This window comes from Pseudohalocynthiibacter sp. F2068 (assembly GCF_023015645.1).
Taxonomy (GTDB): Bacteria; Pseudomonadota; Alphaproteobacteria; order Rhodobacterales; family Rhodobacteraceae; genus Pseudohalocynthiibacter; species Pseudohalocynthiibacter aestuariivivens.
Genome location: NZ_JALKAK010000010.1, coordinates 7501 through 121866 on the forward strand (window position 1 = coordinate 7501; position 114366 = coordinate 121866).

General features: G+C 53.6%; 112 protein-coding genes and 1 tRNA gene (2 of these 113 cut by a window edge). 46 read left to right on the plus strand and 67 right to left on the minus strand.

The window, feature by feature from the left end:
* The 3 genes from merF to clpB form a co-directional block, all read right to left on the minus strand.
* Nucleotides 1-70, minus strand: partial view of a mercury resistance system transport protein MerF gene (gene merF / locus MWU63_RS12355; protein WP_213890134.1) — the 5' portion only. Its footprint begins 134 nt before the window's first position; only the first 70 of its 204 coding nucleotides appear in the window; the start codon lies at nucleotides 68-70; the stop codon falls past the left edge of the window.
* A 7-nt stretch (nucleotides 71-77) separates the two neighbouring features.
* The gene (msrP, locus tag MWU63_RS12360; protein WP_213890135.1) at nucleotides 78-998 is read right to left on the minus strand and encodes a protein-methionine-sulfoxide reductase catalytic subunit MsrP; all 921 of its coding nucleotides are present in this window, start codon (nucleotides 996-998) and stop codon (nucleotides 78-80) included.
* 150 nt (nucleotides 999-1148) lie between these two features.
* Nucleotides 1149-3764 (minus strand): ATP-dependent chaperone ClpB, encoded by a 2616-nt coding sequence (gene clpB / locus MWU63_RS12365; protein ID WP_247078075.1) that lies wholly within the window; start codon nucleotides 3762-3764, stop codon nucleotides 1149-1151.
* 197 nt (nucleotides 3765-3961) lie between these two features.
* On the opposite strand from clpB, the gene MWU63_RS12370 reads away from it, so the two are divergent.
* The 3 genes from MWU63_RS12370 to MWU63_RS12380 all read left to right on the plus strand — a co-directional run bounded on the left by MWU63_RS12370 (nucleotide 3962) and on the right by MWU63_RS12380 (nucleotide 5716).
* Nucleotides 3962-4249 (plus strand): hypothetical protein, encoded by a 288-nt coding sequence (locus MWU63_RS12370; RefSeq protein WP_213890137.1) that lies wholly within the window; start codon nucleotides 3962-3964, stop codon nucleotides 4247-4249.
* A 54-nt stretch (nucleotides 4250-4303) separates the two neighbouring features.
* On the plus strand, nucleotides 4304-4999 hold the full coding sequence (pyrF, locus tag MWU63_RS12375; RefSeq protein ID WP_213890138.1) for an orotidine-5'-phosphate decarboxylase: 696 nt from the start codon (nucleotides 4304-4306) through the stop codon (nucleotides 4997-4999).
* 162 nt (nucleotides 5000-5161) lie between these two features.
* Complete coding sequence (locus tag MWU63_RS12380) at nucleotides 5162-5716, plus strand: hypothetical protein (RefSeq protein ID WP_247078077.1); 555 nt, start codon at nucleotides 5162-5164, stop codon at nucleotides 5714-5716.
* Nucleotides 5717-6051: 335 nt separating this feature from the next.
* Here MWU63_RS12380 and MWU63_RS12385 read toward each other — a convergent pair whose 3' ends face one another.
* Complete coding sequence (locus MWU63_RS12385; protein WP_247078079.1) at nucleotides 6052-6339, minus strand: hypothetical protein; 288 nt, start codon at nucleotides 6337-6339, stop codon at nucleotides 6052-6054.
* On the minus strand, nucleotides 6336-7229 hold the full coding sequence (locus MWU63_RS12390) for an SPFH domain-containing protein (protein WP_213890141.1): 894 nt from the start codon (nucleotides 7227-7229) through the stop codon (nucleotides 6336-6338). The genes MWU63_RS12385 and MWU63_RS12390 overlap by 4 nt, the downstream gene beginning before the upstream one ends.
* A 97-nt stretch (nucleotides 7230-7326) precedes the next feature.
* Here MWU63_RS12390 and MWU63_RS12395 point away from each other — a divergent pair, with 97 nt between their 5' ends.
* Nucleotides 7327-8583, plus strand: a complete 1257-nt coding sequence (locus MWU63_RS12395) for a DNA polymerase IV (RefSeq protein ID WP_213890142.1) — start codon at nucleotides 7327-7329, stop codon at nucleotides 8581-8583.
* Nucleotides 8584-8640: 57 nt separating this feature from the next.
* Here the strand turns inward: MWU63_RS12395 and MWU63_RS12400 are convergent, their stop codons facing one another.
* A complete protein-coding gene (locus tag MWU63_RS12400; RefSeq protein WP_247078082.1) occupies nucleotides 8641-9501 on the minus strand; it encodes an N-formylglutamate amidohydrolase in 861 nt (286 codons plus the stop codon).
* Nucleotides 9502-9652: 151 nt separating this feature from the next.
* Here MWU63_RS12400 and MWU63_RS12405 point away from each other — a divergent pair.
* Both MWU63_RS12405 and ykgO read left to right on the plus strand, forming a co-directional pair.
* Nucleotides 9653-9727 (plus strand) — tRNA-Val (locus MWU63_RS12405).
* Between the two features lie 63 nt (nucleotides 9728-9790).
* Complete coding sequence (gene ykgO / locus MWU63_RS12410; RefSeq protein WP_213890144.1) at nucleotides 9791-9916, plus strand: type B 50S ribosomal protein L36; 126 nt, start codon at nucleotides 9791-9793, stop codon at nucleotides 9914-9916.
* A 117-nt stretch (nucleotides 9917-10033) separates the two neighbouring features.
* Here ykgO and MWU63_RS12415 read toward each other — a convergent pair whose 3' ends face one another.
* The 9 genes from MWU63_RS12415 to MWU63_RS12455 all read right to left on the minus strand — a co-directional run bounded on the left by MWU63_RS12415 (nucleotide 10034) and on the right by MWU63_RS12455 (nucleotide 20898).
* Entirely contained in the window at nucleotides 10034-10654 is a 621-nt protein-coding gene (locus MWU63_RS12415) for a DUF6647 family protein (protein ID WP_213890145.1), read from the minus strand.
* A gap of 106 nt (nucleotides 10655-10760) precedes the next feature.
* Nucleotides 10761-12386, minus strand: coding sequence for a peptidoglycan-binding protein (locus tag MWU63_RS12420; RefSeq protein WP_247078084.1), 1626 nt, complete (start codon nucleotides 12384-12386; stop codon nucleotides 10761-10763).
* 140 nt (nucleotides 12387-12526) lie between these two features.
* Nucleotides 12527-13744 (minus strand): phenylacetate--CoA ligase family protein, encoded by a 1218-nt coding sequence (locus tag MWU63_RS12425; RefSeq protein WP_213890147.1) that lies wholly within the window; start codon nucleotides 13742-13744, stop codon nucleotides 12527-12529.
* Entirely contained in the window at nucleotides 13744-14568 is an 825-nt protein-coding gene (locus MWU63_RS12430) for an ABC transporter ATP-binding protein (RefSeq protein ID WP_213890148.1), read from the minus strand. Before MWU63_RS12430 ends, MWU63_RS12425 begins: the two co-directional genes overlap by 1 nt.
* Nucleotides 14569-14636: 68 nt before the next feature.
* Nucleotides 14637-15935 carry an ABC transporter substrate-binding protein gene (locus tag MWU63_RS12435; protein ID WP_213890149.1) on the minus strand — a complete coding sequence of 433 codons (1299 nt, stop codon included), beginning with the start codon at nucleotides 15933-15935 and terminating at the stop codon, nucleotides 14637-14639.
* 58 nt (nucleotides 15936-15993) lie between these two features.
* Nucleotides 15994-17070 carry a branched-chain amino acid ABC transporter permease gene (locus MWU63_RS12440; protein WP_213890150.1) on the minus strand — a complete coding sequence of 359 codons (1077 nt, stop codon included), beginning with the start codon at nucleotides 17068-17070 and terminating at the stop codon, nucleotides 15994-15996.
* 3 nt (nucleotides 17071-17073) lie between these two features.
* Complete coding sequence (locus tag MWU63_RS12445) at nucleotides 17074-17991, minus strand: branched-chain amino acid ABC transporter permease (protein ID WP_247078280.1); 918 nt, start codon at nucleotides 17989-17991, stop codon at nucleotides 17074-17076.
* 54 nt (nucleotides 17992-18045) lie between these two features.
* Nucleotides 18046-18864, minus strand: a complete 819-nt coding sequence (locus MWU63_RS12450; protein ID WP_213890151.1) for an ABC transporter ATP-binding protein — start codon at nucleotides 18862-18864, stop codon at nucleotides 18046-18048.
* Nucleotides 18865-18927: 63 nt separating this feature from the next.
* Entirely contained in the window at nucleotides 18928-20898 is a 1971-nt protein-coding gene (locus tag MWU63_RS12455; RefSeq protein WP_247078086.1) for an AMP-binding protein, read from the minus strand.
* A 194-nt stretch (nucleotides 20899-21092) separates the two neighbouring features.
* On the opposite strand from MWU63_RS12455, the gene MWU63_RS12460 reads away from it, so the two are divergent.
* On the plus strand, nucleotides 21093-23015 hold the full coding sequence (locus MWU63_RS12460) for a PAS-domain containing protein (RefSeq protein WP_213890152.1): 1923 nt from the start codon (nucleotides 21093-21095) through the stop codon (nucleotides 23013-23015).
* The gene (locus MWU63_RS12465) at nucleotides 23012-23728 is read left to right on the plus strand and encodes a response regulator transcription factor (protein ID WP_213890153.1); all 717 of its coding nucleotides are present in this window, start codon (nucleotides 23012-23014) and stop codon (nucleotides 23726-23728) included. Before MWU63_RS12460 ends, MWU63_RS12465 begins: the two co-directional genes overlap by 4 nt.
* Here MWU63_RS12465 and MWU63_RS12470 read toward each other — a convergent pair.
* Nucleotides 23725-24594 carry a LysR family transcriptional regulator gene (locus MWU63_RS12470; protein WP_213890154.1) on the minus strand — a complete coding sequence of 290 codons (870 nt, stop codon included), beginning with the start codon at nucleotides 24592-24594 and terminating at the stop codon, nucleotides 23725-23727. The genes MWU63_RS12465 and MWU63_RS12470 overlap by 4 nt on opposite strands.
* Before the next feature lie 94 nt (nucleotides 24595-24688).
* Here MWU63_RS12470 and MWU63_RS12475 point away from each other — a divergent pair, with 94 nt between their 5' ends.
* Nucleotides 24689-24970 (plus strand): DUF1330 domain-containing protein, encoded by a 282-nt coding sequence (locus tag MWU63_RS12475; RefSeq protein WP_213890155.1) that lies wholly within the window; start codon nucleotides 24689-24691, stop codon nucleotides 24968-24970.
* An 81-nt stretch (nucleotides 24971-25051) separates the two neighbouring features.
* Nucleotides 25052-25267, plus strand: coding sequence for a WGR domain-containing protein (locus MWU63_RS12480; RefSeq protein ID WP_246531758.1), 216 nt, complete (start codon nucleotides 25052-25054; stop codon nucleotides 25265-25267).
* Between the two features lie 77 nt (nucleotides 25268-25344).
* On the opposite strand, the gene MWU63_RS12485 is transcribed toward MWU63_RS12480, so the two are convergent.
* The 3 genes from MWU63_RS12485 to fdhF all read right to left on the minus strand — a co-directional run bounded on the left by MWU63_RS12485 (nucleotide 25345) and on the right by fdhF (nucleotide 30406).
* Entirely contained in the window at nucleotides 25345-26256 is a 912-nt protein-coding gene (locus MWU63_RS12485) for a homocysteine S-methyltransferase family protein (protein WP_247078094.1), read from the minus strand.
* Nucleotides 26257-26434: 178 nt separating this feature from the next.
* Nucleotides 26435-27622: a hydantoinase/carbamoylase family amidase gene (locus MWU63_RS12490; protein ID WP_213890157.1), complete on the minus strand. Its 1188-nt coding sequence runs from the start codon at nucleotides 27620-27622 to the stop codon at nucleotides 26435-26437.
* Nucleotides 27623-27625: 3 nt separating this feature from the next.
* Entirely contained in the window at nucleotides 27626-30406 is a 2781-nt protein-coding gene (gene fdhF / locus MWU63_RS12495; protein WP_213890158.1) for a formate dehydrogenase subunit alpha, read from the minus strand.
* Nucleotides 30407-30591: 185 nt separating this feature from the next.
* Here fdhF and MWU63_RS12500 point away from each other — a divergent pair, with 185 nt between their 5' ends.
* From MWU63_RS12500 to MWU63_RS12510, 3 genes are read left to right on the plus strand one after another with little or no spacing between them, the layout of a single operon-like run.
* Complete coding sequence (locus MWU63_RS12500) at nucleotides 30592-31251, plus strand: histidine phosphatase family protein (protein ID WP_213890159.1); 660 nt, start codon at nucleotides 30592-30594, stop codon at nucleotides 31249-31251.
* 52 nt (nucleotides 31252-31303) lie between these two features.
* The gene (locus MWU63_RS12505) at nucleotides 31304-32359 is read left to right on the plus strand and encodes a saccharopine dehydrogenase (protein ID WP_247078282.1); all 1056 of its coding nucleotides are present in this window, start codon (nucleotides 31304-31306) and stop codon (nucleotides 32357-32359) included.
* 7 nt (nucleotides 32360-32366) lie between these two features.
* Nucleotides 32367-33515, plus strand: a complete 1149-nt coding sequence (locus tag MWU63_RS12510; RefSeq protein ID WP_213890160.1) for a saccharopine dehydrogenase family protein — start codon at nucleotides 32367-32369, stop codon at nucleotides 33513-33515.
* A 123-nt stretch (nucleotides 33516-33638) separates the two neighbouring features.
* Here MWU63_RS12510 and MWU63_RS12515 read toward each other — a convergent pair whose 3' ends face one another.
* Nucleotides 33639-33866, minus strand: a complete 228-nt coding sequence (locus tag MWU63_RS12515) for a hypothetical protein (protein WP_213890161.1) — start codon at nucleotides 33864-33866, stop codon at nucleotides 33639-33641.
* A gap of 129 nt (nucleotides 33867-33995) precedes the next feature.
* On the opposite strand from MWU63_RS12515, the gene MWU63_RS12520 reads away from it, so the two are divergent.
* Entirely contained in the window at nucleotides 33996-34892 is an 897-nt protein-coding gene (locus MWU63_RS12520; RefSeq protein WP_213890162.1) for a LysR substrate-binding domain-containing protein, read from the plus strand.
* A 36-nt stretch (nucleotides 34893-34928) separates the two neighbouring features.
* Here MWU63_RS12520 and rmuC read toward each other — a convergent pair whose 3' ends face one another.
* Both rmuC and mutL read right to left on the minus strand, forming a co-directional pair.
* Entirely contained in the window at nucleotides 34929-36086 is a 1158-nt protein-coding gene (gene rmuC / locus MWU63_RS12525; protein ID WP_213890163.1) for a DNA recombination protein RmuC, read from the minus strand.
* Nucleotides 36083-37930 (minus strand): DNA mismatch repair endonuclease MutL, encoded by a 1848-nt coding sequence (gene mutL, locus MWU63_RS12530; protein ID WP_213890164.1) that lies wholly within the window; start codon nucleotides 37928-37930, stop codon nucleotides 36083-36085. The genes rmuC and mutL overlap by 4 nt, the downstream gene beginning before the upstream one ends.
* 186 nt (nucleotides 37931-38116) lie before the next feature.
* Here mutL and MWU63_RS12535 point away from each other — a divergent pair, with 186 nt between their 5' ends.
* Nucleotides 38117-38992: a DMT family transporter gene (locus MWU63_RS12535; RefSeq protein ID WP_213890165.1), complete on the plus strand. Its 876-nt coding sequence runs from the start codon at nucleotides 38117-38119 to the stop codon at nucleotides 38990-38992.
* Between the two features lie 23 nt (nucleotides 38993-39015).
* Here MWU63_RS12535 and MWU63_RS12540 read toward each other — a convergent pair whose 3' ends face one another.
* The 7 genes from MWU63_RS12540 to MWU63_RS12570 all read right to left on the minus strand — a co-directional run bounded on the left by MWU63_RS12540 (nucleotide 39016) and on the right by MWU63_RS12570 (nucleotide 47615).
* Nucleotides 39016-40329, minus strand: coding sequence for a pitrilysin family protein (locus tag MWU63_RS12540; protein ID WP_213890166.1), 1314 nt, complete (start codon nucleotides 40327-40329; stop codon nucleotides 39016-39018).
* Nucleotides 40326-41672 carry a pitrilysin family protein gene (locus MWU63_RS12545; protein WP_213890167.1) on the minus strand — a complete coding sequence of 449 codons (1347 nt, stop codon included), beginning with the start codon at nucleotides 41670-41672 and terminating at the stop codon, nucleotides 40326-40328. The genes MWU63_RS12540 and MWU63_RS12545 overlap by 4 nt, the downstream gene beginning before the upstream one ends.
* 110 nt (nucleotides 41673-41782) lie before the next feature.
* The gene (locus MWU63_RS12550; protein ID WP_213890168.1) at nucleotides 41783-42316 is read right to left on the minus strand and encodes a DUF3035 domain-containing protein; all 534 of its coding nucleotides are present in this window, start codon (nucleotides 42314-42316) and stop codon (nucleotides 41783-41785) included.
* Nucleotides 42317-42356: 40 nt separating this feature from the next.
* The gene (lspA, locus tag MWU63_RS12555) at nucleotides 42357-42824 is read right to left on the minus strand and encodes a signal peptidase II (protein ID WP_213890169.1); all 468 of its coding nucleotides are present in this window, start codon (nucleotides 42822-42824) and stop codon (nucleotides 42357-42359) included.
* Between the two features lie 13 nt (nucleotides 42825-42837).
* On the minus strand, nucleotides 42838-44439 hold the full coding sequence (gene purH / locus MWU63_RS12560) for a bifunctional phosphoribosylaminoimidazolecarboxamide formyltransferase/IMP cyclohydrolase (RefSeq protein WP_213890170.1): 1602 nt from the start codon (nucleotides 44437-44439) through the stop codon (nucleotides 42838-42840).
* 24 nt (nucleotides 44440-44463) lie between these two features.
* Nucleotides 44464-46167, minus strand: a complete 1704-nt coding sequence (locus MWU63_RS12565; RefSeq protein ID WP_247078289.1) for a heparinase II/III family protein — start codon at nucleotides 46165-46167, stop codon at nucleotides 44464-44466.
* Between the two features lie 173 nt (nucleotides 46168-46340).
* Nucleotides 46341-47615, minus strand: a complete 1275-nt coding sequence (locus tag MWU63_RS12570; RefSeq protein ID WP_213890302.1) for a transcription antitermination factor NusB — start codon at nucleotides 47613-47615, stop codon at nucleotides 46341-46343.
* Between the two features lie 76 nt (nucleotides 47616-47691).
* On the opposite strand from MWU63_RS12570, the gene MWU63_RS12575 reads away from it, so the two are divergent.
* A complete protein-coding gene (locus MWU63_RS12575; RefSeq protein WP_213890172.1) occupies nucleotides 47692-47871 on the plus strand; it encodes a DUF1674 domain-containing protein in 180 nt (59 codons plus the stop codon).
* Nucleotides 47872-47888: 17 nt separating this feature from the next.
* On the opposite strand, the gene dapB is transcribed toward MWU63_RS12575, so the two are convergent.
* Nucleotides 47889-48701, minus strand: a complete 813-nt coding sequence (gene dapB, locus MWU63_RS12580) for a 4-hydroxy-tetrahydrodipicolinate reductase (protein ID WP_213890173.1) — start codon at nucleotides 48699-48701, stop codon at nucleotides 47889-47891.
* Between the two features lie 99 nt (nucleotides 48702-48800).
* Between dapB and rbfA the strand changes: the two genes are divergently transcribed.
* The 7 genes from rbfA (at nucleotide 48801) to pnp (ending at nucleotide 55188) form a co-directional block, all read left to right on the plus strand.
* Nucleotides 48801-49226 carry a 30S ribosome-binding factor RbfA gene (gene rbfA / locus MWU63_RS12585; RefSeq protein WP_213890174.1) on the plus strand — a complete coding sequence of 142 codons (426 nt, stop codon included), beginning with the start codon at nucleotides 48801-48803 and terminating at the stop codon, nucleotides 49224-49226.
* A complete protein-coding gene (locus tag MWU63_RS12590; protein WP_213890175.1) occupies nucleotides 49223-49960 on the plus strand; it encodes a phosphodiester glycosidase family protein in 738 nt (245 codons plus the stop codon). Before rbfA ends, MWU63_RS12590 begins: the two co-directional genes overlap by 4 nt.
* 57 nt (nucleotides 49961-50017) lie before the next feature.
* Entirely contained in the window at nucleotides 50018-50923 is a 906-nt protein-coding gene (gene truB / locus MWU63_RS12595) for a tRNA pseudouridine(55) synthase TruB (protein WP_213890176.1), read from the plus strand.
* A 76-nt stretch (nucleotides 50924-50999) separates the two neighbouring features.
* Nucleotides 51000-51512 (plus strand): DUF1643 domain-containing protein, encoded by a 513-nt coding sequence (locus MWU63_RS12600; protein WP_213890177.1) that lies wholly within the window; start codon nucleotides 51000-51002, stop codon nucleotides 51510-51512.
* A 219-nt stretch (nucleotides 51513-51731) separates the two neighbouring features.
* Nucleotides 51732-52451, plus strand: a complete 720-nt coding sequence (locus MWU63_RS12605; RefSeq protein ID WP_247078096.1) for a calcium-binding protein — start codon at nucleotides 51732-51734, stop codon at nucleotides 52449-52451.
* Nucleotides 52452-52617: 166 nt separating this feature from the next.
* Nucleotides 52618-52887: a 30S ribosomal protein S15 gene (gene rpsO, locus MWU63_RS12610; protein WP_213890179.1), complete on the plus strand. Its 270-nt coding sequence runs from the start codon at nucleotides 52618-52620 to the stop codon at nucleotides 52885-52887.
* Between the two features lie 165 nt (nucleotides 52888-53052).
* Nucleotides 53053-55188: a polyribonucleotide nucleotidyltransferase gene (gene pnp / locus MWU63_RS12615; RefSeq protein WP_213890180.1), complete on the plus strand. Its 2136-nt coding sequence runs from the start codon at nucleotides 53053-53055 to the stop codon at nucleotides 55186-55188.
* A gap of 70 nt (nucleotides 55189-55258) precedes the next feature.
* On the opposite strand, the gene MWU63_RS12620 is transcribed toward pnp, so the two are convergent.
* Nucleotides 55259-55906 (minus strand): peroxiredoxin, encoded by a 648-nt coding sequence (locus MWU63_RS12620; protein ID WP_213890181.1) that lies wholly within the window; start codon nucleotides 55904-55906, stop codon nucleotides 55259-55261.
* A 145-nt stretch (nucleotides 55907-56051) separates the two neighbouring features.
* Here MWU63_RS12620 and MWU63_RS12625 point away from each other — a divergent pair, with 145 nt between their 5' ends.
* Complete coding sequence (locus tag MWU63_RS12625; RefSeq protein ID WP_213890182.1) at nucleotides 56052-57491, plus strand: aldehyde dehydrogenase family protein; 1440 nt, start codon at nucleotides 56052-56054, stop codon at nucleotides 57489-57491.
* Between the two features lie 56 nt (nucleotides 57492-57547).
* Here MWU63_RS12625 and MWU63_RS12630 read toward each other — a convergent pair whose 3' ends face one another.
* From MWU63_RS12630 to MWU63_RS12680, 11 genes are all read right to left on the minus strand, one after another.
* On the minus strand, nucleotides 57548-58195 hold the full coding sequence (locus tag MWU63_RS12630; RefSeq protein WP_213890183.1) for an RluA family pseudouridine synthase: 648 nt from the start codon (nucleotides 58193-58195) through the stop codon (nucleotides 57548-57550).
* Between the two features lie 64 nt (nucleotides 58196-58259).
* Nucleotides 58260-60707: an FAD-dependent oxidoreductase gene (locus MWU63_RS12635; protein ID WP_213890184.1), complete on the minus strand. Its 2448-nt coding sequence runs from the start codon at nucleotides 60705-60707 to the stop codon at nucleotides 58260-58262.
* 96 nt (nucleotides 60708-60803) lie between these two features.
* Nucleotides 60804-61817 (minus strand): helix-turn-helix domain-containing protein, encoded by a 1014-nt coding sequence (locus MWU63_RS12640; protein ID WP_213890185.1) that lies wholly within the window; start codon nucleotides 61815-61817, stop codon nucleotides 60804-60806.
* A gap of 5 nt (nucleotides 61818-61822) precedes the next feature.
* Nucleotides 61823-62719: a homocysteine S-methyltransferase family protein gene (locus MWU63_RS12645; RefSeq protein ID WP_213890186.1), complete on the minus strand. Its 897-nt coding sequence runs from the start codon at nucleotides 62717-62719 to the stop codon at nucleotides 61823-61825.
* Nucleotides 62716-63204, minus strand: coding sequence for a pyridoxamine 5'-phosphate oxidase family protein (locus tag MWU63_RS12650; protein WP_246531760.1), 489 nt, complete (start codon nucleotides 63202-63204; stop codon nucleotides 62716-62718). The genes MWU63_RS12645 and MWU63_RS12650 overlap by 4 nt, the downstream gene beginning before the upstream one ends.
* The gene (locus tag MWU63_RS12655; RefSeq protein WP_213890188.1) at nucleotides 63171-65618 is read right to left on the minus strand and encodes an FAD-dependent oxidoreductase; all 2448 of its coding nucleotides are present in this window, start codon (nucleotides 65616-65618) and stop codon (nucleotides 63171-63173) included. The genes MWU63_RS12650 and MWU63_RS12655 overlap by 34 nt, the downstream gene beginning before the upstream one ends.
* An 11-nt stretch (nucleotides 65619-65629) precedes the next feature.
* The gene (locus tag MWU63_RS12660) at nucleotides 65630-66013 is read right to left on the minus strand and encodes a GFA family protein (protein ID WP_213890189.1); all 384 of its coding nucleotides are present in this window, start codon (nucleotides 66011-66013) and stop codon (nucleotides 65630-65632) included.
* Nucleotides 66013-66639 carry a LysE family translocator gene (locus tag MWU63_RS12665; RefSeq protein ID WP_213890190.1) on the minus strand — a complete coding sequence of 209 codons (627 nt, stop codon included), beginning with the start codon at nucleotides 66637-66639 and terminating at the stop codon, nucleotides 66013-66015. Before MWU63_RS12665 ends, MWU63_RS12660 begins: the two co-directional genes overlap by 1 nt.
* An 8-nt stretch (nucleotides 66640-66647) precedes the next feature.
* A complete protein-coding gene (locus tag MWU63_RS12670; RefSeq protein WP_213890303.1) occupies nucleotides 66648-67217 on the minus strand; it encodes a helix-turn-helix domain-containing protein in 570 nt (189 codons plus the stop codon).
* A 127-nt stretch (nucleotides 67218-67344) separates the two neighbouring features.
* Complete coding sequence (locus MWU63_RS12675; RefSeq protein ID WP_213890191.1) at nucleotides 67345-67797, minus strand: GAF domain-containing protein; 453 nt, start codon at nucleotides 67795-67797, stop codon at nucleotides 67345-67347.
* Nucleotides 67794-68972, minus strand: coding sequence for an acetyl-CoA C-acyltransferase (locus MWU63_RS12680; RefSeq protein ID WP_213890192.1), 1179 nt, complete (start codon nucleotides 68970-68972; stop codon nucleotides 67794-67796). Before MWU63_RS12680 ends, MWU63_RS12675 begins: the two co-directional genes overlap by 4 nt.
* Before the next feature lie 101 nt (nucleotides 68973-69073).
* Between MWU63_RS12680 and MWU63_RS12685 the strand changes: the two genes are divergently transcribed.
* Together MWU63_RS12685 and MWU63_RS12690 are read left to right on the plus strand one after the other, a co-directional pair.
* Nucleotides 69074-69415 (plus strand): STAS domain-containing protein, encoded by a 342-nt coding sequence (locus tag MWU63_RS12685; protein WP_247078098.1) that lies wholly within the window; start codon nucleotides 69074-69076, stop codon nucleotides 69413-69415.
* Nucleotides 69416-69439: 24 nt separating this feature from the next.
* Nucleotides 69440-69904 (plus strand): ATP-binding protein, encoded by a 465-nt coding sequence (locus MWU63_RS12690; RefSeq protein WP_213890194.1) that lies wholly within the window; start codon nucleotides 69440-69442, stop codon nucleotides 69902-69904.
* Nucleotides 69905-70093: 189 nt separating this feature from the next.
* On the opposite strand, the gene MWU63_RS20405 is transcribed toward MWU63_RS12690, so the two are convergent.
* Nucleotides 70094-70228: a hypothetical protein gene (locus MWU63_RS20405; protein ID WP_281414307.1), complete on the minus strand. Its 135-nt coding sequence runs from the start codon at nucleotides 70226-70228 to the stop codon at nucleotides 70094-70096.
* A gap of 36 nt (nucleotides 70229-70264) precedes the next feature.
* Here MWU63_RS20405 and MWU63_RS12695 point away from each other — a divergent pair, with 36 nt between their 5' ends.
* The gene (locus tag MWU63_RS12695; protein WP_247078100.1) at nucleotides 70265-71845 is read left to right on the plus strand and encodes a gamma-glutamyltransferase family protein; all 1581 of its coding nucleotides are present in this window, start codon (nucleotides 70265-70267) and stop codon (nucleotides 71843-71845) included.
* Here the strand turns inward: MWU63_RS12695 and hspQ are convergent.
* The gene (gene hspQ / locus MWU63_RS12700; protein WP_213890304.1) at nucleotides 71842-72168 is read right to left on the minus strand and encodes a heat shock protein HspQ; all 327 of its coding nucleotides are present in this window, start codon (nucleotides 72166-72168) and stop codon (nucleotides 71842-71844) included. The two genes, MWU63_RS12695 and hspQ, sit on opposite strands and share 4 nt — an antisense overlap.
* 213 nt (nucleotides 72169-72381) lie before the next feature.
* Here hspQ and MWU63_RS12705 point away from each other — a divergent pair, with 213 nt between their 5' ends.
* The gene (locus MWU63_RS12705) at nucleotides 72382-72963 is read left to right on the plus strand and encodes a lytic transglycosylase (protein WP_247078103.1); all 582 of its coding nucleotides are present in this window, start codon (nucleotides 72382-72384) and stop codon (nucleotides 72961-72963) included.
* Between the two features lie 16 nt (nucleotides 72964-72979).
* On the opposite strand, the gene MWU63_RS12710 is transcribed toward MWU63_RS12705, so the two are convergent.
* The 4 genes from MWU63_RS12710 to MWU63_RS12725 form a co-directional block, all read right to left on the minus strand.
* Nucleotides 72980-73585: an outer membrane lipoprotein carrier protein LolA gene (locus tag MWU63_RS12710; protein WP_213890197.1), complete on the minus strand. Its 606-nt coding sequence runs from the start codon at nucleotides 73583-73585 to the stop codon at nucleotides 72980-72982.
* Between the two features lie 81 nt (nucleotides 73586-73666).
* Complete coding sequence (locus MWU63_RS12715; protein WP_213890198.1) at nucleotides 73667-76492, minus strand: DNA translocase FtsK; 2826 nt, start codon at nucleotides 76490-76492, stop codon at nucleotides 73667-73669.
* Nucleotides 76493-76505: 13 nt separating this feature from the next.
* Nucleotides 76506-77687: an aminotransferase class I/II-fold pyridoxal phosphate-dependent enzyme gene (locus MWU63_RS12720; RefSeq protein WP_213890305.1), complete on the minus strand. Its 1182-nt coding sequence runs from the start codon at nucleotides 77685-77687 to the stop codon at nucleotides 76506-76508.
* Nucleotides 77688-77804: 117 nt separating this feature from the next.
* The gene (locus MWU63_RS12725) at nucleotides 77805-79136 is read right to left on the minus strand and encodes an amidase family protein (protein WP_213890199.1); all 1332 of its coding nucleotides are present in this window, start codon (nucleotides 79134-79136) and stop codon (nucleotides 77805-77807) included.
* A 45-nt stretch (nucleotides 79137-79181) separates the two neighbouring features.
* On the opposite strand from MWU63_RS12725, the gene MWU63_RS12730 reads away from it, so the two are divergent.
* Nucleotides 79182-80444: a UbiH/UbiF/VisC/COQ6 family ubiquinone biosynthesis hydroxylase gene (locus MWU63_RS12730; protein WP_213890200.1), complete on the plus strand. Its 1263-nt coding sequence runs from the start codon at nucleotides 79182-79184 to the stop codon at nucleotides 80442-80444.
* 98 nt (nucleotides 80445-80542) lie between these two features.
* On the opposite strand, the gene MWU63_RS12735 is transcribed toward MWU63_RS12730, so the two are convergent.
* A complete protein-coding gene (locus MWU63_RS12735; RefSeq protein ID WP_247078105.1) occupies nucleotides 80543-81469 on the minus strand; it encodes an aminotransferase class IV in 927 nt (308 codons plus the stop codon).
* Nucleotides 81470-81645: 176 nt separating this feature from the next.
* Here MWU63_RS12735 and MWU63_RS12740 point away from each other — a divergent pair, with 176 nt between their 5' ends.
* Entirely contained in the window at nucleotides 81646-82311 is a 666-nt protein-coding gene (locus MWU63_RS12740) for a hypothetical protein (protein ID WP_213890202.1), read from the plus strand.
* A gap of 106 nt (nucleotides 82312-82417) precedes the next feature.
* Here MWU63_RS12740 and MWU63_RS12745 read toward each other — a convergent pair whose 3' ends face one another.
* The 10 genes from MWU63_RS12745 to MWU63_RS12790 form a co-directional block, all read right to left on the minus strand.
* Complete coding sequence (locus MWU63_RS12745) at nucleotides 82418-82894, minus strand: lytic transglycosylase domain-containing protein (protein ID WP_213890203.1); 477 nt, start codon at nucleotides 82892-82894, stop codon at nucleotides 82418-82420.
* A 121-nt stretch (nucleotides 82895-83015) separates the two neighbouring features.
* A complete protein-coding gene (locus MWU63_RS12750; RefSeq protein ID WP_213890204.1) occupies nucleotides 83016-83198 on the minus strand; it encodes a Trm112 family protein in 183 nt (60 codons plus the stop codon).
* Nucleotides 83195-83833, minus strand: a complete 639-nt coding sequence (locus MWU63_RS12755) for an LON peptidase substrate-binding domain-containing protein (protein ID WP_213890205.1) — start codon at nucleotides 83831-83833, stop codon at nucleotides 83195-83197. Before MWU63_RS12755 ends, MWU63_RS12750 begins: the two co-directional genes overlap by 4 nt.
* Before the next feature lie 26 nt (nucleotides 83834-83859).
* Entirely contained in the window at nucleotides 83860-84768 is a 909-nt protein-coding gene (gene trxA, locus MWU63_RS12760) for a thioredoxin (RefSeq protein WP_213890206.1), read from the minus strand.
* A 79-nt stretch (nucleotides 84769-84847) separates the two neighbouring features.
* On the minus strand, nucleotides 84848-85138 hold the full coding sequence (locus MWU63_RS12765; RefSeq protein WP_213890207.1) for a hypothetical protein: 291 nt from the start codon (nucleotides 85136-85138) through the stop codon (nucleotides 84848-84850).
* Complete coding sequence (locus MWU63_RS12770) at nucleotides 85128-86180, minus strand: hypothetical protein (protein ID WP_213890208.1); 1053 nt, start codon at nucleotides 86178-86180, stop codon at nucleotides 85128-85130. The genes MWU63_RS12765 and MWU63_RS12770 overlap by 11 nt, the downstream gene beginning before the upstream one ends.
* A complete protein-coding gene (locus MWU63_RS12775) occupies nucleotides 86181-86582 on the minus strand; it encodes a hypothetical protein (protein WP_213890209.1) in 402 nt (133 codons plus the stop codon).
* Nucleotides 86579-88063: an FAD-binding oxidoreductase gene (locus tag MWU63_RS12780; protein WP_213890210.1), complete on the minus strand. Its 1485-nt coding sequence runs from the start codon at nucleotides 88061-88063 to the stop codon at nucleotides 86579-86581. Before MWU63_RS12780 ends, MWU63_RS12775 begins: the two co-directional genes overlap by 4 nt.
* A gap of 11 nt (nucleotides 88064-88074) precedes the next feature.
* Entirely contained in the window at nucleotides 88075-88863 is a 789-nt protein-coding gene (locus MWU63_RS12785; protein WP_213890211.1) for an exodeoxyribonuclease III, read from the minus strand.
* Between the two features lie 692 nt (nucleotides 88864-89555).
* Nucleotides 89556-90242: a response regulator transcription factor gene (locus MWU63_RS12790; RefSeq protein ID WP_213890212.1), complete on the minus strand. Its 687-nt coding sequence runs from the start codon at nucleotides 90240-90242 to the stop codon at nucleotides 89556-89558.
* Between the two features lie 163 nt (nucleotides 90243-90405).
* Between MWU63_RS12790 and ribA the strand changes: the two genes are divergently transcribed.
* Together ribA and MWU63_RS12800 are read left to right on the plus strand one after the other, a co-directional pair.
* The gene (gene ribA / locus MWU63_RS12795) at nucleotides 90406-91488 is read left to right on the plus strand and encodes a GTP cyclohydrolase II (protein WP_247078107.1); all 1083 of its coding nucleotides are present in this window, start codon (nucleotides 90406-90408) and stop codon (nucleotides 91486-91488) included.
* Complete coding sequence (locus tag MWU63_RS12800; protein ID WP_213890214.1) at nucleotides 91485-91982, plus strand: L,D-transpeptidase family protein; 498 nt, start codon at nucleotides 91485-91487, stop codon at nucleotides 91980-91982. The genes ribA and MWU63_RS12800 overlap by 4 nt, the downstream gene beginning before the upstream one ends.
* Nucleotides 91983-91993: 11 nt before the next feature.
* Here MWU63_RS12800 and MWU63_RS12805 read toward each other — a convergent pair whose 3' ends face one another.
* Nucleotides 91994-92653 (minus strand): YggS family pyridoxal phosphate-dependent enzyme, encoded by a 660-nt coding sequence (locus MWU63_RS12805; RefSeq protein ID WP_213890215.1) that lies wholly within the window; start codon nucleotides 92651-92653, stop codon nucleotides 91994-91996.
* Between the two features lie 162 nt (nucleotides 92654-92815).
* Here MWU63_RS12805 and MWU63_RS12810 point away from each other — a divergent pair, with 162 nt between their 5' ends.
* The 6 genes from MWU63_RS12810 (at nucleotide 92816) to MWU63_RS12835 (ending at nucleotide 99193) form a co-directional block, all read left to right on the plus strand.
* A complete protein-coding gene (locus tag MWU63_RS12810) occupies nucleotides 92816-93337 on the plus strand; it encodes a DUF3576 domain-containing protein (protein WP_247078108.1) in 522 nt (173 codons plus the stop codon).
* A gap of 74 nt (nucleotides 93338-93411) precedes the next feature.
* On the plus strand, nucleotides 93412-95973 hold the full coding sequence (leuS, locus tag MWU63_RS12815; protein WP_247078118.1) for a leucine--tRNA ligase: 2562 nt from the start codon (nucleotides 93412-93414) through the stop codon (nucleotides 95971-95973).
* The gene (lptE, locus tag MWU63_RS12820; RefSeq protein ID WP_213890218.1) at nucleotides 95960-96448 is read left to right on the plus strand and encodes an LPS assembly lipoprotein LptE; all 489 of its coding nucleotides are present in this window, start codon (nucleotides 95960-95962) and stop codon (nucleotides 96446-96448) included. The genes leuS and lptE overlap by 14 nt, the downstream gene beginning before the upstream one ends.
* Nucleotides 96445-97467 carry a DNA polymerase III subunit delta gene (gene holA, locus MWU63_RS12825; RefSeq protein WP_213890219.1) on the plus strand — a complete coding sequence of 341 codons (1023 nt, stop codon included), beginning with the start codon at nucleotides 96445-96447 and terminating at the stop codon, nucleotides 97465-97467. Before lptE ends, holA begins: the two co-directional genes overlap by 4 nt.
* A gap of 17 nt (nucleotides 97468-97484) precedes the next feature.
* On the plus strand, nucleotides 97485-98075 hold the full coding sequence (locus tag MWU63_RS12830) for a glutathione S-transferase family protein (RefSeq protein WP_213890220.1): 591 nt from the start codon (nucleotides 97485-97487) through the stop codon (nucleotides 98073-98075).
* Nucleotides 98076-98344: 269 nt separating this feature from the next.
* Nucleotides 98345-99193: a methyltransferase domain-containing protein gene (locus MWU63_RS12835; protein ID WP_213890221.1), complete on the plus strand. Its 849-nt coding sequence runs from the start codon at nucleotides 98345-98347 to the stop codon at nucleotides 99191-99193.
* Between the two features lie 120 nt (nucleotides 99194-99313).
* Here the strand turns inward: MWU63_RS12835 and MWU63_RS12840 are convergent, their stop codons facing one another.
* Together MWU63_RS12840 and MWU63_RS12845 are read right to left on the minus strand one after the other, a co-directional pair.
* Nucleotides 99314-100495 (minus strand): TIGR03862 family flavoprotein, encoded by a 1182-nt coding sequence (locus MWU63_RS12840; RefSeq protein WP_247078120.1) that lies wholly within the window; start codon nucleotides 100493-100495, stop codon nucleotides 99314-99316.
* Complete coding sequence (locus MWU63_RS12845; protein ID WP_213890223.1) at nucleotides 100492-101808, minus strand: mechanosensitive ion channel domain-containing protein; 1317 nt, start codon at nucleotides 101806-101808, stop codon at nucleotides 100492-100494. Before MWU63_RS12845 ends, MWU63_RS12840 begins: the two co-directional genes overlap by 4 nt.
* 221 nt (nucleotides 101809-102029) lie before the next feature.
* Here MWU63_RS12845 and MWU63_RS12850 point away from each other — a divergent pair, with 221 nt between their 5' ends.
* Nucleotides 102030-102710, plus strand: a complete 681-nt coding sequence (locus MWU63_RS12850; RefSeq protein WP_213890224.1) for a hypothetical protein — start codon at nucleotides 102030-102032, stop codon at nucleotides 102708-102710.
* 81 nt (nucleotides 102711-102791) lie between these two features.
* Here MWU63_RS12850 and MWU63_RS12855 read toward each other — a convergent pair whose 3' ends face one another.
* Together MWU63_RS12855 and MWU63_RS12860 are read right to left on the minus strand one after the other, a co-directional pair.
* Nucleotides 102792-103403 (minus strand): enoyl-CoA hydratase/isomerase family protein, encoded by a 612-nt coding sequence (locus MWU63_RS12855; RefSeq protein ID WP_213890225.1) that lies wholly within the window; start codon nucleotides 103401-103403, stop codon nucleotides 102792-102794.
* Nucleotides 103400-104152, minus strand: coding sequence for an SDR family oxidoreductase (locus MWU63_RS12860; protein WP_213890226.1), 753 nt, complete (start codon nucleotides 104150-104152; stop codon nucleotides 103400-103402). The genes MWU63_RS12855 and MWU63_RS12860 overlap by 4 nt, the downstream gene beginning before the upstream one ends.
* A 126-nt stretch (nucleotides 104153-104278) precedes the next feature.
* On the opposite strand from MWU63_RS12860, the gene MWU63_RS12865 reads away from it, so the two are divergent.
* The 6 genes from MWU63_RS12865 (at nucleotide 104279) to lpxK (ending at nucleotide 111041) form a co-directional block, all read left to right on the plus strand.
* Nucleotides 104279-105799: a DUF2125 domain-containing protein gene (locus MWU63_RS12865; RefSeq protein WP_213890227.1), complete on the plus strand. Its 1521-nt coding sequence runs from the start codon at nucleotides 104279-104281 to the stop codon at nucleotides 105797-105799.
* Between the two features lie 123 nt (nucleotides 105800-105922).
* The gene (locus MWU63_RS12870; protein ID WP_247078122.1) at nucleotides 105923-107269 is read left to right on the plus strand and encodes a TldD/PmbA family protein; all 1347 of its coding nucleotides are present in this window, start codon (nucleotides 105923-105925) and stop codon (nucleotides 107267-107269) included.
* On the plus strand, nucleotides 107256-108029 hold the full coding sequence (locus MWU63_RS12875) for a 3'(2'),5'-bisphosphate nucleotidase CysQ (RefSeq protein ID WP_247078124.1): 774 nt from the start codon (nucleotides 107256-107258) through the stop codon (nucleotides 108027-108029). The genes MWU63_RS12870 and MWU63_RS12875 overlap by 14 nt, the downstream gene beginning before the upstream one ends.
* A gap of 475 nt (nucleotides 108030-108504) precedes the next feature.
* Complete coding sequence (locus MWU63_RS12880) at nucleotides 108505-108750, plus strand: DUF4170 domain-containing protein (protein WP_213890230.1); 246 nt, start codon at nucleotides 108505-108507, stop codon at nucleotides 108748-108750.
* A gap of 12 nt (nucleotides 108751-108762) precedes the next feature.
* Nucleotides 108763-110046, plus strand: a complete 1284-nt coding sequence (locus tag MWU63_RS12885; protein ID WP_213890231.1) for a glycosyltransferase N-terminal domain-containing protein — start codon at nucleotides 108763-108765, stop codon at nucleotides 110044-110046.
* Nucleotides 110046-111041 (plus strand): tetraacyldisaccharide 4'-kinase, encoded by a 996-nt coding sequence (gene lpxK / locus MWU63_RS12890; protein WP_213890232.1) that lies wholly within the window; start codon nucleotides 110046-110048, stop codon nucleotides 111039-111041. Before MWU63_RS12885 ends, lpxK begins: the two co-directional genes overlap by 1 nt.
* Here the strand turns inward: lpxK and MWU63_RS12895 are convergent.
* From MWU63_RS12895 to MWU63_RS12905, 3 genes are read right to left on the minus strand one after another with little or no spacing between them, the layout of a single operon-like run.
* Nucleotides 111028-112170, minus strand: coding sequence for a CaiB/BaiF CoA-transferase family protein (locus tag MWU63_RS12895; protein WP_247078126.1), 1143 nt, complete (start codon nucleotides 112168-112170; stop codon nucleotides 111028-111030). The genes lpxK and MWU63_RS12895 overlap by 14 nt on opposite strands.
* Nucleotides 112170-112835 carry a DsbA family protein gene (locus tag MWU63_RS12900; protein ID WP_213890234.1) on the minus strand — a complete coding sequence of 222 codons (666 nt, stop codon included), beginning with the start codon at nucleotides 112833-112835 and terminating at the stop codon, nucleotides 112170-112172. Before MWU63_RS12900 ends, MWU63_RS12895 begins: the two co-directional genes overlap by 1 nt.
* Nucleotides 112836-112849: 14 nt before the next feature.
* Nucleotides 112850-113377 (minus strand): DUF721 domain-containing protein, encoded by a 528-nt coding sequence (locus tag MWU63_RS12905; RefSeq protein ID WP_213890235.1) that lies wholly within the window; start codon nucleotides 113375-113377, stop codon nucleotides 112850-112852.
* Between the two features lie 81 nt (nucleotides 113378-113458).
* Between MWU63_RS12905 and mutY the strand changes: the two genes are divergently transcribed.
* Nucleotides 113459-114366: the 5' portion of an A/G-specific adenine glycosylase gene (gene mutY, locus MWU63_RS12910; RefSeq protein ID WP_213890236.1), read on the plus strand. 151 nt of this gene lie beyond the right edge of the window; the window shows 908 of its 1059 coding nt (coding positions 1-908); the start codon lies at nucleotides 113459-113461; its stop codon lies off the right edge, out of view.

Sequence of the window (114366 nt, forward strand, 5' to 3'; positions counted from 1 at the left end):
GAGTGAAGCAGCAAAGCGCCACGATAACTGTTCCAATCGCACCGATCTTTGCTAATTTTTTACTTTGCATTGCCTTCCTAAAAATCTTTGGCGAGGTCCATGCCAGCATAAAGCGACCCAACCTGATCTGCATAGCCGTTCATCATGAGGGTCGGCTGACGTTTGGCGATGAAGCCGCCGATCCGGCGTTCTGTTGCCTGGCTCCAGCGTGGATGATCCACTTCCGGATTTACGTTACAATAGAAACCATATTCGCGGGGGTTTGCCATATTCCAGCTTGTTTCAGGTTGTTCCGAAGTAAGTGTGATACGGACAATCGACTTAATTGATTTGAACCCGTATTTCCAAGGAACAACCAAACGAAGCGGGGCGCCATTTTGATTTGGCAGCTCTTCACCATAAAGCCCTGTCGCCATGATTGTGAGCGGATGCATAGCCTCATCAAGGCGCAAGCCTTCGCGGTACGGCCAATCCAACGTGTTATATCTTTGTCCCGGCATTTCCTCGGGCCGCACTAATGTTTCGAAGGAAACGTATTTTGCCGAAGATTGCACACCCACACGGCTCAGTATTTGACTAAGCTCAAAGCCGACCCATGGAATGACCATTGCCCAGGCTTCGACGCAACGGAACCGGTAGATACGCTCTTCCATAGTGACGCCAGATGTCAGATCAGCGAGATCGTAATCTCCGGGCCGGTCAACCAACCCATCAATCTTAACACTCCATGGATCTGTAGTCAGATTGTCAGAGTAGCGCGCCGGGTCCCCCTTGCCGGTCCCGAATTCGTAAAAGTTGTTGTAGCTTGTCGCATCTTCATAACTGTTGGGCTCCTCATCAGTGGAATAAGAGCTTGGCGCAGTCTGGATGCTGGCCAGCGCCGGCCCTGCAATGGAGCCGAGCGCCAACGCCCCAGCCCCCGCCATAAGCTGACGGCGATTGAGGAAATTTGCTTTTGGGGTCACGTCGGACCATTTCAGATCAGGGGTATAGCGCATGCCGGTCTCCTAACATTTGGTTAACAATCGCCTAAAACCCTTCACCTTAAAAGCCAAACCAACTTATCTCACGAAACTGTTTGGAAATTGTAACGTAAAAAAAATCCCGCCCAAAACCGGGCGGGATTTTCACTTTTGCTATACATAGGTTTAATGCAGGACCGCATCCTCTGGTGGCTTACGGTCTGATGATGACACTCTGTCACCAACGATCAGACCATCGGCCCCGGCACTAACCGGAATGGTATCACCATCCAGAACCTCGCCTGCCAGAAGCATTTCAGCAAGCCTATCCTGCAAGGAGCGCTGGATCACCCGCTTGAGCGGTCGGGCACCAAACACCGGATCATAACCTTCATCTGCCAGCCATGTCTTAGCGCTGTCATCCATTTCGAGTATGATCTTGCGCGCCGCAAGACGTTTTGAAAGAAGACCCAACTGGATTGAAACAATCCCGTCCATGTCATCACGCGAGAGACGGTCAAATATGATGGTTTCGTCCAGACGGTTCAGGAACTCTGGCCGGAAATGTGCCCGGACCGCATCCATAACGTCACGCTTGGCCTCGCTTGCGCTCGATCCTTCGGGCAACTGGCTCAACGCCTGTGCCCCAAGGTTTGACGTCAGAACAATCAGCGTCTGTTTGAAGTCAACAGTCCGCCCATGCCCGTCAGTCAGAACGCCGTCGTCAAGCACCTGAAGAAGAACATTAAACACATCAGGATGCGCCTTTTCGACTTCGTCGAACAAAACAACCTGATATGGCCTGCGCCGAACCGCTTCGGTCAGCACGCCGCCTTCGTCATAGCCAACATAGCCGGGAGGCGCGCCAATCAGGCGGGCGACCGCGTGTTTTTCCATAAACTCCGACATGTCGATCCGCACCATAGCGCTGTCGTCGTCGAACAGATATTCTGCGACGGCTTTGGTCAGTTCGGTCTTACCAACACCTGTCGGCCCAAGGAACAGGAAGCTGCCAAGTGGGCGCGACTCATCATTCAGCCCTGCGCGTGCACGGCGTACTGCATTTGCAACAGCCTTAACCGCTTGCTTCTGGCCGATCACGCGTTTGCCGATCTCCTCTTCCATACGCAGCAGTTTTTCGCGTTCGCCTTCCAGCATTTTAGAGGTTGGAATACCTGTCCAACGCTCAACCACACTGGCAATTTGCTCCGGACGAACGGCTTCAGAAACCATGACGTCATCTTCACGGCTTTCCGTCTCTGCAAGCTTTTTCTCGAGCTCTGGGATGATGCCATAAGACAGCTCACCCGCTTTGCCGAGGTCGCCTTCGCGTTTGGCGTGATCAAGCTCAATGCGTGCACGATCCAGTTGCTCTTTCATGTCACGCGCATTGGCAAGCTTGTCTCGCTCACCCTGCCATTGTGCCGTCATCTCGCTGGAGCGTTCCTGCAGTTCAGACAGTTCTTTTTGCAGTGTTTCCAGGCGATCTTTTGACGCTGTATCGTCTTCTTTCTTCAACGCCTCAGCTTCGATCTGCTTTTGCATGATTTCACGGTCCAGCGTGTCCAGTTCCTCTGGTTTGCTGTCCACTTCCATACGCAAACGCGACGCGGCCTCATCCATCAGGTCAATCGCTTTATCTGGCAAGAACCGATCCGTGATATAGCGGTGGCTGAGCGTTGCCGCCGAAACAAGCGCACTATCGGAAATACGCACACCATGGTGTAGTTCGTATTTTTCCTTGATACCGCGCAGGATAGAGATTGTATCCTCGACCGTTGGCTCAACAACCAATACAGGCTGAAACCGCCGCGCAAGGGCAGCATCTTTTTCAACATACTTACGGTATTCATCCAGCGTGGTTGCGCCCACACAGTGTAGCTCACCCCGCGCCAACGCAGGTTTCAGCAGGTTCGAGGCATCCATCGCCCCGTCCGCCTTACCGGCGCCAACCAGTGTGTGCATCTCGTCGATAAACAGGATGATTTCACCCGCAGCCGAAGTTACTTCGCTCAGAACCGCTTTCAAGCGTTCTTCGAACTCACCGCGGTATTTCGCGCCGGCAATCAAGGACCCCATGTCAAGTGCAAGGAGCTTTTTGTTCTTCAGGCTTTCAGGAACGTCACCGTTCACGATCCGCAGTGCGAGGCCTTCGGCGATCGCCGTTTTACCTACGCCCGGCTCACCAATCAGAACCGGGTTGTTCTTGGTCCGGCGGGAAAGCACCTGCATCGTCCGGCGAATTTCCTCGTCCCGTCCGATAATCGGGTCAATCTTGCCTTCTTCGGCGGCTTCCGTCAGATCACGCGCGTATTTCTTCAGCGCATCGTACCCTTCTTCAGCACTGGCCGTATCAGCAGTACGTCCTTTGCGGATATCGTTGATTGCTTCGTTCAGCTTTTGCGCTGAAACGGCACCCGCTTCCAAGGCATCCTTGGCTTTGGATTTAACCATCGCAAGCGCCATCAAAATGCGTTCGACAGGGACAAAACTGTCACCGGCTTTGGTCGCAATTTTCTCGGCCTCGTCCAACACCTTGGCGGTCTGCGTATCAAGATACACCTGCCCTGCATCACCGGTAACCTTTGGCATCTTGGCCAACGAAGCTTCAAGCGCTTCGACCACGCGTTCCGGCGCGCCGCCAGCACGTTTGATCAGGTTGCTTGCAAGCCCCTGATCGTCATCCATCAATGCTTTTAGTAAATGTTCCGGGCCAAGCCTCTGGTGGCTTTCCCGTGTCGCAATAGTCTGTGCAGCCTGTAAAAACCCACGTGACCGCTCCGTGAACTTCTCCATGTTCATCGGTACTCTCCTTTATATAAGCGTCCCCTCAAAAATGCCCGCTTGGCGGCACATTCTTTCCGGACCTTGAACATTATGTGGTTCTCTTTTCTCTCATCTTCAAGACCTTTGAGCTTTGAGAAACTCTTGCCACGTCCTTTCCTTGCCCGTGCCTTATTCGCGGTTTATTCAAATCGAAACAAACAGCGGGGCACGCCATGCATGTACTTGATATCATCATTGAAGATTGTCGCTTTGATCAGGCTCAATCTCGTTATGTTGGCTGTGTAATTTTCGAACAGGACTCTGGTCAAAGAAGCAGTTTTTTCTGCGCCGTTAATCCACCGTACAGTTTTACGGAAATCACAACACGCGAATACGCAGCGCCAAGGATCGAAGCCGCAATGATTGATGACGCAAAGCGTCAGGCCATGCGTATGCCCGAATTGCGCAGCGGGCGTGGTAAAATTACCTTTGCCAAGAAGTATCCGGTTGAATTGGCATAGCTTGCTGCCTTTGTAATCTGCGCGTATGAGGGGCCTGAAAAAAAGGAGCCCCCAATGCCAGATGACCGCCTGATAGTTGCCCTAGATGTTCCCAACGCACTCGAAGGACTTACCCTTGCGGAAACGCTAGGGGACGCGGTGTCGTTCTACAAAATCGGGCTTGGCATGCTGACGGGTGGCGGGCTGGCGCTTGCGAACGAACTTAAGGAAGAACATGGTAAGCGTATCTTCCTTGATATGAAGCTTTTCGATATTGGTGCCACAGTAGAAGCTGCCGTTCGCGGACTTGCGCAATTTGATCTTGATTTTCTGACCGTACACGGTGACCCGCATGTGGTGCGGGCGGCCAAGGAAGGCGCCCGCGGAAAAGACCTTAAAATCCTCGCTGTGACTATTCTGACATCTCTGGATCGGGGCGATCTTGATGACAGTCTGATCAAATCAGGCGAAGTTCAGGATCTGGTGCTGGAACGCGCGGCACGCGCGTTTGAAGCTGGGGCTGACGGTGTGATCGCATCGCCCCAGGAAGCGGCGCAAATACGCGCACTGCCAGAATCCAAAGGACGGCTCATCGTGACCCCAGGTGTACGTCCTGCAGGGGCAGCATTGGGTGACCAAAAGAGAGTCGCGACACCAGCGCAAGCGATACGAGATGGTGTCGATCATATCGTTGTCGGCCGCCCCGTCTGGCAGTCCCCCGACCCGCGCGGAGCTGCACAAGCTATCTTGGCCGAGCTTGCGTCTGCTTGAGCGGGTAACTTGTCCGGGTCAGAACCTACATTCCCTAAACTCTGTAACATCTGCTATGAGCCCATAGTTACCGATGCTACACCTTGCATTAATGGCTGCTTTCTTTGACAAACTATTTTGAGTGGGGCTAATTAAGATAAGTTTCTTAAGGGATAATTCGACATGTTCGGCTTCAGATCATTTGTTCTGGCGTCATTACTCCAGATGACGTCGCTTTTACCAGCTTACGCAGATCAGTGGCGTTCTGTGGTAATGGCACACTGCTATGACCTCGATGGTTTCAGCTACAGTGAGCACTTCTTCGTGAGGGTTTTCTGGACAGAAGTGGGCGGCGGGCAGCTTTACTCACAAACATCGAACGATGACGCACCAAAAGGCCTTCACAGCCTGAACAAGGAACCTGCTTCATACTTGATCGATGGCAATAGAGTGGCCTTTGAAACAGCAAACTATCGCGCTCCGACGATCAGTGGTTGGTGCGGTCTCTGTGAGCAAACTGGGTTCCGAATTACCGTCAACGAAAACGTCGTATGGGAAGTACCCGCACCCGAGACGCGGGGTATGCCAATATTCAATGGAACCGTAGATATGGATCGAAGCATGTTGCGCGTTTGCGAGGAAAATGTACCAGCAGCCCTCGGAGTGGAAATTCCATTCGAGCAGGATTATTTCTCAGCACGAACTTCCATCTTAGTCTGTAAGACAATTGACTACTAACAGCCGACAGATTTCAAAACCCCAGTCGGAAAGACGAGCAGCAATTCGTCATACTTTCCAGAAAGCTGACGTTGGCCTAACCTAAACGAACTCACGCTTCGCCCCACCTAACCGACTTCTAACATTTTGTCGGTTCACAGCGTTTGACAACCAAAACGTCGGACGTGACTATCTTCAAAACAACTCTCACCCAAATGCCCGCGCGTTGCACGGGCAGCGGTCGAACCGCCTCCACGGGGCGGGCGCTTCTCGCCTTTCCCTCGGTTCGGGCGCGGCGCTTCGGTTCGGTGTGGTCCGTAACTTTAATGATTGCTTAGTAGCTGTAAAACCTAAACCTAGTCGTTGACGTCTTTGTCGTCCCAGGATTTCACCTGGCTTTTACGCACACCAACAACACGGCGCAGCACATACCAAGCGACAAGCGAACTGACCGCAAACAACAACAATGTTGCAGGAAGAGAATCCATCAACAACGCACTCAACGGCCCACCGATCACCAGGAAAATTCCGACAACCGCCGCCCCAACCGCAAAGCCGATCAGAATAAAGCCGGGTGCCAGCACCTCAAGGATTGCCAGAACCAGCGCTGCTGAAAGCCAAACCCACCAGACAGTCCAGATCATTTCGCACCTTTAAGTAAGCCAAAAGCGTCTGAGAACGCATCAAGCGCGTGTGCGGGTAACAGGATGGTCTGCTTGCCTTCACCTTTGCCAACGGCGACCAGCGCCTCAACCTGTTTCAGAGCCACTTGATACTGCGCGGCTTCGATACCGTTTTCCTTAATCGCCAGCGCAACCACCTGCGTTGCATAGGCTTCGGCATCTGCCTGAACCCTGCGTGCTTTTGCAGCTTGTTCCGCTGAATATAGTTCTGCATCGGCGTTCAATTCGACCGCACGTTTTGTACCCTCTGCTTCAGTAACCTGCGCACGCCTTGCGCGTTCGGCATTCAATTGCTGCAGCATTGCATTGCGGGTCGCCTGATCCAGATTGACGTCAAGCAGTTCTGCCCGTGTGACCTCGATCCCCCAGTCATCAACGACCGCCTCTACCGCCAGTTTAATACGGCTGGTTAGCTGGTTGCGGTTTGTCTGGACTTCATCAAGTTCGAGCGCACCAATTTCCGAACGCACAATACCCGCGACAGTCGTGGCAATTGCGGCGTCGACATCGCGTATACGGTAAACCGTCTTTTCCGGCTCGGTGATCCGGTAGAACACTGAGGTATCGACCTGCACCAGAACGTTGTCAGATGTAATTGCATCCTGACTTGCGGTTGGCAATTGACGTTCCAGAATGGAAATCTTGTGACGTACCCTGTCCAGGAATGGCACGATAAAGTTGATCCCAGGCCCAAGAACCGCATGCAACCGCCCAAACCGTTCAACCACAAACTTATCTGACTGCGGTACGATACGTACGCCAAGAAGGATACAGAGGATGATAAAGGCAGCCAGTAATAGCACTACAAGGTTGCCGTTCAGAAAATCCATTAGAAAGTCTTGAGCGTTCATCTTATCCTCGAGTTTCTATTTCGTAATATCGGTCAGAAAGCTGGTTCTGATACTTGAATGGATTGTGTATCGCTGATTTGCAACCTATTTTGCCGCCATGCCTGCTTTGTGTCGAAATTGCCTGGCGGTGTTTCAAGAATCCGCGCCACGCTGCCCGAATTGCCGCAGCCCCAGAATGCTTGAACATCCGGAACTTTTTTCGCTCTCAATTGCGCATATGGACTGCGATGCTTTCTATGCGTCGGTCGAAAAACGCGACAACCCGGATTTGCGCGACAAACCCGTTATCATCGGTGGCGGCAAACGCGGTGTTGTTTCTACGGCGTGTTACATCGCCCGCATCAAGGGTGTTCGTTCTGCGATGCCGATGTTTCAGGCATTAAAACTATGCCCCGAAGCAATTGTCGTTCCCCCAAGAATGTCGGCTTATGTTGATGCATCGCGCGCTATTCGGGCGATGATGGACGAACTCACGCCCTCAATCGAACCGTTATCGCTGGACGAAGCATTCCTTGACCTGAGAGGCACTGAAAAACTGCATGGTTCTCCCCCCGCTGTCATGCTTGCCAGTCTTGTGAAACGGATGATGGACGAGCTTGGTCTAACAGGGTCAATTGGTCTTTCGCACAATAAGTTTCTTGCAAAAGTTGCCTCCGACCTTGACAAACCCCAGGGTTTTTCCGTGATTGGCAAACAGGAAACGCCCGCCTTTTTGGCGGGCAAGCCTGTCCGAATGATTTGGGGAATTGGCCCGGCTGGCCAAGTTTCGCTTGAAAAGGTCGGCATCCGTACCTTTACAGACCTTCTGAGATGGAACCGCGAAGATCTTTGCCAAAGATTCGGTTCAATGGGTGATCGCCTGTGGCATCTTGCCCGCGGTGAAGATTACCGGCGGGTCTCGGCAAATGCCCCAATAAAAAGCATATCCAAGGAAACAACCTTTTTTGAAGATACGGCAAACACAGACCTGCTTGATGGCTATATATGGCGGCTCGCAGAGAAAGTTGCGGATCGCGCCAAGGCGCGCCACCTTGCTGGCCGCGTTGTTACGCTAAAACTAAAACAGGCAAATTTTTCGACGTTAACACGCCGTGTCAGCCTGCAAGATGCAACGCAGATCGCCGACCGCATTTACCGTACAGCGCGCGCATTGTTTGATCAGGTTGGGGATAAGGGCCCCTACAGGCTGATTGGCGTCGGTATCAGCGATCTGGTCGCTGAAGAAGGTGCAGACATATCAGGCGACCTGCTGGATCCAGAGGCGGAAAAACGCGTCGAAATTGAACGGGCTTCAGACAAAATTCGAAAAAAATTTGGCACTGACGCGATTTTAAAGGGTCGAGCATTGCGCTGATGCCTTCGTTAACTTCTTGCCTCCGGCGGGGATATTTTCAGGAAAAAGAAAGCGCGTTTACTCTGCCGCGAGCGATACTTTTCTTCGCCCGGTATCAATAATGTCTGCGGCAACCTGGCTCATCAGTTTACGGAAGGCTATGAAGTTTCCATTGGGGCGGATCATCTTTTCATTCATGTATAGAGAGCGATCAATTTCGATTTGCACTGCGTGTTGATTGCGCGAAGGCCTTCCATAGTGCTGAACGATAAATGCTCCGGCAAAGGGCGAGTTACGTGCTACACGCAGACCCGCCTTTGAAAATGCGGCTTCGGTCCGGTCAACAAAATCGGAATTTGCGGCAACGCCGAAACGATCACCCAGAACAACATCGGGGTGAGGTTTGCCCGCATGATGAATACTTTCAATCGCCTCGTGTGGCATTGAGTGACAGTCAATCAGAATCGACTCGCCAAACTCACTTATGTTTTGCTTCATGAGGCTCTGCAAACAGTCGTGATACGGTCGCCAGACTTCACTGATTCGCTTGTGTGCTTCTTTGAGTGAAATTTTTCCCCGATAGATTCCACGGCCATTCGCGACAACACGCGGAACAACGCCAAGACCCGACGCCACGCGAGGATTGTGAATTTTCGTTTCCATATCTTCGATAAGGGCCGCATCCAGTTCATCAGCGTTCCGATTAAGATCCAGATAAGCCCGCGGTACGGATGCAGACAACAAAGGGCTACCGAATTTGGGGACTTCTTCAAACAACAAGTCAACAAACGCATCTTCGGATGTGCGAATGATCCGTTCATCCAAGACCGAGCTGCGCAAGAATGAAGCAGGGTAGATTCGCCCACTATGAGGTGACGCGAAAATCACGCTTGAACTGTGGTCCACCGGCATGGCGAGTTGATATGGTAACTTTGTCATCTGTTATCCTCTTACAACATACATAACCGCATTTCCCAAGTTACCAAAAGCCCTTGATCCCCAGTTCGACTCCTTTTATAGACCACCGAACAGACGCGGACCCACCCGCGTCCCTTTTATTTGGGACAGGTGGGGCCTGTGTTCGACAGATGGGCGCTTAGCTCAGCGGGAGAGCACTTCGTTGACATCGAAGGGGTCACTGGTTCAATCCCAGTAGTGCCCACCATCTGCCCCGAAAGGGGATGAATTTTAACCGGGCGCACGCGCGCCGCGACATGAGGAGAAGGCCATGAAGGTCAAAAACTCGCTCCGCTCGCTCAAGGGCCGGCATCGCGACTGCCGCATTGTGCGTCGTAAAGGCCGTGTTTATGTGATCAACAAAACACAGCCAAGGTTCAAAGCCCGCCAGGGCTGAGACCTGCGAAGTTTTAATAAGAAAAAGCCGCCGGGTGTTTCCTTGCGGCTTTTTCTGTTTTCCAGAACGCAACGGCAAAGTTTACTGGCCAAAACATGCCTTTGGGAAAACTTTGATTCAGCCGGGGTGAATATCGCGCGGGCATCTGGACGCAAAAAAGATTTGCAACCAGTCGAAATTTGCGTCCAACCCATTCTGAGCGAGCCACATTTCCTGAAGCTTATATGCTTCCCACTCGGGCTCCTGAAGGCAATTCCAGCCTCGGTTCAAATATTGAACATCGTGGATCAACTCGTGAAGCAAACGCGATTGATCCATTGTGTCGGACGCGTCCCATGGTCTGACAAGAAAAACATGCCTGATTTTCGCGTCATAGGCCGCTCTTAACTGTGCGTCCACAACAATTTCCATTGCTTCGTATTCTATCGTCTCACCCGTGTCACAAAATGAAACGCTTGGCGGGTTCGTTAGACTGCGTTCGATGTCATAGTTCGTATTCTGGCCAATCCATTCGATCAAATCCCGGACTACTTCCCTCGAGTTTTCAAAAGCCAAAGCTTCCGGTTCAAAAGCTTGGTCGGTGGCATCTTCAGCCCCAGGAATTGGCTCAATTTCGCAGTCTGTTTCGGTGCTTTGAATTTCCTCCGTGATCGCGAATGCGCCGCTTGAGATCGCCACCCAAATGACAGCAAAGCTTAAAAGAAGAAGGAACCAGAAACTGAAAAACTTACTTTTCACGCAGCAACACATACAACTCTCGCCAATTAATTCTCTAGCAAACTATCAAATCAGAACGCAGGTATGCTGACGCCTGTCAATCAGGGGTTTGATTTTGGTATGAACTCTAACGGACGAGCAACCGCACCAAAGTTTGCTGCGTAACAAAACCTGTCACGGCAAGGTCCTGCGCGCGCTGGAACCTACGGATTGCACGGCGCGTGTTCCTGTCGAACTGCCCATTCACAACACCCGGCTCCAAACCCAAGAACGCCAACCGCCTTTCAATCAACAGCCGTGTGATAGAACTATTCGCAACACGGCGCTCTTCTGCACGCGCGGCTGCAATTTCAGCCTCTGATGCCGGACCACCTTCCAGAGCTTCCAGACGTGCGCGGGCATCTGCAGAGAATAGTCCGTCAGGATAGTCTTCCAGATAACCCCGATATGCTTCCGCTGTGTTTGTCGTGACGACATTATCCCATATTGCGCGTTCTTCAGCTTCTTCTACACTTCGGCGTTCTTCGTTAAAAACCGCCAAGCGGCTTTTCGCAATATCGGAGAACACACCGTCAGGGTAACGCTCAAGATACACACGTAAGTCCGCTTCTTCACCAGAACGCCCAGTTGCGTCCCAGTAAGCGCGATCCTGACGTTCCACCTCTAACTGACGCTGACGTTCTTCTTCTTCAAATTCAGCCGCACGGCGGGTTGCTGCCGCACGTAGAATACCGATTTGGTTACCCGTGAGATATCCGGTTTCATCAAAACCATTGTCTTTTTGCCAGGCCATAATCGCAGCGCGCGTACCGCGACCGAAAATTCCATCCACGCCACGCGGGTCAAAACCAAGCGTCGAGAGCGAGCGCTGGATATCTATTCTCATTTGGCGCGTTAGCTGAAGTGCATCTTCTGTCGCCTCAGCTTCACGAACTGGTGCTTCACGGAACTCTGTGATCAGTTGATTGGCTTCGTCGCGAAACTGACCATTGGGATACCGGTCCAAATAGGAAAGCGCAGCTTCGAGAGTTCCCATCGACCGTACAACGTCCCAATAGTCTGCATCGGCATTTTGGATTGCCACAGGTGTCTCACCCGCGAAAGAAACGCGCTTTGACGTAAATCCAAGGACTTCAACAGAAGACCCGGCCCGTAGCGCAACATCTGACAAAGAGCGTTCCGGATTGAGCAGATCACTACTCAAGATGCGCCTTAGCTCTTGCGCGGGTCCTTTAATAACAGTGATACCCTGAGGGATACTCAATGTACCCAAGCCAGACTCAATGTTTCCCTGAACGTCCAGTTCATCGTCCGACGCAGCTACCATCAAAACCGCACCACCCGGTACGGAACCGAGAACCTCAAGAATAGCACCCACCGACAATCCAAAGCCGCCAACGGTTAAGGCATCTGCAGAGAGTGTGCGACTGCCCAAAAGCCAGCTGTCACGCTCTGAATGAACAATGTGCCCGCCAAGAACGACGATCAGCCGATCAGCCTCTTCCGATGCGTCGCGAAATGACATTGCCAAATTCCACATCTCGCGCGATCTGCTGTTGTCGCCCGCAAAGACAGTGAAACCATCGTTCTTTAGTATGTCGGCCGTATCTGAAAGGGCAGAAACTTCGGGAACGTCACCAAGTCGGAAATAGTCATCATTCGCTATAAGCAATGCTGCATCTTCAGCGCTTGCAATGCTCGCCGCAGACCAAAACAGCGCGCCAAAAAATACCCGTGAAACAGCCGTTTTCATAGAACCCCCCGCTAAATCGTAAAAACACAACAGGCGTATATCCTCTGCGACCTTACCCATTTTGGCAAGGTTCTGAGGAGTTACGCTCGTTCTTACATTATTAGATCAGCTAAAACCTAACTCGTTATCTGAAAGAGGTTTCAATCATAAAGGCGCTGGTCGTCGATTACCTTGCCGTCGTTCGGCAAACTACCGGGTGCCAAAACTTCGACACGGCCTTTCATTCTCAGAAACTGAACAACGCTGGATTCAAAGCTGTCACGGTTCCCACCGTTCGCTTCGACCTGCACGGTCATGACATCCTTTTCACCTTCGCGCGTTGCAATGATACGCGCCTTGGTGATTGCTTCGTTCTGAGCAACAAAATCCGCAACCTGTTCAGGCCGCACGAACATACCCTTGATCTTGGTTGTTTGGTCCGCACGTCCCATCCAACCCCTGATCCGCATATTCGTGCGTCCACAAGGGCTTTGCCCTTCCATGACGGCGCTTAGATCACCGGTCGCAAAACGGATCAGCGGATAGTCAGCGTTAAGAGTTGTGACAACAACTTCGCCAACTTCGCCTGGCGCAACGGGTGTGCCTGTTCCGGGTGTTACAATTTCAACGATAACTCCTTCGTCGACAATCATTCCCTCCATCGCGGCGCTTTCGTAGGCGATATTCCCAAGGTCCGCTGCCGCATAGTTTTGCAAGCAGGTGATCCCACGCTCAGCGTATTCCTGACGCAGGCTGGGAAATAGCGCGCCGCCGCCAACGGCGGCTTTCGTTATACTCAGGGCAGCGCCCATTTCGTCAGCTTTATCGAGAATGATTTTAAGGTAATCGGGTGTTCCCGCATAAGCCGTTGTCCCGATGTCCGCAGCTGCCTGCACCTGCAATTCAGTCTGGCCCGTTCCCGCTGGTAACACCGCAGCACCGACAGCGCGTGCGCCGCTCTCAAAAATCATTCCAGCGGGAGTCAGGTGGTAACTGAAACAATTATGAATGATATCGCCAGTCCCAATGCCGCAGGCATGCAGGAACCGCCCTATACGCCACCAGTCCGGCTCTATCCCGCCCGGCTCATAGATCGGACCCGGCGACTGGAAGATATGGGCAAAACCTGCAGCGGGCCGTGTTGTTAACCCACCCAGAGGTGGACGCGCAGCCTGTGCCTTGCCAAGCTCCGATTTTCTCAAAACCGGAAGGCGGCTTAGCGCAGCGACATCTGTAATGGACTCGGCATCCACATCACCTAGCAATACTTTCAGCCCGGGCGCGGTTTTCGCGCGCGTGATTTGCGCGGGCAAAGTTGCAGACAGATCAGCAGCGCGTTCGTCCGCAGAGCGTATTTCCAGTGTATCGTAGTTGTTCATTAGCTAAGCCACCGCTTCCGGCGCCGGTAAGACCGTACATCACGAAATGATTTGCGACCTTCATCCGAAACACCCAGATAAAATTCTTTTACATCCGGATTTTCGCGGAGTTCGGCCGCGGGGCCGTCCATAACGACGCGGCCACTTTCAAGGATGTATCCATAGTGGGCAAAACGAAGTGCCACATTGGTGTTTTGCTCTGCAAGCAGGAAGGTCACGCCTTCGCCTTCGTTTACGGATTTCACAATTTCAAAAATCTGCTCCACAAGCTGCGGCGCAAGACCCATGCTTGGCTCATCCAGCAAAATCGTTTCGGGACGGCTCATCAGGGCGCGGCCAATCGCGCACATCTGTTGTTCCCCACCCGATGTATAGCCAGCCTGGCTTTTACGGCGGTCTTTCAGCCGCGGAAAATAATTATAAACCATCTCAAGATCTGCGGCGACCGCTCCCTTACCGTCGCGCCGTGTGTAGGCGCCGGTCATCAGGTTTTCTTCAACCGTCAGGTGCTCAAAACAATGGCGGCCTTCCATTACCTGAATGACGCCTTGCTTTACCAGTTCAGCCGGGTTCAGATCCTGAACTTGTTTGCCGCGGTAAGAAACTGATCCCTTGGTAACTTCGCCGCGTTCAGAATGCAGCAGGTTCGAGATCGCCTTGAGCGTCGTTGTTTTGCCGGCACCGTTTCCGCCAAGCAAGGCCGTGATGCCCCCTTTAGGCACCTGAAGACTCACACCCTTAAGGACAAGGATCACGTGATTATAAATCACCTCGATATTGTTGACCTCAAGCAGGGCTTCTTTTGTCTCTACGGAGTCCAGCATCTGATTATCTTCTTTGTCTAAGATTGGGTACTCTGGCCGCAATCCATGTCGCGGCCAGAGAGGCTTTATTAGCCTTCGCAGTCTTCGTTTACTGGCCAAGGCGCATTTGCCTCGGCGTATTCGGCTGCGGCCGGGCCTTCCAGCGAGGCAATTGTCTCGCTGTCAGGCATCAGGTGACCTGAGGCCGGTACGAACTGCGCACCATCCCACTGCAACATCCAACCGCCGGAATGGCCGGTGTGGTTTGCACAAGAGGTTGCGAATGGTGGTACCATGCCGGTCATGCCAAGCTCTGCAAGACGCTCGTCGGTCAGGTTGATGTTCTCCAGACCCCAACGCAGTTGAGACGCATCAATCTCTGCCGCGTCAAAATTCTCCTGAGCTGTTTTAATGCCTTCAGCCAAGATCATCGAGATTACGAGACCACGCTGATAAAAGACCGAGTTAAGTTCATCTTCTGCTGCAAGTGAATCCCCTGCATCAAAGACAAGCTTACGAATGTCAGCCATAACAGGTGCATCAGGCTGTGGTGCCGACCAGCTGATCGAACGGTAACCGGTGCCAGCTTCGCCAACAGTTGCAAGATCAGCATCATGACCAGACCACCAGACGCCAATGAACTGATCCATTGGATAGCGCGTTTTTACAGCTTCGGAAATTGCGCCTGCGTTCATCGCGCCCCATCCCCACATGATCACATAGTCAGGGCGTTCACGGCGAATTTGCAGCCATTGTGCAGATTGGTTCTGCATTTCTTTCAGACCAACCGGAATTGGCAGGAACTCAAAGCCATTCGCTTCGGCCATTGCCTCAAAGAATGGGATCGGCTCTTTACCATATGGGTGGTCCAGATGAAGCAACGCGATTTTCTTGCCGGAAAGCGATGAAAGATCACCACCGCCAAGTTCGTTCAGGATCATCGAAGCGCCGTCCCAGTAGGATGATGGCATGTTGAATGCCCACTGGAACACACGGCCGTCAGCCATTGGTGAGAAGCCATAGCCAGGTGCAAGGATCGGAATTTGGTCAACATTGGTTTTTGGCAGAACCTGCAGGGTAATACCTGTGGACCATGGCTGAGTCACAATTGCAGCGCCTTTTGTGGCCTCATAGCATTCCACCCCCTTTTCGGTGGAATACCCTGTTTCACACTCGTTAAACTCAATAGGGACCCCGCCGATGCCGCCATCACGCGCATTCAACATTGCCATATAGTCACGCTGACCGTTCATCAGCGGAATACCGGTCGCCGCGAAAGGACCTGTCCGGTACGTAAGGTTTGGCACGTTCAGGCCTTCGGCCATCGCAGCCCCGGCCGTTACAACGGCAATCGCCGAGGCAACCGCCAGATTGGTAAGTTTTTTCATTTTCTTCCTCCCGTTAATAGTCATTCAGTTGTTACTGTCTTTTGTTATTAGCCTGCCCCTAGTGCGGGAATGGCCAGATGATAAATTTCTCACGTATCAGCGTCCAAAGCCGCGCCAATCCGTGTGGTTCAATGATCAGGAAAAACACGATCAGCGCGCCAACCACCATGACATTCAGATGTTCAACCGTAGCCGAAGAAATCGGAATGCCAAATGTTTCCGGCAGCGTTTTCAACACCACCGGCAGGGCAACAATAAGGATCGCGCCCATGTAGTTACCCATGATTGACCCCAATCCGCCGATAATCGCGATAAACAAAATACGGAACGAGATCGGGATATCAAACAGGTTGGGCTCTGCAGCACCCCGCCAAAGGAAAACAAACAACGCCCCTGAAACCCCGACGATGTATGAAGATACGGCAAAGGCCGTAAGCTTTGACTTCAGAAGGTTGATACCAATCAGCTCTGCCGCGATGTCCATATCGCGTGTTGCCTTCCAAATCCGGCCCTGCGTTCCCCGCGTAAGATTGATTGCCAGAATCGTCATCAAAGTCACAACAACCAACACAAAATAATACTGCGTCATAGAGGCAGCCTGCGGCCCGGCAACTGGTGTGCCCAGCATTTCAACATGGGGCACCTGAATGGCGCCGGAGGCGTTGTAATTGTAAAGCCACGCCCATTTTTCAAACAGCCAGACAAGGAAAAACTGCGCAGCCAAAGTGGCGATCGCAAGATAAAAACCCTTGATCCGAAGGCTTGGCAAACCAAACAAAACACCGATGAAAGCGGAAAACAACCCGGACATAAGCACCGCGACAAGCAGGTTCATTTCGGGAAAGATCGTTATCATTTTATAGCATGCATAGGCGCCGACGCCCATGAAAGCGCCCGTTCCTAGGCTAAGCTGGCCGGCGTAACCCGTCAGAATATTAAGCCCCAACGCAGCCAGAGAATAGACCAGCACCGGAATAAGCAGCGTCTGAAAAGTAAACTCGCTTGCAGTCAGAGGAAAGATCACCCAGGCGAAGGCAAGGATTATGCCAAGCAGAATAGCATCCTGCCGCACCGGAAACAGTGTCTGATCTTTGAGGTAAGAGGTCTTGAATTGGCCTGCGGTTCTGAAAAGCATTGCCTATACCCTCTCGATAATCTTTTCGCCGAACAGCCCTTGCGGACGGAACAGCAGGACAATCAGCGCCAGAACGAAGGCAAACCACGTCTCGGTATTGCCTCCCATGATCGGCTGACCCCAGTAAATCTCAAACAGCTTCTCCAGGATGCCGATGGCTAAGCCGCCGATAATTGCGCCAGTGATACTTTCAAGGCCGCCAAGCATAAGAACTGGCAAGGCCTTGTAGGCAATCACTTCAAGCGCAAAGCTAACCCCCGCGCGTGCGCCCCAGACGACACCTGTTACCAATGCGATAACGCCTGCGATAAACCACACAAGCACCCAGATCGTACGGAGCGAGATACCAACAGACAGCGCTGCCTGATGGTCATCGCCCAGCGCCCGAACAGCGCGACCCATGCGTGTTTTGTTGAGAAACAACAACAACCCAATAACAAGGGACACCGCACCAATAACTGCGGTGATGTCTTTTTGCTCAAGCAACAGGAAGCCACCGAATGGATTAAGTTCAAACGCGCCTGTCGGAATGCCCAGCTCGCTGGTGATCATCTGTTTGTTTTCACCGCCGAATATCAACTCGCCAAAGCCAATCAGGAACAGTGTAATCCCGATCGTTGCCATGAAGAGAATGATATCAGGCTGACCAACAAGAGGTCGAAGAACCACCCGTTCGATTGTGACAGCAAGCATGAACATCACACCAAGCGTCAGCACAACCGATATCCATGCAGGAATACCCATTGCATAGAGGCCGACCAAGGTCAGCGCGGCGAAAACAACCATAATGCCTTGGGCAAAGTTGAAAATACGCGAAGATCGGAAAATAAGCACAAATCCCAGCGCAATCAGTGCGTAGAGTACGCCTGAAACAAGCCCTTCCCACAAAACCTGCAACAGAAAATCCGGTGCAGCGACCATGTCGACGAAAGGGTTCACGAAAAGCTGATTCAAAAGTTCCAAAGTCTCGTCCCCTTAATGTGCCACGCCAAGATAAGCGTCGATCACGTCTTGATTGTTCCTGACCTCGTCGGGTGTCCCGTCGCCGATCTTTTTGCCATAGTCCATCACAACAACCCTGTCAGACAGATCCATCACAACACCCATATCGTGCTCGATCAGCGCGATGGTGGTGCCAAATTCATCGTTTACATCAAGGATAAAGCGGCTCATGTCCTCTTTCTCCTCCACGTTCATCCCTGCCATGGGTTCATCCAACAGCAAAAGCTTTGGCTCTGCCGCAAGGGCCCGAGCCAGTTCAACCCGTTTTTTCAGGCCATACGGCAACCGTCCAACGGGCGTTTTGCGGATTGATTGAATTTCCAGAAAGTCGATAACCTTCTCAACAACTTCGCGGTTTTTGACTTCTTCCTGCAACGCTTTGCCCCACCAGATTGCCTGACTCAGCAGTCCGGATTTCATATGGGTCAAACGCCCTGTCATAACGTTATCAAGCACGGTCATTCCTTCGAACAACGCGATGTTCTGAAAGGTCCGCGCCACGCCTTGCCGCGCGACTTCATAGGGTTTCATTGCCGGGCGCTCTGTCCCATGAAACCAGACTTCACCTTCCTGTGGATGATAAAACCCGGAAATCACGTTTAGCATTGACGACTTTCCGGCACCGTTCGGCCCGATGATTGCGCGAATTTCACCTTCACGGATGTCAAAGCTGATGTCTTCGATTGCCACCACACCACCAAATTTCAGTGTGATGTTTTTCATTTCCATCATCACACCGCCAATTTGGCGACCGTCTTCTGTGACGTAGCCGTCCTGACTCATATCATTCATATCTCTGCTCCAAAGCAGTCCTATCACCGAAGCCCGCAAGAGCCGTTGCGTGTGTATTCCCGATCATTCCGCAGCCATTTTCTGCTGAGGCGTGACAACCGCTACATCGCGCAATTCTAGATTGGCTGAAATCGACCCCTTTCGGCCGTCTTCGTAAGTGACTTCCGTTGTGGTCTGAACGCGTTCCGACCCGTCATAGAGTGCCGTTATCAGGTCATGGAACTTTTCTTCCACGATCTTACGGCGCACTTTTCTGGTCCGCGTCATTTCACCATCGTCAGCATCAAGTTCTTTGTGCAAAATCAGGAACCTGTGGATCTGACACCCTGATAACATGGAGTCTTCTGCAATCGATTTGTTGACCTCTTCGATGTGCGTCTGAATGGTCTTGTACACATCGGGATGTTGGGCAAGTTCCTGATAGGATGCGTAGGCGATATTATTGCGTTCCGCCCAGTTGCCGACGGCTGTCAGGTCAATATTGATAAACGCAGCACAGCGGTCTCGCCCGCTTCCAAAAACAACAGCTTCCAGAATGTTGGGGTAAAACTTAAGCTTGTTCTCAACATATTTCGGCGCGAACAACTTTCCATCGGCCATTTTGCCAACATCTTTGGCGCGGTCAATGATCCGAAGATGGCCAGTACCTTCCTCAAAGAAGCCCGCGTCGCCCGTTGCAACCCATCCTTCTGCATCCTTCGTGTCTGCAGTGGACTCGGGGTTTTTGTAATACTCAACAAATGTGCCGGCAGACCGATAATAAATCTCTCCGTTGTCTTCCAGACGAATTTCCACTCCCGGTGACGGTACGCCCACCGTGTCTGACCGAACTTCGCCATCAGGTTGCTGAGCGATGAAAACAGAGGCTTCTGTCTGACCGTATAGCTGCTTGAGATTAATGCCCAGCGAGCGATAGAAATCAAAAATCTCCGGGCCAATCGCCTCGCCAGCAGTGTACCCAACGCGCACCTTGGAAAACCCGAGTGTGTTTTTTAGCGGTCCATAAATGCAGAACTCGCCCAGCTTGTATTTAAGCCGGTCCCAAAGGCTAACTGGTTTCCCGTCAAGCAAATCCGGGCCCACTTTGCGAGCGAGCGCCATGAAATAGTCAAACAGACCCTTTTTAAATTTGCCTGCATCCTCCATCCGGATCATCACGCTTGTCAGCTGTGTTTCGAAAATCCGCGGCGGTGCAAAATAATAGCTCGGCCCGATTTCGCATAGATCGGCCATCATGGTATCTGGACTTTCGGGGCAGTTTACGCAGAACCCTGTCCACATTGCCTGCCCAATGGAAAATATAAAATCTCCAACCCAGGCCATCGGCAAGTATGCGAGCACCTCGTCCCCAAGTTTGAGATGATCAAATTCTGACGAATGCTGCGAGGTGACAATGATGTTTCGGTTCGACAGAACCACGCCCTTAGGCTTACCTGTCGTGCCGGATGTGTAAAGCATCACACAGGTTGAATCCAAATCAAGTGCTGCGCGCCGCTTCTCCAACACGGGGCGAAACTCATCATCCGCTGCGCGCCCTTGCGCCTGAATATGCGAATATTCATGCAAACGGGAATGATCGTATTTGCGCAATCCGCGAGGATCCAGATAGATCATATGTTCGAACTGATGAAGCTGCTCCTGCACCTCGATCACTTTGTCGACCTGCTCCTGGTCCGCAACAACAACAAACCGCGCACCACAATGGCCCAAAACATAGGCCATCTCTTCTGCATTCGCGTCCTGATACAAAGGAACTGGGATCGCACCACACATTTGCGCCGCAACCATCGACCAATAAAGTTTAGGCCGATTGCGCCCAATAACGGCAATGTAGTCGCCTTCGTTAACACCCAGATTTAAAAAACCCAGTGCAAGGGATTCAATCTCTTCTGCTGCCTCGGCCCAGGTCCAACTTTGCCAGATACCGTATTCTTTTTCGCGATACGCTGGCGATGTGCTAAATTCCGTTGCATTGCGTGCAAGCAACGCAGGAATAGAGTTCAGTGCGCTTGGCGCCGCTGAGCGATCAATCAATTCTGTTCCTCCCTGACGTTTAACACGCCAATCTCGCCATGGGGCGATTCTTTGCGCCCCTAGCTTCGCCTGTTTTTATGCCGGGTCAAAGTTTTCCTGACTTTGTCACAAACCTTTCGAATTGTAACAACAGGGTGCTGGCTCTTTCCTCACGCCCCTTTTCGGTGTTAGCGAAGGAATGAAAGGATACCGGAATGGCGAAAAACAGGGCCCAAACATCTTCACTGACGCAGGCCGGGCTCAACCTGATTCAACAGGCTTTGTCTATTTATGACAGCGATCTGTGTCTTGCGGTATCCAACCAGCGCTTTCAGGAAATCTTTGACCTGCCAAACGCGCTTGTAACACCCGGTGCCACATTCGCCGATACCATTCGATTTCTGGTAGAGCGCGGCGAATACGGCGAAATCACTGACCCTGACGAATTTATTCAGGCCCGCGTTGATCAGGCGAAGGCGTTTGAGCCACATTATCTTGAGCGTACACGCGCAAACGGGCAAACTATTTCAGTTGAAGGAAATCCGCTGCCCCAGGGCGGCTGGGTTGCCGTTTACACAGACATCACCGCGATTCAACAACAGGAAGAATTGCTAAGGTCTCGTTCCGAAGAGCTTTCAGATCAGGTGTTTTTGCACGCCGAAAGATTGTCCCAATCTAACCGTCAACTGGCTGCTACAATCACAGCGTTGGAAGAAACGAAACGCCAGCTCACTGAAATGGAAGCCCGCACGCGGATGACCACTGAAATGATGCCCGCCCATATTGCGCATCTGGACCTTGAGGGACACTACACGTTTTCCAACCGCCAGCTAAGCGCGGTCATGCCGGGATGTCCGTCTAACATTATTGATCTGCATATCAGCGAGGCGCTTGGTAAAAACGCTTTTGAGTATTGCTCATCATATCTCGAACAGGCTTTCAAAGGTGAGCCGAGCGTTTTTGAATTCACCCACCAAGATTCAAGCAGACGTATCCGCGTGGCCTTTACACCTGATCGCCGGGAAGGACCGATTAATGGTGTTTACGTACTTTCCATGGATGTTACGGAAGAAACCCAAACACGCGCGGCATTGTCTCAGACCAGCAAAAGAGAGTTGGCAGCCCAACTTACGTCGGGTCTCGCACATGACTTTGCTAATTTGTTGACGATCATTCTTGGGATGCAATCGCGGCTTTCGCGAATGAACTTGCCGTCGGACGCAATGGACCTCATTAACGCCACGCAATCCGCAGCACGTCGTGGCGGCAACCTTCTTGACCGTATCGCACAAATGTCCGGGCATCGCGAAGCACGCCCGACTGCCACTCATATTCCAGAGTTTCTGGCTGATCTCACGATGCTTGCCCGTCCGACTTTGCCAGACAACATCATACTCGATATCCAGCATCTTGGCTTTACGGCTCCCCTGCTTCTCGATCCGGGGTTTCTGCAGGATTCCCTGCTTAACCTGCTGTTAAACGCCAAGGATGCGATAGGTGAGCAAACCGGAAAAATCACACTCTTCGCGCATCCTGTACGCGACACCTGGCTTGAAATCAGCGTCAGCGACACCGGCCCGGGGTTCAGTGAAAAAGCACTGTTGCACGCATTGGACCCGTTTTTCACCTCCAAAGGTATTGAAGGCTCAGGACTTGGCCTCTCAATGGTTTATGACATGACTAAATCGGCCGGTGGCCATGTCAAACTTATGAACACTGAAATTGGTGCGCGCGTAACGCTGCGCCTTCCGCTGCGCCCAACCCGCGGAAACATGCCAAGCCGGCTCGTCCTTCTGGTCGAAGATTCTCCGGACATCCGCACCTCGGTGCGCGAAATGCTCGTTGATATGGGCCATAGTGTTATCGAAGCAGAAACCGCAGAAGAGGGCGAAGAACTGGCAGAAGTTTCCGGTATCGACATTATCCTTTCAGATGTCCTGCTTGCAGGTGGCCGAAGTGGTGACGAGATGTTGCAGCGCCTGGCAGAAAAGGGGGTGAAGGCCCCTGCACATCTGATGACCTCTCTGCCGCCAACAGACCCGGTGCGCGTTGCTGCAGCGTCGCGATTCCCATTGATCGGCAAGCCATTTACGACCAGCGAACTTGCCGCATTCCTGACGACGGAGCCCGTACAATGACAAAAGCAAACGCACCGCTCATTGCAATTCTGGATGACGAGCCGGAAATCCGGCGGATGTTGTCAGACGCGCTTGAAGAAGCCGGATTTCGCACAACGAGCTTTGGCCGCGCGACAGAGTTTGAGGCCGCGCTGAAATCGACCGCGCCTGACGTCTGTCTTGTCGATCTCGGATTGCCTGACCGCGACGGGCTTGCGCTGGTCCACCGGCTGGCGTTGGAAAGTGGAGCCGCCATAATTATCATATCCGGACGTGCACAGGTACAAGACCGGGTGACAGGGCTCGAACTTGGGGCGGATGATTACATCATCAAACCGTTCGATCCGGCCGAAGTTGTCGCCCGTGTCCGTGCGCGGCTGCGCAGTGGGAAAGAAACAACAACAACCCGTTCAATTGCACATTTCGAGGGATGGGAAGCACATTTTGACCGCTATGTATTGTTGAATGCAGCGGGAGAAGAAACACCTTTCAGCCACGCGGAAGGTGAAGTTTTACGCCTGTTTCTGGACAGCCCCAAACGTCTGATTTCCCGTGCACAGATGCAGGAAACACTGGGCGGCGTTGCCAGTGAAAGCTTTGACCGGGCCATGGATGTTCGCATCTCGCGCTTGCGCACGAAGCTGGGTGAAGACCCCAAAAATCCGCGTCTGATAAAGACCATTTACGGTGCAGGATACATTTTTCTGGGTGATGTGAACTGGGCTTCAGTCTAGGCCATAAATTCCGCCGCGTGCGCCTTGAAGTAAGGTAAAAGACACTCTTTGAATGCCGTGACTTTAGCCGATGCCCAGATATCTCGATGTGCTACGGCCCAGATGTCAGTGTACGGCTGCGGGGGCAAAACAGGCACTTGCGTCAACCCGGCTGACCGCCCAAGAAACATCGGCATCCGCGCAACGCCCAATCCGGCCTGTGTCGCACCCAACACGGCGCTCATGTCATCAAACTGCATCTTGATCCGTGCGTTCGGATAGTTCTCCAAAGATGCCTTTGGCGGTTTGGTCCAATAGGTAAAACCAATCCAATCTATCGTCGCCTCTGGCGCGGTTTCTATTCGCGTCGCCACTTCGGCGGACGCAAAGGATGCGGTCTGCTGTCCCGTCAACCGCCGACCGACGAGCGTATCGCCCGGGCTCTCGCTAATTCGTATCGCGAGGTCAGCTTCCCGGCGGTTGAGGTTCAGCAACGCGTTGCTTGCACGAACTGTAAGCTCGACCTCCGGATGCTTTCCAAGAAACTCTTCGATGACGTGACACAGGTGTGCGGCAATCAACAGTTGAGGCGCCGTGATCGAAAAAGGGCCACTCAGTCTTGTATCAGCCTTTGCCAGCGCACGACGAAATCCTGTCTCTGCATCTTCCATCTTTTCAGCTTCGCAAGCAGCGAGCAATCCGGCGTCTGTTGCAACGTAGCCCTGGGGCAGTCTTTCAAACAGAAGAACACCATAGCTTTCTTCCGCCTGCGCGATACGGCGCGCGACGGTCGTGTAGTTCACATCCAAAGCTGTTGCCGCCGCGGCCAGCGAGCCGTGCCGCACCATAAAAAGAACGGCGCGAAGATCATCCCAATTCTCTCTCATGACATGCATTTTTGCATACTATGTCTGCAAAAGCATCTGGTTTTCGCATGCCTGCGACCCAACTAAATCAAAAACTCATCACAGGAGACTGACCATGATTTATGCAACCGTTCACATTTCTATTACTAACAAGGACAGCCTTTCCGCCTACCGTGAAAAAGCTGGCGATGCGCTGGCCAAACACGGCGGCGCAGTTTTAAGCGCAGCACCGTCCCCCGCCGTACTTGAGGGCGACATCCCGGCACCAGACATGGCCGCCGTGCTTAGCTTTCCAGATCGCGATTCCGCCCTCGCGTGGATCAACGACCCGGAACTAGCCGATACTCATGCTTTGCGTCGCGGTGCGGGAAGCAGCGCAATCGTTCTGGTCGGGTAAGCGGAAAATCGGCGAAGATTTCGGAAAGCGCTTGCGGCCTGAATCTTCGCCTTTTAGACTCCTCTCATGGCTGTCTGCTTCATGACAAAAGGCGCTTCTGCCAAAGGGTTGCCCACATATTATCGCATTGAAATATCTCTGAATCTTTTTGGGGAATGGTCTGTGGTGTTTGATTGGGGTGGTCGTGGTTGTTCAGGCCAGCAACGCATCGCGTTGTTTGGTGATTTACGCGCAGCTTCGCTTGCTGCCGACAGGGCACGAGAGCGAATGTTGCGACGCGGCTATCAGCGGGCGTGATCTAGAGTCACGGCTTAATCTAACTGAAAACGCCCGATGGCTGTTCTGAGCCCAAAGCTTAAACAGAAACAGGTTGGCTAACTCAATTCACGCGCCATCGATTTCAGGTGGCGCATATCGGTACCACAGCATCCCCCAAACACTATTATCGATGGATTGTCCCGCGCTATCTCGGCGATCTGCTTGCCGAGCTGGCGAGGATCGCCTTCGTCCAATTCGTCTGCCTCATCAAGTTCTGCATGTGAGCAAATCGAAGCGTTCGCCACAATTCCTTTCAATCGAGGATGGTTTTTTAGCGCTCTGGAGAAGTGGGTTGGATGAGCACAGTTGACCATGAAAAACGATGCAGCCGCATTGGTTGCGGCGTCGATCCAATCAATCGCTTCGACAAGTTTTGTGCCATCTGCCAAACACCCGTCAGTCTCGACCACCAGTGACATGATGATTGGCAGATCGACATTTCGGGCAGCCAGGATACAGCCTGCGGCCTCGCTCGGACGGTTGAATGTATAGGCGGTGACAAGGTCGACGCTTGTATCTTTCAGACTGCTCATTTGAGCGCTGTGGTATTGACGTGCGTCTTCGACAGACAAGGGTGGTATGTCAGCATAAGGGTCATAGCGCGGACCAATGCAGGCCGAGACCAATACATCATCGCGGCCAGCAGCTTGGCGCACTTCTTCCATTAGCGCGACACCGTCTCTGTTAACATCAACAAGCTGCCCGGCCCCGTAGCCCAACGGCGCAGCTCGATCGACATTCGCCATCCATGTCGGAGCATCAAGAATACACCCCACCTTCATCTCTCCGGCAAGGTCTACAATTGCTTTCATCTGGTTGGCTAAGATTGCCCGGGATTCAGGCTTTTCAAGCAGCGGAAATGACGCAAACCCCGGCAGCTCAATGCCGTGGTTGAAAATGAGGTCTGTTCCGGTACCGGCATAAACAAGGTACTTCTTTTGACTCTCGTGCGGGAGCTGCCGTGCCATACCAATACGCACCTTTGACTTTCGATGTTCACACGTAACTATAGCGGGGCTTTGGCCTTCCGTGAACCGTAGCTAGGCAGAGAGATTCAGCGTCCGCTTCGTCCCGCAAAGCAGGCCTTCGCAATGGTTGGAATTACAGCCCGATTGCAACTCTTCCAATCACGTGCGGTTTGCTTCGCTAGCCAAACGCTGCGCGGGCCAAAACATTGAGCCCTATCACAAGATCATCTTCTGCCGTGTCTTCCTCAAAACTATGGCTGATACCACCAATGGACGGAACAAACATCATTGCGGTGGGCATCAAGCGTGCAACGTAGGAGGCGTCATGCAACGCGCCTGATGGCATCTTTCGCCAGCTCCCCGGCACCGATTGCTCGGCGGCAATTTCTAACTTTTCGCGCAAACCTGTATCCATTTTGACCGGTAATATTTGTTGCGACTCTGAAAGACGGGCGCCGATACCGTGCGTGGCACAAACATCTGCCAGCGTTTCACGCACGATATCCTCCATGCACGCTAACCTGCCCGCGTCACCATCGCGCCATTGGGCCGAGAACCTGACCTGTCCCGGAACAATCGACGCGGCGTTTGGATGCACCTCGACATGCCCAATCGTCCAGACGGTTTGCGATGCAACAACATTCTGGAAGCGCCCGTTCAATTCATGCGAAAACTCAGCAAGGGCTTGAAACGCATCGCGGCGCATCGGCATGGGTGTTGTTCCCGCGTGATTTTGCTGACCTTTAAGTGTCACGAGCAATTCGCGTGTACCGACAATCTCGGTTACAACGCCAACCTTCTCACCAGAGGTGTCCAGAACAGGGCCCTGTTCGATATGGGGTTCAATGTAACCCGTGAACTGTGCTGGATTAACAAAATCACCGGCCAGTTCTTTCATCTTTGAACGTGCGTCCGCGAAACTGATGCCATCGAAATCACATAGATCATCTACCTCCGACAACGAAATGTCGCCAGCCCAAACACGGCTTCCGGTGAGCCCGCCAAACCGCCCCTCTTCATCCTGAAAGGATACAACTGAAACTGGCGGGCCACCTGCCTGAACAGACGCGCGCGCAATCGCGAGCCCCATCAAAACGCCCAACGCGCCGTCAAGCCACCCACCTTCGGGTTGCGTGTCGGAATGAGAGCCAATGAGCAGGCTTTTTTCGGCAGGATGCAGACCAAACAAATTGCCGACCGGGTCAAACTGCGGTGTTAATCCGGCCTCCTGCATTTCAGCCGCCAGCCACAGCCGCGCCGCGATATCCATATCCGAAAATGCACGTCGTACAATACCAGTTCCCGTCGCACCAAACGTGCGCAGTTGATGAAGATCTTTCAGAAAACGATCCGCACCAACTGACATGATTTATTCGGCCGCTATCGCGCTATCCTGCTTTTCTACCCTAACGGCCGAGAATTTAAATTCTGGGATCTTGCCGTAGGGATCGACCGCGGGGTTGGTCAGAATGTTCGCCGCTGCCTCTACAAAAGCAAATGGCAGGAAGACCATATCTTCGGCAATTGCGCGGTCAGCACGCGCCATGATCTCGATTGACCCACGTCGGGTTGTCAGTCGGATCATGTCACCCGGTTCAACGCCCATTGTACGCAAGGTTTTGGGATGAAGGGAACAGTTCGCCTCAGGCTCAACCGCGTCCAGAACCTTTGATCGACGTGTCATAGAGCCAGTGTGCCAATGTTCAAGCTGGCGTCCGGTGGTCAGGATCATCGGATAGTCTGCATCCGGCGCTTCATCAGGCGCGATAACACTTGCAGGCGTGAATTTGGCACGACCGTCAGGCCGTGGGAATCCGTCTCCGAACACAATCGCCTGACCGGGGTCAGTTGGGCTGAGCGACGGATAAGTCACCGCGCCTTCGTTCACCAGACGATCCCAGGTTATGTTATCAAGGCTTTTCATATTCAGCTTCATTTCAGCAAAGACTTCGGATGGGTCGGTATAGCCCCAATCCAGCCCAAGCCGTTTTGCAAGCTCTACCTCGATCCACCAATCCTGCTTTGCTTCACCCGGGGGTGTCACTGCAGGGCGGCCCATCTGCACCTGACGGTTGGTGTTCGTCACAGTGCCTGATTTTTCATAAAATGCCGAAGCTGGCAGGATGACATCTGCAAAGCACGCCGTTTCGGTGACAAAAATATCCTGCACAACAAGATGCTCTAACTTTGCAAATGCATCGCGTGCGTGTTCGACATCCGGGTCGGACATCGCCGGGTTTTCCCCCAGAATGTACATGCCGCGCGTGTTTCCGGCGTGAATATCATCCACAATCTCGGTTACGGTCAGGCCTTTTTCAGCGCTGAAATCACCTGATTTCCAGACCTCGGTAAAGGCAGAACGAACACCATCGTCCGTGACCGTCTGATAGTCCGGCAGGAACATCGGAATGAGCCCGGCGTCAGACGCGCCCTGCACGTTATTTTGTCCGCGCAACGGGTGCAAACCTGCACCCGGTCGGCCAATCTGGCCAGACATCAGAGCAAGACTGATCAGACAGCGCGAATTGTCAGTTCCGTGGATATGTTGCGATATGCCCATGCCCCAGAAAATCATGGCTGCGTTAGCGCCTGCAAAGAGGCGAGCCACGTCACGCAAAACTTCAGGTTCGATACCGCAAATCTCACTCATCGCTTCGGGCGAGAAGCCTTTGAGATGCTCTTTTTCAGCTTCCCAGTTCTCTGTGTAGGCATCGATATATTGTTTGTCGTACAGCTCTTCTTCGACAATCACATTCATGATCGCGTTCAGCATTGAAACGTCAGCACCGGGCCGGAATTGCAGCATATGTGTTGCAAAACGGCGCAAGCCAACGCCGCGCGGGTCCATCACGATTAGCTTGCCGCCACGTTTCGTAAATTGCTTAAAAAAGGTCGCCGCAACCGGGTGATTCTCTATCGGATTACAGCCTATAACAATCGCGACATCCGAATTTTCGATTTCATTAAAGGTTGCGGTAACCGCGCCTGAACCAACATTTTCTATCAATGCCGCAACCGAAGATGCATGGCAAAGTCGTGTACAGTGATCAACGTTGTTATGGCCAAATCCCTGACGGATCAGTTTCTGAAAAAGGTAGGCTTCTTCATTAGTGCATTTCGCGCTGCCAAACCCGGCAATCGATTTTCCGCCCTGCGTGTCGCGCAGTTTGGCAAGACCTCCTGCAGCAACATCAAGTGCCTCTTCCCAGGTTGCTTCTCGAAAATGGGTCAGCGGATTGGCCGGATCAACATTCAGACCTTTTGCCTGTGCATCTTCGCGGCGGATCAGAGGCTTCGTTATCCGGTGCGGGTGGTGGATGTAGTCAAAACCAAACCGCCCCTTAACGCAGAGCCGCCCTTCGTTTGCCGGGCCGTTGATACCGTCTACATATTTCACTTTGCCGTCTTTAATCTTTAGCGAAACCTGACAGCCGACGCCGCAAAACGGGCAGATGCTTTCGACTTCATTGTCAAAATCACGACTGTCCCCAACCTGGTTCTCATCCGTCACAGTCGCAGGCATCAACGCGCCAGTCGGACAGGCCTGAACACATTCACCGCAAGCCACGCAGGTTGACGCGCCCATCGGGTCTGCCATATCAAATGTCGGGTAGGCATCATGCCCGCGCCCGGCCATGCCGATCACGTCGTTGACCTGCACTTCGCGACAGGCCCGCACGCACAAACCGCATTGAATGCAGGCGTCTAGATTTACGCTCATCGCGACATGGCTGTCATCCAAAAGCGGAATGCGCCCGTCTTCCAGTTTGGGAAACCGGCTTTCGCCAACACCCTGCATCGCGGCCATATCCCAAAGGTGGGATGACTTATCGTGGGCCACTTCCTGCGCTGGCTGATCGGAAACAAGCATCTCCATAACCAACTTGCGGGCGGTATCTGCACGTGCCGAATCTGTTGTGACCTTCATCCCTTCGCTTGGTGTGCGAATGCAGGACGCGGCCAAAACCCGCTCTCCGTCAATTTCAACCATGCAGGCACGACAGTTGCCGTCAGACCGATATCCAGGAGCGTCCTTGTGACAAAGATGTGGAATAAGCGTGCCTTCACGCTTGGCAACTTCCCAGATTGTTTCGCCGTTTTCGGCTTCAACGTCTTTGCCGTCCAGGGTGAATCGGATGTTATCGGTCATAGGCGGGCTCCCTTAATCGCCCCAATTTAAAGCATAGCAAAGGAAAGGCGAAGCCCTCATCCGCGACAGGCAGGTAACCAAATGCGCCAAGGCAGGTTCCTAACGGAAAATAATGACATTTCAACGCACGTCCTTTCCCCTGCCGCAACATTGACATAAGTCTCTGGGCAAAGGAGCAAACAACCATGTCGCAGATCACCTTTGTTCGTCATGGACAAGCCCAGACCAACGCCCGTGACGAAGAGAGTTATGACCAGCTTAGCCCGCTCGGCCATCAACAGGCAAAGTGGCTGGGTGAACATCTGACGCTTTCAGGCGCGCGATTCGAACGCGTCTATTGCGGAACATTGATACGCCAAAACGAAACTGCACTTTCCATGGGGGCCGACCTTCATGCAGAAATCATTCAGGACTCACGGCTTAACGAGATCGAGTATTTCACACTTGCAGAGTTGATCAAGACACAACATGGCTTACCAATTCCAGACTCCCGTGAAGGATTTGTCGCGCATCTGCCGGCGCTTTTCACGTTATGGCAGGCGGGTGACATCGACAATCCACCCGAAAGCTTCCAGGCTTTTGAAGACCGTGTCTCTGGTGTGATTGACGAAATTGCACAAGGAAAAGGGCCAGCCCTTGCAGTAACGTCAGCCGGGCTGATCAGCATGGTTTTGCGGCTTACAATGGGGCTTGGTACACCGGCAATGTCACGCGCCTGCCTTGCAATCATGAATACGTCTGTCCATCATCTTCACCGGTTGGGGGACACCATGGCCCTGACCCATTTCAACGGCGTACCGCATCTCGAAAATACAGAACGCAGGTTTGCACAAACGCATCTTTAAGGCATCGCTGGACAGGGTTATTGTTCGTCCGAAATTTAACGAAAGCAACATGATGACACATCTTTGGGTACGGGCCGAACAGCGGCAAAACGAGGAACGCGTTGGAATTACACCCGAGGGTGCAAAGGCATTGCTGGACGCAGGTTTGAAAGTAACTGTCGAAGAAAGTTCAGCCCGTGCCATTCCGCTTGCTGGCTACCGCGAAGCCGGGTGTGAAATTGCGCCTGAGAACAGCTGGCCAGACGCACCTGCAGATGCAATTATTTTTGGTCTTAAAGAACTGCCAGAAGACGGCACACCGCTTCCGCATCGCCACATCATGTTTGGTCATGCATATAAGGGTCAGCATTCTGGCAAGGCTCTGTTACAACGCTTCAAAACCGGTGGCGGAACGCTTTACGACCTTGAATATCTGGTCGATGAAACGGGTCGCCGGGTTGCCGCATTCGGGTACTGGGCTGGTTTCGCAGGTGCTGCTGTAAGCCTGAAATGCTGGGTTGCACAACAGCACGGTAGCATTTGTGGGCCGGTCGGTGTCTATGCCAGCAAGGATGACTTGCTTGATGATCTGGGAACAGAGCTCGACGCGCTTTCGGATGAGCGCCCAACAGCTTTGGTCATTGGCGCACTGGGCCGCGTTGGTGCCGGCGCTTCTGACCTTTGCGAAAGCCTCGGGGTTCCTGTCACGAAATGGGATATGGCCGAAACCGCCTCTGGCGGACCGTTTCCCGAGGTGCTGCAGCACGATCTTTTCATCAACTGTATCTTTGCACGGCCCGGAACACCTGTCTTTGTGCCAAAATCTGCCCTGACAGCGCAGCGCACTCTTACGGTTGTCGGAGATGTGGCATGTGATCCGGACAGCGATTACAACCCAGTTCCGGTTTACGAAAGTGCAACGACTTGGGAATCCCCTGCCGTTCGCGTGTATGACACTCCCCCGTTAGATGTCATGGCGATCGACAACCTTCCGTCAATGTTGCCGCGCGAGTCATCCGAGGATTTTGCGGGTCAGCTTTTGGCGTCGCTGATGACTCTTCCCGATCTTACGTCTGGCGTCTGGGGAAGAGCCAAAGCTGAATTTGATAAACACACAAAAACCCTGTGAGGAAGATATGACAATCCATTGGTGTGGCACCGGCCTTTCGGCCATCCCCGGCCTCCGCCGCCTGATTGAAGCCGGTCACAAAGTGACTGTCTGGAACAGGACTATCGGGAAGGCACAAGAGGCCGTTGGCGATCTGACCGATGACATTCATGTATTCTCGCTTGATGATCTTGCAGCAGTTCTGCAATCCGGCGATGTCGCGGTTTCAATGCTTCCGGGCGATTGGCATGTACCCTTGGCAGAGCTGTGCATTTCCAAAGGCGCGCATTTTGTCAGTTCCAGCTATATCGCCCCCGAAATGAGAGCTTTGGATGCGACTGCCCGAGATGCTGGTGTTTGCCTTGTGAACGAAGTTGGCCTTGACCCCGGCATTGACCATTTGATGGCGCATTGGCTGGTTGCTGATTATCGTGCCTCAGGTGCCTATAACGCCACAAACGGCATCACCTTCAAATCTTACTGTGGCGGGGTGCCAAAAATACCAAACCCCTTTCGCTATAAGTTTAGCTGGTCACCGGTTGGCGTGCTCAAGGCACTGCGGTCTCCGTCAAAATCGATCCGTGACTATGTTTCGCTTGATGTTGCGCGCCCCTGGGATGCGATCAGCAGCTATACCGCTCCGCTTGATCAGCCCGAAACCTTTGAAGTCTATCCGAACCGGGATTCGCTCCCGTTCATGGCTGACTACCAGTTCGATAAAAACTGGCGTGTTAAAGAGTTCGTTCGTGGCACCCTGCGGCTGAACGGCTGGGCAGAGGCGTGGAAAGACGTTTTTTCCGAAATTGAAACGCTTTCCGGCCCTGCGGGTGACGCACGTCTTCAGGAAATGTCGGATCAGTTCTGGGACGAGAACAGCTATGACGAGGGCGAACCCGACCGCGTGATCATGTGCGTCGAACTTAAAGCCGAAAAAGAGGGTGTTCCTGTGTACCACAAAACATATGTGATGGACGCCTGGGGCGACGAACGCGGCACAGCAATGGCGCGGCTTGTGTCCGTTCCTGTCTCGTTGGCTGTCGAGGCTGTCCTGAACCGTGAAATCGCCGCAGGTGTGCATGCAGCACCCTCAGACCCCAAACTGATTGCACGCTGGATGGGTGAAGTTGACCGTCTTGCACAACATCTGCAGGTGGTTGATGACTGCAAATCGTTTTGAATTATTCGCATTTCCAGCGGTTTGTTTTGTGAAACGTCGATTAAGATTCTGAATGTCTTTCATGCAAACAAAAAGGTGCCACCAAGTTCATCGGGGCACCTTTTTTTGTTGTTTGTATTCTAGCTAAGCTTTCGCTGCTTCGTTTACTTCAAAGTCGATTTTATTTGCCAAAGTGTGTAGCAGGTTTGCCGCTTTCCCACATAACCTGATCACAAAATTCTGAAGGTTCTGAACGGTTTTAGGCTGTCTGTAACTCCAATAGGGGTGGTCTTTTGTGTTCCGTACTCCTGCACGCAGAAGCATTAGATCGAGTTCAGTGTAGTGCGGCTTTGTATGTGTGTTCCGTGGCATGGTAAGCTCCTTTATTGTTTGTCAGTTCGCGATTATCGGCACCTTGTAAGAACCATAATGAAACCCGCGCCTTGACAACAAACGATCAATTTTTGCACTATGGTTTAGTTTTTCTAAAGTATGTGAAACATGGCCAGACGCTTACCCAACCTGAACCAACTGCGCGCATTCGAGGCCGCAGCCCGTCATGTAAGCTTCAAAGAAGCGGCAAACGAGTTGTGCGTTTCGCAGGCGGCCGTTAGCCATCAGATTAAAGCACTGGAAGATTATCTTGAAGTTCAGCTTTTTAACCGGCTAACACGCGAAGTTCAGCTCACTGAAACAGGAGAGGCATACGCGCCCGTACTTACGCGTGCGCTCGACGAAATAGAAGGCGCTACAGCAGAAGTTCTGAACCAGCGAATGGAAGGGACAATCGTAATCTCTGCTGCGCCGTTTTATTCCAATCGTCTTGTTCTTCCACGTTTGAAACGGTTTCACGACAAGAATCCTGGCTTAAGAATCCAGTTACGTTTCGAAGACGACGTTATTGATTTTCAAAAAACGGATGTTGACGCCGGATTACGATACGGCGACGGAAAATGGCCTGGTCTGGCTGCAATTTTATTGCATGGCGACCAAATTGGGCCCGTCTGTTCACCCTCATTTATAGGCAACAAGAGCCTTCCACTGCGACCCACTGAGATTGCAGATATGACCCTTGGCCATATCGAGGGTAGAATGCATGACTGGTTTGACTGGTTTAAATCAGCAGGGATTAAAAACCTCCCCGATTTAACGACAGTGGAATACAAAAACCGTGCGCGGATGCTTGATCTGGCGCTTTCAGGAAATGGAATCGCGATTGCCGACTCAAAGCTCACGCAAACGGACGAAGCAACTGGTCAACTCGTGCGTCTGCACCCTCTGACCGTTGCGACGTCGCGTGGGATGTACCTTGTCTTCCCAAAATCTTTGCGGCCTGATCAGAGGATCGTAGAATTCGCAGACTGGATGCAGAACGAAATCGCGAACCTGGCTGCGTAAACCAATTTCTTTTTTAGCTATCAAACCACCTGCCATTCAGAGTTTTGATAGAGGAACTACATTCTCTTTCGCGTCCTGCTCAATTTCTTCAAAGTCGAAATTATCCAACCGTGCCGCGCGTTTGCCTGCACGCTCTGCCGCAGTATTGATTCCTTCAAGGTCTGCGCGAGCCTGTCCAAAATGGGTGTTCAGCTTGTCCACACGCTCAACCACAATTTCCACATCGCGGTGCAACTGATGCAGTGTCTTGCGGATGGCCCCCGCCTGTTCACGCATCCGCGCGTCTTTCAGAATGGCGCGCATGGTGTGCAGCGTTGCCATGCAGGTGGTTGGTGACACGATCCAGACACGCGCGGCAAACCCTTCGCGTACAAGTTCCGGAAAATTCGCATGCAGTTCAGCGTAAACCGCCTCGGACGGCAGAAACATCAGGGCACCGTCCGCGGTTTCCCCTTCCAGAATATACTTCTCGGAGATCGCCTTGATATGCGCCTTAACTGAAACGCGAAGAAATTTCGCTGCCTCATTCAACTCCCAATCGGTCTTGGCGTTCCGAAGCGCCTCGTAAGCCTCAAGCGGGAACTTGCTATCAACAACAATGGGCCCCGGCGGGTTTGGCAAATGGATCAGACAATCGGCACGTTTGCCGTTCGAAAGCGTCGCCTGCATTGAATAGCTGTCTTTAGGCAGCGCCTTTGAAACAATGTCATTCAGCTGAATCTCACCAAATGCCCCACGCGTCTGCTTGTTTGACAGAATATCCTGCAGGCTCAACACGTCGCCCGACAGTTTTTCAATGTTAGCTTGCGCCTTGTCGATGGTCATCAGGCGCTGCTGCAATTCGCCAAGCGACTGTGCTGTTCGGCGCGACGTCCCCTGAAGGTTCTCGTTCATGGACGAAGTCACCGCCTGAAGTCGCTGTTCCATCAGTTGCAGCATATTGGCCTGCGAGGCTGCCTGCGCCTCTGACACATGGGTCAAACCCCCTGCAAGCTGCTGCTGCCCGTCAGAAAGCAATTGAACACGTTGTCCCAAAGCGCCCATCTGTTGCGCGAGAGGCTCTGCAAGCCGTACGGACCGGCCAGAAGCGCGCACCGCCATGATCAACAGAATAAAAAAAGCCAGCAATACCCCCCCGACGATCAGCACCAGCGGGTCGTTCCAAGTATAGTTCTGGCCTGCAAGCTCTATCATGTGCGTCCGAACAGCCGTTCAATATCGGCCAGTTTGAGTTCTACATAGGTTGGGCGACCGTGGTTGCATTGTCCGGAATGTGGCGTCGCCTCCATTTCGCGTAGCAACGCATTCATTTCTTCCGCGCGCATGACCCGACCAGACCGGATCGAACCATGACAGGCCACCCGGCTCAGGATCGCCTCAATCCGGGCCTTAACGGTTTGACTATCGCCAAGGTCCGCCAGTTCATCGAGAATATCCATGATCATACCGCGCGCGTTCACGGCACCCAGAATAGCCGGGGTTTCACGAACGGCGATTGCGTTGCCACCGAATGGTTCAATCACCAGCCCAAGGCGGGCAAGATCATCTGCCATCCCCAACAGCAAGGCACTGTCGCCCTCTGACAGATCTACAATTTCCGGTATCAGTAATGCCTGCGCAGCAACGCCGTTCTCTGCCATCTGGCGTTTCAGCTTTTCATAAACCAGACGTTCATGCGCTGCATGCTGATCAACAATAACCATGCCATCTGCGGTTTGCGCGATGATGTAGTTTTCATGCACCTGCGCACGCGCCGCACCCAAAGGAAGCTCTGTGGCATGTTCATCTGTTTTTGGTGTGGGGTCTTCAAAGCGAGCAGAGGGAACAGACGCCTCTGCAAACCCCGGCGTATTAAAAGCAGGGGACTGCGCGGCATAGCTTGCCTGTGTCGCTCCATAACTTGGCCGGTCCATCTGGTAGACCCGACCACCCGGTGTTTCCGGCCGCATTGCGCCTAACGTTGCCCCGGCAACAGTGGATGATGCCCTGTGCCCCGCCTCTGCCAGCGCATGCCTAAGAGCAGAAACGATCAGCCCACGCGCAACACCCGGTTCGCGAAACCGTACCTGTGATTTCGCCGGGTGCACATTCACGTCAACACGGTTTGGTTCGACCTCTAGAAATAGCGCTGCTGCCGGATGCCTGTCACGTGACAGAAAGTCAAAATAGGCGCCCCGCAGCGCCCCGACAAGCAGCTTGTCGTTCACAGGTCGCCCATTCACAAACAGGTATTGCGCGATCGAAGACCCACGCGAATATGTGGGAAGGGCGGCGTATCCTGTCAGGAAAATCCCCTCACGCTCCGCTTCGATCTTCAGCGCGTTATCCGCAAACTCTGAACCGAGAATCCGGCGCAAACGGCCATGCAGCGCGTCAAACAAATCGCCGCTTTCGGCGTCTGCACGAAATGTTTCGCGCCCTTCCCCGCCGCCAGAAACATCGCGCAGACTGAAACCTATGAAAGGTTCCGCCATTGCAAGCCGCTTCACTACATCGGTGATCGCCTGCGCTTCGGCCCTATCCGTGCGCATGAATTTAAGCCGCGCCGGTGTGGCATAGAACAGATCACGCAATTCCACAACTGTGCCGGGTTTTGCCGCAGCTGGTTTAACGGCGTCCATTCTACCACCCGCAACGGAAAGCGTGGCACCTTCACCTTCGGCAGTGCGCGACGTTAGTGAAAGCCGCCCGACCGCGCCCAGTGATGCGAGCGCCTCTCCGCGAAACCCGAATGTATGGATGTTTAACAGATCAGACCCGTCAATCTTTGACGTCGCATGCCGCGCCAGTGCCATTGGCAGTTCCTCAGCGCACATCCCGCAACCGTCGTCACGAACGCGGATCAGTGTTTTACCACCATCACCATAGGCTATATCAATCCGCTGTGCGCCTGCGTCGATCGCATTCTCAACCAGTTCTTTCACGGCAGAGGCGGGCCGTTCCACCACTTCGCCTGCCGCAATCCGGTTGATTGCAGCCTCATCAAGTTGGCGTATCACGGGTCGATTTTCGCTTATTTGGTGTGTCTCTACGGGCATACCACTACAAATAGCATGTCCTGCGCCGATTCGACCACTCCCGAAGTGATCTGAACGCAGCTATGGGAAAATTCTTTACTGTATTCAAACGACCGTTGTCCCACGAATTGGCGAGCCTGATTGACGAGGCTACGCGAACTCTTATAGTCGGCCGCAAATTGCCGGATTTCCCGGTTCGGAAAACCCATGCCAACCAATCGTCCTTTGTGGCTAATCGCAGCCCCGGTGATCTTTTTGTGTCTATGGTCAGGCGGCTATTCGGTTGCAAAGATCGGGCTGCTCTATTCTGAGCCGATGACTTTACTGGCGCTTCGCTATGCCTGCGTTGTTGCAATCATGGCAGTTCTTTTTGCAATCATCCGTCCACCGTTACCAAAGAAGCGGGCAGACTGGGGCCATCTGGCTGTTGTTGGGGTGATGATTCAAACCGTCTATTTCGGGATGTCCTATATCGCATTACTCTATGGTGTCGCAGCAGGAACACTCGCCTTGCTGATGTCACTGCAGCCCATTCTTGTTGCCGTGATTGCCCCAGGATGGACCGGCGAAGGTATTGGCTGGAAACGCTGGGGTGGGCTTGCACTGGGCCTGGCGGGTACGGCAATTGTTATAATCGCGCGCTCTGAAATCGAGTCTCCACCGGCACTTGGTATTGTTTTCGCGGTGTTGGGATTGATGGGCATGACCTTTGCAACGCTCTGGGAAAAGCGCTTTGGTTTGACCCACCATCCAATCACTTCGAACCTTATTGGTTACACAGCGGGCTTGCTTGGCATTCTGCCTTTTATGTTCGCGCTGGAAACGCAGCAGATCAGCTGGACACCGGGATTTTTCGGTGCGCTCGCTTATCTGGTAATCGGCAACTCTCTCATTTCCGTGGGCTTACTTCTTGCAATGATCCGCGCGGGCGAGGTGAGCAAAGTCTCAGCTCTGTTCTTTTTGGTGCCTCCGGTGGCCGCACTCATCGCCTGGGCATTGCTGGGCGAGGTGATGCCACCCCTTGCATGGGTGGGCATGGCTGCCGCCGCGACAGGTGTGTTGATTGCAACGCGGGCGCGCTAATGCACGCCACCCCGCCAAAGTCATTAATTTGATGCGTCTACATCAACTGGCTGACCGACAATCACAAAATGGAGCGCGTCAGGGTCGAGCAATCGTGCTGCCACCCGGGCGACATCGTCGGCTGTGACAGCTTCCACTTTTTCATTCCGGGTTTTGATGTAGTCGATCCCAAGACCCTGTATTTGCATCCCGACAAGAATGTCGGCAATCGGCCCGTTGCCATCAAAACGCAACGGATAAGCCCCCGTCAGATAGGTGATCGCGTCACGAAGTTCTTTTTCGCCAACACCAAGATCAGCCATCTTTTCCCATTCAGAACGGATCACTTTAATGGTTTCAGCCATCCGTTCGTTGGCAGAGGCAACCCGCCCCATGTAAAGTTCGGTATAATCCATCGGAACGAGATACGTGTTGATACCGTAGGTCAGCCCACGTTTTTCCCTTACCTCGGTCGTCAGCCGCGAAGAAAACCCGCCGCCACCAAGGATTTGGTTCATTACGTAGGCCGCAAAAAAATCCGGATCATCCCGTTTAATACCGACGTGGCCAAAAACCGCGACAGATTGTGGAGTGTCAAATGGAACAACTGTCAGCCCACCAGCCAGTAAAAACTCGGCGCGCTCTGGAAACGGGGCCCCTTCTTCGGGCAATTCACCCAGCAGATCGTCAAGCAAGACGCCCAATTCTTCCGGAGTGATATCTCCGACCGCACCAACAAACAAACGGTCCCGCGTCATGGTACGTGCCTGCGCCTCCAAAATATCAGCGCGTGTCAATGCGGTGACGCTTTCCAGTGTTCCGCTAAGATCGCTTCCATAAGGATGGTCGCCAAACGCGGTCAGATCAAACGCGGCACTGGCAATGCTATTTGGGTCCTGCGCGTCAGAACGAATGCCCGATATCACCTGTCGGCGAACCCGCTCTACCGAGGCGTCATCAAAGCGTGGCACCATCAAAGCAGCACGCAAAAGCGCCATAGAGTCGTCTCGGTTCTCGGTCAAAAACCGAGCGGAAACGGAGATTGAGTCGTTGAAGGTTCCAAAACTGAAATCCGCTGCCAGCGCTTCACGCGCGGCTGCGAATTCACGCGCGTCCATATCACCCGCGCCTTCTTCGACCAGCGCCATCATAAGGTTGGTTGCGCCACGCTTTCCAGGCGCATCAAGGCTCGCCCCTCCTTGAAACCTTATTTCCAGCGCTGCAAAGGGGATCGAATGCTCTTCGACCAGCCAGGCCTTAATTCCGCCCGGTGACGTAACTTCAGTTATTTCAACAGCAGCGCGCGCGCCAAATGCCAGAGCAAACCACCAAACGATAATCAAAGTGAGACGGATCATTGGGTTGTCTCCTCAGTGGCGGTGGGACGACTCAGCAATCCTGTAACGGCGCGCTGACGATCAAAAACCATACGGGCAGCTACCATGACATCCTCTTCTGTTACGGATTGAAGAATATCGGGCCAGGCTTGCACGTCTTCGATTGTCAAACCCGAGGTCAAAGCCTGACCATAGCGTCTTGCCAGCGAGCTGACATCGTCGTCACCGTAAATCTGTGCGGCGCGTAATTGCATTTTTATGCGCTCAAGCTGGGCACTATCGACACCTTCCACCATGAATTCGGCAACCGCAGCATCCAACGCAGTTTCGGCGTCGATCAAACTCAGACCTTCGTTTGGAACCACCACCAGACCAAAGGTTGTGTCGTCTAGTGACGTTCCGCTGTAAAATGCAGATGTGTAAATTGCCTTTTGCGTATCGAACTGCAGTTTTTTCGCAAGAACGGATGTTGTCGAGCTTCCACCCAAAAGCTCAGCCAGCATTTCCAGCGCTGCGGCCTCTGTTTGGTCCCCGCTGTCGCGCTCTGGCGCCAGATAGGTTCTCATCACATAGGGTTGCCCGATCCGCGCGTCTTCAAGCGCTATACGTCTTTCCGCAAGCTGTGGTGGCTCTTGTGGGCGCAGTCGATTTGGCAGGTTTTCTGTCGGGGCGAGCGGGCTATAATATTTTTCTGCCAGCACCCGAACCTCGTCAGGCGTCACATCACCGGCAACAATCAGGATTGCATTGTTAGGCGCGTAATATGTCTGATAAAACTCAAGCGCGTCATCCAGCGAAAGCTGTTCCATCTCGTGCCGCCAGCCGATGATTGGCACCGCGTAAGGATGGTTGAGATATTGCGCAGCCCGTCTTTGTTCTGAAAACAACGCGCCCGGGTCGCTGTCAGTGCGCTGGCTGCGTTCCTCAAGTATCACATCGCGTTCAGTTAAAACGTCAGCCTCTGACAAGCGCAAATTGCGCATCCGGTCAGATTCCATAGTCATCATCAATTCCAGCCGGTCCGACGCAACGCGTTGATAGTAAGCCGTATAATCCCAGCTGGTAAACGCGTTGTCAGACCCGCCATTTGCCGAAACCACTTCGGAAAACTCGCCCGACGCTATTGTATCGGTGCCTTTAAACAGTAAATGTTCCAGAAAATGCGCGATACCCGAGCGTCCGGCCGGTTCATCTGCGGCGCCAACCCGATACCAGACCATGTGAACGACAACCGGTGCGCGGTGATCTTCCAGCACCACAACTTCCATACCGTTATCAAGCTTGAAATTTGAAACAACCTCAGCTGTGGTGGGTGCTGCGGTCCAGACAAGGGTTGCGATGATCAGGCCAATACGGTGCAGCATATACAATCCTTTAAGATATAGCCGCACTGGCGGCGTGACCTACAGGTGCACAACCATCGCGCTGTCCGCAAGCCCATCCAACGAGGTTGTGATAGCGCCTTAGGTTGTTATCACTCAGGCAATGGCGGGGCAGAGGGTGTTCGTACACCCAAATTGCGAAACCGCTCCAGTTCTTCAAATTCATCCAGAGTCTGTTCTTTGTAGGTTCGGTAATAAAGATTTGCACCGAAAATACGTCGCAAAAACTGCTCTCGGTTGCCACGACGTACGTTCTCGTCGTCAGCAGCAAGCGCTGTGCGAATATCAGAGGCTACTCCATAACGGGTCGTATGGCTGACGAGTGCTACGTCACCCTCAACAACGCCCGTGCGCTGAAGCTGCTCTGGTCGCCCACCAAGCGCTGCGACAGCATCGGCCTTTGGCGTCGGGTCCGTCAGGTTCGTACCACCCGGCGTGGGGGGTGGCAGTGCTTCGGAAAATTCAGGTGCCTGCAGTGGTTTCGTCGGAAGAATTGCAAATTCGTCCGGGCCACTTCCGCTATTGCGAAAGGTCATCAGCTGTGGCGTCTTGCGGTTCTTACCGCACGCCGACAAGGCAAGGACCGCCACCATGACGATAACAATCCCGCTATAAGCTCTTCGCATCCGACACTCCTTAACTCTTCTTCGCTTTTTAGCGCATGTTTCAGGGCGCGTCACGGGGCTTCTTTTCCCCCGTAAATATCACCAACCCCAAAGCACCAGCAAAGATTGCTATGTCAGCTACATTAAATGCGTATGGGTTTTCAATCCCACAACACGACATGTTCAGAAAATCCGCGACCGCCCCATACAGTAACCTGTCCAAAACATTGCCGAGCGCACCGCCAACCAGTATTCCGGCGGACAGGTAGGCAATTTGGGTCTTCCCCTCTTTATACACCCACACCAGGACCCAGGTCGAAATACCTATCGCCAAGGCAATCAGAAACCAACGCGACACATCCAGAATGCCAAAGTTGATTCCTTCATTCCACGCCATCCTGAAATTAAGATATGGGGGGATAACGTCAATTTCCCCCAGACGCTTCAGGTCCAGCAAATGAACGACAAGGTACTTTGATATCTGATCAGCTAGAAAGGTCGCGAAACCAGCCCAAAATACCCACCGCATCTGCAATTCCTTTTTAGTGGCGAAAGTGGCGCATGCCGGTAAAGACCATCGCGAGACCTGCATCATCAGCAGCCTTGATCACGGCCTTGTCACCCATTGATCCGCCGGGATGGATAACCGCTGTTGCACCCGCTTCGGCGGCTGCAAGCAACCCGTCAGGAAATGGAAAAAACGCATCAGACGCCACAACAGACCCTTGTGCAAGTGGGGCGGCAAGACCAAGCGCATCAGCCATGTCCTGCGATTTACGTGCAGCAATACGCGAACTGTCAACGCGACTCATCTGGCCCGCACCGACGCCCACGGTTGCCCCATCTTTCACATAAACAATCGCGTTTGATTTAACATGTTTCGCGACCTTCCACGCAAACAACAGATCGGCAAGCTCTGCATCTGTTGGCGAGCGCTTGGTGACAAGCTTCAAATTGTTCTCCGAGATATGCCCGTTGTCCTTGTCCTGAACGAGCAAACCACCCGAAACCTGACGATACGACAGCAAAGCCGCCGTCACATCCGGCAAACCAGCCGTTGTCAGCAAGCGAAGGTTCTTCTTTTTTCTAAAGATTTCCATAGCATCGGCATCAGCGCCCGGCGCGATGACAACTTCGGTAAAGATTTTGGAAATCTCTTCTGCGGTCGCCCCGTCAAGGGGCTGGTTCAGCGCGATGATCCCTCCAAAGGCACTGGTCCGATCACAGTCAAACGCGCGCTTGTAAGCCTCAACCATGGTTGCGCCAAGCGCGACGCCACAAGGGTTTGCATGTTTTATAATGGCACAGGCCGGGCCATAATTTGGGTCTAATTCTGCAACCAGCTCAAAAGCTGCGTCTGTATCGTTGATGTTGTTGTATGAAAGTTCCTTACCCTGATGCTGCACAGCCGTCGCGACACCGGGCCGGTCGCTGCCATCCAGATAGAACGCCGCTGACTGATGCGGGTTTTCTCCATACCGCAGAGTCTGCGCAAGCGTTCCGGCAAAGGCCCGACGTCGTGGGGTTTCAACACCAATGGCCGATGCCATCCAAGTTGAAACAGCAGCATCGTAAGCCGCTGTACGTGCGTAAGCGGTTTGCGCGAGCTTCTTGCGAAATTTGGGGCACGTCGCCCCACTGTGCTGGTCCATATCGCCCAGCAGCTTTTCGTAATCTTCCACGTCGACAACCACGCTGACAAAGGCATGGTTTTTCGCCGCGGCCCTGATCATCGCCGGACCACCGATATCGATATTCTCGATACAGGTGTCATAATCCGCGCCCTTCGCAACCGTTTCTTCAAACGGATAAAGGTTCACGACCAGCAGATCGATCGGTGCAATGTCATGGGTTTCCATCGCTGCAAGGTGATCGGCATTGTCGCGCAACGCGAGCAACCCGCCATGCACATTTGGGTGCAACGTCTTCACCCGCCCGTCCATCATTTCCGGAAAGCCAGTCACATCCGCGACATCGGTTACCGTCAACCCTGCATCGCGCAGCGCCTTGGCAGACCCCCCCGTCGACAACAACTCTACCCCACGCGCGGCCAGCGCCTGCCCTAGATCTGTCAGCCCTGTCTTGTCAGAAACAGAAATCAAGGCACGGCGGATGGGTGTGTTGGCAGGGGCGTTGTTGGTCATCAGATCATTCCAATTTGGCGTTTGCTACAGCGTTGGGATGTCATCCTGCTCAAGATCGCGAATGCCCGAAGGGGTGTCCTGCGCCTTGGCCAGAGTCCATCCAACGCGCACCGCATACTCCATGGCGCGTCCAGATAGAACGATTTGTTTCGTCGCACGTGGCTTTAATCGATTTTTTTCAAGGTAAACGCTCGGCTCGAGCATCATTTTTGAAAATCCATCATGGCGGAAAACCCAAATTTCACCGCTTTTCAAAACCAGAGAGACTGCAGAGCCCCCTAAATCCAGCGCTGCATCCACATCCGGGTGCAGATGAAACCGCACACTGAAGTCGATTCCCTGCAATTTCGCCCGGTTCATCATTCGGTCAAACTGCTTTTTGCTCTTGTCACCCAACACGGCCAGCGTATCGCCCCCGCTGAGCGAGCGGCCATCAATGCTGAGCACGAGTTCACGCGCATGTGTCAGGCCATGTGTGCTGACATACCCGCTGTGACTGCCGTGGAACGAAATGCCGTCCGCACCTGCGGCCTGTTGAACGCTTATTTTCTTTGGAACATCCGTCAGCAATTCCCGTCTATGTCCGCCAATGAACCGGCTGGGACCCAAACGTGCCGACGAGAACCCGTCGATTCCCAGCGTTGAATGTGAGGGCGTTGCGCGCCCGGCGCGCCGCCAGCTTTCCCCAAATGAAATGCCAGAGCCGCAGTTTACGATCATCGGCCGCCGACCGGAGGTCAGTTCAAACGCAAGTGTTGAGGCATGACCGTTATAGGATGCCCGTCCGGCCGGTGGCGCACTAGCATCTATAATAATGCTGGTACGCCCTGTGCTTAGCCTGGCGTATCCCATCGACAAGCCGGTGTTTGCGCCAGCCCGAACGCCTGATGCTGCCAGGGCATGGTCCAACCGTCCCACCAACCCACGCCCGCCACCGTGAAACCGCGCCAAGCCACCGTCACTGTGGCGCAAAGCACGAAGCGTCGGGGCTATTCGTTCAATAGCGGAAATATGTTCCTTCGCGGCTATTCGCCCTGCCCCGGCGAGCGCCGATGCCGCCCACGTTAGCAGGGTAAAGACCTCAAGAAGCTCTTCCGGGTTTCGGGTTGGGATACCGCCCTCGTCATCAATCTTTGCTGCGCATTCCCGGGCGAGCGCCTGCATGGCCGTATTTACAAAGCGTTCCATTCCGGTCAGGGCAAGACCTGCGTAAATCAACCCAGTCAGCGCCTCGAACCGTGGCAACCCGCTGCTCGCCGCCTGCCAGCGACGACTAAGAAAGATCGTTTGCTGCGCAAGTGACCGGAAGTAGGCGATAGACATTTCTCTGTCCTGCCCATTCAGCAAAAACAAAGCGTGATTTATCCAACGGATCAAACGACGACCGGTCAGATCCGGCGTCCAGCCCGGGCCATGCCCACCGCCGTAACGCGCGATCCATTCGCTAAGCCATGTTTGCGCACGCTGACGCGCAGGGCCATCTGCGACTGAAGCCAGATCATCCAGCCAGCCAAACCCCTGAAGCTCTTCTTCAAAGCTCGAATCAGGCATCGGCAAATCCCAGATTCCCGTTTCCGGCGCTTCGACCAGATACCCGGCAAACAGGAAATTGCCCGCCGTCAATTGGCGACCCTTAGCGAATGTTCCAATGGTGCGTGGCTCTGGCTGCGAGACAAAACCTGTTGCGGGGCGCGCCAACGCACTGCGTCGCGCCTGAATGCGGTTCATTGTCCGCGTCAATTTAGCGGACCAGCTTTCTGATTTGGACACGGCCTGCCTCGCCTCACCCTGTGACTGCTATATGCGCCGAATACGCATAGAATTTGCATGCATTCTGCATTGCGTTTTGCCGCATGATACGCCCCACAGGCAATGCTGTCACCGACGAATTGCGTGAAAGGCTAATCCTTGCGCAAAACAGCCATGTAGAAACCGTCCATTCCGCCGCGTTCTGCCCAAAAATCCGGGCGCAGCCTGAGCCCGCCTTCGGATGTGATCCAATCGGGCTCTATGCCATCTAGCGCTGGCCTTTCAATATGCAGATCAGGATGGTGTTTCAACGCATCTTCCACCTGAATTTCGCCCTCGTCAAAAAGTAGACTGCATGTGCAAAATACCATCCGACCGCCGGGCTTTAGCAAGCTTAGGGCATGATCAATCATGCGCTCCTGAAGCTTAAAAAGTTGCGGAAAATCAGAACCATCTTTGGCATAGGGCAAATCCGGATGCCGTCTGATCGTACCCGTTGCTGTGCAAGGTGCATCCAAGAGTATCGCATCATAGGGCCCACCGTCCCATGTCAGTGCATCTCCAATTTCCAGCCGTGCATCAAGCTGCGTGCGTTTCAGGTTTTCCTCAACCCTCGCCATTCGCGCTTTTGACAAATCCAGCGCTGTTACATCTGCCCCTGTCGCTGCGATCTGCATGGTCTTCCCACCCGGTGCAGCGCACAAATCAAGCACCGCTTCACCTTTTTGTGGGGCCAGCAATTTCACCGGCAGTGCCGCCGCCGCGTCCTGCACCCACCAATCCCCTGTCTCGAAACCCGGCAGAGCGGTCACCTGCCCGGCATCCTGCAATCGCACACTGCCGGTCGGTAGAACCTCTCCGCCCAGTTTCCTTGCCAATGCCTCTGATTCCGCGCCTTTCGGAGTCAGATCAAGCGGCGCCCCAGCAGTATGCGCCGCCTCCACCGCGACAACAGCAGGTTTTCCATAGTCAGCAATCAACGGTTTCCGCAGCCATTTGGGCAATTGCGGCGCCGCGAGACCCGGCCAAAGCGCCGGACCCTGATCAGCCACTTTGCGCAATGTTGCGTTGACCAGTCCTGAAAAGCTTTCGGTCTTTGGGCCTTTGCGCGTGATATTTACAGCCGAGTTGACAACACCATGCGCAGCTTCGCCTTCAACGCAGATCTCCATTACGGCAAGACGCAGAACGTTCATAACCCAGAGCGGCGGCATTTTTCGCAAGTACCTGCCAAGCAAACGGTCGGCCCGTGCCATCCAGCGCAAGGTCTGCAACGCAAGGCGCATCGCGCGGGCCGCCTCGGCAGGATCTAGCCGCGCAAGTGGGCCTTTTCCGCCAGTCAGTTCTGACAACAAGCGCCCGTCTTTCATTACAGCATCCATTAGCTGAACCGCCGCGAGTCGTGGTGCCACACCTTGCTGAGACATCATGCGCCTTTCTGAATGCTTGTTTCTTCAGCCACCCGGCGTATATCAAGGACTGGCCTACCACAAGGAGCGCCTGATGAAAGACACGCCCGAAAAAGACCTGCCCCCTGCAGCCCGGCGCGCCCTTGCCGAAGCCGAGGAGCGTCGCAAAAAAGCAGCGAAGACCAAACTTCCCAGGGAACTTGGCGGGCGCGATGGCCCGGAACCAGTTCGCTATGGTGATTGGGAGAAAAAGGGAATCGCCGTCGATTTCTGATCCGAGTCAGGCTGCCATCACGAAAGCCCTAGTACATCCATCATATCGTATTCGCCGGGTTTATGACCCTGCCCCCAAAGCGCAGCTTTCAGCGCACCCCGGGCAAATATGCCCCGGTCAGTTGCCATATGGCGCAGCACGATACGTTCGCCCTGCCCTGCAAACATGACATCGTGCTCCCCAACGATATCGCCACCCCGGATCGCGGAAAAACCAATGTCACCGCGCTTGCGTGCACCAGTGATTCCGTCACGACCACTGTCGCTCACGTCTGCCAAATGTACGCCGCGTCCTTCGGCAGCCGCCTCGCCCAGCATAAGCGCAGTTCCGGATGGTGCGTCGACCTTATGGTGGTGGTGCGCCTCTATCACCTCAATGTCAAAATCTTCGTCCAGCGCTGCGGCGACCTTTTTTGTCAACTGAACCAGAAGGTTAACCCCAAGGCTCATGTTTCCGGCCCGCACCACAATAGCGTGTCGTGCGGCAAGCCTGATCTTTTCCAGATGCGTTTCTTCCAGACCGGTTGTGCCAATCACATGAACGGCCCGGGCCTGCGCTGCCAATGCGGCAAATTCCACAGTTGCATCAGGCGTTGTAAAATCGATGACAGCCTGTGCCTTGGCAAAAGCATCGAGCGGATCATCGGTTACGGCGACCCCCAAGGCAGTTCCCCCCATCGCGACACCGAGGTCCTGACCGATCCAATCGTGACCTGTCCGTTCGACCGCGCCAACCAGCTTTGCGCCCTTGCTTTCCACAACCGTGCGGATCAACATTTGCCCCATGCGGCCCGAGGCCCCAGTGATCACAATTCCCGGCAGATCAGACATGTCACAACTCCTTCATTCGCTTAGGCAGGGCATAGCCTGTTGGCCCCGCCTTGCAAAGCCTCGCTTGCGAAGCACTGTGAACACGATTAGATGAGCGGCATGGCAAAGAACTCACATCTCAGCGCACGCGGCCCTTCGCAACGTCAACTTCGTGTTGGCGAACTTATTCGGCGGACTCTGTCCGAAATTTTGATCCGGGGCGAAATCCACGACCCTGATCTGAACCGCATGTCAATCACCGTCAGCGAAGTGCGCGCAACGCCCGATCTGCGCGTCGCCACAGCTTTTGTTCTGCCGCTTGGTGGGCAGGGTAAGGAAGAGGCACTCGATGCGCTACGCCGCAACCGATATGAGGTTCGCCGCGCTGTGACTAAGGCACTCACGCTCAAGGTCTCGCCTGAAATCCGTTTTGTGATCGATGAAACCTTTGACCGGATGGACGAAACGCGCCGCTTGCTCAATCAGGAAACCGTACGCCGGGATGTTGAAAAGCCCAGCGAGGATGAAGGCAGCGCCGAAGAATGAAGCTTTGGGCCAAAGCTCTGATCGCAGCTCTTGGCCTTCTGGCCTCTCCCGCTTATTCGGGGTGCAAGGCCGTCACCCATCTCAACATTCCATTTACGATCTGCGAAGTCGGTGTTGATGATGATCTGCGTCTTTGGCACAGTGATTCCGAAGGCACGCTTTACGGAAGCTTTGGGGCAATCGACAGTGCGCTTGGAGAGGATGAGACCCTCAGCTTTGCCATGAACGCTGGCATGTATCATCAAGACCGCAGCCCTGTTGGCCTATTCATTGAAAACTATGCTGAGCGGAGTGAAATCGCCTCGGGCGGGGGATATGGCAACTTTGGGCTGACCCCAAATGGCGTGTTCTGTTTTGGTGACGGGACAATGCAGGTGATTGAAACCGGCGCCTACCGCAATGCCGATCTGAACTGTCGTTATGCAACCCAGTCCGGCCCGATGCTGGTGATTGACGGAAACCTGCACCCGCGGCTGCTGCCGGACTCTGATTCTCGCTATATCCGCAACGGTGTCGGCACCAGTGCCGATGGCAAACGCGCCATTTTTGCAATCTCGGATCGCCCCGTGAATTTTCATAATTTCGCAACGCTGTTCCGTGACGCGCTTGGCCTTTCAAACGCGCTTTACTTTGACGGTTCCGTTTCGCGGTTGCTTGCTGCCGACCTTGATCGTTGGGACATTGGCCTGCCGCTTGGGGTGATTGTTGGCGTTGTTGTTTCTGCCAACCGTTGACGCATGGGCGTCTTGGCGTTAGCACGCACCCCTTGAATTGAATGGAAAGGTCACCTGATGGGACGCAGACGCAAAGGACGGAATATCTCCGGCTGGATCGTAATCGATAAACCTGCGGGCATCAGTTCCAACGCTGTCGTCAACAAGCTCCGCTGGGCGATGGATGCACAAAAGGCAGGGCACGCAGGTACGCTTGACCCCGAGGCGACTGGTGTTCTGGCCGTTGCCCTTGGTGAGGCCACCAAAACTGTCCCCTACGTCACGGACGCGCTAAAGGCGTATCGGTTCACCGTGCGGTTTGGGCAGGCGACAAACACAGATGATACCGAAGGCGAGGTTATCGCGACTTCTGATATTCGCCCGACCGATGAAGAAATTGTCGCGGCTCTACCTCAATTCACCGGTGACATCATGCAGGTCCCGCCCAAGTTTTCTGCTGTGAAAATCGACGGGGAGCGTGCCTATAAACTTGCCCGCGATGATGAAGATTTTGAAATTGCCGCCCGACCGCTCTGGGTTGAAGAACTGGTAATGGTGGAGCGTCCGGACGCAGACCATGTGGTGCTGGATATGACCTGCGGAAAAGGTGGCTATGTTCGTTCCATCGCCCGTGATCTGGGGGTGGTACTAGGTTGCCTTGGCCATGTTCAGGAATTGCGCCGTATCTGGTCTGGCCCCTTTGACGCCGAGGATGGTATTTCGATGGAGCTGGTTGAGAAGCTCGCTAAGACCGGAGAGCTTGACGCCTATCTTCGTCCGCTTGAAATGGGCTTGGAAGACCTGCCTGAACTCAGGTGTACTGCGGAAAGCGCCGCCCGCCTTCGAAACGGCAACCCTGGTATGGTCCTGACATCGGACGTTGAATACGGCGACGAGGCCTGGGCATCTCTGGATGGAAAAGCGGTTGCCGTGGGACTCTACAAAGCTGGCGAATTGCACCCTTCGCGCGTGTTTAATCTTTAGGGTGCTTCAGTTTAAACTCTTCAAACAGTTTAAAAACAGCATCAAAAAAACTTAGAAATGTTACAAGAACAGGCAGATGATCACCCGAACGCACCAAAAAGGCGATGCCCCCTCGACAGCGGTCTATTCAGATTGCGAACGATACCGTTATTCGCTGACCCGTGTTTGGGACCCAAATGGGCAAAAGGCATTCTTTATCATGCTGAACCCATCGACAGCGACTGAAGTACAGAATGACCCAACTGTTGAGCGTTGTGAAAGGCGTGCACGTGCCTTGGGATTTGGAGCATTTCGCGTCGCCAATATTTTTGCCTGGCGCGACACTGACCCACGAAAAATGCGCGCTGCGACTGACCCGGTTGGACCGGAGAATGATGTTGCAATAACAGAGGGTTGCCAGTGGGCAGATCAAGTCATTTGCGCCTGGGGAACACACGGTGAGCATCTTGGGCGTGGGGCAAACGTCACCACGCTTGTGCGTGCGACCGGACGGCCGCTCTATCATCTTGGGCTTTCAAAAGCGGGTCATCCCAAACATCCGCTTTACATCGGATACTCGGTGCAGCCCGAGCTTTGGGACCTTGGTTAGAGAAAAGACTTTCAAAACCTGAAATCAAAGCCATATTCGAAAGCTGGCAAACGCCAAGCACTGGCTTTCAATTTCAAGCTTCATTCAACCGATTGTTAAAATTTGAAACACTCGAAACTCGGATCAATGCGTTTCCCGCGTTAGGATGGGTCTGCTGCAAATCGCCCCTGCGATCTGCTTTCTTTTTATGTTTCTTGTAGGTGCACCATGTTGGAATTAATGAGTTTATTTGGAGTTTTACTGGTCGGAACCGTTGCGAGCGCGATTGACGACACGGATGACGAAGAACCGGATATTCAGAAAGGAAAGGACACCGCAGACACGATTGATGGCGGTGAAGGCGACAGCATATTGAATGGTCAGGGCGGTGACGACGAAATTTTCGGACACAATGGTGACGACCTGCTGGATGGCGCAGATGGGAATGACACACTGAACGGCAGCGACGGAAACGACTTGTTGTTGGGAGGTGACGGAAACGACCAACTTCAGGGTGGCGCGGGGCAAGATATTTTGATCGGCGGATTGGGCGGTGACAGTCTTCAGGGCGGCGACGGTGACGACAGTTTGTCTGGGGTTCTGCTAAATGACGAAAATATCGACACTGACACACAGGACTATCTGAATGGAGGTGCCGGGGACGACAACATTACAATAGGTACAAACGACATCGCCTCTGGTGGACCGGGCTCTGATACCTTCAAGATGGGGGATTGGGTCACTGCGGGTGAAGGCACCACAATCATGGATTTTGATACCTCTGAAGATACACTGGTTTTGATCTACGATCAGACCGAAGCGGCCGCGCCAAATGTAACAATCGAGTCTGATGAAGATGACCCCGAAACCAACCATGTAATGCTAAATGGAGAGCGGCTTGTCGCGCTTCCCGGGACCGCCGGTTTAACGGCTGATCAGATTTCGCCTTTAGGTGTCTGAAACAACGGCAAATCAGAACTAAAAGCAAAGAATTCGCTTTCCTTTTCAGTAATTTCTTCTTATACGCGCGCATCCGTCCGGGTTTCCTTGGCGGACAACTCTCCATGGGCCTTGCTGGACGACATCCCGGCCTGCGCCATCAACCCTTTGTAACAAGGAGACCCCGATGTCGATTACTGTAGAAGAAAAAGCACGTGTAATGAAAGAGTTCGCGACCAAAGAAGGTGACACAGGTTCACCCGAAGTTCAGGTTGCTATCCTCTCTTCACGCATCGCGACACTGACCGAGCATTTCAAAACCCACAAAAAGGATAACCATTCTCGCCGTGGTCTTTTGATGATGGTCGCCCAGCGCCGTAAACTTCTGGACTACCTTCGTGGCAAAGAAGAGCAACGCTATCAGGACCTGATTAAGCGCCTCGGTCTGCGCCGCTAAGCTGATAAAATCGCGCCTTCTGAGGCGCGATTTTCTTTTAATCCGCACGTCTGTTTCACCGGGCCCGATGAGACGGACAGGATACTAAATCAGGGCCAGAGGCATCCGGCCTCTACGCAATCGGCCACCGGGGATACGCCCCAAACGGCCAATATAGGAAACGTCATGTTTAACGTAACGACGAAATCGATGGAGTGGGGCGAAGAAACGCTGACACTCGAAACGGGCAAGATCGCCCGCCAAGCCGACGGCACAGTGATCGCCACTTTGGGTGAGACCTCTGTCATGGCTGCTGTAACTTTTGCGAAAAAGCAAAAACCCGGTCAGGATTTTTTCCCTCTGACCGTTCATTACAACGAAAAATACTATGCCGCTGGTAAAATCCCAGGTGGCTTTTTTAAACGCGAAGCGCGGCCAACGGAAAAAGAGACGCTGACAAGCCGTCTGATCGACCGCCCAATCCGCCCGCTGTTTGTTCCTGGCTTCAAGAACGAAGTTCTGGTGATCTGTTCCGTACTATCGCACGATCTGGTGAATGACCCCGATATGGTTGCGATGATTGCTGCCTCCGCAGCGCTTACGATCTCTGGCGCCCCTTTCATGGGCCCAATTGCCGCGTGTCGCGTAGGTTTTGTGGATGGCGAATACATCCTGAACCCTGAAATCGACGACATGCACGACCTTCGCAACAAACCTGAACAACGTCTGGACCTTGTTGTCGCCGGTACAAAAGATGCCGTGATGATGGTTGAGTCTGAAGCTTATGAGCTGAGCGAAGCTGAAATGCTTGGAGCTGTGAAATTCGGCCACGAACAAATTCAACCAGTGATCGACCTGATCATTGATCTGGCCGAAACTTGCGCGAAAGAGCCCTTTGATTTCCAACCAGCCGATTACGCTGAACTTTACGATGCTGTAAAAGCTGCTGGTGAGAAAGACATGCGGGCCGCATTTGCAATTCGTGACAAGCAAGAGCGTACGACCGCTGTTTCTGCGGCGCGTGAAGCTGTCAAGGCGACGCTGAGCGATGAGCAACTGGCTGACGAGAACCTTGGTTCTGCTTTCAAAAAGCTAGAATCCAGCATCCTGCGTGGCGACGTCGTTGCCACAGGAACCCGGATTGACGGCCGTGATACAAAAACAGTTCGTGCGATCAGTTCAGAAGTTGGCATCCTTCCACGCACCCACGGTTCTGCCCTGTTTACACGTGGTGAAACGCAAGGCTTGGTTGTCACAACGCTTGGCACCGGTGATGACGAGCAGATGATTGATGCGCTGAACGGCATGTTCCGCTCAAACTTCTTGCTGCACTACAACTTCCCTCCCTATTCGGTGGGTGAAGTTGGTCGCTTCGGCCCTCCCGGTCGTCGTGAGATTGGTCACGGTAAACTAGCGTGGCGCGCACTTCAGGCTGTTCTGCCTGCTGCAACAGACTTCCCATACACGATCCGCCTTGTTTCAGAGATCACTGAATCCAACGGCTCTTCGTCGATGGCGTCGGTCTGCGGTGGTTCATTGTCGATGATGGATGCAGGTGTCCCTTTGAAATCACCAGTTGCTGGTGTTGCTATGGGCCTGATCCTTGAAGATGACGGCAAATATGCGATCCTGACGGATATTCTGGGTGACGAAGACCACTTGGGTGATATGGACTTTAAAGTTGCCGGTACCGAAGATGGTATCACCAGCTTGCAGATGGATATCAAGATTGCAGGGATCACACCTGAAATCATGGAGAAAGCCCTGGAACAAGCCAAAGACGGCCGGATCCATATCCTGAACGAAATGGCGAATGCACTGAGCGAAGGCCGGAACGAATTCTCGGCCCACGCACCACGCATCGAAACCATGACCGTTCCAACGGATAAAATCCGCGAAGTCATCGGTTCTGGCGGCAAAGTCATCCGTGAAATCGTTGAAGTATCTGGCGCGAAAGTCGACATCAACGATGATGGTGTGATCAAAATCGCCTCTGCCAATGCAGATAGCATCAAAAAGGCCTATGACATGATCCATTCGATCGTGGCAGAACCTGAGGAAGGCAAGATTTACGACGGTAAAGTTGTTAAGATCGTCGACTTTGGTGCTTTCGTGAACTTCTTTGGTAAGCGCGATGGTCTGGTCCATGTGTCACAGATCGAAAACCGCCGTCTGAATCATCCATCGGATGTTCTGAAAGAAGGTCAGGATGTGAAGGTCAAACTGCTTGGCTTTGACGACCGTGGCAAAGTGCGTCTGTCGATGAAAATGGTCGATCAGGCAACTGGCGAAGAAATCAAAGAAGACAAAGCAGACGCCTAAGTCTGACATGCTTCAAAAAATAAAGCCCCGGTGTTTTCACCGGGGCTTTTTCGTTTAATCGGAAACTTGTCTAGAGTTTGACCTTGCGCACATAAGGCAGGGGTTGATCAAATTCACCGAACTTCTCGCGTGCCTGCTCGTCATTCAGCGAAAGGGCAATGATAACATCCTGACCGGTCGTCCAGTTTGCCGGTGTTGCGATCGGAGCGTTTGCTGTGGCTTGCAGGCCGTCAAGCGCGCGCAGAACCTCGGCAAAGTTTCGGCCCACTGTCATTGGGTAGGTCATCGACAATTTCAGTTGCTTGTCCGGGCCAATAATGAATACTGAACGTACCGTTGCTGAATCAGCTGGCGTTCTTCCATCCGGCAAGTAAGCTTCGGCTGGCAGCATATCGAAAGCCTTCGATACCTCTAGGCCTTCGTCAGCAATGATTGGGAAATCGACCGTTGCGTTGGAATAACTTTCAATATCGCCGATCCATTTCTTGTGATCCTCAACACCATCGACGGAAACACCGATCACCTTGGTGCCACGTTTCGCCCATTCGTCAGACAACTGCGCGACGACACCAAACTCGGTCGTGCAAACAGGTGTAAAATCCTTTGGGTGAGAAAAAAGAATTGCCCAGCTATCACCAATCCAGTCATGGAAACTAATTTTTCCCTGGCTTGTTTCAGCCGTGAAATCAGGAACTTTATCGTTAATGCGGAGTGCCATGGATGATTCCTCTTTTTACCTGTCGCAAACAGAAAACAGCCGCGACTCGTGTTGCAAGTATAGGTATCGCAAGAACTACAATCCAGAGCACTTGCAGCTTCTTTCGGAGAATGACAGGGTGGCGCCAAAATAAAGGATGAGTCCCATGATCAACAAACGTAACTTCTATATTGATGGCAAATGGGTCGCCCCGGCGGTGCCAAATGACTTCGATGTAATCAACCCTTCGAACGAAGAGGTTTGCGCGACGATTTCTCTCGGAGGTCAGGCCGATACTGACAAAGCTGTGGCAGCAGCACGCGACGCTTTTGAAACATGGTCGTTTGTTTCAAAGTCCGAACGAATAACGCTTATTGAAAAACTGCTTGAAATTTACAATACGCGCGCCGAGGAAATGGCGCAGGCGATGAGCATGGAGATGGGTGCTCCGATGGATCTGGCCCGTCAACAACAAGTAGGCGCTGGCAGCTGGCACATCGAAGGTTTTCTGAATGCTTTCAAAGATTTTCAATTTGAACGCCCCCTTGGACCGCAAGCCCCGACTGAGCGCACAATGTTGGAACCAATCGGCGTCGCCGCATTAATCACCCCGTGGAACTGGCCCATGAACCAGATCGTTCTAAAGGCGATCCCGGCCATCGCTGTAGGGTGCACCGTCGTGCTGAAACCCTCCGAGATTGCGCCGCTTTCTGGCCTGCTCTTTGCCGAGTTCGTTGACGAAGCAGGTTTCCCACCCGGCGTTTTCAACCTTGTTAATGGCGACGGCCCTGGCGTTGGCAGCCAGCTGTCTGTTCACCCCGGTGTCGATATGGTTAGTTTCACCGGGTCAACCCGTGCGGGCATCGCAATTTCCAAAGCCGCTGCAGATTCGCTTAAGCGCGTAAGCTTGGAACTTGGTGGTAAGGGCGCGAACATAATTTTTGCCGATGCAAACCCCAAAGCGGTGAAGCAGGGTGTGATACGCTGCATGCGTAACACTGGCCAATCCTGCAATGCTCCAACCCGAATGCTGGTTGAACGCTCACGCTACGACGAAGCACTGGAACAGGCGCAAGCCGCTGCTGAAGCAACAACCGTTGGGCCGGCTTCCGAAGAAGGCCGTCATATCGGCCCGGTTGTGTCAGAGTTGCAATATAACAAAATTCAGGGCCTGATCGAAAAAGGCATCCAAGAAGGTGCGCGGTTGCTCGCAGGGGGTCTTGGCCGCCCCGAGGGCTTGAACCGCGGTTACTACGTACGCCCAACCGTTTTTGGCGATGTGACACCGGATATGACAATTTTCCGCGAAGAAATCTTTGGGCCTGTCCTGTCCATTATGCCGTTTGACAGCGAAGAAGACGCAATCGCAATTGCCAACGACACTGTTTATGGCCTGACGAACTACGTTCAGACGGAAGATGACGCAAAACGCGAACGCGTTGCGCGGCGCCTGCGCTCTGGCATGGTTGAGACCAACGGTGTTGGCTTTGGTCAGGGCTCGCCGTTTGGTGGCTACAAGCAGTCCGGTAATGGCCGCGAAGGTGGCGTGTTCGGGCTAGAGGATTTCCTGGAAGTCAAAGCCGTCTCTGGTCTGGCAGCAGAGTAATCCAACAACGGGCGGCGCCTTTCGGGGCGCTGCCGCACGACTCCCAATGTCCATTCTTAGAACGGGCATTGGGCGGAAAACCTCATCCCGCGGCCGCCGTCCGGATGGCGTAAGTTCAAGCTTTCGGCGTGAAGCATCAGGCGCGGCGCATCCAGAGCATCTCCAGTCGCATAGAACGGGTCACCCAAAATTGGATGACCAATCTCTCGCATGTGAACGCGAAGCTGATGGCTGCGCCCGGTCTGCGGGTATAGTCGTACACGCGTTGCATTTTCTTCGTATTTCACAACGCGCCAGTCAGTGACGGCAGGTTTGCCAGTTTCATGATTGACGTGTTGCAATGGGCGGTTCGGCCAATCGACAATGAGCGGCAGGTCGACAGTGCCCGTCTTTTCCGCGACACGGCCCCAAACTCGCGCAACATAGACTTTTTTCATCTGTCGTTTTTCAAATTGCAGGCCTAGGTGGCGTTGCGCCTGAGCAGAAAGAGCAAATACCATGATGCCCGACGTGTCCCGGTCAAGCCGGTGTACAAGCAGAGCCTCTGGAAAAACTGCCTTTACACGCGATATCAGGCAGTCGGCCAGATGTTCACCTTTCCCCGGAACAGACAAAAGACCTGATTGTTTGTCGACAAGCAACAAATGATGGTCACGGTGCACTATGACCAGCGGGTCGTTCGGCGGGTTGTAGTCATCTGACACGGTGTGCTCCTTGATCTTGCAAGCTTCCTCGCACGAACTGCGAAGAAGCCGCAAGAGAGCAACGTTAAACCTTGGTGCGTTCTGCTTTCGGGTCGTACATTGGTTTTAACGAAACATCGGCTTTGACGCGCGTTCCCATGACATCAATCTCGTAATTTGACGCCAGTACATCTACAGCGCTTTCACCTTTGCATGGAACATAGCCCATGCCAATTGCTGCGCCGAGCGTGTGACCGTAATTACCAGAACTAAGGTAGCCAACGATCTCGCCATCCCGAATGACGGGTTCGTTGTGGTAAAGCAGCGGTTCAGAGTCCTGCAATTTGAACTGAAGCAAGCGGTTTACCAGCCCACTTTCCTTCTTGGCAAGCACTGCATCGCGTCCAATGAAATCAGGTTTCGCGGTTTTTACGGCAAAGCCAAGCCCGGCTTCCAGAACATGATCTTCGCAAGTGATGTCATGACCAAAGTGGCGGAAACCTTTTTCAATCCGGCAGGAATCCATCATATGCATTCCGCAGAGTTTCATGCCCATGCCCTGGCCCGCCGCATATAGCGTTTCAAAGGCATGACCCGCCATGTCAGAGGAAACGTAGATTTCCCAACCAAGTTCACCCACGTAAGTCACGCGGTGTACGCGGGCGAGACCCATGCCAAGCTCAATCTCTTGCGCGGTGCCAAATGGGTTTACCTCGTTTGAGAAATCGGCGGGGGACACCTTCTGTAGCAGTGCGCGCGCATTTGGCCCCATGACAGCCAAGACACCTTCACCTGCCGTGACATCAGTAATGACAACATTGAAATCACCGATGTGGCGCTTCATCCATGTCTGGTCTGCAAGTCGCGTGGCCGCAGGGGTGACAACCAGATAAGCTGTTTCTGACAGCCGTGTCACTGTGACATCTGCCTCGATCCCTCCACGATTATTAAGGAATTGCGTATAAACGATCTTGCCTACAGGCACTGAATAATCCCCGCCCCCAACGTAATTCAGGAACGCCTCTGCATCGCGGCCCTCAACACGGATTTTACCGAACGATGACATATCGTACATGCCAACATTTTCGCGCACCGCACGGTGTTCCGCCGCAGAATTTTCAAACCAGTTCTGACGCTTCCAGCTGTATTGATATTCTCGCTCCTGCCCTTCATTGGCGTACCAATTTGCACGTTCCCAGCCAGCGATTTCCCCCATGACTGCACCGTGATCAAGCAAGTACTGATGGAACGGCGTGCGCCGAATGCCACGCGCCGTGTCTTTTTGCCGATAGGGGTAGTGATCGGCGTAAAGCAACCCCAGCGTTTCTTTGGAACGCTCAAACAAGTAATGCTTGTTGCCCTGAAACGGTTGCATCCGGCTGACGTCAACATCCCCCAGATCAAAAGGTTTTTCACCCTTATCCATCCATTCTGACAGCGCCATGCCAGCGCCACCCGCAGACTGAATTCCGATAGAGTTAAAGCCTGCTGCAACCCAGAAGTTATCCACTTCTGGTGCAAGACCCAGATGGTAAGCGTCATCGGGCGTGAAGGACTCCGGGCCATTGAAAAACGTGTGAACCCCGGCTTCTGCCAACATTGGCAACCTGTTACAGGCGTTTTCAAGAATTGGCTCAAAATGATCAAAGTCTTCAGGTAACTGGTCAAACTCAAAACTGTCAGGAATACCATTCATACCCCAGGGTTTTGCGTTTGGTTCAAACGCACCCAAAAGGAACTTGCCCGCATCTTCTTTGTAATATGCGCATTCGTCAGGAACCCGAAGAACAGGCATCTGGGTAAGCCCCGCAATTGCCTCGGTCACGATGTAAAAATGTTCACAGGCGTGAAGCGGTACATTCACACCTGCCATACGGCCAACCTCGTGCCCCCACATTCCAGCGCAGTTTACTACCATGTCGGCAGCAATGTGGCCGGTCTCGCCGTTCTCATCTTTCCAGTCAACGCCCGTAACGCGGCGGCCATCTTTTACGATGCCTGTAACTTTGACGCGTTCTCTTACAAGCCCGCCTCTTTGGCGTGCCCCCTTTGCCAGTGCCAGCGCGATATTCGCCGGATCGCCCTGCCCATCGGTTGGCAGCCAGACACCTGCTTTTACGCCATCCAGATTGATATGCTCGTAGCGCTCTTTAACTTCGGCTGGTGATATTTCTTCGACCGGAACACCAAATGCCCGCGCCATCGCCGCGCTGCGATAAAGCTCTTCTTTACGTTCTTCAGTCAGCGCCACAGAAATCGACCCAACCTGCCGTACACCGGTTGCAATACCGGTTTCCTCTTCCAGGCCAAGGTAAAGCTCGGCAGAGTAGCGTGCCAGTTTGGTCATGTTGGACGACGCCCGTAGCTGGCCAATCAATCCCGCTGCGTGCCATGTGGTCCCGCTAGTAAGCTGTTTACGCTCAAGCAGAACAACATCTTTCCAGCCAAGCTTGGTAAGATGATAGGCTACTGAACAGCCGATTACGCCACCGCCGATGATAACCACGCGGGCCTTTGTGGGAAGAGTGCTCATTGTCTTTAAGTCTCCGAAGGAAGAGTCGCATTTATTTCACTATGGCACGGATTTTCGACGCAAAAGGCATGAAATACGCCAGCGAAATTCGGAAATTCACACATTTGCCGGTTTAAAACATTTCGCGCGGCGCTGTTTGCGAATGACAAACGGCGTGATACCAAAAAAGCTTTTGTAAAGACTCGAAAACCCGTTGGAAAAACCGCAGGCCAGGCCGACCTCACCTACGCTGAGGGTGGTATTTAAAAGCAGGTTGTTTGCCTTGGCCAGACGCAGCTCTCGATAATAGGTGTTGGGCGTTGTGCCGAGAAAAGTGCGGAATTTACGCTCCAGGGATCGGTTTGAAATTCCAAGCGCTGCGACCAATTCGCTGATCGGCAGGGGGTCCTCAATATTGGACTGCATTATCTCGATGCACTGATCAAGCTCACGATCCCCTGTTGTGGTACCCTGATCGCCGCCAAAGGGTTGCCGCGTGGAAAAATCGCGAATTTTTTCATGTAAGAAAATATTCGCAACGGTCATCAGAGCAGCAGCAGAGATATGCCGACGTATCACCGCCAAAACAACGTCCAGCGTGGTGCTCATCCCGGCACAAGTCACAATCTGTCCATCCTCGCTGGCAATGGCATTATCAGCGTCAAACAGACCCATGCGTTCACGCAGGATAACAGAGTTTTCCCAATGTGTTGAAAGCTTGCTCGCGCTTTCGCCGCGTTGCTTGATATAGCGGCTCGCAGCCTCTGCCAGAAGAAAGACCTGCGCGTTGCGGTAGGTATAGCTCGAAATGACCAACCCTAAAGAGAGCTCGGCACAATCAGGGTCACTGTTGCCAATGATAAACGCATAGTCCGCAGCAGGTTTGTCGATGAAGGGTTCGGTATTCACAAATGCTTCGCTCAGGCTTTGAACCGGGCCGCCATTTTCTGACCTGTAGGTCCAGCCAAATACAGGTGTTGCCAGCACCCGATTGGTCGTTCGCAAAGCGTCAACCACCGCTGCGGCTTCCGTCAGAACAAACCCATCAGACACAATCACATCGAAATGCCAAACGCGGTGATCTGACGCAGGCAGTGAATTACCTGAACGAGGCTGGCTTCGCGTGCTCATCTTAATCAGACAATCTCATGGCCATCGGCCTTTAGCCGATGCGCCAGTTCCGCGATATGGGCTGGCCCAACCTCGCAACAACCACCAACAATTGTTGCACCCATGTCAACCCAGCACATCGCAAAATCAGCATATGCTACAGGGTCAAGATCAGTTCGCGCTTCAAGTACGTCAACTGTTGGGCGATCCTCCAAAAAAGCGTCGGAAATACGCGTAAAGCCATTTGCGTAAGCGCCAAAGGGTTTGCCAAACCCCTTGATAATCTCGAGCGCAGTGGCCACGGCTTCTGGTCGTGAACAGTTCACCAAAACGGCTTCTGGTTGGTATTTTCCTACGACCTGCGCCAGTTCTTCGACGCCTTCGCCTGAACGCAGTTTGCTACCATCATCGTCGTCAACCGTTACCGATAACCAAACTGGTTTCCCGCTCTTCACCGCTGCGCGCATCGCGCCTTCTGCTTGTTCAACCGACGCCATCGTTTCAGCACTAAACAAATCGACTCGCGGCGCCATGATCTGCACCAATTCGTCGTAGACACGTTCTGCTTCCTCAGGAGGGGGGCAGAGTTCTGGCCTGTATGAGGCCATAAGTGGCCCCAGCGCCCCGGCTATCCGCCCGGAACCGTGCTTGCTTCGCGCAGCTTCTGCCTCACATAATGCACAATCCAAAAGTTCCGGCAGTTTATCCGCCATGCCTACGGGTTCCAGGCGGTCGCGCAAAACAGTATAGGTATTCGTCGTGGCAATCGTCGCGCCAGCAGCGAAATAGTCGTTGTGCACATCCCCCACAATGCCCGGTTTTTCAATCATTACACTGGCAGACCAAAGCGGCGTTGGCCGGTCTCCGGCGCGATGTACAATTTCCTGACCTATCGATCCATCCAACAAAGTAATCCTGCTCATGGGTAAATCTCCGCATATTTGGCCTTGTAAAGCACGATCATATCTTCTTCCGTTGCGCCATCATCATAAGGCGGTGTCGTGAGCGGTTTAGCGTCTTCTACCGGGATCACGACAATCCGGTTCACCCTCTTTGCCAGATCACCCCAAAGAGTCTCCCATTCCGGATAAATCCGGGCAAACTCGTCCGACCCACTTTCAACAATCCGGGTCGTACCGCGCACCCGAACACCTTTCCGCTTCCACTGATCGACGAAATTCACTTCGACTTCTGCACAATGGCCAAGATTGGCGATTGTTTGCGGTGACCGGATTTCGCCAAAAGCTATCGTTTCTTCATCCAGTACAACAAATGTACCTTTCGGCGATAGGCTGGGGCGACCATCCGATGTAACAGTCGCAACAAACCCAAGTCGGAAGGTTTCTATAACCCCCCGTGAAAACGCGTTTAGCTTCACGCCCGCAGCCTTTCGTTTGCTGAATCCCAAAGCGGCTCTTCCTTTTGAACGACCGCACGGCATCGCTCACCGTATATTTCGACTTCGAGCTCGGTTCCGGGCGCCGCAAGATCTATCTGCACCATACCAAGCGCAATCGAGGCATTCACGCGATATCCCCACGCACCCGACGTGGTTTCACCAACGACCTTTCCATCGTGCCAGATCGTTGACATGTAAGGTGCATCCGCTTTGCCAGCATCTACGACTAGCGTAACAAAGGATTTTTTCACGCCCTGCTGTTTCTCTGAAAGGATAGCGGCTTTGCCCGGGAAATCCTGCGGCTTGTCGAGCTTTACGAAACGCTCCAGCCCACCTTCAAGCAGCGAATAGTCAGTGGACAGATCGGCTTTCCATGCGCGATAGCCTTTTTCCAGCCGCATCGAATTCAACGCATACATACCGAAGGGTTTGGCTCCACCATCAAGGATCGCATCATAGATCGCAGGCATATGTTCGTTCAGCGCGTGGACTTCCCAACCCAACTCGCCTGCAAAGGATACACGGATGAGAAAAGCCGGCTGCCCCGCTACCGTGGCCGCCTGATGGGTCAGCCACCCTGTTGACAGATCTGCGTCGGTCAATTCGGTCAGGATGTCGCGCGACTTTGGTCCGGTTACAATCAGCGTATCGCGGGTTGTGGTCACATCTTCGACGGTCACACCTTTGGGCATCGCGTTCACAAGAATATCTCGATCATGCCACTGCGCGGTTGCCGCAGTGATCATCAAGAACTCGTTCTCGCCCGTTCGAATGCAGGACATCTCGGTCAGGATTCGGCCCCGGCTGTCAGAAATATAGACGAGGTTGATCCTGCCCACCTTGGGCAACCCCCCGCTAACCAGCCCCCGCAACGCTTCGGCAGCCCCGTCACCACGCAACTTAAAGCGCGAGAAGCCGGGAAGGTCGAGCACACCGCAATTGTCGCGAACGTTCTCGCATTCTTCCTTGATGCGTTGCTCCCACGGGCCAGAGCGGTTCCATGTGTGGGTTGCCTCCAACGAGGTATCGTCACCGTCTTTAGCAAACCAGTTGGCACGCTCCCAACCGTTATAGGCGCCCATCACGCCACCCAATTTCTTGATCTTAGCGTGCACAGGCGACAGCTTTTTGTTGCGGCCCGCAGGCCATTCGTGATGCGGGAAATGCATGGCGTATTCATTGCCGTATGTCTCCATCCCCTTTTGCACGCAATAGTCGTGGTCCGTGTAATCTGTATAGCGACGAGGATCGACAGCCCACATGTCCCATTCGGTGTAACCATCGATGATCCACTCGGCCATGCATTTACCCGCGCCACCACCCTGAGCAATTCCAAAAGTGAAGGAATGCGCCTCGAACGCGTTTTTCACACCCGGCATCGGGCCGAGCATCGGCAATCCGTCAGGGGCATAAGGGATCGGGCCGTTGATGACACGGTTGACACCAGACGTCCCCAGCAACGGCACCCGTGCCATAGCATCTTCGATATGCCATTCGATACGATCGAGGTCATCGGGATAAAGCTGAAACGAAAAATCCTCGGGCATCGGGTCAGCCGGATCCTCCCACGCGGCTTTACAGGTGTCTTCATACGGACCGAGGTTGAAACCATTCTTCTCCTGGCGAAGATAATAAGAGGTGTCCACATCGCGCAGCAGCGGCAGCTTGCGACCATTTTCCTTGGACCACTCGATGATCTCAGGCACCTCTTCCGACAGCAGGTACTGGTGGCTCATCACCATCATCGGAACTTCGCGACCACCGTAAGGCTCAAAAAATTTACCAACACGCTGAGCGTAGTACCCAGCAGCATTGACCACATAGTCGCATTCGATGTCACCCTTATCGGTATGCACGATCCATGTATCATCTTGCTTTTGGGTTACACCGGTCGCCGGGCAGAAACGGATAATCTTCTGCCCCATATCGCGCGCGCCCTTGGCCAGCGCCTGAGTAAGCTGCGCTGGATCGATGTCGCCATCCTCCGGATCAAAGAGAACACCCGCAAGATCGTGCGTTTCCAGGAACGGATAGCGCTCCTTGGCTTGGCCGGGCGTCAGAATTTCAATATCTATGCCCTGGTAGCGGCCCATCGCTGCGGCACGTTCGAACTCCTGCATCCGCTCTTTACTATGTGCCAGACGAAGTGAACCAGTCTGGTGATAATTCATCGGATAATCAACTTCTTCACCCAAACGCGAATACAACTCAGTCGAGTAACGCTGCATGTTCATGATTGACCAGCTTGTGGAGAACGTTGGCACGTTCCCGGCAGCATGCCATGTTGAGCCTGCTGTCAGCTCGTTCTTTTCTAGCAAAACACAATCGGTCCATCCCGCTTTTGCCAGATGATACAGGGTAGATGCGCCAACGACGCCGCCGCCAATGATGGCCACGCGGGCCTTTGCTGGAATGTCTGCCATGGTTCGTCTCCTTAATATCTGTCGATCTGCGTTTCGCGATCGGGAATGTCGTAGTAATTGCCTTTGTCTTGGACAAAGATGTGCTTTTCGGTGTGCAGGCTTGTCGGACTGTCGAGTGTTCCCGCACCAATAGAAATTCGACCTTCACCATCCATTTCGTAAAACAGGCTCGCACCACATTCGGTACAGAATGCGCGACGCGCAAAACCAGAGGAGCGATACCATTTCAGACCATCAGATTTTGTAATATTCAACACCTCTGACGGAACTGAAGTCGCCGCCCAGAAATGGCCACTTGTCTTGCGGCATTGGGTACAGTGGCAGGCTACTACAGGTCGCATTTCCCCTGTCGCCTCATAGGTCACAGCACCGCATTCACAGGAACCCTTATGCATTATCCCCTCCCCAATTGCGGGGCAGTCGCAGTGCCCAGAAAAATGCCATAAACGATAAAACAGGCAGCCATTGTGCGGCGAAACCAGACGTTCAGAACAGCCCCTATCGCGAGCCGGCCCAATCCAGAGCCAAGCGCAGTGTAGCTACAATAGCTGAGCGCAGTGATCGTAAGCGCTGTCGGCATGATCCACATCATCTGATCCCAGATGGGCACATCCGGTTGCACAAACTGCGAAAATGCAGCCAGATACCCCGCCACACTTTTCGCGTTGATCGTGGCGATCAAAAACGCCTTCCAAAACACAGAACGCGCGGGGCGTCCATCTGCCGTCACAGGTTGACCGGCATTCATCCAGCTGCGAATGCCAAGATAGATCAGAAACCCGGCCCCCAACATCTTTACCCAGAAAAAGGCCGTTGGGGATGCCGCGATCAATGCCGTGATACCCAACGCTGACAGCACCAAAAACAGCACAGCCTGGCATAAGATAGCAGCAACTCCCGGCAAAGCTCGCCTAAACCCCAGCGCCATACCGTTGGAAATGCAATTCACCGCATTCGGCCCGGGCGTCACAACAAAGACGACCCAAAACAGTGCAAATATGGTCCACGCCTGAAAGCTCATCGTCGCCCCTAGTAGACCGGTGGAGCGATCACCCAGATCGCAACTGCAGGCTCATCATAAGGGTTGATCCAGCGATGAGGCTCACCCCGAATTCGGAAACTGTCGCCGGCGTAAACGGTGAAAAACCGACCGCCGATCCACAAATCAAGCTTGCCGGAAATCAGATAAGCCACTTCCTGCGTTGGGCGTGTGATAATATCTTTGACCTCTGAATGTGGCTCGAACGTTGAATGGACAACTTCAAAATCATCAGTCAAATCGGGTGAAAGCAACTCCTCACTAAGCCCGGCTTTGTTGATGCCAATTTCGCGTCGGGCTCCTTTGCGTACAATGAACCCCTGCTCATCCACAGGAACATTTACATGTCCGAACAACATCGAAATTGGCACACCCAAGACAGACGCAATTTCCCGCAGATCCGTCACGGACGGCTCAGACAAATCCCGCTCCACCTGCGACAGCCACCCAACAGACCGCCTCAAGACCTCGGCCAACTCGGTCAACGTCATGCCGCGTGCTTTTCGTAAGGTACGCAGATCCGCACCAAGACTTTTGGCTTGAAATGAATCAGAGTGCAGCACGGGTCATGAAACCTTTGGTGAAATTTTCACTGTTTTTTTCACGATGCAATAAAGTACTGAGTCGACGCAAGCGAAAAATGCATCTCACCAGTTTCCAGAAATATCCCCGCCGGAGGCTCCTGCGCTAAACCCTGAACACAGAGTTCAATATTTGCCCTATTTGCTCGGCGTCGTAAGTCGTGAAAGTGTTGGGCTGATCGCTGTCAATGTCAAACACCCCCAACAAATTTCCCGAGGCTCCCCAGACAGGAAGCACGATTTCTGAACGCGTTGAAGACGCACAGGCAATATGACCCGGGAAAGCATCAACATCCGCCACGAGTTGCACCTGACCTGTGCGCGCTGCAGCCCCACACACCCCGCGCGTGAACGGAATAACGAGACACCCGTGCCCGCCCTGATAGGGCCCAATTTTCAGGATCTCATCACCTACATTCCTGTAAAAACCCGTCCAGTTGAACCTGGCGTCAGAATGATGAATCTCGCAGGCGACCGTTGCCATGAGCGAGACAACATCCGTCTCGCCCTCCGTCAAGCTAGCTATTGTTTTTGCAAGTGTTGTGTAATCCGCTCTCATGGACGCTCAATCGCGATGGCAGTCCCTTCGCCACCGCCAATACAAATCGCCGCAACACCGCGTTTAAGATCGCGTTTTTCCATCGCATTGAGGAGGGTCACGATAATGCGCGCACCAGACGCGCCAATCGGGTGGCCCAATGCACAGGCACCACCGTTTACATTCATTTTCTCACGCAGGATGCCCATTTCACGCATGAATGCCATCGGTACAACTGCAAAAGCTTCGTTAACTTCCCAAAGTTCCACTTCATCTACAGACCAGCCGATCTGATCGAGAAGCTTCTTGGTCGCTGCAACCGGGGCTGTCGTGAACCATTCGGGTTCTTGCGCGTGGCTCGTTTTGCCGACAATCCGCGCACGAATATTCAAGCCAGCCTCTTTCGCTGCGTCTGAGCTTGCGATGACAAGCGCTGCAGCACCGTCAGAGATGGACGAGGAATTCGCTGCCGTCACTGTTCCCTCGTTCCGAAAGGCTGGTTTTAGCTGTGGGATTTTTTCGGGTCGCGCCTTTGCGGGTTGTTCGTCCTCATCAATAACGATGTCGCCTTTACGGGTTTTCACGGTTACCGCTGCAATCTCTCCTTCAAATGCGCCAGAGGATTGCGCATTTAAAGAATTTGAAAGTGACCTGAGCGCATATTCATCCTGTGCTTCGCGCGTGAACTGGTATTTTTCAGCGCAGTCCTCTGCAAAAGTTCCCATAAGGCGACCCTTGTCATACGCGTCTTCCAGACCATCCAGAAACATTGAATCCTGCACGCTTTGGTGACCTATCCGGGCACCACCTCGCATTTTCGGCAATAGGTAAGGTGCGTTGGTCATACTCTCCATCCCACCTGCAACCATGATGCCTGTCTGACCGGTCGCGATCTGATCAGCCGCCATCATCACCGCTTTCATCCCGGAGCCGCACATTTTATTTAGGGTTGTGGCTGGCACCGTCTTGTCCAGCCCCCCTGCGAACCCGGCCTGACGTGCAGGCGCCTGACCCTGCCCAGCAGGTAAAACGCACCCCATCAAAAGTTCTTCTACCGATTGTGGTGAAGCCTTCGCATTTACGAGTGCAGCGCTGATCGCGGCGCCTCCCAAAACAGAGGCTTCCACACTATCAAAGACACCTTGAAAACCACCCATAGGCGTGCGCGCAGCACCTGCGATAACGACGTCTTTCACGATAAAACCCTTCTTATTCTCAGTTCATTTCTACTCGCTTACATACCGAATGGTAAGGATTGGCGTCTAGTCTGCATCGGCACTTCTTGATGGGGAACTCGATGAATCTAGTCGCTGAAGAAAAAAACGGTGTCTTATTAATCACCTTTCGTGAAAACAGACTGGATGCAGCCAGCGCAATTCAGTTCAAAGACAGAATGCGGGAACTGACACAAACCGCGCCAGACCGGGTGGTCTTGGATATGTCACTTGTCAGTTTTCTGGACAGCAGCGGACTCGGCGCGATTGTGGCGGCGCTGAAAAAAATCAAACAAGGTACGTCGATGGAGTTGGCTGACCTGACCCCAACCGTGCAAAAAGTGTTTCACCTGACCCGGATGGATACAATCTTTAAGATCCATCCAAATACTGAAGTTGCATTGAACCAGAATCATGTCCTGTGAAAAGACATATGGGTTTCTTAGGGTATGAAAAACGGCGAAACTTTACCTCCTGAAATGCAAAAGAACGAGCTACGGATAACGTTCTTAAGTGATCCACTTTCAGTGCGGCGCGCGCTTGAAAAGGTGCTTCGAAAATTAGGCGGTCTTGGAACAACACCCGAAGCCCGTCGGAAAGTTGAACTAGCTTTGGCAGAAGTCCTGAACAACATCGTGGAACATGCTTATCCCATAACGCACGAAGGTAAGATCGATCTGCGAATCACGCTCGAGAATCAACAGGTGAAGTGCGTTGTTTCGGATGATGGTCTTCCACTACCGAACAGCACGCTACCAGTTGGGCATCTTCAAGTTTTATCCAATGATATCTGTGAGTTACCTGAAGGTGGGTTTGGATGGTTCCTGATCGGGGAATTGTCGGACAACCTTCAATACAATCGGGCGGGAGGAAAAAATATTTTGTCTTTCCATATTGGGTTGGAGAAAACGTAACCTACCTGCAATAACGCTGTCTGACTTGCTTATCTGCGGGATCACTAGAAAAGCAAATCCTCGAGCCTTCTTTAGATCTTAACATATTGTTTTAAATTAGTTATTTATATTTCCCCAAAACTCTAGATGCAGAAGCAAGACTAGATTTCCCGCTCGCAAAAGCCACAATCTAGCCTCAATGAATCCGTATCAACGCCTGAATGCAACACCAAGATGCTCGGGTAGCTGCATATAGCTTCCCTCGGCGTCGTGCTTCACAGCCCCCACCCAGCGTGCGACGTCGAGGATCATAATACCATCTCTGGGCTTGGCTTCCTTTAACATCCTCCTTAATCTCCGTTTACACACCGGAGGTAGATGATGCGTGATTTTCAGCAACCAGGACGATCCCTCGTTTATGCCACAAACGGCATGTGTGCGACCTCGCACCCTTTGGCGGCGAAAGTTGCTGTTCAAATGTTGGAATCCGGCGGAAATGCCGTTGATGCTGCTATTGCGGCAGCCGTGCTGTTGGGCATTTGCGAACCGCAGATGACGGGCATCGGTGGAGATTGCTTCGTTTTGCTGAAACCCCCAGGAAGCGAAGACATTATCGCCCTTAATGGATCGGGTCGGGCACCAGCAGGCCTATCTTCTGCAGAATTGCGGGAACAGGGCAACAAAGTCGTTCCCGTGGGTGGGGCAAATTCTGTAACGGTTCCTGGGGCTGTAGACGCATTCTGCAGACTATCAAAAGACTGGGGTAAACTTGGTTTAAAAGCGGCGCTTGCACCGGCCATCTACTACGCAGATGCGGGTATCCCGGTTGCGCCACGGGTCGCTTTTGATTGGGCGGAAGCTGTGGGCAACTTGACCGGAACCGCACGCAAGGATTTTCTTTTAAATGGCAAAGCCCCGATACCCGGCCAGGTTTTTCGCGTACCAAAACAAGCAGAAGCGCTGCGTCACATCGCGGCTGAAGGCCGCGCTGGATTTTATCAGGGTGCCATTGCCGAAGACATGGTGAAAGCGCTTAAAGCAGAAGGTGGCAAACACACACTTGACGATTTTGCAGCGACTGCCTGCGACTATACTGACCCTGTGAGTGGTCTCTACAAAGGCACTGAACTGGTTGAGCATCCGCCGAATGGACAGGGTGCAACGGCAATCCTGATGGCAAATATGCTTGCTCATTTCGATATCGCCGACATGGACCCTCTGGGAAGCAAACGTGCACACATTGAGGCCGAGATATCCAAGCTGGCCTACGACACACGCAATCGGTTTATTGCAGATGCAGATCATATGATGCGAACGGAATACATGATTGCACCTGAAACTGCGGCCAATCTGGCAGCACTTGTCGACCCGAAACGTGCAATAGAAAGCGCTACGCGACTTTCCGAGCAGGTCCACAAAGATACAATCTACTTAACCGTCGTCGATAAGGATCAGATGGTAGTTTCTCTGATCTATTCAATATTCGCGAGTTTTGGATCGGGCCTGAGTTCCGACAAGTTTGGGATTTTGTTTCAGAACCGCGGGTCCGGTTTCACATTGGAAACGGGGCATCCGAACGAGGCAGGGGGAGGCAAACGCCCAATGCACACGATTATTCCCGGAATGCTCAGAAAAGACGGGCGCGTGACAATGCCGTTCGGGGTTATGGGCGGGCAGTATCAATCCTGTGGCCACGCAAGGTTTCTGTCGAACCTGGTTGATTTTGGCATGGATGCGCAGACTGCGATTGATACACCTCGCTGCTTTTCCGAAGACGGCAACATGAAGGTCGAACGCGGATATTCAGACAAGGTAAGGCAGGAATTGACCGATTTGGGGCACAGTGTAAGCATCCCACCAGGGCCGATTGGTGGCGCACAGGCAATTCTGATTGATCGGGAAACAGGTACGTTACAGGGCGCATCAGACCCACGAAAAGACGGCTGTGCGCTCGGGTATTAATTCAGCTGGAACTGCAGCGGGTAACACCCATCTTCGAAATCGCCGAAAAGGTCGTGAAGGTCAGGGTGGCTAACAGGTTGCCCCGTATAGTCTGCAACAAGGTTCTGTTCTGAAACGTAAGCTACGTAATAGCTTTGGTCATTCTCGGCCAGAAGATGGTAAAAAGGCTGTTCCTTTTTTGGTCTGCTGTCTTCAGGGATGGAGTCATACCATTCTTCAGTATTTGAGAACATCGCATCCACGTCAAACACGACACCGCGAAACGGATGTTTCCGGTGCCGGACAACTTGCCCCAAGTGATATTTAGCACGTGTTTTAAACATATTATTATTAGCCTCTGCCCCTTTTACTAATCCTTTATGCGGTGATTTGTCTATGCGAAGGCACTGATTTTTATGGAAACAGTCTGTGGCGCACAATGAAACGCTGACCTCCTGGTACAGCAAAATTACTTTGTGAGAACGCGTCACCAACTTTTGCTTTTCGCCCGCGTCATGTTTCGGCTATGATAAGAAAAAATAAAAAGCGAGAGGCACATGAGCAGACTTCTTCGCGCGACAGCTTTGATGGTTTTGGTAGCCGCCTGTGGCAGCAGTAACAACACTGCGCCCAGAAATCTTGATGATGCCTGCAGTATTGTCAGTCAACGCCCCAACTACCTGAGAGCGATGCGCAGTACAGAAAGACGGTGGGGCGTGCCTGTGCATGTTCAGATGGCAACCATCTATCAGGAAAGCAAATTTGTCAGTAACGCGCGCACACCGCACCGCTATGCGCTTGGCGTTATTCCAATGGGGCGCCAGTCTTCAGCCTATGGGTACAGCCAGGCTCTGGATGCCACCTGGGATGAGTATCGCCAGAATACCGGGCGTCGTCGTGCGCAACGCGATGATATTGATGATGCGACTGATTTCATGGGTTGGTACATGTCTCAATCAACAGAAGATTTGGGTATTTCCCGATCTGACGCACGCAACCAGTACTTAGCCTATCATGAAGGCCGCACAGGTTACACGCGTGGCTCGTATCGCAATAAAGCGTGGTTGTTGCGGGTGGCAGGCGAAGTTTCGCAACGCGCAGAAACCTATAACAGGCAGTTGCTGAGTTGTGGGCGCTAGTTTTTTCAAGGCAGCGCTAGTTGCGCTGCCTTTGTTCAGTTTCAAAGGGAATACTGAACAGGATCGAGGAGATTTGAACACCTTTTTCCAGTTCCCCTAAGATCACCGTTGTCTGCCCGCCTACGTCATCGGTAATAACCCATTGACGCAGCTCAACCGGGTTATCGGTAAAGACCAGTTGGATAGAGCCGTATTCCGGATGTGCAGGGTCCTGTGCCGTTACAGAGGTCGTCGGACCGTCGCTGCTATGACCAACGACCATGTTTTCACTTTCAAGGTCGATGTTGCGCCCGAGGATAAGTTTCAGAGGGGTTCGTCCAAGCGGATAGGTATCAGGCTCCACATTCGACTTGTCGTCAAAAATTGCAACGCGTCCGCCGCCCGCCAGCATAACCGCTGAGTCAGGGGCATTGTATTCAAACCGCGCTCTGCCAGGGCGTTTGATGTAGACTTGCCCGGTGGAAATAGACCCATCGCCATTGATCTGGGTAAATTCACCCTTGGCGGTCCGAAGATCATTCATATAACGCGACAATTGCGACAGAGGGATAATATCAGCCGCTGCCGGAACTGCGAGCGCCAGCGAAACAGCGGGCGCCAAAAACATTGTTAACCACTTCATAGCTTTTACTTAGGTCTTCCTAGCTTCCTCTGCACCCCCAACAGGCCCATAAATTCACTATGAGCCTGTTCTTGCTTATGCTTATTGCTGCTCGGGCACCAGAATTTCACGTTTTCCCACGTGGTTTGCTGCTGACACGAGCCCTTGGTCTTCCATTTGTTCGACAAGGCGCGCAGCCTTATTATAACCAATGGCCAGTTTGCGCTGGATGTAACTCGTCGAACACTTGCGATCCTTGATCACAATTGCAACAGCGGTGTCATAAAGCGCATCTTCTGCGTCACCATTTCCGCTAAGACCCAGCACAAGATCGATGCTGCTTTCGGTGCCCTCGTCAGGGCCATCGACAACACCATTCATATATTCTGGCGGGCCAAAGGTTTTGAGGTAGTTCACAATTTCCTCAACCTCTTCGTCCGAACAGAATGGACCGTGAATACGCGTGATCTTTGCACCACCCGCCATGTAAAGCATGTCACCCATGCCAAGCAGTTGTTCGGCACCCTGCTCGCCCAAAATGGTGCGACTATCGATTTTGCTCGTCACCTGAAACGAAATTCTTGTTGGGAAGTTCGCTTTGATTGTACCGGTAATCACATCAACGGACGGACGCTGTGTCGCCATGATCAGGTGAATGCCCGAGGCCCGCGCCATCTGCGCAAGACGCTGAATGCAGGCCTCGATTTCCTTGCCAGCCACCATCATCAGATCGGCCATCTCGTCCACGATCACCACAATGTAGGGGATGGTTTCGGGTGCGAATTCTTCGCTCTCGAAAATTGGCTCTCCGGTATCGTCGTCAAATCCGGTTTGAACCGTGCGATTAAACATCTCGTTCCGCGCCAGCGCGTCACGCACCCGGCCATTGAATCCTTCGATGTTGCGCACTCCCATTTTTGACATTTTGCGATAGCGTTCTTCCATTTCACCCACGACCCATTTCAGGGCAACCACGGCCTTTTTCGGGTCGGTCACAACAGGTGATAACAAATGTGGAATGCCATCATAGACTGACAGTTCCAGCATTTTCGGATCAATCATGATCATCCGGCATTCTTCGGGTGAAAGCTTGTAAAGCAAGCTTAGGATCATGGTGTTAATCGCAACGGATTTACCTGAACCGGTGGTCCCGGCAATCAGCAAATGCGGCATTTTAGCAAGGTTCGCAACGATTGGATCACCGCCAATATCCTTGCCCAGCGCCAGCGGCAGACGCATGTTGCTGTCACCAAAATCACGTGCAGACAATATTTCGCGTAAAACCACTTTCTCACGGTTCACGTTTGGCAGTTCGATACCAATCACGCTTCGGCCTGGGACTGTCGAAACTCGCGCAGACAACGCCGACATGGAACGTGCGATATCGTCTGCCAGACCAATCACGCGGCTGGCTTTAAGGCCTGGTGCTGGTTCAAGTTCATACATCGTAACAACCGGACCGGGACGTACAGAAACGATTTCACCTTTGACACCATAGTCATCAAGCACGCTTTCCAGCATCCGGGCGTTTTCTTCCAACGCCTCGTCTGACAGGTGATGGCGCTCTACGATAACTGGGTTTGTCAGCAAAGATAGCGGGGGTGTCTCATACGCCGCGTGACTTTCTTCAAACTGCAAATTTGGCTGCGCTTCGGCACGGGCCTTGCGGGAAGGCTGGACAGCTTTTTTTGGTGCGTGCTGCACGACGGAACGCGGCGGTGCCGTTGGAATTTTTATTGGATCTTCCAACACATAGCTTTGCACTTCCATTTCATCCGCCATTTCAGCCGCGCCGTGCTGAAATTGATTTTGTGCTTGAACTGGTGGCTCTGTGCTAAGCACCAAAGGTTGTGGGCCGCGCCCACGTGTCAATTGCGGCTCTGACCGGTCAACTTGCAAAATTGGGTTTTGGCGCAAACGTGCCTTGATCACGTCAGCGATTTTTTCCTTGATACGTTCTTCGCCACCTTCTGCGTCAGGTGTATACTCTAACGGTTCTGGCTCTACCAATTCTGGTTCGGGTGTTGACCGCCGCTTCATAAGCGCTGCAATCAATCCGGGCTTTGACTTTGGTTCGTAGGCGGGTTCTTCAAACTGTTCACCTAAAGGTGCTGGCGCTGTCACCAGCGGCTCAGCACGCAAAACCTGGGCTCTTGCCGAAACGCCAACAGTATGCAGGGCGGCATTGGCAACGGCTTCGTCGTTCGCAACCCGCGCATCGTCAAGGCGGGCCTGACGCGCTTCTTTGAAATGTTGCACCGCGCGAACGGTGCCAACAACACCTTTGGCCACAAGCCGCAAAAGCATTGCATATGTCATGACCAGACCAACGAGCAGGAAGCGCCCAAAACGCTTTAGTTCGGGCAGGGTGAAACCCATTACGAATAAAAGCATCGAAACGGCTGCAATGCCCATGAAGAAGGACAGAATTTTCAAACCAAAGGTAGCTGTGACAGGGGCTACACCCAATACTGCGCCCAAAACCGTATCACCAAACAGCCCACCCAGACCAAAACTATGAGTCCATTCAGAGGCCGGCACATGTGTCGACGCATAAACAGAGGCAAGCGCGATTGCGATCGGCGCAAAAATCAGCCGGTTCAGCGCCCATTCTTCCCCGTGATGCGTAATAAACCGTAGCCCCCAGGTCAATGAAACGGCGGCAATGCCCCAACTGCCCCACCCAACGATGACGTAAAGCGGCGAAGCAATAGACGCTCCGAAACGACCGAGCCAGTTTTTCGCAGGCTCATCCGTTGCGGAAAGCCAGCTCGGGTCTTCAGGCACATAAGACAAAAGCATCAGCACAACCATCACACCAAGCAGTATCAGGCCAACGCCCAACAGTTCCTTGCCGCGTCGTTCTAGGGCAGCCTGTGTATCGCTGTCCAAAAGGCGCTCTCTTTGTCTTATCTGATAGCTTGCCATTCTTTACCTGTCCTTACCCGTAGAGGCAGTCACGTAGCTGCGTCAGCCCGTGCTGCATTTTTTGTATTGGGGCCACCATGGCGACACGGATGTAGCCCTGACCCGGATTATAATTGTTAACTGTACGGCTCAAATACGCACCAGGAAGCACCCTGACCCCGGTTTCTTTCCAAAGTTTAAGCGCCGCCTCTTCACCGTCATCCACCTGAAGCCAAAGGAAAAAGCCAGCCTCAGGTGCGAAATAATTCTTAACACCTTTAAAAATTTTGTCAGCAACCGCGAACTTAGCCTGATACAGTGCGCGGTTCTCAGCAACATGTTCTTCATCCGCCCAAAGCTTTTCTGCTGCGCGTTGAAGTGGCAGTGGAAGCGGAGCACCGGCATAAGCCCGAAGTTGTTTGATAAGGCGAATACTTTCTGGCCCACCCGCAACAAACCCGGATCGTAAACCCGGTAGGTTTGAACGTTTCGAAAGAGAGTGAAAGATCAAAACCCTTTCAGGGTCAGCACCAAGTTCACTTGCTACTTGCAACGCACCCGTTGGCGGAGTTTTGCGATAAATCTCGGAGTAACATTCATCAGCAAAAATTTGGAAATCATGTTTTTCAGCCAATGAAATAAGTTCTGCCCAGTACGAACGGCTTGCCACTGCGCCCTGCGGGTTCGCCGGCGAGCAGATATAGGCAATTGCCGTCCGCTCAAGCACGTCCTCGGGCAAACCGGCGTAGTCGGGCAAGTAGCCGTTTTCCGCAATGGCAGGCACAAAAACAGGCTCTGCACCGACAGAAAGCGCCGCGACCGCATAAACCTGATAAAACGGGTTCGGGATAAGAAATACCGGTTGCTTCCCGCCCTTGGTTTCCGGGCACAACGCCATCGCGGCATTGTACAAACCCTCACGCGTGCCATTCAGCGCCATGATCTGGCGATCAAGCGCGACTGAAACACCGTAACGGCGGCTGATCCAACCTGCGATCGCGTTAAGCAATTCCGGCGAGCCATCATTCGGTGGGTATTTCCTGAATTCATGGGCATTTTCAGCGATGACATCGCCCACCCACTCTGGAAAATCATGCTGCGGCTCTCCGATACTCATATGCAAAACGTCACCGCCGGGCGCATGCGCGTCCAACAGGTTCCGCAATCGCGGGAATGCGTATTCTGGCAGGTTCGAAAACCGCTCTGGAGCTATCATTTTTGCCTCAAACATCGGGATCATTTCGCCCCGTTTGAAAGAAGGATACAAAGATGAACGCTGCTGGTCCAGAAAAACGCCGCAAAATTATGTGCTTGGGTCTATCCTATGTGGCATTTAAGCCAGCGCCGCCTCTGCAGCAGCACCTACGCGCAACAGCCGTTCTTCAGAATTGGGCGGGGTCAGGAACATTATTCCGACCGAAGGCACACCAGTTGGAAGCGTGATACCTGCCACCCCCATTAGGTTGCCAATCCGTGTGTTGCGTAACGCGAGCAGGTTTTCAGTGACATAGTAACCATGATCGCTTTGCAATCTTTCAGCATTCGGTGGCATTATTGGCGAAGTTGGCAGGATGACAGCATCATAACCTGCTGTTTTTGCGAAATATACTTCGCGCAGCGCCATCATCTTTTCACGAGCCTGTAAATATTCGACGCCGGAAAAACTGCCGCCCGCACGGAAACGTTCCAGTATTTCGTCAAACATCAATGTTGGATTCGCTTCGATAACGTCGCGCCACTCTGCGTAGGCTTCCGTCGTGAACAGAACTGCGGACAAAGCCAGTGCCTCTGCCACTTCTGGAATCTCGGCATGATCAATCTCTGCTCCGGCGGCACTAAGTTTGTTGACCGCGCCTTCAAACCCTTCGGCGACTTTTTCACGCAGATCGTCCATTGCTGCGGTTTTTAGTATCATGAGGCGTGTACCCTTAAGGCTCGCACCAGTCAGATCAGCTGCTTTTCCACCTTCCAGTGCGGCCAGCATCAGCGCCGCATCTTCGACAGAACGACACAGTGGCCCAACAGTATCGAAAGTTTTACAAAGCGGAACAACACCATCTGACGACACACGGCCAGCCGTGGTCTTTAAACCCACCAGATCATTCCAAGCCGCAGGTATCCTGACTGATCCACCCGTATCAGAGCCAATTCCACAAGGGGCCAAGCCAAATGCGACAGAGGCTGCCGCCCCTGAAGACGAGCCACCGGAAACGGCCTGCTCATCGTTCACACAGGGCGACGAGGCCGTGACTGGGTTGAGACCCAGACCTGAAAACGCGAGCTCGGACATATGCGTTTTTCCAAGGCAGACAAGACCTGCTGCGGTTGCGTTTCGCAGCACCTCGGCATCAATCTCTGGGACGCGGCCCTTAAGCAGGGCAGAGCCCGCTTCGGTCGCAACGCCCGCTGTGTCAAAAAGGTCTTTCCAGGAAACAGGAACGCCGTCGAGCGGGCCCAGCCGAAAACCCATTTTTGCACGCCCTGATGCTGCTTTCGCTTCGGCAAGCGCGCGTTCCTCTGTTAGGCGGGCATAGATACGGTCAGTCATCGGATGCGCATTAACCGCATCAAGATATGTCTGCGTCAGCGCAACCGGATCAATTTCACCCGCGCCAATCCCACGGCCAAGTTCCGCTGCCGTCATTCTAAGCCAATCATTGGACATATCGCCGCCTCCCTGTTTGTGCAGACGGTAGCGGCACCGAAGCGCATGGACAATCCCACATCGCTGACCATATTGAGGGGCATGACCTATGACTCGGATATTTTGATCGTTGGTGGTGGGCTGAACGGCCCGGCGCTGGCGCTGGCGCTGGCGGATGCGGGGTTTTCTGTCACGGTAATTGATGCGCAGCCCGCAGGTGCGCGGGCAGATGCGGGGTTTGACGGGCGGGGGTATGCGCTGGCGATTGCGTCGCAGCGGTTGCTTTCGGCAATTGGAGTCTGGGCAGGTGTTTCTGCGAATGCACAACCAATTCTGGAAATCAAGATCACCGATGGCCGCGCTGGCGAAGGGCCAAGCCCCTGGATGCTGCATTTCGATCATGCTGAAATCGAAGAAGGCCCAATGGGGTTCATGCTGGAAGACCGGTTCCTCTATGCGGCCTTCTTAAAGGCGATGGAAGCCCACCCAGGGATCACGCATGTGCCGGGTGAAACTGTTATAAATCAAGAAGTTGATGGCTCCAGAGTGTCGGTTTCCCTCGCCAGCGGCAGGCAACTGAAAGGCCGCCTTATCGTTGGTTCTGACGGGCGAAAAAGTGGCACTGCAGAACGTGCTGGCATCAAACGCACCGGCAAAGACTATGGCCAAACCGCATTGGTTTGCGCGATTGAGCATGAACTGCCACACCACGGTATTGCGCATCAGTTTTTTATGCCCCCCGGACCGCTCGCGATTTTACCACTACCGGGCAACAAAGTGTCGATTGTCTGGAGCGAAACACACGAAGCCGCAGCACGCATTCAGGCGCTAAGCGATGACGAATATCTGGAGGTTCTGAAGCCGCGCTTTGGCAGCTTCCTCGGTAAATTTTCCCTTGCGGGTCAACGCTTTACCTACCCTCTGAACCTGACGCTTGCGGATAGTTTTGTGGCCCCCAGACTGGCGCTGATCGGGGATGCGGCGCATGGGGTGCATCCGATTGCGGGGCAAGGGCTGAACCTTGGATTGCGGGATGTCGGGGCTCTGGCGGAAGTGCTGATCGAGGCGCGCAGACGCGGTGAAGATTTCGGCGCGGTGGACGTACTGGACCGCTACCAGCAATGGCGGCGTTGGGATACAGCAACATTGGTGGCCGCGACAGACAGCATTAACAGACTGTTTTCAAACGATAATGCATTCCTGAGATTCGCCCGCGATCTGGGGCTTGGCGCGGTGAACGCAATGCCCGGATTGCGGCGCACGTTTATCCGAGAGGCCGCCGGACTTACCGGGGACCTGCCAAAGCTTTTACAGGGACGTCAGGTTTAACGATGCGTTAGGATTCGGCCCGAACTTTAAAGAGTTTAACGGTCAAAAAAGCCCGATTTGCAAAACTTGCAAGTTTTCCAGACCGCAAAATGCTTGTTTCAACCGCCTGTATTTGCAGCCACAAGCGCGCGATAGAGCCCCTGAAGTTTTGCCGTCACCGGCCCAATGCCCGAATGGGTGCCAATCGGTTTTCCATCAATTTCAGCGACAGGCGTTTGTGCGCCAAAGGTGCCGGTCAAAAACGCCTCGTCCGCACCGTAAGCCTCAAACAGGGAATAATTCTTTTCAAAAACCAGAATGTCATTTGCACGGCACAGGTCGATCACCTTTTGCCGGGTGACGCCATTCATGCAGTAGTCCCCGGTCGAGGTCCAAACCTCGCCCTTGCGGACGATGAAAAAATTGCAGGCGTTGGTGGTGTTCACAAACCCATGCGGGTCCAACATCAACCCTTCGTCCGCGCCAGCCTGTTCAGCCTGAAGACAGGCGATCACGCAATTGAGCTTAGAATGGGAATTGTATTTCGCGTCCTGCGACATTGGCAGGCCACGCACCTGCGGAACGGTGGCAAGACGAATGCCTTTGGCCTGCAGGCTGGTTGCGGGTTTTGAATGTTCCATGATGATCACGACGGTCGGGCCGGTGCGTGACAGGCTGGGGTGCTGAAACGGTTTCACCTTCACCCCGCGCGTCACCATCAGGCGGCAATGCACATCGTGGGTCATGTTGTTTGCAGCAGCCGTTTGGGTCAGCGCGTCCAGAACCCCTGCCCTGTTCATCCCGATGTCGAGCGATACCGCTTTGCAACTGTCAAACAACCGATCCATATGTTCATCGAAAAACGCCCATGTGCCGTTGTAAAGGCGCATCCCTTCCCACATGCCATCGCCCAGCATAAAGCCTGAATCGTAAACGGAAACCTTCGCTTCATCCCGGTGGAGAATTTCACCGTTCACATAAATCTTGATGTCACGGTTGCGCGCGTCTTCTTCGGCGTCATGGGTGGTATGGTTGTCGTCGGTCATGGTGGTCTTTTCTGTTCGGTATTGGGTACTGCTGGCAGGTAAGTCTTAGCCAGTTTGTTGCGTTGTCACCAGTTTATTCAGCGCGAGCCTTCTACTGCTGAACTGCGTTGATTAGTTGCACAATTTATGATTGTTATCGCCAGCAGATGATACTCCAAAAATTGTTGGGTTGGTAGATGGTTTTAGATTTCATTGAAGTTGATGATGCGATCAAAAAACGGGATTTAGAGCAAATCGAGCTTCTGTTAAAAGACGATATTTTTCTGAAAGCAATCGGCATAAACGCCCAACAAATGGAAAAACCTGAGTATTTCTCGGTATTAACAGATGTGAAGAAAGCTCATGAAATGATGACATCTCAGGAGATCTGGGATTTGCCAGAACCCTGGCCTTTTCAATACTTCGTTGGAGTTGTGGAAGATGAAGCTGGCAGACTCAAGTATGAGAATGGTTTAGTAAACGAGGAAAGGCTTCGCCTTGGCAGGGTTTTTAGATCGAAATTCGATGACTTCAGTCGAAACTTTTTTGAAATTGTGAGTGATTCATTTCGTCGGAACGAGGTGCGGAGTTTCCTAGCTAGTACTCTTGAAGGCGTGGTGGTTGATGAACAAAATTTTCAGGAAATAATTAACGTTTTTTTTAATGAAATCCACAACTACATTTCTCGTATAATTGAAGGAATTTGCTACGCAGGTATGGATCAATCACCTTTGTTTAAACAAATGTACAAAGCCTTTTTAACCGGCGGTATTCCTTGTGGATGGATTGGTCCTTTACCGGAAGATGGGGGTGAGCCGTCGGAATGTCTTCAAATCTTGCACTTTGGTGGTGCATTACATTGAAATTATTAAAGAAAAATCCGCAAACGTAAGCTTTTCAAATATTCTCTGACTAGAGGTCTGTCGGAACTCACAATTTCTTGTGAATCGTACGCATCTTCAAACCCACTCACCGCAGCCCGGTTTCTTCCAGCATGCCACGGCGTTTGGCCTCATAGTAATAGCCGCGTGCGTACCAGCTTACTGCTGTGTCATAGTCGCCGTCTGACAACAGCCATGCGCCGCGCAGGTATTTGACACCCCAGCGCAGGTTTGTTTCGGCGTCCATCAATCCTTCGTCCGTGCCCTCATATCCGATTCCCCGCGCGGTTTGCGGCAAAATCTGCATAAGACCGTAATAGGGGCCATTCCGGGCCGCTGGGTTGTGGGTGCTTTCGCGAATGACAACCCGGTGCACAAGATCGACAGGCACATCGTAGATCGCAGCGTATTTTTCGATGAGCGCGCGCAACTCTGGCGTTTCGTTCGGATAGAGCGGCGTTGCGGAACGGGACGCAACACCCACATCAGAGGGTTGGCTACTGCCACACGCTGCAAGACCCCCAAGAATAAGGGCAAGGACGGTACGGCGGGGAAAGTTTTGCATTGGATGCTCCGATAGGTTTTTCAAATTGTTAGCGTGCCAGCGAAGCGTGGGGAAGTGGCCGCAGCCCGGTAAGCGGGGGTTTGCCAGTTATTCTTTTTCAAAACTTTTTGCGGTGACAACGTCAATCGAGCTTGCGCGCCTCATCCACCAGCATCACAGGAATGCCGTTGCGGATGGGAAAGGCAAGCCGCGCGGCCTTGGACACCAGTTCCTGCTTTTCCGCGTCATAGCTAAGCACGCTATGGGTTTTGGGGCAGACCAGTGCTTCCAGCATTTTGCGGTCAAACTCTCCTTCGTGGCTCATTGCATAACCTCGTCAGAAGTACCGCCCAAAAGGGAAAATTCAATCAAAGTTACCAGCGTTTTACGACGGGCTGTCAGTGTCTGGGCCTCTAGCAATGCTTGTTTGTCTTCGGGGTCAAACGGGCAAAGCATCGAAAGTGCGTTGATCAGCATCTCGTCCTCGGCATCTTTCAGGCTTTCCCAGTCTGTCGAAAGCTCTTGTGTCTCGAGATAGCGGCGCAACACCGGAAGGAAACGCGTGCGATCAAACCCTTCGTCATGGTCATTGCGATGCAGATCATGGGTGTATTCACCCCACTCAACATCGGCACGACGATACGGGGTGAAGCCCGAAAGCTCTTTCCCAATGCGGAAACGTGCGATGCCCGTAAGGGTGACCATGTAACGGCCGTCTTCGGTTTCTGTGAAGGACGTGACGCGCCCCGCACAGCCAATTTCGTGCAGGCGTGGGTCTTCGCCGGTACCGATCGGCTGGGTCAGCCCGATCAGGCGATGTGGCGTCTTGAGCGTGTCTTCAATCATCGCGAGGTAGCGCGGCTCAAAAATATGCAGCGGCAGGCGCGCCCGCGGCAGCACGATGGCCCCGGGTAGCGGGAAGATCGGCAGCGAGTCTGGCAGATCAGCGACTGAGAACATAGACACACCCTAGCTGGAAACAGCGTTTACGCAAAGATCATCGACGAGAGTTTTCTACGACCATTCAGCGCGATGGGGTCTTTTGGGGTCAGAGCATCAAAGATTGTGAAAAGCTGCGCCTTTGCGGCACCATCATTCCAGTCGCGGTCGCGGCGGAAAAGCTCCAGCAATTCCGCAACTGCCTCTTCGACCTCTCCGTTTGCATGGAGCGCGATGGCAAGGTCATAGCGGGCCTGCAGGTTCGTCTCGTCCGCAGCAACGGCAGCCCGTAACTCAGCGACTGGCCCAGCGTCTGCGGCCTGCTTGGCAAGCTCAAGCTGCGCATGGGCGGCTTCCAGTTCCGGGCTGGTCGAGATTTCCGCAGGCGCGCCATTCAGAATCGCCTCGGCCTGATCAAGGTCTTCAATAGCAACATGCGCACGGACAAGGCCGCCATAGGCCGCTGCGCTTTTTGGGTCTTCTTCCAAAATGGCGGCAAAGGTTTGCGCAGCATCAATGGCCGCGCCCTCTGCCAGCATTTCTTCGGCGGCGGCAATCGCCTCTTCCAAACCATCGTCGCCTGCAAGGTCGGCAGTGCGGTCGACAAAGGCCTGAATTTCAGAAGGCGGCAGTGCGCCCTGAAAGGCGTCTACGGGTTTGCCCTCCCAGAAGGCAAACACCGTTGGAATGGATTGCACCTGCAACTGGCCTGCAATCATCTGGTTCTGATCCACGTTGACCTTCACCATCTTTACCTTGCCCGCTGCGGCCGTGACGGCAGCCTCAAGCGCAGGGCCAAGCGTTTTGCAAGGGCCACACCAGGGCGCCCAGAAATCGACAATCACCGGGACGGTTTTGCTCATCTCGATCACATCGGCCATGAATGTGGCTTCAGATGTTTCCTTGATCAGGTCTTCTGCGGGGGCCGTGGCGGTATCGGAGCCAAATTCGATCATTCTTCGTCATTCCCTAAATGCGGTGGGCTTTGGCTGTTAGATGGCGCAAAGCGCGGGCCGGTTCAAGGGTTGGATGCGTTCATGGCTGTTTTGGCAAGGGCAGACAACCGGTCAACCCGGCTGGCAATACAAACAGCGCGCCCGCTTGATAGAGCGCGCGACCGAAATCAGTTGTTTCGCCCTGAAGAATCAGTGTCAGCGAGGTGCGCGACAGGATCGACGTGCCTTCGGGAACATGGTTCAGAAAATCTTCGGACGGAAAAAACACAACGGCCGCCGGGGCGGCATCAGAGAACACCATCACAAGCGCCATGACCGTGATCCAGCCAAGCAACACCAAAGCAAGCGCAAACAGCCACCTAATAGTCATGGATGTGTTCAAGGGTAAGACCATTGGCGGCAAGGTTGTTCAAGCTTTCAGCAAGATCAGGCAGTTTTACAAAAATCAAATGGCGGTAGTCGCCATAGCCCTGCCGTTCAAAGCTAAAGATTGCGCCGGGGGCCGTCGGGTTGTTCGACGTCGCGGTAAACAAGATGTCGTCATTTCCCGCTATTTCAACAATTTCACCACCAGAAGCCGCCAGAGCTGCAAGAATATTTGTGAAGGCACGATAGCGCGGTGTTTCGATTTCCAGTCCCTCGGGACGAGAGGCGATGACAGTCACGCCTTCGATGCCAGCCAGTTGCCCTTCGGTCAGGCCGGTCACAATACTGCGGATCGTCAACTCGTCCGGGCCAATATTCTCGACAGCCTGTGCTATCAGACCCGCATAGGCAGATTTCACCGCAAATTCGATACCAAGCGCTGCGCGGCGTTCCTTGTCACGTGGGCTTTGGCTATTCGCCGCTACAAGTTGCGCAGCGTCGCGGTCAAAATCCCATTGATGCCAGGGAACCTGCTGCAAAAACCTGGCGTAATCGGCTGCCTGCTGCGCAGAAAGCCTGTCGAGCGGGCTGTGCTCCGGGCCGCGTAATACGGCAAACATTCGGCCAATTGATTCCTCATAGGCCGCCTTAAAGGCCAGCTCGACAGAAAAACTTATACCAATGGTGTAAACCATCTGTTTTGTTTCCCAGGGAAAACCGCCGTGTGATGCGGATTGTTCCGAGACCGCGCAAAGCGAACTCCATAACCCCGTTACACTGCTGATGTAGCCAAAATCATGCGGGTCCCCCGTTGCGATTACTTTCGCATAGTCGTCATAGGCATGTACAATGTACCATTCCGGATAGGTCAACAAAGTTCTTGATTCAGGGCGGTGCTGGTCCGCTGGCAGGATTGGCTGATAATTTTCAGCAGATACCTCGCCACGGCACATCGTTTCGATATACCCGACAGGCGCCAACAGGATCAAAGCCAATATCAGCAGAAAACGCAGACTCCGCCCGATTAATTTTCCCAACAAACGCATTTAGTTCCGATCCAGTTTGTAGCCCGCAAAAAGGGCAAATCCACCCAACGCAATATGCGGCAGGTTTGCGAGAATCTTAAACCCAAATGGCAAATCAAGTATACCGTTGTTGAAAATCCCGAAATCAAGATAGCCCGAACCCGTCACAAGACCGAGTGCACCATCCCCAAGGTACAGGACACCGAACAGAACAAGGAACGTTCGACTGGCGCGATGCGATACAATGGCAGCAGCCAAAGCCCAAAGTGCGGAGGCGAGATGCAGACTGTCGTCAAAAATATCAAGTGCAAAGACACCAAATGCGAGACCCTGATCGTCCGTAAGGCCAGGAATGTAGTTAAGCGCAGCCGCACCGAGCAGGACAATAAAATAGCCGATGGCAATCTTGCGAAGCAGGGTCATAGGGCCTCCAGATAGGTATCCCATATGTTGTTGCTATAGCGCGCCATCGGATCGATTGCACGTTTAGCGATAGCGAACTCTGGCGCACGCGGGTAAGCGCGCAACAGTTGTGACGGAATAGCATGAAGGCGGTAGGGCAAATAGTAGGTTCCGCTAATGTCCGTTACCCGGTCAATCAAATTGCGCGTCATTCGGGCCATGTCGGCCTCTGCCCGTTCCGTCATTTCCTGACTGAACAACATAACCGCAGCAATGCGCGGCACCGGCGCATAGGACAAAAGGCTTTCAGCATCCGTATCGACATAGCGCAGCGTAATGTTCAGAAATTCCTGATAGGACGCGGGGATAACCTCCTGGCAGGTGGTAATAAATTCAGCAAACTGGTCAGGCGAAACGAAATACTCGTGCAGAATATCTGTGCGGTTCGGGTCCCGGTCATCCAGCGTTATAACAGGTTCGTTGATAAGATTGTTGCGGGTTGTGGAGCCCGCGAACATTGGGCCGACATCCGTCTCCGTCCACCAACGCGCGCGCTTTATCCGCTCGTTCCCAAGCTGTGCGCGAAAGATGGGCCGCGCTGCTTTGGACAGAAAGCCAGAGCCTGAGGCAGCAGGAAGGTCAGATTGATCCCCGGACGGGCGATAAGTGATCATAAGCGCGTCCTCAAAAAACCGCGCGCGATCAACATTCAGGCGCCCGTAAGCCATGTTTACATTTGGATCAGCGAGCGCTTCGGTAAAGCGCGTGCCAAACTCGCGGGCTGGAAATTCCTCAAAACTCGGGTCGAGCCGCAGGTTTGGAACCATATCAACGTCCATCTCTGTGATGGCCCCGGTTAAACCATATCCCCCCATCGTGAGATTGAAGAGATCGGCATTTTCGGATCGTGAACAGGTGACAAGTTCGCCATCTGCAAGCACCATTTTGAAGGCGCGTACGGTTGCCCCCATCGGGCCATGTGTCACGGGCCAGCCATGGGCATTCACGCAAAAGGTTGCGGCCACGCCGAAATCATTGTTGGATTGCATGACCTTGGGGGAAAATCCCAGCGGATCAAGCTGCGCAATCACCTGTGACCAGCGCCCCCCAGCGTGAACGCGGTAGGTACTTGCGGCGCTATCGGGCTCAAGAAACCCACTGTCATAGGTAATCGCATGTCCGTCGCGCGGGATTGCCTGACCGCCCATCGAATGACGCGCAGCGCTGATATTGACCGGGCGGTTTTCAGAAGCTGCTTCGCGTAATTCTGCACGAATAGCGTTAACAAGGGCTTCGCCCGGATCCTCCGACAGTATGATATGTTTGTGTATCGGGGTTTCGCTCAGCAGGCTCGCGTCGTTCAGCGTGTTTTCGCCCCCAGCAGGGATAAGTGATCTGGTTCCATCGAGGCTGGGGTTTTGCGCGGTGAAGTAACGGGTGCCTGCAACGCCAATTGCTGCACCTGTGCCAAGCAATAATGCGCGTCTTGTAAACCCTGCCATGCGGACCCCTTTTACAAATCAAACGTCGCAAATACCGGCGCGTGATCTGATGGTTTCTCCCAACCGCGTGCCGGGCGGAAGATACGGCTGCCATGGGCAGAGTTCGCGATATCGGGCGTGGCCCAGACATGATCAAGGCGGCGGCCTTTGTCTGCTTCGTCCCAGTCACGTGCGCGGTAGGACCACCAGCTATAGAGCCGCCCATCGGGAATGTCTGCGCGGGTGACATCGACCCATTTGCCCGCATCGCGGGTTTCCTCAAAATGCTCTACCTCGATCGGCGTGTGGCTGACCACCTTAAGTAATTTTTTGTGGTCCCAGACGTCATCTTCACGCGGTGCGATGTTCAGATCACCCACCAGAATTGAGCGCGCTGGCGGGTCCGCATGAAAATGGTCACGCAGTTCTGTCAGGTAGTCGAGTTTCTGGCCAAATTTCTCGTTCACGTCGCGGTCCGGTACATCGCCCCCGGCCGGGATGTAATGGTTGTGGATCGTCACACCATTTTCGAGCTTTGCTGCAACATAGCGGGCATGCCCAAGGCCCGCAAAATCATGGCACCCTGCATCGGTGATTGGAAGGCGCGACAGGATCGCGACACCGTTGTAACCCTTTTGGCCCCGCGCAACCATGTACTTGTAACCAATTGCGGCGAATCCCTCGGTCGGGATTTTATCAACTGGGGACTTGCATTCCTGCAGGCAAAGAACATCAGGGGCTTCTTCGGCCAGCAGTTTCAGCACGATGGGTTCACGCAATCGAACCGAATTGATGTTCCATGTTGCCAGGGTAAAGGCCATGTCCTGCTCTCCGCGTCATTCATTTCAATATGTGGCGCTTTGAGGCGCACGGCTAGTTCCGGAATTCCATACTTGTTATTGCGATCAATCACACCAATGGAAAGCAGATTGAGCAGTTTTTTCGCGAGAGTATCAGAGATAAAAGTAAGGGCGAACCGAGGGGAGGGTGCAAAGCGCCCGCCCCGTGGGCGCGGTTCGGGCGCTGCCCGTGCCAAGCACGGGCATTTGGATATCAGACGCTTTTCTCGCGTTGGGCCCAGTAGCACCGTTGTCGGCAACCGAATCGCGAACCCTTGGTTAAACGTCAGCAATGCACAATTGCGGTTTCAACAGGTGGCGGCAACACTTTAATCTTTTTTGGAAAGATGGAGTGTGAAGCATGAAGTATCGTCAGCATACATTTTACACTGACAAACAGAAGTCAGAGATGTGAGATCGATGGCAAATATCGCGGCTAAGCTCGCCGATCTGGTAACCCTCTAGATCTAATGCTGGGATGGCCGACCCAGTATCGCACAAAGCGGCAACATCACGGGCGCGGGCTGCCGCTTAGGGCTCATTGCAGTCACTGCTTCACCATACGCAACACTCCCAAACCATCACCCCCACCAAAAAAAGACCCGGCATAAAGCCGGGTCAGTCCAACAGGGAGGAATGCGTCTTAACCCAGACGCCGGGACGAGAATGCGAGTTCACGCAATAAGACGATAACCCCCGGATTCGGTCACAAGAAGGCGAGCGTTTGACGGATCTGGTTCTATTTTCTGGCGAAGACGGTAAATATGTGTCTCTAACGTATGGGTCGTAACACCTGCGTTATAGCCCCAGACCTCGTGCAAGAGCACATCACGGGCCACAACACCGTCGGTCGAACGATAGAGGAATTTCAGGATATTCGTCTCTTTTTCGGTCAGGCGGATTTTCTTTTCGTTTTCATCAAGCAGCATCTTCATTGCAGGCTTAAAAGTATATGGCCCAAGCTGGAAGACCGCGTCTTCGGATTGTTCATGCTGGCGCAGTTGCGCACGGACGCGTGCCAGAAGAACCGGAAATTTGAAGGGTTTGGTGACGTAGTCGTTGGCACCCGCATCCAAACCAAGAATGGTGTCAGCATCGCTGTCATGGCCCGTCAGCATCAAAATCGGGCATTTCACACCCTGTTTGCGCATCAGGCGGCACAATTCGCGCCCATCTGTGTCAGGCAGGCCAACGTCAAGAATAACCAGATCATAGATCGCTTCCTTGGCCTTTTGCATGGCCTCGGTGCCGTTTGCAGCTTCGAAAACATCGAAGTCTTCGGTCATCACAAGCTGTTCTGAAAGCGCTTCGCGAAGATCGTCGTCATCATCGACTAAAAGAATCTTTTTAAGGTTGCTCATTGTCTCTGGTTCCTCTGCTGTTGCCCAACAGATGTTCACAACTGTAGGAATACGCAAGATATGCTGCAATATATTCACGCGCTCGTGTCTATTTCGTGGAATATGTTTCATATTCTGACAAAGCCGACTAAATGAGCCGGTGATTTTGTAACAAGGATACCCGATGGCGCTGCGCCCAAATACCACTGAACTGATCGCGCGGGCGCGGGCCGATTTGCGGATGGGGGTACCTGTTGTTCTGCAATCTGCAGATCGTCTGGCGCTGATACTTGCGGCGGAAACGTTAAGTGCCGCGCGACTGGCTGATGTCCGCGCGCTCGGCGGGAAGCCTGTTCTGGCCGTAACGGCGCGTCGCGCTGAAACGCTGAAGGCGCAGGTTTATGACGGCGATCTTGCGCGCATTGTTTTGCCAAAGGACGCGGGGATTAGCTGGATACAGGCGCTTGCAGACCCGGCAGATGATTTACGCATGCCGATGAAGGGGCCGTTTGAATGCGACCGGGGTGGTGATGTGGCCGCACATCGTGCAGCGATCAACCTGACCAAAGCAGCGCGGCTGTTACCTGCCGCATTGGTGCTTGAGCTTTCTGATCTGTCGCAAGTCACCGATCTGACCACTGTGCCCCTGGCCGAGGCCTGCTCGGGTTTCCATGACACCAGCCCGCTTCATTCAGTTATCAGCGCACGCCTGCCTCTGGAAGTCTCCGAGGCCGGACGATTGCATGTGTTTCGCCCCGAGGACGGAGCAGAGGAACATTATGCCGTCGAAATCGGTCAGCCGCCCCGCGATGTGCCGGTTCTGTCACGTCTGCATTCAGCCTGTTTCACCGGTGATCTGCTCGGCAGTCTGAAATGCGACTGTGGCCCGCAACTGCGTGGTGCGTTGCGTCAGATGGGCGAAGAAGGCGCTGGCGTGCTGCTTTACCTCAATCAGGAAGGGCGCGGCATTGGGCTTGCCAATAAGATGCGCGCCTACGCCTTGCAGGATCAGGGGTTTGATACGGTTGAGGCAAACCACAGGCTGGGCTTTGAAGATGACGAGCGGGATTTTCGGATCGGGGCAGAAATTCTGAAAACCTTAGGGTTTTTAAGTGTCCGGCTGATGACGAACAATCCCAAAAAGGTCGCGATGATGGAACACACAGGAATTGTCGTGACAGAACGCGTTCCCTTAAAGGTCGGCGAAAACATCCATAACAAGGCATATCTTGCCACCAAGGCACGAAAATCCGGGCATCTGCTGTGAACCCGCACGATTTGGTTCTTACACCGCGCGGAGTGCGTTTTTTAGGGCGGTATTTTCCTTGTTCTATCGGGCGTGGTGGTCTGACATCGGACAAGCGCGAAGGTGACGGCGCAACGCCAACCGGGACGCATCACATCGAAGCTGTGCTTTACAGACCTGATCGCGTGGAACAACCCACGAACTGGGCGCGTCCGATCCGGCCTTTTGACCTCTGGTCAGATGATGTTGATGACATTGATTATAATCAGATGGTGCAGGTGCCTTACGGTGCTAGCCACGAGCGGCTGTGCCGGGCAGACCCGCTTTACGACATTGTTCTGGTCACGGACTGGAACTGGCCTGTTGCTGACCCCGGGCGGGGGTCAGCGATTTTCCTGCATCAATGGCGCCGGCCCCATTATCCGACTGAAGGCTGTATTGCATTTTCAAGGTCGGATTTGTTGTGGATCACAGCGCGGGTAGAGCCGGGTTCGCGCGTGATTGTTCGGGGTTAACGCCCCAAAAGTCAGCTCTCGCCGTAATCCCGTTCGCCAAAGATCGCAGAGCCAACGCGCACGTGGGTAGCGCCCAATGCAACCGCGCGCTCAAAATCGCCACTCATGCCCATGGATAGCCCTGCCAGATCGTTTCGCTCTGCTATTTTTCGCAGCAAGGCAAAATGCAGGCTTGGTTCTTCATCCGCCGGGGGGATGCACATGAGGCCGATAACGGGCAATTCAAGATCGCGGCACATCTGGATGAAAGCGTCAGCATCCGCTGGCATGACCCCAGCCTTTTGCTGCTCTTCTCCCGTGTTGACCTGAATGAACAGGTCCGGACAATGGCCGAGTTCCTGTGACAGCCGCGCAAGCGTATTCGCAAGTTTTGGGCGATCCAGAGAATGGATTGCCTCAAAAAGCTCCATTGCCTGACGCGCCTTGTTGGTTTGCAGGGGACCAAGGAGGTGTACCTCTACCCCGTCGTATTGTTCCCGGAAGGCGGGCCACTTCCCCGCGGCTTCCTGCACCTTGTTTTCACCAAACAATCTGTGGCCTTCGTCAAGCACCGCTTTAACGCGTGCGTCAGGTTGCACCTTTGAAACAGCAATCAGCCTAGTGCTGCCCACCGGGCGACCAACGCGGGCTTCTTCGTTGTGGATACGGGAAATAATGTCAGAAAGGGGCATAGAGACCTCGGATCAGTTCTTAGTCTGTCAAACACCAAAGTGCACAAAAAGAAAAGAGCACATCAAACTTCACAGAGACGCTATGCTGAAAATGTTGAAATACCTTGCCCGTCTTAATACCGTTGGGTAGTAGGGGTAGTGACGAAGGATCGGGGCATATTAATGAAAACGACACGGTTTATTACGGTTGGCTTTACAGTACTGGCACTTGTAGCCCTTACCGCTTGTGGCAACAGAGATCGCGCATCAGGCGCCGACAGCGCCGAGGGGCAAACGCAAAGCAGGCCTGAAAGCATCCGCAGGACCGACGGAAGCCGTGTTCAAGGCGGAACAGACCTTCGAAAGGTTGTCCGGGATATTTTCAATACTGCGGACCCGAATGTCACGCTTGAGGTCAATAAATACATCTGGAACGCCTCGCTTGATGTTCTGAACTTTTTGCCGATCGAAGCTGCCGATCCTTTCACAGGCGTTTTTGTGACCGGGTATGGCACACCGCCGGGCGGTGGACAGGCCTATCGCGCAACCGTTTACATCACCGATCCGGCGCTTGATGCGCGGTCTCTTAACGTTGCGATGCAGACCCGTGGTGGCCGTGCGGTCGACCCCGACACGGTGCGCGCCATCGAAGACGCGATTCTGACGCGCGCGCGACAACTGCGAATTCGGGAAGGTAAGCTCTAGACCTCGTCCGCGACACTTAATAAGACCACGCCGGGCCCTTTGCGCTCGGCGTTTCCACTTGAAGGACCATCAATATGTCCCGCTACACCGCATCTGACATCGAGCAAAAATGGCAAGCCGCCTGGGACAAGGCAGATGTTTTCAAAGCCCGCCGGGATGAAAGCAAGCCAAAATACTATGTGCTTGAGATGTTTCCCTACCCTTCCGGGCGTATCCACATGGGCCACGTGCGCAACTACACCATGGGCGACGTGATTGCGCGTTTTAAGATCGCCTCCGGTTTCAGCTTGCTGCACCCAATGGGGTGGGACGCCTTTGGAATGCCCGCAGAAAACGCGGCTATGGCTATCGGTGGTCATCCCAAGACTTGGACCTATGGCAATATCGCCGATATGCGCGCGCAGATGAAACCGCTTGGCTTGTCTATCGACTGGTCGCGTGAATTTGCGACTTGTGACCCGGAATACTACGGCCAGCAGCAGGCGATGTTCATCGACTTTATGGCAAAGGGTCTGGTCTACCGCAAAAACGCCGTGGTGAACTGGGACCCGGTCGATATGACGGTACTTGCGAACGAACAGGTGATTGACGGCAAAGGCTGGCGGTCGAACGCGCCTGTGGAACGCCGTGAACTGACACAATGGTTTTTCAAGATCAGCGACTACTCCGAAGAACTGCTTGAGGCGCTTGACGGGTTGCACAACTGGCCTGAAAAAGTCCGTACGATGCAGGCCAACTGGATTGGTAAATCACGCGGTTTGCAGTTTTCTTTTAACCTGACTGAACCTGCGGGCAGTTTTGACTCGGTCGAGGTTTACACAACCCGGCCTGACACACTGTTGGGTGCGAATTTCATCGGGATTTCGCCCGATCATCCGCTCGCGCGTGCGCTCGAGGCTGAAAATGCAGACCTCGCGGCCTTTAACGCCGAATGTCGCCGGATGGGGACATCCGAAGCTGACATGGAAAAGGCCGAAAAGAAGGGTTTTGACACCGGTCTTCGGGTGAAACACCCACTTGACGACAGTTGGGAATTGCCGGTCTGGGTCGCTAATTTCATCCTTATGGATTATGGCACCGGGGCAATCTTTGGCTGTCCTGCACATGACCAGCGCGATCTTGATTTCAGCCGCAAATACGACCTGCCGGTCGTTGATACCTTCTTTGCGCTTGATGATGACACCCCGGTCGCAGACCTTGCCTTTGTCCCTCCCAAAACTGAACGTGTCAAATGGGTTAACCATTTCGCCGGTTTGGATATCGCCACCGGACAAGAGGCGATTGACGCGACGATTGACTGGGCCGAAGAAAAAGGTTGGGGCAAAGGTGTTACCAACTATCGTCTGCGCGACTGGGGGCTTTCCCGTCAGCGGTATTGGGGTTGCCCGATCCCTGTGGTGCATTGTGAAGACTGCGGTGTGGTTCCTGAAAAGAAAGAAAACCTGCCCGTTGAATTGCCCGACGATGTCACCTTTGATCTGCCCGGCAATCCACTGGACCGCCATCCAACATGGCGTGACTGCGCATGTCCTGCCTGTGGTAAAGCAGCAAAGCGTGAAACCGACACAATGGATACCTTTGTCGATTCAAGCTGGTATTTCGCACGATTCACTTCGCCCCGGGCGACGACACCGACAGATGCGACAGATGCGGATTACTGGATGAATGTTGACCAATACATCGGCGGGATCGAGCACGCGATTTTGCACCTGCTTTACTCGCGCTTCTTTGCGCGCGCGATGAACATCACCGGACACTTGCCCGACAAGGCGATTGAACCGTTCAATGCCCTGTTCACCCAAGGCATGGTCACGCATGAAATTTACGTAACGCGCGATGAAAGGGATCGCCCGGTTTATCACCTGCCCGAAGATATCGAATGGCACGAAAGCGGCGCACGCTTGGGGGCCACGGGTGAGGAGATAACAGTCGTACCCTCTGCCAAGATGTCAAAGTCAAAGAAAAACGTGGTGGACCCGGATGACATTATTTCATCTTACGGGGCGGATACGGCGCGTTGGTTCGTGATGTCTGACAGCCCGCCAGAGCGTGATGTCGAATGGACAGCAGCAGGGGCTGAAGCGACGCATAAGCATTTGGGTCGCGTCTGGACCCTAAGTGATCGGATCAGCAAAATGTCAGCTGATGACGGGGGCAACGGGGATGATGATCTGACGCGCGCAACCCACCGCGCCATTCGTGACGTGACCGAAGGAATCGAAAGCTTCGCCTTTAATAAAGCTGTCGCAAAGCTTTATGAATTTACCAACACGATCGCTAAATCAAAGGCTGGGGTCGCCGCACAGAAAACAGCGATCATGACATTGGCGCAGCTTATGTCGCCGATGACCCCTCATCTGGCCGAAGATATCTGGGCGCGTCAGGGGGGCGAGGGGCTTGTTGTGAACGCTCCCTGGCCAAAGCCTGATCCGGCGATGCTGGTTGAAGATACTGTGACCCTACCCATTCAGGTCAACGGGAAACGTCGGTCAGAAATCGCCGTGCCTGTCGATATGTCAAAGGAAGAGGTTGAAAAACTTGTGCTGGCAAATGATGCTGTCAAAAAGGCGCTGGATGGCGGCGCTCCTAAAAAGCTAATCATTGTACCGGGACGCATTGTTAATGTTGTTATCTGATCGCAGGTTTTTTCTGACAGGTCTTGCAGCCCTTGCCGGTTGCAAGTTTCAGCCGGTGTACGGGCCGCAAGGCCCTGCCCGCGAACTGGATGGCGCGATTGAGGTCATGGCGCCGTCTGATCGCAATAGCTTTGAGCTTGTTCGGCGGCTGGAACAACGCCTTGGGCAACCACAGGCACCGCGCTATGAGCTAAGCTATGTGGTCACTGTAACGACCGACGAGCTGGCAATTTCCTCGACACAAGTCATCAACCGCTACAATCTGATTGGTGAAATCAACTTTACGCTGCGCGAGTTTGGGACGGAAAACGTTCTGACAAGCGGTCGTGTCGACAATTTCACAGGTTACTCTGCCACGGGGACCACGGTCAGCACCCAGACCGCTGAGCGCGATGCCAATGACCGGTTGATGGTCATATTGGCGGATCAGATAGTGGCACGTCTTCTTGCAACATCCGGGGCCTGGGCAGGATGAAACTGACGGGCCGCGATGCGAACCAGTATTTCGCAAAACCGGACCCGAACCGCACCGGCCTGTTGATCTATGGCGCAGATGCGATGCGCGTTGCGCTAAAGCGTCAGGAAGTAATCGCCGCGCTGATCGGCCCAAACGGCGATGAAGAGATGCGGCTGAGCCGAATTCCCGGGGCGGAACTGCGCAAAGACCCGGCTCTTTTGCTTGATGCCGTAAAGGCCCAGAGTTTTTTCCCGGGGCCGCGTGTAGCCTTTGTAGAAGACGCAGGCGATGCGAATGCGCCGCAAATCAGCATGGCTTTTGCAGACTGGCAGACCGGTGACGCACAGATAATCGTAACAGCCAGACAAATCACTGCACGCTCAGCACTGCGTAAACTGTTTGAATCTCACAACAATGCTTTCGCTGTTGGCATCTATGACGATCCGCCCTCGCGTGATGAAATAGAGGCAACCCTAAAGCGTGCCGGAGTTCAGGACCTTGATCGCGATGCAATGGGCGCGCTTGAGGCATTGTCGCGCAGCGTGGACCCGGGGGATTTTCGTCAAACGGTCGAAAAGCTTGGCCTTTACAAGCTGGGTGACACTAGCCCGGTAACACCTGAAGATGTTGCGGCGGTGGCGCCAACCTCAACCGAAGCGGCGCTTGATGACGTCCTGAATATCGTGGCCGAAGCGCGCACACCCGAAATTGGCCCGATCATGGCGCGGCTCGTCAGTCAGGGCACACAGCCTGTTGGCCTTTGCATCGGGGCGACACGCCATTTTCGCCAGCTCTATGTTGCGGCCTCGGACCCCGGCGGCCCCGCTGCTGGAATCGGGCGCCTGCGCCCACCTGTATTTGGGGCGCGTCGGGACCGGATGCTGCGACAAGCGCAGGGATGGGGCATGTATAAGCTGGAGCAGGCACTAACAATGCTGACCGATACGGATTTACAGCTTCGCTCGACCAGTCAGGCCCCGGCCATGGCCCTGATGGAACGCACACTCATACGCCTGTCGATGCTTGCACGGCGGTAACTCACGGAACAGGAATTATGTATCAGGTCATCGGAAAAATACGCTCACGAACACTTCGTGTTTTATGGATGCTCGAAGAATTAGGCCAGCCATATGAGCACATCATTGCTGGTTCACATTCCGAGGCTGTGACCGAAGTAAATCCGGAAGGAAAAATTCCCGTCCTGATCGAGGACGGTGTCACGCTGACGGATTCGACTGCAATTATTCAGTATCTGGCGGACAAGCATGGGGCATTGACCCATCCGGCGGGAACGATAAACCGCGCGATACAGGACGGGCTTACGCAATTTTTGCTGGATGAGTTTGATGCGGCCCTTTGGGTCGCAACGCGGCATATGCTCTATTTGCCCAAAGAACTTCGGCAAGAAGGTATTCATGACACGGTCGGCTGGGAGCTCGCCCGCAGCCAAAAGGTGCTGGCTGAACGGATGGGCGATGGTCCCTTCCTTATGGGCGAAGATATGACAGTGCCGGATATCATCCTGACCCATTGCGGTGGTTGGGCGCTATCTGCCGGGTTCAAGATTTCGGAACCGCAACTGAAAGAGTACTTCCGTATGATGCATGGCCGCCCGGCTTACAAACGTGCGATGGTGTTAGAATAGTTTATTGGAGTCAGATCTGTTAAATTGAAATAGGAGCGAAGGTCTGCTGTGCGGTGCGATTTCAACAGGTCACTGCACAGCGGCATCAAAGCTCGTGTTGAATTTCTGCTGCGCGGACAAAGTCGCCATTTAATGGAAACAAACCATCGTTAGGTTCTGCACATTGCGCGGGAGACACTTCTTTGCACTCAATGCCGGCCTCGCAGGGCTCTTGAGCAACGTGAAATGTAGTGTAACCTGACGTACCGCTTTAAGGGAGGATGCGTACGATGGCCGGAAATGGTGAACATAAAAATGAAAGTATTTGGGATTCAGCCGCGCCGGGATGGGCGAAATGGGAATCCGCTTTGATGGGCGCCGCCGCCGAGGCGACTGAACAAATGCTGGATGCGGCCAACGTAGAAATGGGCATGAGAGTGTTGGACCTCGCCTGTGGCGCCGGCAGCCAAACGATACAAGCCGCGAGGCGCGTGGGGCCGACTGGCCGGGTTTTCGCAAACGACATCGCGTCAAAAATGTTGACCTTTGTGACCTCAAATACCGCCGCCGCGGGGCTGACCAATGTCGAAACACTGCACGGACCGGCGGAAGACCTTTCCAAAAGTGGGCTGCACGTCGATGCGGCAACCTGCCGACTCGGCCTGATGCTGTTCCAGTCGCCTCAAGACGCGCTCGCGGCCGTGCGAAGCGTCTTGGCGGAGAACGGGCGCTTCGCTGTTCTTGTGGTGGCCTCGCCGCAGGACAACCTGCTGTTTTCAAAAACAATGATGATCGCACTAAAACATGCCGGGAAGACCCCGCCGCCGCCGGGTTCACCAGGGCTGTTTGCACTATCAGATCCTGCGAGACTAGAGAGCTTATTTCAAGCGGCCGGGTATATCGACACCAGGATCGAGCAGGTCGCCGCCCGGTTGTCCATCGCATCGATCGGCGACGCGCTAACCATGATGCAAGAAGCATTTGGTGCCTATCGCGCCGTGCTGGCCGATCTGGACGACAAAAAACGCGATGTGGCCTGGGCCGAAATCAGGGACTGCATTGAACAATTTTCGAACCAAGGCGGCGTCAGTTCCGATATGACTCTCCTGCTGGCTTCCGGGACAAACCCACCAGCCTGATCATACGGAGTAGTCGACCGGTAACACGACGCTCACTCTCGACACCGATCAGGTTTTCTCTTTGTGGTACGGCGGAGACCGCTTCGGGCTCATAGCCGTCATCTGACTCTTTCAATCAGTTTACCGGACCTGACCCTGAGACCAGCGCGCTGCTGCCCGCCCTGCGTGCCGTCCTGTCGCAAGGCACGTTGTGATCAGATAGCCCCCGGTTGGGGCCTCCCAATCCAGCATTTCCCCTGCGCAAAAGACGCCGGGCAAGGCGTTCAGCATCAGATTTTCATCCATTGCCTCAAATCGGACCCCCCCGGCTGTCGATATCGCCTCGTCTATCGGTCGCGGACCTGCGTGCGGGACAGGCAAGGCCTTGATCAGGCTGGCAAGCGCTGCCCCGTCTGGCAGCGGATTGCCAAACTCCATCAGAAGGGCACGCTTCACACCTTCAAGTTTCAGCGCCTTGCGAAGGTGATTTGAAACAGAGGTTTTGCCACGCGGGCCAGATAGTCGGGCTGCAATTTTTTCAAGCGGCCAATCCGGCAAAAGATCGATTTTCAAATCAGCACCATCGCGCACAGCGGCCGAGATGGCGTAGATACCACCACCTTCCAAACCTTTTTCCGAGATTACGTATTCCCCGCGCGTTGTCTGACCGTTCACCAGTAACGCAGTGCCTTTCACAGGAACCCCAAAATGCGGCTTCATGTGGTCTGACCAATTGACGCAAAATCCCATATTCGCGGGTTTGAACGGGGCGAGCGTGACACCTTTACCCGAGAGCATCTGCGCCCACGTACCGTCAGAGCCAAGCCGCGACCAGCTCGCACCACCAAGCGCGAGAACAGTCACCTTTGGGTTTAGCGTCACAACGCCCTCAGGCGTTTCAAATTGCATTCCATCGTCAAGACCGACCCAGCGCCAGCGCGTCCGAAACTCCACACCAAGATCAGCGAGCCTCAAAAGCCATGCTCGCAGCAATGGCGAGGCTTTCATAGCGTCAGGAAAGACACGGCCGGAACTTCCGGTAAACACCTCTTGCCCCAAATTGCGGGCCCAGTCTTTGACCTCTTCAGGACCAAATGATTTCAAAGCTTCAAAAAGAGCTGGACCGCCGCCGCTAGTATGCTTAGTAAACATGGCAGGCGGTTCATCCTTTGTCAGGTTAAGCCCGGACTTTCCCGCCATCAGCAGCTTGCGCGCCACAGAGGGTTTGGCCTCGGTAACCAAGACCCGACGCCCGGCGCGCGCCAGTTCCTCTGCTGCCATTAAACCAGCCGGCCCTGCGCCAATGACCAAAGCATCTGTCATGCTGTTGGCAGACCGCCCTTAATCTCGACTACGCGATGTGGATATGGAATTTCGATACCGTTGTCCTTCAGCGCATTCCAGATCAGAAACAGCACGTCCGATGTGTACTTGTTTGGCCCATCGTCCAGACCGTTCACCCAGAATTCCACTGAAAAATCAATGCCGCTGTCGCCAAAGCCGCGAAGTTCGCAGTCTGGTGGATAAGGTTTGTCGAGCACATCCTTATGCGTGGCAACGGCGGCCTCGACAATGGCGGGAATGGTGTTGATGTCTGTATCGTAAGACACTGAAAAATCCGCCTCATACCGGTTGGCAGAGCCGCTGTCGGAATAGTTTGTGACACGCGTTGTTATGAAATCCTCATTGGGCACCATGATCCAGCGCCCGTCAAAAGTTTCCAGAATTGCCGCGCGGGCGGTCATTTTAACGATGGTGCCAGCTTCGCCACCATCAAGCGCAACATAGTCGCCAACAGTCGCTTGGCCCTCGAGCAGAAGAATAACACCAGAGATAAAATTCGCCGCGATCTTTTGCAGCCCGAACCCAAGACCAACACCAATTGCGCCCCCCAAAACAGCAATTGTTGAAAGGTTGATCCCCATGATGTTGAGCAAAAGCAGGAATGCGACGCCGAATATAACAATCTCGGCGGCTTTGACCGCCAGTTGCCGGGTCGCCGGGGGAAGCTCTTTTTGTCGTTGAATGTAACTCGCACTTTGATCATTTGACCAGCGACCAAGCCAGAACAGAACCGAGCCTGCAATAATGCCCCGAACAAGTGACATCAGCGAAAAGGAAATATTGCCAAGCCTGATGATGGTTTCAGACAAGTAGGTGGTTGCAAGAGGCAGCAAGCCCAGCGCGTAGAGCGCCATGATTGGCACAAGCACGTATTTTCCAAGCAGCCTGAGAAACGGATCCTTGACTATTTTATTGACAAGCGCACGCGCCGCTAAAAACAAAAGCAACCTTTTGCCAAAGGCGATAACCGCGCCCGAGCCGAACAGGGAACGTGTTACTTCTTCGCCTACGGCCGTCAGTAAGTAGGCAAGCAACGGCAAAAGAAGGGGCAGGAAGCTTAGCACAAAGAGCCGCAACCCAGCGAACAAATGGGTTTGCTCTTCGGGTGGGGTCAGAATATTTTTCAGAACCGGGGACACCCTGCGTGTCACGACCCAAGCACTGAAAAACGCGACAACAAGCAGCGCGAATTGCGACCATGCGGCGGGGCTTAACAGCCAGCCTTGCGCGATCTCCCATCCCTGCATGAGATAGCCCAGCACCTTATCGACGATTTCTGGCTGTCCATCCATGCTCTCAACCTTTTAACAACTAACGTCAGTTCCCTGTTCTACAGGGGAATGCGGTTGATACAACACCCCCGACTTTTTCTAGGGTCAGAACCGACAAACTGAAAATGAACAAAGGTCTGCAGCGCGGACAATCTGTCTTTTGCATTGCACAGTTTCGACATCGATTTACGCAGCCTGAACCAACTGTGGTAAACTCTTAATTACTAATAGGGAGAAAGGCTATGTTTACATCCACCGTCATTCACAAAACTCTCTCAGCTTTAGTTGTACTTGCAGCACTTGCCTGGCCGACAATCTGCCAATCAGAAGATTTTGAGATAATCACACCTAGTGAAACCTCATTGGAATTGATCGATGGAGAAATTCAGGCCAACCTCAATCAAAATGGTTGCGTAGTCGGATTTGAGGCTGCTTGTTCAACGGTGCTCCAGCGTAGTGAATATGTTTCAACCACGTCACACGCACGCGGTGACAGGACTATTTATGGCTGGGACATTATGGTACCCGAAAGTTTCACCTATAACGCATCAGGAGGATATCTTCGCGCGGCAAGGTTTTTGAATAGAAACGAAGAGTCGGTTCTTAGCTTTCTTCTGGACGGGAAAATTGGGTACGATGTTGGGCGCGAAGCCTGTTTTGATCCAGATGGTTTCGGCGCATGGCACACGATAGAGGTACGTGTCGTGTGGGATTCCACCCCGAAGAAAGGACTCAGAGACAAGACACCGGGAGAGATACATGTATTTTGCGATGGGACTGAGGTGTTACTGCGCTCCGGTCGACCAACCCTTGGCGAGGGGGATGAAGTGAGGTTAGCACTAGGATTAGCAGGCTCATTGAATTTGGCTGATGGCGATAGCACCGCCGTGTCGTTTCGGAATGTGAGAATAGAAACATGGTGACCGCACGATTTCCCGAGCGATGTCTGCAATAGGCTCAAAGCCTTCATTAGACTCTTTCAATCACGTTATGGGACCTTGCCCCTAGCTGATCATCGCCTTGATCCCGGCGACATGCGACTGCGTTGCACCAAGCGAGTCTGCAGCCAATGTTACGACTGTTTCGGATAGACGTTCCCGTTCGACCAGATGATCGATAAGGCCGATAGAAAGGGCCTCATCTGCTGTCAGTTTCTGACCCGCCATCAAGATCAGCTTTGCCCGGGATGGCCCGACAAGCTCTGTCAAACGCTTTGGGTCCGACGGCTGCGGCAGAAAGCCCAGCTTCATGACTGGGTAAAAGAACTTGGCTTCTGGAACGGCGATGCGCAGATCACAGGCAAGCGCCATGCCAAAGGCACCACCAGCCAGTGTCCCGTTCAACGCTGCGATGGTCAGACATGGTAATGCCGCAAGCGCACCTGAAAGACGCTCCCACACATCGCTGGTAGCGAGGCCTGCACGCGCAGCCTCAAGGTCGGCCCCGGCACTGAAAACCTTGCCTGTGCCAGTTAGCACCAGTACCTTGGCGGTGCCGTTTGCTGCAGTTGCGATCTCTGCAAGGTCTTCCAGCATCTCGGGCGTTAGCGAATTTGCCTTGTCCGGACGGTTAAGCGTTACCGTCCAGAGACCATCATCTTTCACAAGTTCGATCATGCAATCAGCCCGATCTTGCGCCGGACACTGTCTTCCCGAAGCGAGATTTCCTGCCCCAGATAAGTGTCTGATTCCGGTTTGCACATCCACACCAACGCACGTGCGGGCCAGTCCGCAGGAATATGATCTTCCCAGTCGAGCTCACTCACCGGATTCACACCTGATGCCTTGATCTCATGTTGCATTTGCGTGGCAACTGTTCCGGGCGACAGCCCCATGATGCGCAAACCGTCTGCAGACAATTCGTTGTGCGCGCAGGTCGTCAGCATCGCAGCAGCCGCTTTAGAGGCGCAATAGTGGCTCCACCCCTCCAGTGCGTGATGGGCAGCACCTGAACTTATCGTGATAATGGTGCCCTTCCCTGCCTTTTGCATGACAGGCGCAGCCGCGCGCATTCCATAGTAGACGCCCTTTAGGTTGATATCGATCACACGTCCCCATTCAGCCGGGTCTGACTTTGCCAAATGAGAGATCGGCTCGATCACGCCGGCATTGTTGATCACAATATCGAGACTTCCAAAGGTCGTCACCGCAGTATCTACCGCAGCTGCGATGTCATCGTAGTTGCTGACGTCGCAAGGGATTGCACGGGCTTGCTCGCCAATCTCAGAGGCGAGCGCTTCTATTGCGGCAGCCCCGCGCGCCAACAAAACAACATTCACACCCTCTGCCGCCAAAGCCCGCGCCGTTTCGGCACCGATGCCTCGGCTTGCCCCGGTTATCAGTGCACATTTTCCTGAAAGCATCATTCTTTTCCTTCACTATTTACCCCTGTGATACCTCAGCAATTTTGAACGCACCAGCGCCCTCTGCCCTTGACCAATCTTGTTGCACAGACGACATTGGAAAATGAATTTTAACCACGAGGTTTTATAATGGCACAATGGAAGTCCATTAGCGGTCTGGCCGCAACAGCAACATTGTTAACAAGTACGGCAGTATTTGCGGACGTAACCGCCGCAGGCGTATGGAACGACTATAAGACTTACATGGAAGGGTTTGGTTACACCGTTCAAACCGGTTCCGAAGACATGTCAGGCGATACGCTGACAATCAACGACATGAACTTTTCAATGGACTTGGGCAAAGATATCGACGGAACGGTTTCCATGTCGATGGGCTCTATGTCATTGACCGAACAGGGTGACGGCACCGTCGCGATCACCTTTCCACCAAACTTTGACATTGCTGTCCGGGCAGACGGCGGCAACGAGGACATGAATTTAGTAATGTCTGTCGCTCATTCCGGCATGGTTATCGTTGCAAGCGGCGATGACAGTGAAACAGCCTATGACTTTTCGGCACCTACAATGACAATGACGATGGACGGCATCGAAGTTGAGGGTGAAAAAATCGATGTGGATTTGAATGCTGCGCTCACTGGTTACAGCGGCCGCTATCTGGTGGTTGACGGTGCACCGACACAAATATCCGGTGATCTAACGACAGACACTATGGAGTTAAGCATCCGTGTCAAAGAACCCCGTGAAGGTGTTGACGTAGACTTTGATCTTGCTGCGGCTGCTTTGGCTGGCACTTTTGCAATGTCGGTTCCAGAGGTGTTTGACCAAGAGAATATGGCAGCCAACCTGGATGCCGGAATGGCCTTTGATTTTGATTATTCCTTAGGCGCTATCACCTTCAACCTCGACGGCACAGGTGACGGGGACAGCTTTGCTGCAAATGGCAGAGTTGGTGGCGCTGAAGTTGCTTTTGAAATGAACCAGGACGGCATGGGGCTTTCAGAACTTGTGAAAGATATCGATATCGCGATTTCCGGGTCTGAAATTCCATTCCCCGAACTGACATTGAAAGCTGCGGAATATGGGCTGAACTTCCTGATGCCCATTACCAAGTCCGACACGCCCGATGATTTTGAAATGGGCGTCCGGCTTGTTGGTATCGAAGTGACGGATACGCTTTGGAACATGATCGACCCGGCAACTGTTCTGCCACGCGATCCGGCCACATTAGTCATTGATACGGCTGGTAAAGCGAACTGGTTCTTCAACATCATGAACCCGGAAGAAGCCGGAATGATGGACGGTGGCGAAATTCCTGGTGAGCTACACGCGCTGACACTGAATGATCTTCAGGTTTCTGTTGCAGGCGCAGATCTTACAGGGAACGGCGGCTTTACTTTTGACAACGATGACCTGCAGACCTTCGACGGTGTTCCACGCCCAGAGGGTAGCATTGATCTGAAACTGGTGGGCGCAAACGGACTGCTTGATAAGCTGGTTCAGATGGGCCTTATCCCGGATGATCAGGCAATGGGTGCGCGCATGATGATGGGCCTGTTTGCGGTTCCCGGTGACGGCGAAGACACGTTGAATTCAAAAATCGAAGTCAATGATCAAGGCCATGTTCTGGCCAATGGTCAGCGTCTGAAATAACTGTGCAAACAGTAAAAAGTCAGGGCCGCCTTGGTAAAACCGGGCGGCCCTTTTTAATGCGGGGGCTTGCGCCTACGCTGAACGCGGCTTACCTCAACCCCACAGGTAAAATACGGACATCTCATGAGCGATAAACTTGAAAAGTTGACATCTGCCCTTCTTGATGCTGCGCAGAAAGCCGGGGCCGAAGCCGCCGATGCGCTGGCGGTTGCGGGTTCTTCGCTTTCTATTGACGTGCGGAACGGTGCCCTTGAACAGGCGGAACGCTCTGAAAGTACAGACATTGGTCTGCGCGTGTTGGTTGGAACGCGGCAGGCGATGGTTTCCGCCTCGGACACACGCCCGGAAACAATGGCTGAAATGGCTGTACGTGCTGTCGCTATGGCACGTGAAGCGCCAGAGGATGATACGGTAGGCTTGGCCGATCCAGCGCAGCTTGCCCAACACTGGGATGTTGATGCACTTGAAATGTATGATCCGTCGGAGGAACCCGCACCAGCAGCGCTGGAAGACGATGCAAGGCGCGCTGAGGCCGCAGCACTCGCAGTGAAGGGCATCAGTCAGGTTCAATCTGCCGGAGCTGGATATGGTCGGCAAAACATACATCTGGCGGCAAGCAATGGTTTTTCCGGGGGCTACAGCCGCAGTAGCCGGGGGCTGTCTTGTGTTGCGATCACCGGTACCGGGTCCGACATGGAACGGGACTATTATGGTGACAGCCGTATATTTCAGAACGATCTGCCGGATGCAGAATTTATTGGCCTTACGGCAGCCGAACGCACGGTTGAGCGTAGCGGCGCGCGCAAGCCAAAAACCGGGGCCTATCCGGTTCTGTTTGATGAACGCATTTCTTCCAGCCTGATTGGGCACTTGCTGTCAGCAGCCAACGGATCCAGCATTGCGCGTGGGTCTTCCTGGCTGCGCGACGCACTGGGTGACGCAGTTTTGCCGGATCACCTGTCATTGATCGAAGACCCACACAGGGTACGTGTCAGCGGCTCTCGCCCTTTTGATGGTGAAGGGTTGCCAACCGCCAAACGCGCCATTGTTGAAAACGGTGTTCTGACGGGATGGACGCTGGACCTTGGCACTGGCCGAAAGCTCGGAATGAAGAGCACGGCGAATGCCGCACGTGGCACGTCTTCGCCGCCGTCGCCATCGGTGTCAAACGTCAGTCTGACTCAGGGCGATCAAAGCCGGGCTGATCTGCTGGCCGAAATGGGGACAGGCTTGCTCGTCACGTCAATGATCGGATCGTCCATCAATTCCACAACCGGCGATTATTCGCGCGGTGCCTCTGGCTTCTGGGTTGAAGGCGGCGAGATAAAGTATCCGGTAAATGAATGCACAATCGCGGGTAATCTGCGCGACATGCTGCGCCGCATTGTACCAGCAAATGACGCGCGCCTGCACCTAAGCCGTGTTGTGCCAAGCCTGCTTGTCGAGGGGCTGACCCTTGCCGGCGAGTGACCTGTCCCTCTTGATCGACGCCGCCCATGCGAGCGGCGCGATTGCGCGACGATACTGGAAAAATTCGCCCGATTTCTGGGACAAACTGGATGGCGCTGGCCCGGTAACAGAAGCCGATCTGGAAATCGACCGGATGCTGACGGCTGAACTGCGCGGCGCACGGCCTGACTATGGCTGGTTGTCCGAGGAAACCGAAGATGACGCCCAGCGTCTGAGCCATGAGAAAGTTTTCATCATTGACCCGATCGACGGAACCCGCGCGTTTATTGCCGGGGAACGCAATTTTTCCCATTCACTGGCAATAGCGGAAAACGGTCGGATCACGACAGCCGCCGTCTTTCTACCGATGCTCGATAAACTTTATGTCGCGACTTCCGGCAGCCACGCCTTGTTAAACGACAGACCAATCACGGTCAGCAGTGTCGCGATCGAAAAGGCGAACCTGCTGGCCGCAAAGCCCAACTTTGAACCACAACACTGGCCGGGTGGTGTGCCCCCTGTAAAGCGGCATTTCCGTTCGTCACTGGCGTACAGGTTATGCCTGGTCGCAGAGGGCGCATTTGATGGCATGCTCACGTTGCGCGACACCTGGGAATGGGACGTTGCCGCAGGCAGCCTGATTGCAGCGCAGGCTGGCGCCACAGTTTCAGATACCCACGGCGGGAAACCGGCATACAACAACGCGCGCCCTATGCTGAAAGGCATGATCGCCGCGGGCCCGGGCCTGCACAGCGGTCTGCGTGCCCGTTTGCCAGACTAAAGTCTTAGGCCTATTTGCCTTTGGATGGCTTTTCCTTCGCGCCGCCCTTTTCCCCTTTTGACCCTGATTTAACGTAACCACCGGGGGTCGGGCTTTTCTTGTCTTCGCTTTTCTTGCGGTCACTCATCGAACGCTCCAATACTTAATTACCTAAAAACAACGATCTTAATCTGCCAAATCGCGCAGTAGCGTGTAAAGCGTCGCCAAGAACAGGAATCTGATCAAGTGTTTTTTCAAAACGAACCTGGGGCAGCCCAGGATTACTTTTTGGCTGAACCTGTTACATCCGGAGTTGGGATTTTGCCGAAAAACCCGCCTCTGTTCCGGTAAACTAGGAACCTCTCGCGGCACCTGTTCTCGTCACTATACAGTTTGCCCGCACAGAAGCCTTGATGAGATCAAGCTTCGCCTCTTTCCCCTGTGTCATCAATCCACTAGGGTACGGGCAACGTTTTAATACCTTTCGGAGGACCATATGACCCAACGTCTTCACCTCGTTTTTGGTGGCGAGCTTGTCGACCCGACAAAGAACGCATTTAAAAGCGTCGAGGATATTCACATCGTTGGCATGTATCCAGACTATGCCTCCGCTTACAATTCCTGGAAGAGTGAAGCCCAACGCACAGTGGACAATGCCCACATGCGGTATTTCATTGCCCATATTCACCGCCTTCGCGACGAAGAAACAGAAGCTTCGTCGACCGAAGAGCTTGGCAACTAAGCGGATCAAGCAGTGGCACAGTCTTTTGGTCTGATGCTCTATTATGTTCTGGCGCACCAGTATGGTGTGCTTCAGCGTCGGCGACTGGAGCACCAGAAAGATGCAACCCGCATCCACGAAAGACTGGGAACCCCCAAAGAGCGGCGCCCTGACGCCCCTCTGATCTGGTGTCACGTTAAAACCAAAACGCAGGTGGACGCCTTTTTCGAAACCATATCTCGCATCCGTGAAGATGGTGATGAACTTTGGTTTCTTCTGACCTCAGAGTCTGCAGATTTAGATGATTTTTTGAAACAACACCTTCCTGAACAGTGCTTTCATCTTTTTTTGCCGTTACAAGCACCGCAATTTATCCGTCCTTATCTTGAACACTGGAAACCCGATGCCGTGGTCTGGACAGAAAACCCAAGCCATCCGCTGATCTTGTGCGAAATCGCAGCCAGAAAAATCCCTTTGATTTTAGCGGACGCAAACATGCCAGCGGCGAAACCTTCACTTTTTCATCAGCTTTTGAGGCTCGACAAAAGTCTTTATCAGAAGTTCGAGGCGATTTTAGCCCGCGATGAAGAAACTGCTGATTGGTTGAAACGTCAGGGAATTGAGACTGACAAGATAGAAATTATTGGTCCAATGCAGGAAGGCACTGTTGCGCTTGCGTGCAACGAAGTCGAGCGTGCGCGTCTTGCAGCGTTATTGCTGACACGGCCGATCTGGCTGGCCGCGTGTTGCTCGGAAAATGAAGAGGCGATTGTTATTGCCGCCCATAAAACTGCGATGCGGCGCGCCCACAGGCTTTTACTTATCGTCGTGCCTGAGCGCCCGGAGCGCGGGTCGACACTGGCGCAGGACTTTGAGGCGGCGGGTCTTAACACCTGTTTGAGGTCTGGTGGGGAAGACCCGGATGAGAACACGCAAGTTTATGTCGCAGACACAGAGGGTGAAATGGGCCTGTGGTATCGGTTGGCCCCGACAACATTCATGGGTGGCACGCTTGAACCAAACACCAAACCTGGCGGTGCCAGCCCCTATGATCCTGCTGCGTTGGGTTCTGCCATACTACACGGTCCCGAACTAGGTCCCTTTGCAGATAGCTACGCGCGTCTTGGCGAAGCCGGAGCTACAGAGTTTGTTGAAGACAAAACAACCCTGGCAACCGCAGTTGAGACCCTATTAGCCCCTGATAAGGCGGCAATCATGGCGCATAACGCTTGGGCCGTGTCCTCTGGCGGGTCCCTCGTGACCGGGCGCATTATCGAGCTTCTGACAGATGTGCTCGACACACCGAGGGCGGGCTGATGCAGGCACCACGCTTTTGGTTCACACCTCCCGATCAACCTGATTGGCGCGCGCGGCTTCTGGCCCCGCTCAGCGCGCTCTACAGCGTTGGAACCGCGCGAAGACTGGCGCGTGGGAGCGGGCTACGCCTGCCGGTGCCCGTGATCTGCATTGGTAATCTGAATGCGGGCGGAACCGGCAAGACACCCACAGCAATTGCTATTGTCATGCGGCTTAAGGAACAGGGTTTCGTGCCACATATCGTGTCTCGCGGGCACGGTGGAAGCCTATCTGGGCCGGTTCATGTGAGCGAGACCGCGCATACTGCGAGCATGGTTGGCGATGAGCCCCTATTGCTTGCAGCGTTTGCTCCAACCTGGGTGGCTAAGGACCGGGCGGCGGGCGCTGAGGCGGCCATTGCTGCAGGTGCAGATATCATCGTATTGGATGATGGGTTTCAGAACCCCAGCTTGATTAAGGATCTTTCGATCATCGTTGTTGATGCGCTGCACGGGTTTGGCAATGGACGGGTTTTACCTGCGGGGCCTTTGCGCGAACCAGTGGACGTTGGACTAGAGCGTGGTGATTTGTTGTTGTCGATCGGAGACGACAAAGCTCAGGATAAATTCGCAGACCTTTGGGCAGAACGCATTCCCCTTCCGCATCTCAAGGGCGTGCTTAAACCGCTTCAAACCGGAATAGAATGGGGTGAGATGTGTGTGCTTGCCTTTGCAGGTATTGGGCATCCGGAGAAGTTTTTTGCAACCCTGCGCGCAGAAGGAGCAGACGTTGTACGGGCCGAAGCGCTGAGCGACCATCAACCCCTGACACCTGCCCTGATGAAACGCCTTGAGACCGAAGCGAAGTTGCGCAATGCACAACTGGTCACAACAGAAAAGGACGCGGTGCGCCTGCCCCGTGATTTTCGGCTGAAAGTACTGACAGTTCCGGTACGGCTTGAGATTTCAGACTGGAGCAGTTTTGATGCCGCATTGAAGCGGGTTACTTCTGGCTAAGCTCTGCCCTTATTTCACCCCCGTGTTCGTCCAGTTTCGGCGAGGGGCGTTCCATCGTCAGCTCCGCCTCAGAGAAAACGAAGGGTGCCCGAACCGTAGGAACCCCATCAAGCGTTTGCTGCATTTCGCGTGCTTTCACTTGCGGGTCAGCAAACACCTCTTCCAGATCATTAATCGGTCCTGCAGGAACGCCCTTACTCTCACAAACGGCCAGCAAGTCGGCCTTACTGAAGGTGACTGTCACCGCTGTTAACAGTTCGGTCAGCTTTTCCCGGTTTTTGATCCGATCCGCATTGGTCAGAAACTCTGGTGCTTCCGCCAAATCGGGCAGACCAAGCAAGAGGCAAAGCCGCTGGTACTGTGCGTCGTTCCCCGTTGCGATGATGATATAGCCATCCGCACAATCAAATACCTGATAGGGTACGAGGTTCTGATGCATATTCCCTATCCGCTCGGGTGCTTTGCCCGTGGTCAGATAGTTCATTGCCTGATTGGCGGTGACGGATACGGCAACATCCAGCAGCGCCATGTCGATTTGCTGGCCCTTGCCGGTGATACTGCGTTGATGCACAGCAGCAAGAATTGCAGTGGTCGCATATACGCCGGTGAAGATATCCGTTACCGCAACCCCAACCTTTTGCGGCTGGCCGTCTGGTGCACCTGTGATCGACATAAGACCCGACATGCCCTGAATGATGTAGTCGTATCCTGCGCGATGCGCGTAGGGGCCGGTTTGACCGAACCCGGTGATCGAACAGTAAATAAGCCTTGGGTTCAGTTCGCTCAGGCTTTTGTAGTCCAGCCCGTATTTTTCGAGACCGCCGAATTTGAAATTTTCGATCAGGATATCTGCGTCAGCGACCAACGCCCGCACGGTTTCCTGCCCTTCAGTGGTTCGAAAATTAACGGCAATGGACCGTTTGCCACGGTTGCAACTGTGAAAGTAGCTCGCAGAGCGATCATCATCACGTTCTAAGAACGGCGGTCCCCACTGGCGGGTGTCGTCACCCGAGGGGCTTTCAACCTTGATAACGTCAGCCCCGAGATCCGCGAGCGTTTGGCCAGCCCAAGGGCCCGCAAGAATACGCGCCAGTTCAACGACCTTCAGGCCCGTAAGAGGAGCTGTCATCAGCCAGCCAGCTTCTCGTCGAGAATGGCGCGGAACTCATCATAGCCCATATTGTTGTATTTGGTGCCGTCGATGACAAAGGAAGGGGTGGAATTAATGTCATCCGCTGCCGCGTTCTTTTGGTAAAGAGCCACCATCGCCTGAGCGGTGTCACCGTCATTCAGACATGCGTTCATCTGATCGTCCGACATGCCGGCAGCACGGCCAATGGTACGCAGGTTGTTGACGATGGTTTCCGGCTCACCACCTTCAAGCCACTCACGTTGCCGGTGATAAAGCATGTCGGAAATGCCAAAATAGCGCATTTCACCACCACAACGCGCCAGCATCCCGGCCCAAAGGCCAAAGCGGTCAAAGTAAACTTCGCGGTAGATGAACCTTACCTTACCCGTGTCGATGTAATCCGCTTTTAGCTGTGGAAACGTATTCTTGTGGAAGTTTGCACAATGAGGGCAGGTGAAGGACGCATATTCGATCATCGTGATTGGTGCATTTTCATCACCCATCGCCATCTCGACGATACCAGATGTATCGATGTTGCTGGCTTCCTGCGCACTGACACTGCCAAGGCTCGGGCCAGTTGTCTGGGATTGGTTGTTATAGAAATAGGCGCCACCTGCGATCAGCGCGAGTGCTGTGCCTCCGAGGAAAAGTCTGCGTTGCATGAGGGGGACCTCTTCTAAAGTTTGTTACGAGATAAGATTTTTTCACCCAGTGCTGCAAGGGCAGAACGTAAATCATCATCCTGAACGGGTTTTGCAACCTCTTGGGCTGCGTTTCGTACTGCCGGGTCAGGTTCTGGAGTGGTATTTTTGGGTGCGGGTTTAAAAGACATCTGACCTTCTGCAAATCCGGTAGGCGCCGTTTGCGTGACACGGATTCGCGAAATGGCGGAGTATCCGTAACAGGCATTTACCTTTTCACGAATACGCTCTTTCTGCATTTCAACAATTGGTGCATTGGCCCCGTTTGTCAGGATGGTCAGCGTCGCGCCAAAGCCGTCACGCCCATATCCGACCTTAACCGGATACGCAGTCGCAGCGATTTCGGCACCGATAATTTCTTCCCAATGCGTCAACAGCCGGGTTACCGCGAACCCGCGAGATTCACTGGCTTTGCGTATACGGGTTTGCAACAGGCTCGAGGTCTGCGCAAAGCCTTTGCCTCTGCGCGGATGTTTTGGGTATTGCGCTGATGTACGTGCCATCTTTTCATCCCGTAATTGCGCGCTATCTTAGACTCATGCGGCGCAACTGCCAGCGCAATAGCGCCACAGGAGATATAAAACTTGCGTGATAGTCAGCTTAGGCAGGAAATATTAGACTGGTATGACAGGTTTGCCCGTGAAATGCCCTGGCGTATTGCCCCGGCAGACCGCAAAGCCGGACAGGTCCCCGACCCCTATCGCATTTGGCTGTCCGAAGTCATGCTGCAACAAACAACTGTGGCAGCAGTGCGCGACTACTTTCACCGTTTCACAACGCGTTGGCCGAATGTCCGCTCATTGGCGGCCGCCGAGGACGGGGATGTTATGGGGGAATGGGCCGGACTAGGTTACTACGCCCGGGCGCGCAACCTGTTGAAATGCGCGCGTGCAGTCGTGGAACAGCATGGCGGAACGTTTCCGGATACTTATGATGCACTGCTGACTTTGCCGGGAATTGGCCCCTATACGGCGGCCGCGATAGCCTCTATCGCGTTTGACCTGCCGGAGACAGTTGTTGACGGCAACGTTGAAAGAGTGATGGCGCGGTTACATGCGATTGAGACGCCCCTGCCCGCTGCGAAGCCAGAACTCACAAAGCTCGCACAGGCTTTGACACCCGAAACTAGGCCCGGTGACTACGCTCAGGCGGTCATGGACCTTGGAGCCACGATCTGCACCCCGAAATCACCCGCTTGCGGTATTTGCCCATGGTCAACGGACTGCGTTGCGCGTGCCAAAGGTATTCAGGCAGAGCTGCCAAAGAAAACACCTAAAAACCCGAAACCCATACGGTATGGCGTTGCTTTCCTTGCGAAGCGGTATGACGGTGCGTGGCTGCTGGAACGCCGCCCGGATAAAGGCTTGCTCGGCGGAATGCTTGGCTGGCCCGGCTCGGATTGGGGAGATGTTGCAACCGAAGCCCCCCCAATTGCCGCGAACTGGCAAACCGTACCAGCGGAAGTGCGTCACACCTTCACACATTTCCATCT

Bases quoted from the DNA above. Each gene is read 5' to 3' on its own strand.
- clpB (WP_247078075.1), bottom strand. From the start codon at position 3,764: ATGAACATGGAGAAGTTCACGGAGCGGTCACGTGGGTTTTTACAGGCT.
- MWU63_RS12420 (WP_247078084.1), bottom strand. From the start codon at position 12,386: ATGAAAACGGCTGTTTCACGGGTATTTTTTGGCGCGCTGTTTTGGTCT.
- pyrF (WP_213890138.1), top strand. From the start codon at position 4,304: ATGCCAGATGACCGCCTGATAGTTGCCCTAGATGTTCCCAACGCACTC.
- MWU63_RS12515 (WP_213890161.1), bottom strand. From the start codon at position 33,866: ATGCCACGGAACACACATACAAAGCCGCACTACACTGAACTCGATCTA.
- lspA (WP_213890169.1), bottom strand. From the start codon at position 42,824: ATGCGGTGGGTATTTTGGGCTGGTTTCGCGACCTTTCTAGCTGATCAG.
- MWU63_RS12730 (WP_213890200.1), top strand. From the start codon at position 79,182: ATGGACAATCCCACATCGCTGACCATATTGAGGGGCATGACCTATGAC.
- MWU63_RS12860 (WP_213890226.1), bottom strand. From the start codon at position 104,152: ATGATGCTTTCAGGAAAATGTGCACTGATAACCGGGGCAAGCCGAGGC.
- MWU63_RS12600 (WP_213890177.1), top strand. From the start codon at position 51,000: ATGATCACCCGAACGCACCAAAAAGGCGATGCCCCCTCGACAGCGGTC.
- MWU63_RS12665 (WP_213890190.1), bottom strand. From the start codon at position 66,639: ATGAGCTTTCAGGCGTGGACCATATTTGCACTGTTTTGGGTCGTCTTT.
- MWU63_RS12655 (WP_213890188.1), bottom strand. From the start codon at position 65,618: ATGGCAGACATTCCAGCAAAGGCCCGCGTGGCCATCATTGGCGGCGGC.
- MWU63_RS12905 (WP_213890235.1), bottom strand. From the start codon at position 113,377: ATGGCACGTACATCAGCGCAATACCCAAAACATCCGCGCAGAGGCAAA.
- MWU63_RS12845 (WP_213890223.1), bottom strand. From the start codon at position 101,808: ATGGATGGACAGCCAGAAATCGTCGATAAGGTGCTGGGCTATCTCATG.
- MWU63_RS12445 (WP_247078280.1), bottom strand. From the start codon at position 17,991: ATGGTCGCTGCACCGGATTTTCTGTTGCAGGTTTTGTGGGAAGGGCTT.
- MWU63_RS12685 (WP_247078098.1), top strand. From the start codon at position 69,074: ATGAATCTAGTCGCTGAAGAAAAAAACGGTGTCTTATTAATCACCTTT.
- MWU63_RS12390 (WP_213890141.1), bottom strand. From the start codon at position 7,229: ATGAACGCTCAAGACTTTCTAATGGATTTTCTGAACGGCAACCTTGTA.
- MWU63_RS12625 (WP_213890182.1), top strand. From the start codon at position 56,052: ATGATCAACAAACGTAACTTCTATATTGATGGCAAATGGGTCGCCCCG.
- MWU63_RS12370 (WP_213890137.1), top strand. From the start codon at position 3,962: ATGCATGTACTTGATATCATCATTGAAGATTGTCGCTTTGATCAGGCT.
- MWU63_RS12770 (WP_213890208.1), bottom strand. From the start codon at position 86,180: ATGCGTTTGTTGGGAAAATTAATCGGGCGGAGTCTGCGTTTTCTGCTG.
- purH (WP_213890170.1), bottom strand. From the start codon at position 44,439: ATGACCAACAACGCCCCTGCCAACACACCCATCCGCCGTGCCTTGATT.
- MWU63_RS12750 (WP_213890204.1), bottom strand. From the start codon at position 83,198: ATGAGCCACGAAGGAGAGTTTGACCGCAAAATGCTGGAAGCACTGGTC.
- MWU63_RS12720 (WP_213890305.1), bottom strand. From the start codon at position 77,687: ATGATAGCTCCAGAGCGGTTTTCGAACCTGCCAGAATACGCATTCCCG.
- MWU63_RS12765 (WP_213890207.1), bottom strand. From the start codon at position 85,138: ATGACTATTAGGTGGCTGTTTGCGCTTGCTTTGGTGTTGCTTGGCTGG.
- MWU63_RS12535 (WP_213890165.1), top strand. From the start codon at position 38,117: ATGCCAACCAATCGTCCTTTGTGGCTAATCGCAGCCCCGGTGATCTTT.
- MWU63_RS12395 (WP_213890142.1), top strand. From the start codon at position 7,327: ATGCCTGCTTTGTGTCGAAATTGCCTGGCGGTGTTTCAAGAATCCGCG.
- MWU63_RS12590 (WP_213890175.1), top strand. From the start codon at position 49,223: ATGAAGCTTTGGGCCAAAGCTCTGATCGCAGCTCTTGGCCTTCTGGCC.
- MWU63_RS12690 (WP_213890194.1), top strand. From the start codon at position 69,440: ATGAAAAACGGCGAAACTTTACCTCCTGAAATGCAAAAGAACGAGCTA.
- hspQ (WP_213890304.1), bottom strand. From the start codon at position 72,168: ATGTTTAAAACACGTGCTAAATATCACTTGGGGCAAGTTGTCCGGCAC.
- MWU63_RS12430 (WP_213890148.1), bottom strand. From the start codon at position 14,568: ATGCTGGACTCCGTAGAGACAAAAGAAGCCCTGCTTGAGGTCAACAAT.
- MWU63_RS12675 (WP_213890191.1), bottom strand. From the start codon at position 67,797: ATGAGAGCGGATTACACAACACTTGCAAAAACAATAGCTAGCTTGACG.
- MWU63_RS12545 (WP_213890167.1), bottom strand. From the start codon at position 41,672: ATGCTGCACCGTATTGGCCTGATCATCGCAACCCTTGTCTGGACCGCA.
- ribA (WP_247078107.1), top strand. From the start codon at position 90,406: ATGGCGCTGCGCCCAAATACCACTGAACTGATCGCGCGGGCGCGGGCC.
- pnp (WP_213890180.1), top strand. From the start codon at position 53,053: ATGTTTAACGTAACGACGAAATCGATGGAGTGGGGCGAAGAAACGCTG.
- MWU63_RS12840 (WP_247078120.1), bottom strand. From the start codon at position 100,495: ATGACAGATGCTTTGGTCATTGGCGCAGGGCCGGCTGGTTTAATGGCA.
- MWU63_RS12385 (WP_247078079.1), bottom strand. From the start codon at position 6,339: ATGATCTGGACTGTCTGGTGGGTTTGGCTTTCAGCAGCGCTGGTTCTG.
- MWU63_RS12645 (WP_213890186.1), bottom strand. From the start codon at position 62,719: ATGAGCAGGATTACTTTGTTGGATGGATCGATAGGTCAGGAAATTGTA.
- rpsO (WP_213890179.1), top strand. From the start codon at position 52,618: ATGTCGATTACTGTAGAAGAAAAAGCACGTGTAATGAAAGAGTTCGCG.
- rbfA (WP_213890174.1), top strand. From the start codon at position 48,801: ATGGCAAAGAACTCACATCTCAGCGCACGCGGCCCTTCGCAACGTCAA.
- MWU63_RS12565 (WP_247078289.1), bottom strand. From the start codon at position 46,167: ATGAACCGCATTCAGGCGCGACGCAGTGCGTTGGCGCGCCCCGCAACA.
- mutL (WP_213890164.1), bottom strand. From the start codon at position 37,930: ATGCCCGTAGAGACACACCAAATAAGCGAAAATCGACCCGTGATACGC.
- MWU63_RS12780 (WP_213890210.1), bottom strand. From the start codon at position 88,063: ATGGCAGGGTTTACAAGACGCGCATTATTGCTTGGCACAGGTGCAGCA.
- leuS (WP_247078118.1), top strand. From the start codon at position 93,412: ATGTCCCGCTACACCGCATCTGACATCGAGCAAAAATGGCAAGCCGCC.
- MWU63_RS12775 (WP_213890209.1), bottom strand. From the start codon at position 86,582: ATGACCCTGCTTCGCAAGATTGCCATCGGCTATTTTATTGTCCTGCTC.
- MWU63_RS20405 (WP_281414307.1), bottom strand. From the start codon at position 70,228: ATGTTAAAGGAAGCCAAGCCCAGAGATGGTATTATGATCCTCGACGTC.
- MWU63_RS12805 (WP_213890215.1), bottom strand. From the start codon at position 92,653: ATGCCCCTTTCTGACATTATTTCCCGTATCCACAACGAAGAAGCCCGC.
- MWU63_RS12400 (WP_247078082.1), bottom strand. From the start codon at position 9,501: ATGACAAAGTTACCATATCAACTCGCCATGCCGGTGGACCACAGTTCA.
- MWU63_RS12710 (WP_213890197.1), bottom strand. From the start codon at position 73,585: ATGAAGTGGTTAACAATGTTTTTGGCGCCCGCTGTTTCGCTGGCGCTC.
- MWU63_RS12635 (WP_213890184.1), bottom strand. From the start codon at position 60,707: ATGAGCACTCTTCCCACAAAGGCCCGCGTGGTTATCATCGGCGGTGGC.
- MWU63_RS12850 (WP_213890224.1), top strand. From the start codon at position 102,030: ATGTTTACATCCACCGTCATTCACAAAACTCTCTCAGCTTTAGTTGTA.
- MWU63_RS12725 (WP_213890199.1), bottom strand. From the start codon at position 79,136: ATGTCCAATGATTGGCTTAGAATGACGGCAGCGGAACTTGGCCGTGGG.
- MWU63_RS12570 (WP_213890302.1), bottom strand. From the start codon at position 47,615: ATGTCTCAGCAAGGTGTGGCACCACGACTCGCGGCGGTTCAGCTAATG.
- MWU63_RS12450 (WP_213890151.1), bottom strand. From the start codon at position 18,864: ATGAATGATATGAGTCAGGACGGCTACGTCACAGAAGACGGTCGCCAA.
- MWU63_RS12705 (WP_247078103.1), top strand. From the start codon at position 72,382: ATGAGCAGACTTCTTCGCGCGACAGCTTTGATGGTTTTGGTAGCCGCC.
- MWU63_RS12790 (WP_213890212.1), bottom strand. From the start codon at position 90,242: ATGAGCAACCTTAAAAAGATTCTTTTAGTCGATGATGACGACGATCTT.
- MWU63_RS12380 (WP_247078077.1), top strand. From the start codon at position 5,162: ATGTTCGGCTTCAGATCATTTGTTCTGGCGTCATTACTCCAGATGACG.
- MWU63_RS12500 (WP_213890159.1), top strand. From the start codon at position 30,592: ATGTCGCAGATCACCTTTGTTCGTCATGGACAAGCCCAGACCAACGCC.
- MWU63_RS12435 (WP_213890149.1), bottom strand. From the start codon at position 15,935: ATGAAAAAACTTACCAATCTGGCGGTTGCCTCGGCGATTGCCGTTGTA.
- MWU63_RS12810 (WP_247078108.1), top strand. From the start codon at position 92,816: ATGAAAACGACACGGTTTATTACGGTTGGCTTTACAGTACTGGCACTT.
- trxA (WP_213890206.1), bottom strand. From the start codon at position 84,768: ATGATCGAATTTGGCTCCGATACCGCCACGGCCCCCGCAGAAGACCTG.
- MWU63_RS12425 (WP_213890147.1), bottom strand. From the start codon at position 13,744: ATGAACAACTACGATACACTGGAAATACGCTCTGCGGACGAACGCGCT.
- MWU63_RS12870 (WP_247078122.1), top strand. From the start codon at position 105,923: ATGAGCGATAAACTTGAAAAGTTGACATCTGCCCTTCTTGATGCTGCG.
- MWU63_RS12745 (WP_213890203.1), bottom strand. From the start codon at position 82,894: ATGCAAAACTTTCCCCGCCGTACCGTCCTTGCCCTTATTCTTGGGGGT.
- MWU63_RS12470 (WP_213890154.1), bottom strand. From the start codon at position 24,594: ATGAGAGAGAATTGGGATGATCTTCGCGCCGTTCTTTTTATGGTGCGG.
- lptE (WP_213890218.1), top strand. From the start codon at position 95,960: ATGTTGTTATCTGATCGCAGGTTTTTTCTGACAGGTCTTGCAGCCCTT.
- MWU63_RS12620 (WP_213890181.1), bottom strand. From the start codon at position 55,906: ATGGCACTCCGCATTAACGATAAAGTTCCTGATTTCACGGCTGAAACA.
- MWU63_RS12485 (WP_247078094.1), bottom strand. From the start codon at position 26,256: ATGGCACGGCAGCTCCCGCACGAGAGTCAAAAGAAGTACCTTGTTTAT.
- MWU63_RS12880 (WP_213890230.1), top strand. From the start codon at position 108,505: ATGACCCAACGTCTTCACCTCGTTTTTGGTGGCGAGCTTGTCGACCCG.
- MWU63_RS12465 (WP_213890153.1), top strand. From the start codon at position 23,012: ATGACAAAAGCAAACGCACCGCTCATTGCAATTCTGGATGACGAGCCG.
- MWU63_RS12480 (WP_246531758.1), top strand. From the start codon at position 25,052: ATGACAAAAGGCGCTTCTGCCAAAGGGTTGCCCACATATTATCGCATT.
- MWU63_RS12855 (WP_213890225.1), bottom strand. From the start codon at position 103,403: ATGATCGAACTTGTGAAAGATGATGGTCTCTGGACGGTAACGCTTAAC.
- MWU63_RS12475 (WP_213890155.1), top strand. From the start codon at position 24,689: ATGATTTATGCAACCGTTCACATTTCTATTACTAACAAGGACAGCCTT.
- MWU63_RS12505 (WP_247078282.1), top strand. From the start codon at position 31,304: ATGACACATCTTTGGGTACGGGCCGAACAGCGGCAAAACGAGGAACGC.
- ykgO (WP_213890144.1), top strand. From the start codon at position 9,791: ATGAAGGTCAAAAACTCGCTCCGCTCGCTCAAGGGCCGGCATCGCGAC.
- rmuC (WP_213890163.1), bottom strand. From the start codon at position 36,086: ATGATAGAGCTTGCAGGCCAGAACTATACTTGGAACGACCCGCTGGTG.
- MWU63_RS12550 (WP_213890168.1), bottom strand. From the start codon at position 42,316: ATGCGAAGAGCTTATAGCGGGATTGTTATCGTCATGGTGGCGGTCCTT.
- fdhF (WP_213890158.1), bottom strand. From the start codon at position 30,406: ATGACCGATAACATCCGATTCACCCTGGACGGCAAAGACGTTGAAGCC.
- MWU63_RS12895 (WP_247078126.1), bottom strand. From the start codon at position 112,170: ATGACAGCTCCTCTTACGGGCCTGAAGGTCGTTGAACTGGCGCGTATT.
- MWU63_RS12865 (WP_213890227.1), top strand. From the start codon at position 104,279: ATGGCACAATGGAAGTCCATTAGCGGTCTGGCCGCAACAGCAACATTG.
- MWU63_RS12605 (WP_247078096.1), top strand. From the start codon at position 51,732: ATGAGTTTATTTGGAGTTTTACTGGTCGGAACCGTTGCGAGCGCGATT.
- MWU63_RS12740 (WP_213890202.1), top strand. From the start codon at position 81,646: ATGGTTTTAGATTTCATTGAAGTTGATGATGCGATCAAAAAACGGGAT.
- MWU63_RS12440 (WP_213890150.1), bottom strand. From the start codon at position 17,070: ATGCTTTTCAGAACCGCAGGCCAATTCAAGACCTCTTACCTCAAAGAT.
- MWU63_RS12715 (WP_213890198.1), bottom strand. From the start codon at position 76,492: ATGGCAAGCTATCAGATAAGACAAAGAGAGCGCCTTTTGGACAGCGAT.
- MWU63_RS12785 (WP_213890211.1), bottom strand. From the start codon at position 88,863: ATGGCCTTTACCCTGGCAACATGGAACATCAATTCGGTTCGATTGCGT.
- MWU63_RS12835 (WP_213890221.1), top strand. From the start codon at position 98,345: ATGGCCGGAAATGGTGAACATAAAAATGAAAGTATTTGGGATTCAGCC.
- MWU63_RS12575 (WP_213890172.1), top strand. From the start codon at position 47,692: ATGAAAGACACGCCCGAAAAAGACCTGCCCCCTGCAGCCCGGCGCGCC.
- truB (WP_213890176.1), top strand. From the start codon at position 50,018: ATGGGACGCAGACGCAAAGGACGGAATATCTCCGGCTGGATCGTAATC.
- lpxK (WP_213890232.1), top strand. From the start codon at position 110,046: ATGCAGGCACCACGCTTTTGGTTCACACCTCCCGATCAACCTGATTGG.
- MWU63_RS12755 (WP_213890205.1), bottom strand. From the start codon at position 83,833: ATGTTCTCAGTCGCTGATCTGCCAGACTCGCTGCCGATCTTCCCGCTA.
- holA (WP_213890219.1), top strand. From the start codon at position 96,445: ATGAAACTGACGGGCCGCGATGCGAACCAGTATTTCGCAAAACCGGAC.
- MWU63_RS12540 (WP_213890166.1), bottom strand. From the start codon at position 40,329: ATGATCCGTCTCACTTTGATTATCGTTTGGTGGTTTGCTCTGGCATTT.
- MWU63_RS12735 (WP_247078105.1), bottom strand. From the start codon at position 81,469: ATGACCGACGACAACCATACCACCCATGACGCCGAAGAAGACGCGCGC.
- MWU63_RS12520 (WP_213890162.1), top strand. From the start codon at position 33,996: ATGGCCAGACGCTTACCCAACCTGAACCAACTGCGCGCATTCGAGGCC.
- msrP (WP_213890135.1), bottom strand. From the start codon at position 998: ATGCGCTATACCCCTGATCTGAAATGGTCCGACGTGACCCCAAAAGCA.
- MWU63_RS12460 (WP_213890152.1), top strand. From the start codon at position 21,093: ATGGCGAAAAACAGGGCCCAAACATCTTCACTGACGCAGGCCGGGCTC.
- MWU63_RS12510 (WP_213890160.1), top strand. From the start codon at position 32,367: ATGACAATCCATTGGTGTGGCACCGGCCTTTCGGCCATCCCCGGCCTC.
- dapB (WP_213890173.1), bottom strand. From the start codon at position 48,701: ATGTCTGATCTGCCGGGAATTGTGATCACTGGGGCCTCGGGCCGCATG.
- MWU63_RS12490 (WP_213890157.1), bottom strand. From the start codon at position 27,622: ATGTCAGTTGGTGCGGATCGTTTTCTGAAAGATCTTCATCAACTGCGC.
- MWU63_RS12640 (WP_213890185.1), bottom strand. From the start codon at position 61,817: ATGAGCACGCGAAGCCAGCCTCGTTCAGGTAATTCACTGCCTGCGTCA.
- MWU63_RS12660 (WP_213890189.1), bottom strand. From the start codon at position 66,013: ATGCATAAGGGTTCCTGTGAATGCGGTGCTGTGACCTATGAGGCGACA.
- MWU63_RS12695 (WP_247078100.1), top strand. From the start codon at position 70,265: ATGCGTGATTTTCAGCAACCAGGACGATCCCTCGTTTATGCCACAAAC.
- MWU63_RS12830 (WP_213890220.1), top strand. From the start codon at position 97,485: ATGTATCAGGTCATCGGAAAAATACGCTCACGAACACTTCGTGTTTTA.
- MWU63_RS12900 (WP_213890234.1), bottom strand. From the start codon at position 112,835: ATGCAACGCAGACTTTTCCTCGGAGGCACAGCACTCGCGCTGATCGCA.